Below are 113,940 nucleotides of genomic sequence, written 5' to 3'. Positions count from 1 at the left end.
GGCGGGTCGCCATCGGCGCTGCGCTCCTCCTCATTGTCGCGGTTATCTGGCTTGAGGGGGCGGTCGGGATTTTCTAGCGGGGCGCTGCAAAGGTCAGGCCTTTGCGATGGAGAGGCTTTATCGCCATTTGCCCTTTCCCGATCACAGGCCGCACCGCTTAGTGAGAGTGTATAGCAAACATAGGGCACGCCCTCCGTGCACAGGGGGGCGCTCAAGTGCTTGATGGTGCAGATCGGGGGACGGATATGCGACCGTTAAATCCTGGGCTCATTGCATCGCTGCTTTTTGCTCTTCCCGCAGCCGCGCAATCGCCCGTAGGCCGCTATAGAGCGCATGAGCATGACATGGCGTCGGCGCTCGTGCTGAAGCGTGACGGCAGCTTCCTCTATTTCCTGTCCATGGGTTCGCTGGATGAGCAAGCCGCCGGCAAGTGGAGGCGGGAAGGTAAACTCATCAGGCTGGAAACTATCCCAAAGCCGATCGCTGCTATTTTTGCCGCTGGTTCGGTCGCCAAATCAGACGGCGCCCCTTTGATCCTCCACGTCGTGAGCCCTGAGGGCAGGGGTATCGCCGCAGTGGACCTGAAGGTCGGGTTTGACACCGGCGAACCAGTGGAAGGCTACACGCAGGATTATGGTTGGTCATTGGCCGCAGAGGAGGGAAGGGTGCCTCGCTGGGTCCAATTCTTCGTGCCGATCTACGGTCTGCAATCTGCGCGCTTTGCAATCGATACTGCCGTCGGCAATGCCCTGACTTTCGTGCTGATCCCCAACGATCTTGGGATCCTTGATATGGCAGACATCGTGCTGGAAGTGCAGCCGGGCCGCCTTCTCATGCACCGTAATGGTGGAGAACTGGAGTTTGATCTGGAAAACGCCGGGGCGGGCGATGACTAAGGGTCGGTCGACCGCCCGATGGCGCACGGCCTCGGCGGTGCTTGTAGCCGCAGCAGCGGCCTGTGCAGTTTTCGCATATTGGGGCCTTGCCACGGTGGCTGGAAGGCGCGCGTTCGACGAGATGGCCGGGATGATTCCTTTGGCCGCCGCCGTAGCGAGCCTCGTCCTCTTCGGGCTGGGAGGTGGCGCCGCCGCCCTGTCGGCGCGATCCCGAGGAAATCAATAGAACAAGGAAAGGTGGGACGCTTCGCCCCCGCGGGTGGTTGGCGGCCGACGGGCAGATGCCCCCTGTCGCGCGACCTGGTCTGTGCCGAGTGCAGGGGGCGGATCGGCGGGGGCGCGGCCCTGGATCAGGCGGCCTTCAGCTGCGCACCATGACGACGTGCCTGCTCCTCATAGAAGCCCGCCCTGCGAAGGAGAGCTTCAGCAATCTTGGGATCAGGCGCGCTCGCTGCCCGGTCCCTGGCAAACTCCGCCTTCTGGAGATAATAAGCAGCGTCAATTTGATCGAACATATAGCCTCCTTTCTTCAGGCGGAAGGGCTTATCGCCCTCCTTGGCGGGCAGTTGGGGAAGCTGTAAGCGGCTTTCAAGACTCTGTAATGACGCTCAAAAAATCATTGAGGTCGTAAACTTCGGATAGGTGCCGAGACCCATCGCCGCCCGGCTATGACGCTGAGCATCTTCAAGGGTAACGTGCCAGCTGGTCAACAACTGGCCGACGATGCTGATGCCGAAGAGTATCAGGAGCACGATCGTGAGACTGTTGTTCCGCCAGACGCGGATGCCGCTCGCTCCTCTTTGCTGCGATCAACGCATCGTCGGCTTCGGTCCCGTATTTCCGTCGTCGACCAGGGAAAGTCGTCAACGTAGATCGCGGGCAGCAACGCCGCGCGAAGCCCACGCCTCGGTCCGAGGGCTCACCGTTATCGCGATGTCCGCAGCGGACGAACCAATTGGCGGGTGGCGAGTTCACGCTGTACACCTTGGAGAAATTCACATGGGACTCTTCAGACTGATTGCCACGGCCGCCGCGGGGTACGGCCTGCTCAAGGTGTTCACCCGTAAACCTCCGACGGCAGAGCCGGCGGCGCTGGCGGCTGGCGAAGCGACAGGAACCGGCGTCACCGAAGTTCGCAGCGCCGGTCCCGAAGGCATGCGCAGCGATCCGCCGAACTGGGATGCGGTCGACGAAGCCAGCGACGAAAGCTTCCCGGCCAGCGATCCTCCGGCCAAATACTGATCACCGCCATGCTTGCGACTGTCGAGACATCCGACGACCAGAGCACCACCGGCGCCATCGTCGACCCGCGAGAAGCGGCGGAGGTAGCAGGGCTGCGCTACGTCAGCGACGATCAGCCCGGTATCCGCCGGCAGAAGCGCGGGAAGGGCTTCCGCTATCTGCTGCCGAACGGCGAGCCTGTCACCGACGGCAAGGCACTCGAGCGCATTCGCAAGCTCGCGATCCCGCCCGCCTACACCGACGTCTGGATCTGCCGGCACGCCAACGGCCACATCCAGGCGACCGGGCGCGACGCCAAAGGCCGCAAGCAGTATCGCTATCACGCCAAGTTCCGCGAAGTGCGCGACAGCACCAAATATGATCACATGCTCGAGTTCGCGCAGGCGCTTCCGTCCATCCGCGAGCAGGTCGATGCGCACATGCGCCTGCGCGGCCTGCCGCGCGAAAAGGTCCTCGCCACCATCGTCCATCTCCTCGAGACGACAATGATTCGCGTCGGCAATTCGGACTATGCCAAGCAGAACAAGAGCTACGGGCTCACCACGCTCAGGGACCAGCATGTGGAGGTCAACGGCGCCGAGCTGCGGTTCCAGTTCAAGGGCAAGAGCGGCAAGCTCTGGAGCTTGAAGATCAAGGATCGTCGCGTCGCGCGGATCGTCAAGGCGAGCCAGGACCTTCCGGGCCAGCACCTGTTCCAATACTTCGACGACGAGGGCGTGCAGCGCGAGGTCACCTCGGGCGACATCAATGGCTACCTGAAGGAAATCTCGGGCGCGGAGATCACCGCCAAGGACTTCCGCACTTGGAACGGCACGGTCCTCGCCGCCATGGCGCTGGCCGAATATGAGAAGTTCGACAGCGACGCCGCTGCCAAGCGCAACATCCGCGCCGCGATTGAGGCCGTCTCGGGGCGTCTCGGAAATACGCCGACGATCTGCCGCAAATGTTACGTCCATCCGGAAGTAATCGACAGCTACCTCGGCCAATCGTTGACTCAGGAAGCGCTGGCGGCCGTCGAGGTTGAGCTGCGCGACGATCTCACCCAGCTCCGGCCCGAAGAAGCGGTAGTCCTCGCCTTCCTGCAAAGCCGGCTCTCTGAGAAGAGCGGCGGTCCCGCGATGGCAGCCTAAATGGGCTCGGTTCCGGCTGAGGGCGGAATGACGCCCTGGCGCCGATGAAGTCCGCCGCCGCTGCGGGTGCCGTGCAGAGGTCCACTAAAAGTATAGATAATTATATGGCTAATTTAACATAATAAATGTTATCGGGTTTATCCCACATTTTGACAAAAATGAGAAGTTGTGGGATAACCCAGCATGGCCGTCCTCCGCACCTTTACCGACGAACAGGCCCGCCTGCTCGTCAATCTGCGCCAGCGCTATGAGGTCTGGCTGGTCGCTGAGCAGCAGCAAGCCAGTCTGCCCTATGACTTGCGGCGTAAGACGGTATCTGGTCACGAGTATCTCTATCGCATTTTCGACCGCAGCGGAAACGGCCAAAGCTTGGGTCGACTAACGGCGGAGCGATTGGCGGAGTTGGAGGCGTACCACACTCAAAAACAGGCGCTCAAGAGCCAGATTGCCCTGCTCCGCAGTGCGTTGGCAGAGAGTGCCGCCCTTTACCGCGCACTTCGCCTTCCGCTGCTGTCCAGCGACGCCGGCCCAATCCTGCGCGAATGCGACCGCCGCAATCTCCTAGGCTCTCGGCTGCTCGTCGTCGGAACGAACGCTATTGCAGCCTATATGATCGAGGCGAATGGCTTCATTGTGCTTCCCGACGAGACGGAGGACTTTGATTTGGCCTGGGTGGCAGAGACGCCCGATGAAACGGGCCGACAAGTGTGGGACATGCTCAAAGCGGTGGATTCGACGTTCACCGTCAACAGCGAGCGGGATTTCCAGGCTCGCAACGCCAAAGCCTATGAGGTCGAGCTCCTCGTCGCCCCGTCCCGGGCCGCGACGCTCGGTAGCAAGGATCAGCCAAAGCCTGTGCCGTTGCCCGAGCAGGAATGGTTGCTGCACGGTCGATACGTCAACCAAGTCGTCGGATGCCGTGACGGTTCGCCAGCGAGGATCGTGGCACCCGACCCACGATGGTTTGCTCTTCATAAACTGTGGATGGCCAATCAGAACAAGCGCAACCCCCAGAAGCGACCTAAGGACCGGCAGCAAGGCTTAGCTCTGCTCGATGCGATTGCGCAGGCCATGCCGCATTACCCTCTGGACGTCAGGTTCGAGGCCGAGCTACCCGAGCCCCTTGGGACGATCTTTGAGGATTGGCGCGGCAGCGGGCCCGCCCCTGCCCCTGCTCGATGGTGAATCCGGTCTCTTTGCTATCCGTTCTTTGCTGATGGTGCGCGCCCCAAAAATAGCAGTGGCCTATATCCCCTTCTGCGGTGACAAGCGGGCGAGGCCATACAGGTATCCGCAAGCCTTCCAACGACCGCGCAGCGCTTGCGGTTCACGTCATTGAACCTGAGCGCGGGCTTCAGGGCTTCAGTACAGGTCCCGGTCGCCCGATCAATTTTTCTCAACAATAGCGCGAAAACACCTTTTGTTCGAATTGTCAGCCACTTGGCAGGAACGAAGGCTGCGGCGCACCGTTTCAAGGTGATAAGGAGATCGCAGAATGTCGGCAGAAACCGCCACCATCATGATCGTTGAAGATGAGGCGATGATCCGACAAATTGGGGCAGATATACTAGAGGAAGCGGGCTACCAGGTCATCGAGGCAGCGACAGCAGATGAGGCGCTAAACATCATCAAGGCAAACCCCGGGATCGCTCTCATATTCACTGACGTCCGGATGCCGGGAGCAATGGACGGGCTCGGCCTGGCCGCAATCGTCCATGAGCGGTGGCCTGACGTCCGCCTGCTTATCACGTCGGGACATTGCCGCTTGAGGAACGACGAGATCCCGGCCAGAGGCAAGTTTATCCCAAAGCCGTATCCCGCGAGTGAGCTCATCCGCCAGATAGGACAACTGCTTCGCCGCCCCGAACCGTCGCTGTCCTAAGGACAACGGCCTTAGGTCACGTACCCATAAACAGGATTCCCAAAGCGGCGGCGATCTGATTCATTCTCCGAGAAGGGGATTGATATGGCGCGGTTCGATTTGACGGATTTCGAGTGGTCGGTGATCGAGCCGCTGCTGCCGACGAACGTGCGAGGGGTGCCGCGTGTCGATGACCGCCGGGTACTCAACGGTATATTCTGGCGGCTGCGGACGGGCGCTCCCTAGGCCGATATTCCTGCACGATACGGCCCGCATTACGACATGCGTGAACCGCTTCAACCGCTGGCGCCGGGCAGGACATTGGGCGCGGATATTGGAAGCAGTCTCAGCGGCTTACGAGGGCGATGTTCAGATGATCGACAGCTCCTCGATCCGGGTTCACCAACATGGCGCCAATGGCGATAAAAAGGGGGACCCGGTTGCATGGGCCGTTCGCGCGGTGGCCTGACGACCAAAATCCACGCATTGGTCGATGCCAACGGCTTGCCGATCGCACTTAAGCTCACGGCCGGCCAGGCGCACGGCGGCCGTAGCGCTGCCGACATGCTCGACACTCTGGGGGATGGTGACGTGCTGCTCGCCGACCGCGCCTACGACAGTGACGCGCTCCGGGTCGAGATGGCCGCTCGCGGCGTCTGGGCCAACATCAAGCCCATGCCAAACCGCAAGCGCCGCCCCGTCTTCAGCGCATTCCTCTATGCGGGCCAGAAACTCAAGGATGCGTTGCGACCGCTGGGCAAATGGACGATCGCGATCATAAAGCGCTCGGACGCAGCAAATGGCTTCGAAGTCTTACCGCGCAGATGGGTCGTCGAACGCACTATCGCTTGGCTCAACCGTAACCGCCGTCTGGCCAAGGATTTCGAGCAGACCATTGCATCCGCCACTGCGTGGCTCTTCGCAGCCTCAGTGCAGGCATTCATTCGGCGGGCCGCAAGGGCCTGTCAGGAAACGAAATAGTTTCGAATCCGACTCTTAGCGGCGCGGGATCGCGCACTACCTCTCGGATATGGTTCGAAAACCCACGACGACGGTTCCTTCCCAAATCCCACGGGCAATTTACAGACTTGCCCGCGGCCCCACTTGGGTGAGGAGGGCCGGAAAGAACCGACAGCTCGCCGCAGGAAGCCGTCCCATCTAGGTACGTGGAATATCCAAACACGGTTCGCCAAGACAAAGGATGGCCCCCGTGCTGACACACTGAGCCATCCCCGAGAGTTATTCCTCGCCGTTGTCCTTCACGCCGACAACGGGCACATCGATTTCCTGCTTCTTTGTTCCGACAACCACTTCCTTGGAGTCGACATCGACCTTAGGAAGGTCGCCGCCTTTGACGCTGACTTCGGGCATATCGCCGCCGGATACGTCAGCCTTCCAGAAACCGGTCGCGAACAGGATTGCGACCACCGCTAGGATGAGCACCACTATAATTGCGACATTACGTCCAGTCGTGCTCTTGCGCACTACTGTCCGGTCCTCGTACGTGTCTCGCCTTACTTCTACCATGGTACCCTCCTCTTTTGCTTTTGATATTGAGTTAGCGGACTGAGCCGCGACGAACGAGGTTGACGATCGCCAAAAGGACTACAGCACCCACGAGGGACACAAGGAAACTCGTTACATTGAGGGGGCTGTTATTGATGCTGCCCCCGGACAGGATGAGGCCTCCGAGAAACGCGCCGACAATCCCCACCACAATATTGAGGAAAACGCCCTGCTGGGCATCGGTACGCATAATCATGCTAGCGAGCCATCCGACGACGCCGCCGATCACAAGCCAAAGAATAAGTCCCATTCGATCCTCCTATTAAAACTGTTACTGCAAGTAAGATCCGGGTGATTTTCGCTGCATTATCTCAGTGGAATTCCGTCATGGAATTGCCATGGGTTTGCTTCGAAAAACCTTCGCTAAGGTTTTATACAAGTCCTTCATGCTGTAAGGCTTAGCCAACAACTGCTCGGACGAATAGGCGACAGGCAATGCAAGATCGGAGTATCCAGTAGAGATGATCACCGGCATTTTCCGCTCCGAACACTGGTTAGCCACCATCAAACCGTTTTCCTCGCCGAGTTTGATGTCAACAACTGCCAAATCAAAATCGCAACTCTCAAGCAACTGAGATGCCTCGCCAATCGAGGTTGCTGTTTTGACTGTTTGGACGCCTATCATCTCAAACATATCGGTTAAGACCGTTGCGATCATTGCGTTGTCTTCGACGACAAGCACGCGGGCTAAACCGGGAAATTGTTCGGCCATGGCGATCTGCGATTCCCTTGAGCGCTACACGACGCATGGAGCAACATGTATTGCGCAAAAACGTTAGATCAGACCGTCAGTTCCAGACTTATCGACGCATATCCATAAAAGCCCTCTGTGATAATTGAACGCATTAGCGTTGATTCAGGCAGCCATCGGCGGCTAGGGAGAATTATGGAAACTGAACAAGCGGTTCTTATCCTCGCTGCGCTGGGACAGCCCACGCGCCTGGAGGTTTTTCGCCTTCTGGTGCGCACCGATAAACCGATTGCAGCAGGGGATGTGGCAGCGGCATTGAATATTCCTCGGAATACTATGTCGTCGCACCTCGCAGTGCTCAGCCGCGCTGCACTGATACGGGGCGTGCGCTCCGGCAAAAACATATTCTACAGCGCGAACCTCACACGCCTGCGGGCACTGACTGCGTATCTGGTTGACGGTTGCTGCGCGGATCAACCAGGATTGTGCGACCCCGAATTGAGCGAGATTAAAAACCTGTCGGGAAGTTAGGAAAATGCTCCCCCGAATCCTGTCCTAGTCTCGTGAGTGAGGCACGCCCCCACCGCCTCCCGGCTCTGCGCTGTGCCACCCCGGATAGTGAAATTCCAGCTGCTCATCCTGCAGCTCCTCGTGAATATCAAAAACGCTCCCCCCTCCCCTAATCGGCCTAGGCCGGGGCAGTGCCCTTTTCCCTTAGACCGGAATGCAGTGTGCCCGCTTCGGATCTGAAAAAATTGTTCTCGTACGCAAGCCGCGAAAACGACGGGTATGCCAAGTGTGCGAAGGGCGCCGCCGGTTTTCCACGTTCGGAAGCGTCGCATGCAGCACCGGCTAGTCTTCGAAAAGAGCGCTTGGGTTCCGCCGAAGCCGATGTCCGATCGGAAGAAAGGCGGCTGTGGAGTTAGCGTTCAAGCGAGTTGAGCCAGCCTTCGGCTTCTTCCAGCGTCAAAAACACTGCATGGGTCGCGGGATCCAATCCGCGCCCCATCTGCATTTTCACGAGCTGTGAATTGACGACCAGCACGGCCCGCTCTGGCGGGCAGTAGATTTCAACGATCTTGCCATGAACATATGCTGCAACCTCTGGCGATTGTACCGCTGCCTCGCGAAGGTCAACGAGCGTTGTCGATGCTCGCTGTGCGCTTCGTGCCTTGAATAGCGCTGCCTCGAATTCCCGGAAATGGTCTGTCACATATTTCAATGACCATAAGCCGCGCCCAACCACCGTCAGGCGATTCTTGTGCTTGTCGACCGAAACCGAAAGCTCCATCGATGGCCTGGCCCCGGGTCCTAGGTCCGATGCGCGAGGTTCCATGGTAGACATATCGTCGCGGTCCTCTGGTGTAGGCGCTCGCCATTCATCCGATTATAGAAGCAAATATCTATCGAGATCGATCCTGTCCCAGGCGGAGCGCGGCATGCCCTCATGCAGGGCGTGTGAAGCTTCCGAGAGCCCGACGGCGTCTTTACAAGGACCGTGCAGAGGTGCTCGAACCACGCGTTCCTTAGCAAAATCGGAGGTCGCACACGCGATTCCTCACCGCCACCACGAGCCCTGCGAGATGGTACTTCCATTCGGGAACCGCTAATCGAAAATTGCGTTCCGCAATTAAAATAAGAGTTTAGGAGGGGAGCCATGGCAAAGCCCGACCAGTCCATCGTGACGGCCGACAGGTTTGAACTCCTTGTCCAAAGCGTCACGGACTACGCTATCTATATGCTCGACCTTAACGGTCATGTCATGAGCTGGAACGCTGGCGCACGCCGTTTCAAAGGTTATGAAGCCAACGAGATTATAGGGCAGCATTTTTCACGCTTCTACACGGATGAAGCGCGCGCGCAGGACATCCCAGGAATCGCACTCGAAACGGCCAAACGCGAGGGCCGCTTCGAAGCGGAGGGCTGGCGCGTCCGCGAGGATGGAGGCCACTTTTGGGCCAACGTCGTCATCGATCCCATTTACGATTCTGCCGGTACCCACATCGGCTTTGCCAAGGTGACCCGCGATCTGACGGAGCGGAGGAGGGCGGAGGATGAATTGCGCCGAAGCGAGGAGCGTTTTCGGCTGCTTGTCCAGAGCGTCACGGATTATGCCATTTATATGCTCGATCCCGATGGCCGGGTAAGCAGCTGGAATGCCGGGGCCGAACGCTTCAAGGGCTATGCCCAGAATGAAATACTAGGCGAGCATTTCTCCCGGTTCTATACGGACGAAGATCGCGATGCTGAAGTCCCTCAGAAAGCGTTGGAAACCGCACGGCGGGATGGACGCTTCGAGGCCGAGGGCTGGCGGGTCTGCAAAGACGGATCACGTTTCTGGGCCAGCGTCGTTATCGACGCGATCCGCAATGAGGCCGGAGAGATCATCGGTTTTGCTAAAGTCACGCGCGATCTGACCGAGAAACGGGCGATGGAGGAGCAGCTTCGGCAATCGCAAAAGATGGAGGCGGTCGGGCAACTGACCGGCGGGCTCGCGCATGATTTCAACAATCTCCTGGCCGGCATCAGCGGCAGCCTCGAGATGATGCAGATGCGTATAGCAAAGGGGAAGATGGAGGAATTCGACCGATATTTTGCGCTAGCCATGGGGTCAGTGAAGAGGGCCGCGGCGCTTACGCACCGGCTTCTCGCCTTTTCGCGACGGCAAACTCTCGATCCGAAACCAACGGGGGTCAACCGACTGCTGACTGGCCTTGAGGAGTTGATTCGTCGCATCGTTGGCCCTAGCGTACTTGTCGAAGTGGTACGCGGAGCTGACGTCTGGCCGGTACTTATCGACCCCCATCAGCTAGAGAACGCGGTCATGAACTTATGTATCAACGCTCGCGACGCTATGCCCGAGGGCGGTAAGCTCACCATCGAGACCAAAAACATGGCGCTCGGTGGACATCATGCTGAACAGCTGGATCTGCCGCCGCAGGAGTATGTCGCGCTTTGCGTTACCGACACCGGCACGGGCATGGCTCCCGATGTCATCGATAGGGTGTTCGAGCCGTTTTTCACAACGAAACCAATAGGTGAAGGGACAGGCCTCGGGCTTTCAATGATCTACGGTTTCGCACGCCAGTCCGGTGGACAGGTCGAGATACGCTCAGAGGTGGGGCATGGTACTACGATGTGCCTCTATCTGCCCCGGCACTCCGGTGATGCTGCCATTGAAGACGACGCCCAGCCCTCCTTCCCAGTCGTGCGGGCAGGACAGGACGAGGTCGTTCTGGTGATAGACGACGAACCCGCGATCCGAATGCTCGTCGCTGAAGTTCTGGGAGACGCTGGCTATGCCGTTATTGAAGCACCCGACGGCGCAGCAGGGCTGAGGGTGCTGGACTCCAATGCCCGCATAGACCTGCTCATCACCGACGTGGGCTTGCCCGGCAAATTGAACGGCAGACAAGTCGCCGAGAGGGCCCGACGGATTCGTCCCGACCTCAAGGTGCTGTTCATCACCGGCTACGCCCAGAACGAAGCCCCTGGACAGGGAGAGCTTGGAAATGGCGCACATCTGCTGACCAAGCCGTTTTCGATGAATGTCTTCGCTCACCGTATCCGCGAGATCATCGAACGACCCTGACCGCAGCCTTCGCCCTACCCCATTGCCACTGCCTGCTCACGATGAACGAGCGTCAGGAAGGTTGTAACCGCGGGCTCGCTTTTATAAAAAGCCAAGACGAAAAATGTGAGGAGAGGTTCATGTCGGCCAGCCGGCACGTCATGTTCGCGGAATGCTCAGGCCATCTCGGACAATGAGCTTGTCGCACGCGCGTGTGTCTCTTCTCACGCCGTCAAGCTGGCAAACGGCCGTCCAGATCGAAATGGAGGAAAGAAAGCTTCTGCGGAGGGAGAGGGAGGCGGTCACTGATCCAAATCAGTGCTGAAGCGATGAAAACCGTACCAAAGTACAAGGTTTGCGCGAACTTGCCCCCCCGCCCTTGTTAACGTTCGACCGATAAAATGCGGCCGACGGTCGAACTGAGATGTATGGTGATTGTGCTAAATGAAATCATCGGGTGCGAGAGCGGTGTAGAGGACTTCCCGATCGTGAAAGCCGTTCGGGCTGCCGGGCTCATGCGTGACGCCCTCGAGCTGCTTCGAGAAGCGGGCGCTCATCATGGCGCTCACAGGCCGTCCGCACGCAACCGTCGGGGCCGAACGCATCCCGTAATACGGCCAGCTTCTGTTCCACAGTCCAGCGCCGACGGCCCGACACACGGCTAACGACCTCCATCCGACGACTCATACGAGCGCTCGTATGACTACTCGCCCGTTCGCTTGCTGAATCCTCGATCTCGTCAGACACCCGCCACCTCGCTCAAAGAGTGGCAATCATCCCGGCGAATGGGCACCGCGCAAGGCGGCCGTCAGGCCCCGCTTACATTGCAGGCGGGTCGGAGGCATCCATCGAGTCATTCAGGGACGCATCGAGAATCTCATCCTCGTGCATCGGGCGCTTCTGGCCGCCCAGCGTCGGCCGGCTCTGATTGGGATCGACCTTGTTGATCTTTGTTATCCAATCCCGCTCGACATGCGCAACGCACACGAAAGTTTGGACGTTCCAGTCACAGGATTTCGTTGGCTCATGGAAGCCCAAGGCCAAGAAGGGAGAGATGCATGCCAGGAGATGCAGAGCCCAGAACGTCGGATCACGACGATCCTGCCGCCGATGGCGTGGCGTTGCTCATTATAGACATGATCAACTGCTTCGATTTCCCGGGGTCCGAGAAGCTCAAGCCCGGTGCTGAGAGGGCGGCCGATCGGATCGCCGGGCTCCTGACCCAAGCTCGCGATGCCGGGCACCCGGTGATCTACGTGAACGACAATTTCGGCGAATGGCACTCGGAGAAGTCGAAGCTGATCGAGATGGCGGAGGCAAAGGCGGACAGTCGCGCCCTTGCTCTGCTCCGTCCGGACGACACCGATTATTTCATCATCAAACCGCAATTTTCGGGCTTCTACGCCACGAACCTTCCCGTGCTGCTTCCGAAGCTTGGCGCCTCAAAACTGGTCCTCACGGGCGTTGCTACGGATATCTGCATCCTGTTCACAGCCGCCGATGCGCATATGCGCGATTATGCATTGTGGATACCCGAAGACTGTGTCGCCTCGGACGCCGAGGCGCGCGGCCAATGGGCGCTGGAAACTATGCGGAATTCGATGAGCGCTGAGACCAGCTCGAGCGCAAAACTTACCTTGGCGCAATGGAGGAAAAATGCAGACGCACAGCGCGAAAAGTGAAATCGCAGATCAGCTTCGGTCCTTCGGCGTTTCGTTGAAGGAATTCCTGCGCGACCCTTCCATGGTAGGATCGGCTTTTCCCGCTTCTCGCCGCATGATCGACAAGATGCTTGCCGATGTGCCTTGGAAGGAAATTGATGTCTTCGTCGAATATGGCCCAGGCACGGGCCGATTTACCGAAGAAGCCTTACGTCGCCTGGGACCACACGCCAAGCTGGTTGCGATCGACACCAGCCCGGATTTCACGCGCAACCTTGAGCGACAGATCCGGGATAGGAGGCTGATCGCGGTAGCTGGTTCGGCGCAGGACGTGGAGAATATACTGAGCCTGCGCGGCTTGGATTCAGCAGACTGCATATTGTCTGGCCTCCCCTTCTCCAATGTCGGTCGGCTGGAGGGCAGGGCGATCATGGACGCGAGCTGGAGTGTGTTGGCAACTAACGGCCACTTCCTCGCTTACCAGATGCGTAAAGCTATCAGGCCGCTGCTGGACGAGCGGTTCCACATGGTGTCGGAGAGCTTTGAATGGCGCAATGTCCCACCCTGCCATCTTTATATGGCCTCGCGCCCGCGACACCTTGCACGTCGGCGCGCAGTTCCCGCGTAATTCGTAGAGGGGCATCGCCTTGACGCCCCTCTACGATTGCGATGCTTGTCAGGCGGCGCTGGCCATGAGCTCGGCTTTGCGGGCCGCGAGCTGTTCTCCCAGCGCCTTGAGGTCAAGGTCTGAATCCCGGCACTCCGGGAACATCTCCTTTTCCTCCTCCTCGACATGGTGGTTCACATATTCCCCGAGGACAGTGACCTTGGCGTCGTAAAGGGGATCGCCTGCCTGCATCGCCTGGATTTCGGCGATGAGCTGCTTGGCCGACGCATGTTCCACCTCCGCTTCGTCCAGGAGATCGTCATCATCAATGCCTTCGCGGGCCGCCGGATAGAAAATCTCCTCCTCGATCTGCGTATGCACGGTCAGCGCCAGGCAGATCTTGTTGGCGAGCTCCTGTTTCTCGGCATCGTCCTCGAGCTTCTCATACTGGGTGAACCAGGTCTTGACCTCCTTATGGTCATCCTTGAGAAGCTTGATAGCATCCGCCGGCTTGGCAGCTGCCCTAGCGGTCTTGCGTGTCGTCTTCGATCCCGTTTTCGTTTTACTCCGCGTGGTTGTCTTTGTCGCAGCCATTATGAATTCTCCTCATAGTACCGCCCGTTATGCCGGGCTGATCGAATGCGTCGTCGCGAAAGCAACTACGCATAAAGCTCCTCTGAGCCAGCCAGCTCCCCCGGTGGGACGGGCAATTGAGCGGTTTCTGCGTTCTTCAACTTGGGCGCCGTGGAAAAGGCCGATGTCATCGCTTCAACCCAGTTCTGATACGCCTGGAAGGGAAGGAACCAGAGCTTGAGCAGGCTTGGCAGCATGCCTTCGGAATGATCCTGCGGTGAGAGGTCTCGCAGCGCCAAGGCGCCGCCTGATGGTGCCGCCGCTGGAGCGAGGCCATTGTCTATGTAGGTCGTCATCGCGAAGCTCCTGAGGTTGTTTCGAACGAGCCGATGCTCAGTCGATCATCGTCACTCAGGATAGTTCAACCGCAGTAGGCCTTGCCCTGTTCCCTGCGCGCGATTGCGAATTTCGAAGGGACCTGGTCACAAGCTCAAGCGTGAATTGCCTGTCACGGAACCAGGGACGATCCGCAAAGCGGTGCGGTCAGTCGTCGCTGTCGCCGCGCAAATTTTGCCCATAGTTTTCCGGTACCCGCCTCTTGCGCCTTGTTCACGTACTGGGACGCCACGAGCCAGCCCTTCAACGGACGAAGCGGCAAAACGCATCCCAGAGCGAGAAGAGGGAACGAGGTCAGCAAGTGGACCCAGAATGGCGCGTCGTAGACAAGCTGTAACCAAACGACGAAGAAAATGAGCGGAAACGCGACGATGCAAAGCCAGAAGAATGCGGGCCCAGCGTGGGGTGCCGCAAATCGATAGTCGATACCGCAAGCTGGACACTTATCGGTAAGTTTAAGCCAGGAAGCAAACATCGAGGCTCCGCCGCATCGCGGGCAAATGCCCTTCCAGCCTGAATGCAGGATCCACCGAAAGTTGGATTTTGCTGTGATGGGGTGTGGTCAGGCGTGGAAACTCCGCCCAAACGTGACTATCTCGTCGTAGCCGAAGACAGAATAGAGATTCTCAGGGGTCCCGATCAGCGCCGATCGGACCCCTCAAACGTCATAATATCGAGCGTTCCCGTTGATTTCCCTATCAAAATGACGGGGTCCCGCTTCAACGCCTATCCGCATTCGGTATAACGCCGCCGAAGTCAGTCGATGCTTGGGGAAGTTTTATCGCCCCCTTCGTGCGTCACTCATTGCCAGGTATGGCATCGCTACCGTCCGAACCTGGCCCTTTGAAGTCTGGAACGAGCCCAATCTCCCATTTTTCTGGACGAGGAACCAACAGCAATATTTTGACCTGTATAAGGCAACGGCAGTCGCCATAAAATCCATTGATCCTGCTTTGCAAGTGGGCGGACCTGCTACATCAGGCGGCGCCTGGATTGATGAGTTCGCGCTATACTGCGGGCAGAATAACGCCCCTGTCGATTTTTTTGCTACACATAGCTATGCAGGCGACGAAAAGGCCGGTGCTTCCAATATAAACGACGCTATACCCCAGACGATCGCGAAGGTGCGGCAGAGCATTGAGGCGTCGGCGTTTAAGGGACGCCCGCTCTGGCTGTCCGACTGGTCCTCCGACAGTCCTGCCATGATCGCCCACGTCGTGAAGGAATGTCTGCCCAACCTTCAGGCTATGTCCCACTGGGTCATATGAGGAATTGGGGGTTCCCCACTTCGTATTAAAAGAAGGCGATAACGGTTGGCCTGCATTGTTCCGCGGTATACCGAGGCCGAATTTCAACACCTACAAGCTGCTTCATGCGTTGGGGACTGAAAGGGTGCGGGCAATTGGGCCTGAGATAGCTACGCGTCGTGGCGGGAGCGGGGTTGCGGCTCTGATATGGAATCTCGCCGAGGCAGCAGGCTTCAGGCATTCCGGGGGCAAGTGCCGAACGGCGGGTGGTGGGTAACGCTTAAACCTTCAATTTGAAATTTGGAGGGCTCAAGCCAGGCAGCGCGGTCCATGTTCGCTTTGTCAATCAGGAACGCGGGTCGCCGATGCCCACCTGGCGCGCAATGGGGTCACCGCAATATTTGACGCAAGCGCAGATAGCCAAGTTGACCACCGCCGCAGATATTGCACACCCAGTAAAAATGAGACTCGACCAGAACGCTCAGTTGAGACTGACCCTTCCGCCGGAAGGCGTCGCGCTTATTGAACCGTCTGAAAGGCACCGTTGTGCAAAGTCCAAAGAGGAAGCCCACCGCCCGCCGTGCTTCTGGGCGAGCTTGACCGTGGGTCTTGGACATCGTCATCGGTCACCTTTCAGGTCGCAATGTCCTTTATCGGGGTTGAGGAGCAACGGAACAGAAAACATGGGGTGATCGCGGGTGCACCAAGCGCGGATGCGATTGCTGCACACCGGGTGGTTGTTCCCCGACAGGAGAATGGCACGCTACTATTTTCATCAGCGAACTCCTGGGCTTTGCGTCGAAGAGCCTGAGGGAAGCGATCTGCCCGATTCGGACGCGGCCCGACAAGAGGTTACGCAGGCAGCCCTTAGATTGTCGCTGACGCAATATTGCGCGGAGGGAATCCATTGGGATAGGGTTCGATATAGCCACCGAACAGGGCGTCGTTCTATTATCGATCCAGTTTCGCGATGTTGTCCCGCCATGCCTTCACTAGGTCATTGCCCGTTCTTCGGTGATCGTCAAAGTAGCAATTGATCCCGATCTCTTGATGCTGGGAAAGCGCAAGATCGTTCAGTCGTTCAGTGAGGGATTCTGCTGCTCCCCGCACGTCCGCACAGGAGGCCGGCCGTGTGAGCCACTTGTCGCCGTTCGAGTGGGCTTTTTGCTCGCCACGAACTGGGCGTTCCCAGGAACCGCCCACTGCGGTCCGGCCAACTTCCGGGTGCGGAGTGGCCGGACCGGGTCTTTATCAGAAGAAGAACCGCGCGGAGGCGGAGATCAGGCGGCCGTAGAGGGTCTGGACCGTGCCGACGCCTGCGGAAGGGATCGTCCCGGTGCCGACCGCGATGATCGCCGTCTTGTCGAACAGGTTGGAGACATTCACGCCGAGAGCGATCCGGTCGACCGGACGATACTGGGCGAACAGACCCACGGTGGTGAAGCCTGGCATCTTCAGCTGGTCGACATCGCCAGCGTAGCTGGACGTCTGGCCCTGCACATTGGCGCCGAACGTCACACGCTCCACATCGAACTGCGGGGTGAGCGTGTAGAGGAACGTGGGCTGACGACGCGGCGTGGTGCCGATCGGCAGGAACGGAGCCCCCGTCGACGACGGCGCGGGCGCCGTGGAAGCCGTGATCTCGCCGCCCGTCAACGTCGCACTGCCGGTGATGCTGAACGGCCCACGGCGCACAGCGCCTTCGAACTCCGCACCATAGGTGCGGTAGGAACGAGACACCACGCGGACGTTCTTGACGTCATAGGTATCCGCGATGGTCGGGGCGAAGGTGCCGCGGGTGGTTGCATAGAAGCCCGTCAGGTTCAGCGTGAGGCCGTTGCTGCGATACTTCAGGCCGGCTTCGGTCTGGCGCACATAATCATGCGTCGGCGAAACCTCGTTGGCGTCGGCGCGTCCACCCAGGCTGTGACGTGCGAACAGGGCGAAGGAGTCGGACATGCGATAATTGATGCCGCCCGAATAGGAGACATAATCGTTCCGGTAATTGATCGAACCTGAAGTGCCCGCGTCGATATAGACCGTCTGTTCGGCCAGGTTGATCTGACCGTCATGGTCGAGATCGACCGCCGCACTGGTGGACGGCCGAGCTACGACACCCGTGACCTTGTCGCGGTCATAGCGGATCGAGCCGCCGATCGCGATCTTGCCCTTGTGGAAGTTGAACGACGCGTAGGGCGCGAGGACGTCATAGTCCAGGTTCATCCGCGTACGGCCATTGACGGCATCGTTATGGGCGAAAATACCATTCTTATAGCTATAGGCGCCGCCCGTCTGCTGCACGTTCACCAGCGCGGAATTGCCGTTGCCGTCCAGCGTCTGGATGATGACCGCGCCGAAATAGTCGACGTCGCGCTTCTGGAAGGACTTGTACACGCCGGCGGTGGTGGTCAGGTCGCCGCCGCCGACTTCCCAGACCCGGCTGGTGCGGAAGTCGTTCACCACATTACGCAGGCTGTGGATGTCCGTGTGGCCGACCGTCGTCAGGGACAGGCGCGTGGCTGGATCGATGGCCGTGCCTGCCAGGGGACCCGATGCGTAGGTGATCGTGCTGTTGGTACCGGTGAGATTGAGGCAAGCGGTGCTCAGGAAGCAGCTGGCGGTAATCTGGGTCTGAGGGTCGAACGTGTCTGCGGAACCCGACATGTCCGAAAAGCGGAAGCGTTCGGTGAAGTTCCACTCACCGACCGAGAACTGCACTTCGGTGCCCAGGCTTTGCGACTTGACGCGATAGCCGCTCTGGAGGTTGAGGTTCGTCGGGTTGCCCGAGACATCCGTCGTGGTCAGGCCGGTGATGTTACGCGACATCGCTGAGTCCTGGACCGCGTCGTAATTCGCCAGCGCGCTATAGGTTGGATTTGCGTTCGTCCCGCCAATGGCCATCGGAGTGCCATTATAGACGGGCGTCTTGTCGTCGAGCAGCTTGCCGTAGAAACGGATGCGGCCGCCCTCGAACTCCTTGGTCACGTTGAATTTGACCTGGCCGCCGTCGGTGGCGTTGTAGCCGGTGTTGCGCGAGCCTTCGCCCTGACGATAGAAGCCGCCGACGTGGAAGCGCCAGCTCTCGCTCAGATGGCCGCCATAGTCGAAGTCGACGCGATTGCTGTCATAGTTGACCCCCGCCGAAACCTGCACGGAGCCGCCTTCGACCTCGCCGGTCTTGGACACAAGGTTAATGATGCCCCCCGGCGCGTTCGACGTGAAGGTCGAGGCGGAGCCGCCACGGATGGATTCGACCGAAGCGAGATTGAGGTCGGCGCGAATGAACGCGTCGGCACCGATGCCGTTGAAGTCGCCAAATTCCAGCACGGGCAGGCCGTCTTCCTGGAACTGGAGGTATTTGGCGCCTGCGCTGACGAGCGGCAGGCCGCGCACGGTGTAGCTGTTACCGATGTCGCCCACGCCGCCTTCGACGCGCACACCGGGGATGTTGCGGACCAGATCGTCGAGCGAGCGCGGAGCCAGCGTGTCGATCTGATTACCCTTCAGGGAACTGGTCGACGTGGCGCTGTCCAGACGATCGCGCCCCCGCGCCACGCCCGTCGTGACCATGTCGCTGCCGTCAGTCTCTCGGCTGGCATCCCATGCCGTCACCGGCTTCGCGTTGGTTTCAGCGACTGCCGGAGTTGCCTGCAACACAAGCGCGATCACAAAAAGCGAAGTGCAGCCCAGGGCTGCCTCACGATAAATCTTTGTCATATTCCACCCGTTATTTTGCAAATCTTCTGGAAAATTCGCATTGCAGAGGCGGCATACGCTTGACGCGGTTAATTTTCTTTAAAGGTATCCCCTTGAAATTCTGTCTAATTATCAGCAGGAAAGGTGTGTTCGCCCTCATGACATGACGCTGGCGCGATAGAGGTCGAGGGGGAAGCGGCGAATTCACAAAAAAGGTGAAACGCCATGCCCAGCCTCGATGCTGTGCTGTCCTTCAGCCGCCAATTTTCCGTTTCCAGGTGCGGCCCATCCAGTATTCGAGCTACGACTAGAAAACGGACCTTGCCTGTCGACTAATTCTACGAAAATTGGCGTCCCTACGCGCGTCATGTAGCCGATGAGGCGGCTGCGTCGTTCACAGCCGATGCAGCAAGTTATCTCAGCGCCTGACCCGTATATTCTCATTCTGACCGGCGCCGGGCTGATGATAGCGCTGGTCGCATGGCTCCCCCTGGTCCTCAAACGGCTCCCCCTCTCCCTGCCCATCGTCTGCATCGGGATTGGCGTCGCTATATTCTCAGTGCCGGCAGTCACGCTGCAGCCCTTGCCACTCACCTACCCCGAAGTGACCGAGCGCTTCACTGAGCTGGTTGTGATCATTGCCTTGATGGGAGCCGGCCTAAAACTTGACCGACCGTTCAGCTGGGGAAAATGGAATATCACCTGGCGCCTGTTGGCTGTCACTATGCCGCTGGGCATCCTCGCTATCACGGCCATCGGAGGGTGGTGGCTCGGCCTGTCGTGGGTTGCGGCACTGCTACTAGCGGCCAGCCTGGCGCCCACCGACCCCGTGCTTGCCTCCGACGTTCAGGTGGGCCCGCCCAAGACTGGCGAGGAGGACGAAGTGCGTTTCGGACTCACGTCCGAGGCGGGGCTGAATGACGGCTTCGCATTCCCATTCGTCCATCTCGCCATCGCTCTGGGTTTGGCAACAACGACTGGCGAGCCTTGGGCGGCACAATGGCTAATGCACAATGTCCTGTGGGAAATTTTCGCTGGCGTTCTGGGTGGCTGGCTGATCGGCCGTCTGTTTGGGTGGCTCACCTTCCACGTTCCTGCCGACACGAGATTGTCCAAGACCGGCGACGGATTGGTCGCGATCTCCGCGACGTTCGTGTCCTACGGTCTCACCGAGCTCTTGCACTGTTATGGCTTCCTAGCCGTGTTCGTAACCGCGCTAACGCTGCGCCGCTCTCATCGGGATCATGAATTCAATCGGCAGATGCACGACTTAACCGAGCAGGTGGAACGGCTGGCGATGATGGCGCTGCTTCTGTTATTTGGCGGCGCGCTTGTGAATGGCCTGTTCCGTCCGCTTCAGTGGATCGACGTGGCGGCGGCGGTGGCGATCCTGCTGGTGGTTCGGCCGCTGTTCGGCATGATAGCGCTGACAAGGTTCAAGGCGAGTCAATCGGAGAAGAGAACAATCGCTTTCTTCGGGATCCGGGGCGTGGGATCATTCTATTATCTCGCGTACGGTCTCAACCATCTGCAGATTGATGAGGGAGCTCGGCTATGGGCGATTGTGGGTTTGGTGGCTTTGCTGTCAATCCTGCTGCACGGCTTGACGGTCACTCCCGCCATGCGGATGCTTGACCGACGGCATGGGCGTGACCCGGACGGGAACGGTTACGATGCTCTTTGACTTGCCGGTCGCCAGTCGACCCTTCCCGGACGCTCAGCGTCGCTTTTTCCGTTCTCAGGTGCTGACTGTCTGCTCTTCTGCTCTAACAACACCCGATAGCGGACTTTGTGCGCCCCCCGGTCGGGCTCCTCACTTTCGCGGGGAGCAAGCCACATTCAAATTTCGGTTCCCTCCGCCGGCGCAACCGCATCGTCAACATCGACGCCGAGATATCGGACCGTGCTCTCGATTTTTGTATGCCCGAGCAATATCTGCACAGCGCGCAAATTACCGGTTGCCTTATAGATAATTGGGCTACCGCATGTACCATCTCCTATTTACAAGCTCCCCGTCCCGCGCCACGGCTGAATTCTCATCACCCGTCAAAATCTGTGGAGAAGCGAGGCCCTATGGCGCTGGTAAAGAAGTCGACCTTGGGTTCACGCTCCAAGCCCGTCGATACGCAGCAAGCCAGTGACACGCCACCGGCACCTGTAACGGCGCGGCGCAAAACGTCCGCTCGGGCAAAGCCTGTTTCCGCAATCGAACGCATCGATCAGGCGACGCAGGAACTGGCGAGCGGCCTCGGCCAAGCATCCGCCGCCGCATCCGAATTGCAGCGGTCCATGGACCAGATTTCGAGTGGAGCGGAAGAGGCGGCCGGGGCCGCGCAGGAATCGCTTGGTCTCATTGCTGCTCTGGGCGCGAACTTCCGTGATGCACGAGGGCAGGCCGAGGATTCACGCCGTCAGACCGAAGCCGTGCAGACCAGCTTCATAGAGATCAGCGCCCAGATCGAAGGTTCGGTATCGGCCATCGAACTCAGCGCTCAGCGCCAGCTTTCGACCGTCACGCTGATCGCCGCACTGGAGCAGGCCGCGGAAAGCATCGACGGCATTGGCGCGAATGTGGCGGACGTATCCGACCAGACCAGCCTGCTGGCGCTCAACGCCACCATAGAGGCGGCGCGGGCGGGCGACGCGGGCACAGGCTTTTCCGTCGTGGCGGACGAGGTTCGCGCTCTGGCGGAAAGTTCGGAAGTCGGCGCGAGCGACATTCGTAAGCTGGCCGCCAGCATCGTCGAGGAAATCAAGCGGGTAGCGAACAAGGTACGGGCATCGTCGGCACTGGCGACGAAAGAGGCGCAACTGGGCCATGAGGTGGTGGCCCGACTGAAGACCGCACGAGAGGAACTGGCCGCGCTGAACACAGGTACGCAGGAGATCGTGCAGACGACAGTCGAGGCTGAAAGCGCGACCCGCGAAGCCGAGCGCGGCGCGGAGCAGGTCGCCAGCGCCGCCGAGGAGCAATCCGCCGCCGCCGCCGAAGCCCAGCAGGCGATCGAGCAACAGGGCGCCTCGCTGGAGCAGAGCCAGCAGACCGCCGAAGCATTGGGCGAACTGACCGAGCAACTACAAACCGCCGAGGGCCGGGCCGCTGTCGTGGAGCAGGTGGCCGCCGCTGCCGAGGAACTGTCCGCGACCGTGCAGGAACTGTCCGGCGCATCCGGTCAGATCTTGGTCGCGCTGGAACAGATCAGCCGGGGAACGCAGATCCAGGCATCCGCGACGTTACAGGCCAATGCCGCCATGGCCCAGATCGAGAAGTCGGCGCAACTGGCACAGTCCCGCGCCGACGCTGCCAATGCCAAGATCGGTGCTATCGTCCTGACGGTGGATGAAGGCCGGGCGATGATCGAACGGCTGGTTGACGGCGTCGCGTCCGCGCTGGCGGAGATCAATGCGGTGCTGTCCCTCCTGTCCGACCTCAACGGCAGCAGCCGTCAGATCGAGAAAATCACCAATGGGCTGGCGCTGGTGTCCGTGCAGACGAACATGCTGGCGGTAAGCGGCGCGGTCGAGGCTACGCGGGCGGGGCAAGCCGGTCGCGGCTTTGCGACGGTGGCGAGCGACATCCGCAAGCTGTCGCGCGATGCCGCCGAAAGCGCCGACCGGACGCAGGACATCGTGCGCCTGATCCAGGATCAGATCATCGCGGTGCGCCGCGATCTCGATCAGGTTGTCGGTGCGGCGGAGGCGGAGATTGCTCGCAACCGGGTAATGGTCGAGCGCTTCACACTGGTCGTGGCGGACCTGCAAGCGGCACAGGGATCGAACAGCGCGATCCTTGCCAGCGCGGACGACATGCTCCGCTCGGCACGCGAAGTGCAAAGCGGCACCGGGCAGATTGCGGAGGCAGCGGACATCGCCGCATCCGCCGCGCGCGAAGCCAGCGCAGCCGCCCGGCAGCAGGCGCAGGGGGCGGAAGCGCTGGCCGCGGCGATCGAGGAGATCGCCTCAATTGCAACCGCCCTCGCCGTTCAGGACGCCTGAACCCTTGGCATCCGCGCCTATCTTGCATGCGCAAGTGCTGACGTTCAGCGTCGGCGAGACGCGCATGGCGGTGTCTGCGGCGCTGGTGCAGGAGATCGCCCCTCTGCCGCGGATCGCCCGCGTGCCCCATGCCCCCGATGCACTGCTCGGCGTCGCCAATATGCGCGGCACGGCGGTTCCGGTCATATCGCTCGCGACGCTGCTGAACTTGGGCGACGCCGCCACGCATCGGATCGTCGTGGTGGATGCTGACGGCCCGGTAGGCCTCGCCGTGACCAGCGTATCGCAGGTGGTCGGCGAGGCGGAAGCCGCGTCGCTCCACCAGATCGACGTCGCTGCGCTGATGGGTAAGGCGATGATGCAACGGCGAACCCGCAGGTCGGGCGGCGGCGCCATCGCTGCACCTACGGGGGAGCATGACGCCGAAGATGACACCCTCCCGCTGGTGACGTTCATCGCCGGTGGACAGGATTTCGCGCTGCCCCTCTCCGCGATCGAGGAAGTGTTGCGCCTGCCTGCCTCCATAGCCCTGTTGCCGCATGCCGACACGGTGGTGGTGGGCAGCATGACGGCGCAGGGTGCCGTCCTGCCCCTGCTGTCGCTCGCCGCCCTGCTCTCGCTCCCCGTCGCCGCCTTCACCGGCCGGTCCCGCGTGGTGGTGGTGCGCATCGGCGCGCATCGCGTAGGCATCGTGGTCGATGCCATTCGATCCATTGAGCGTGTGGCGGAGAGCGCCATCGACCCTGTACCGCAGGCGCTACACCGTAACGGCGCCGAGGCCCGGATCCAGGCCATCTGCCGGATGGAGGGCGGCACCCGGCTTCTGTCCGTGCTGGCCCCGGATATGTTGCTGCGCGACGACATCACCGCAAAGCTGCTGCAAGGCGATCTGAAGGAACAGCATGTCATGGCAGACGATGCGATGGACGCACAGAGCGAACGCTTCCTGCTTTTCCGCATCGGGGAGGAGCATTTCGGCCTGCCGATCGGGGCGGTGGAGGAAGTCGCCGCCCTGCCTTCCCGGCTCACGCCTCTGCCGAAGGCGCCCGATTTCGTGCAGGGCGTGATGCATGCGCGCGGCAAGATGATCCCCGTGATCGACCAAGGCCAGCGGTTCAACGGCATCCCGACCACCAGTGCAAAGCCGCGTGTGGTCGTGGTGCAGATCGGCACCCTCACCGCCGGCTTCATCGTGGATGCCGTGTCCGAAGTGGTCAACCTTCCCGCCAGCGTGCTCAGCGATGCGCCCGATCTCGGTGTTCAAGGCGATACGGCGACGGGTCGCCTGTTCGAACGGGTCGCCGAAGTCGATGGGCGGGACAGGCTTGTGCTGATCGTCAACCCGCGTGAACTGCTCGACCGCGCGGAACAGGATCTGCTCGCCCGCCTTGGCAGGAAGGGCGCGGCGAAACCGGCGTGACCCGATTACTGATCGTCGACGACAGCGCGCTGATGCGGCGCCTTCTGACGGAAATCTTCGCATTGGCGGGGGATTTCGAAGTCGAGGTCGCGCGTAATGGGGCGGAGGCGCTCGAGAAGCTGTCCAGCTTCGCGCCTGACGTCATCACACTCGACATTCACATGCCGCAGATGGACGGGCTGGCCTGTCTCGACCGCATCATGCTGGTGCGTCCCTGCCCGGTCGTCATGGTATCTGCCCTGACCGCAGAAGGTGCCGAAGAAACGCTGGAGGCCATGGCGCTGGGTGCGGTCGACTTCATCGCCAAGCCCAAGGGCGCTGTGTCGCTGGAGATCGACACCATATCTGCAGCCCTGGTGGATAAGGTCCGTGCAGCGTCCAAAGCCCGCATTTCGCGCGCCACCCGCCTGCGTGAGCGCGTCCGCGCGGCGGCTGGCGGAGAGTTGGCGAATCCCGCACGCCCCCCGCGCAAGGCAATTTCCCCACGCGCGCTACCTCCCTTAACGGCCCTGTCCGGCGATGGCCTCGTCCTCGTCGGTTGTTCGACCGGCGGTCCACCGGCGCTAGATGCCTTGCTGGGCGAACTGCCGGGCGACTTCCCCTGGCCCATCGTCGTCGCCCAGCATATGCCCGCGAGCTTCACCGGACCGCTTGCGCGACGCCTCGATCGGATGTGTGCGCTGACCGTCCAGGAGGTTGACCGCACCACCCCGCTGCTTCCCGGCCATGCCTATATCGGCAAGGGCGATGCGGACCTGATCCTCTCGCGGCGGCAGAGCGCTCTCGTCGCCATGCCAGCTCCCAGCAGCCCGGACCATTTCTGGCACCCCAGCGTTGATCGGCTCGTCGAATCTGCCCTGCGTCTGATTGCGCCCAATCTGCTGGTCGGGGTGTTGATGACCGGCATGGGCCATGACGGAGCAGCAGCGATGAGCAGGATCAAGCAAGAGGGCGGCCTGACCATCGCCGAGGCGGAGAGCACAGCCGTCGTATGGGGCATGCCTGGCGCGCTGGTGAACCGGGGCGGCGCGACCAGCGTCTGCCCGCTCGACGAGATCCCGAACCATCTCATGGCGCTTCTTGGCCAGTGACAAGTCAGGACAGCGCAGGCCTTCATCCGCCCCCCCTGACCAGCGAAGACATCGCGCGCGTCGGAGAGCTTCTCTATCGCTGGACCGGCATGATCTTCGGCGAGAGTAAGCGCTATTATATCGAACGGCGCATAGCCGAGCGGATGAAGCGTAGCGGCCATACCAACATTAAAGCTTATCTGGGCTTTCTGGGCAGCCACACAGCGGAGCGGGAGGCGCTGATAAACGCGTTCACCATCAACGAAACCTATTTCTACCGGGAGGACCATCAGTTCGCCGCGCTCGCCCGCGACATCCTTCCCGATGTCATTCGGACGAAACGGCCCGGCGACCTTGTCCGCATCTGGTCCATGCCCTGCTCGACGGGGGAGGAAGCGTATTCCATCGCCATCTGGCTGCTGGAAAACTGGCCGCTGGTCGACGCCTATAATGTCGAGATCGTCGGGTCGGACATCGACACCGCTGCCCTCAATAAAGCTGTGCAGGGCCATTTCACCGAACGGTCGCTGGCCCGCCTGCCCGATGCCGTGCGCGAAAGCTATTTCGAGATGCAGCGCGGCCATCACCGCCGGATCATTCAGGACCTTCGCGAATCCGTCCGCTTTACGCCCGCCAATATCATCGACCCCATGACCATGACCGGCCTTGGTACATTCGACGTGATCCTGTGCCGGAACCTGCTCATCTATTTCGACGACGCCGCGCGCCTGCAGGCTGCGAACAATCTCTACGAAAGGCTCAATCCGGGCGGCTATATCTGCCTCGGCCACAGCGAATCCATGGGCCGGATTTCGGATCGCTTCACTCTTGCTCGCCTTGCCGACGCAATCGTCTATCGTAAGGCGTGATGGACGAACTGCTCGAACAATTTCTGATCGAAGGGCGCGAGCTTGTCGCGCAGGGCGGCAATGACCTGGCAGCGCTCGCCCATGATCCGCAGGACGCAGCCGCGATCGACAGCGCCTTTCGCGCATTCCACACGTTGAAGGGATCGGTGGCGCTGTTCGCCATGCAGCCCGCCGAACGATTGCTGCATGCCGCCGAAGATATATTGGAGCGCGCGCGCAAGGGCGCGAACCCGCTTGACGGAGATGCTGTGACGGCGCTCCTCGCCTGCCTTGACCAGACCGACCGCTGGATCGATGACATGGAACGGCAGGGTGCGCTTCCCGGCGACGCGCAGGGTGTCAGCGAGCGGATTGCCGCACTGCTGACCGCCACACCCTGCGAGGACACGCCAGCCGCGCCTACCCCGGACGATCCGGCGGACTGGATCGCGACGCTTATGGTGCGGGAGGCCAGTGCCATTGCGCAGGCGAACGCGCCCCTCACCGCCTTTCGCTACACACCAGACCCGGCCTGCTTTTTTCGCGGCGAGGATCCGCTGTCGGTGGTGGAGGCTGTCCCTGACATGGTCGCACTCGCGATCCTGCCGGTGGACGGCGCATGGCCCGCGAGCAAGGCGATTGAAGCCTTCTCCTGCTTCTCCATTCTCGAAGGGTTAAGTGCAGCATCGCTGGACGTGGTGCGCGCCGCCTTTCGCCTGCAGCCGGATCAGGTGCAATTCGCCCCGATTGCTCCAGTGGAAGCCGTAAGACAAGCCAGCGAAAGTCATGGCGAAAGTCGGATGTTGCGCGTCGATTCTGCGCGCCTTGATGCCATGGCGGATGGTTTGGGCGACCTGATCGTCGCAATCAATTCTCTCACTCCACTCGCCGACACCGCCCAACAACAGGACCGGGCACTCGCGCTGACCATCCGGTCGGTGCAGGCCAGTATCGAGCGCGCAGCCGGCAAGCTCCATCGCGATCTCAGCGCCGTTCGGATGGTGCCGTTGGCGCCCGCGTTGCGCCGCTTGCCGCGCATCGCTCGCGAGACGGCGGACAGTTTGGGCAAGGCGGTGACTCTAACCATTACAGGAGAGACGCTGGAGGTCGACAAGCAAATCGCTGACGGCCTGTTCGAGCCGCTGCTCCACCTCCTGCGTAACGCCATCGACCATGGGCTGGAAACGCCGGACCAACGGCGCGCGGTCGGCAAGGATCGGGACGGTAGCATCAGCCTGTCCTTCCAGCGGAGCGGCGACACGGTCATCGCCACGTTGAGCGACGATGGCGCGGGGATCGACCCCCATCGCGTCCGTCAGACGGCCATAGCACGCGGCCTCATCACACAAGAGGCCGCTGCCGCCCTCAGCGACGCCGCCGCATTGCGCCTCATCCTCCTGCCCGGCTTTTCCACCGCTGCGACCCTCACGGAAGTCTCCGGCCGGGGCGTGGGTATGGACGCAGTTCAGGCAGCCGTCGCCAGATTGCGCGGAACGGTCGAGATCGAAAGCATCATCGGCAAGGGCACGCGCTTTTCTCTGCACCTTCCAGCCAATGCGCTCACCACCCGGCTGCTAGTGGTGGAGGTCGGACCGGAGCGATATGGCGTCTCGCTCGATCAGGTCCTGGAAACCGTCCGGGTTGACCGCGCCGCCTTGATGCCAGTTGGCGGCGGACTGGCCTGCGTATTGCGCGACAGAACTATTCCATTGCTGGATCTGGCGGCCCTGCTGCATCTGCGCGGCGTCGAAGGGCCGTATGCCAAGCTGCTCATCACCCAGTCGAGCGGCGAGCGGGTGGCGCTGCGCGTCGATGGGTTTGGCGAACGCATCGACACCGTCGTCCGTCCAGCCACCGGCGTGCTCGCCTCCGCGCGGGGCGTGATCGGCTCCGCCCTGTTGGGTGACGGCAGCGTCCTCCTTGTCCTCGACCTGCCGGAGCTCGCCTCATGAGTGTCCGTATCGACGGCCGCACGATCTTGCTGGAGGGGCGCTGTTCGGTGGAGGATGCCGAAACCCTCCTGCTCGCCCTTCAGGAGCAGCCCGATGCCAGTGTATCGGTGGAGAAGGTGCAAAAAATTCACATGGCCGTCCTTCAGATCCTGCTGGCGCTCAAGCCTGAGATCATGGGTGCGGATGCATCCCTATTTCTGTCCCAAAATATTTTCAGAAGTCTGATTTGGAACAGCGACACCGGTGCAAAATCTTTCTAGCAGCATTGCGCTTGTCGAAGGCCTAAAGGTGGACGACTCTGGAGTATCCTATGCCTGTTACCGTTCTGATCGTTGATGACAGCAAACTTGCAAGAATTGTGGCTGGCAAGGCGCTCGCGGAGTTGCAGCCGCACTGGGAGAAGATCGAGGCAGGCAGCGCCGCGCAGGCTCTCGAACTCATCAACCATCAATCCCCCGATGTCGCGCTGATCGATTTCAACATGGCGGAGAAGGATGGACTTGAACTCGCGAACGAATTGCGCGTTCTCCTGCCCGACATGCCCATTGCTATCATCACCGCCAATATTCAGGACGAAATCATCACGCGTGCGAGAGAGATCGGCGCAGCGTTCGTTGCAAAGCCCGTGACTCCCGATACTCTGGAACCCTTCCTTTCAGGTGCCGCTCTCCGCTTCAGATCGAAAAATACATGATCCCCGAGAGCGTAACGCTGGCGGAACTGGAGCGGGACGCCCTTACTGAGATCGTCAATATCGGCGTGAGCCGCGCGGCATCGAGCCTGCGCAAGATGATCGGCGAACAGGTGCTGCTCTCGGTCCCGTCCATCGAAGTCGTCAGCCAGCATCGCGCCGCACGGCTCATCAGCGAGCGCGAGGTCAGCGAATTGGTGGCCGTATGTCAGGATTTCTCCGGCCCCTTCTCAGGACGTGCGCTGCTGATCTTTCCGGAGACGAACAGTCTGGAACTGGTTCGCGCAGTCACCGGCGGCGAATTGTCGGCGCAGGATGTGTTGGATCTGGAACATGAGGCACTGGCCGAAACCGGCAACGTCATCCTCAACTCCTGCCTTGCGACCATGGCGAACATGCTTAAGCGGTCGCTGACGATGACGATCCCCGAAGTCGTGCGAGGGTCCGGCGCCAGCTTGTTCGACGTTGGCGAGGACAGGGCAACAGGCGGTCTCGTCCTGTTCCTCTACATCGACTTTGCGGTTCGGAGCCGGGACATTCGCGGCTATATCGCCATGATTATGGATCTTCCCGCCCTCGCGACGTTGAAAGAGTTGCTGGAAGAGTTCATCATCCGCGTCGTCGGGGATGAAGCCTGACCAACATGACCAAGACAGACCCTATCGGCGGGCTGATGACAACGACCGGGGCCAGTGGCACCTGGAACTGGGATATCGTCACAGACAGCCTGCGCATCGACACGCATTTCGCGGAGCTCTATGGCCTCGGGTCACAAGCCGCTTCTGAAGACCTGCCCACCCGTTCCTTCTTTCAAGCCATCCACCCGGATGACCGCGCGCGCATCCGCATCGCAGTCGCTGGAATATTGGCTGGTGCCGAACTCTTTTCCAAGGAGTTCCGTGTCGTCACGCCGGATGGCACGACGCTATGGATGCACGGCCGCGGTCAGAGCCACCTCGACGCAAACGACGAACCCATACGCTTTACCGGGCTGCTGGTGGACGTCACCGAACGCAAGCGTACAGAGGAACATCTCCGCATCGCGCAAACCGCCGGGGGTATCGGCACGTTCGAATATATCGACGGCTATGCGACGGCGACCGTCTCCCGCCAGTTTTGCCGATTGCTCGGCCTGCATCCCGCCAATGTTCTGCCAGCGCAAACGATCAACAGCGTTCTCCAACTGGATGGCCCGTCCCTTATACCCGGCCCGCGTGAAGGCTGCATTCCCGATAGTCTGGACGCAGAGTTCCGCATCGTCCGTAAGGACGATGGCGCATTACGCTGGATCGCGCGCCGCGGCGAGGTCATTAGGGAAGGCGCAGGCTATCGGCTGATAGGCGTTATCTATGACGTGACCCAGGCCAAGGAGCAGGAAGCGGCCCTGCGTGACCTGAACGATACGCTGGAAAGCCGGGTCGAAGAGGAAGTCGCCATCCGCCAGCAGGCGGAAGAGGCGTTGAGGCAAGCGCAAAAGATGGAAGCCGTCGGGCAACTTACCGGCGGCATCGCGCATGACTTCAACAATCTTCTCATGGCCATCATGAGCAGCATGACATTGCTGAGAAAGCGCGTGCCCGCCGATCCCGCTTTGTATCGCTTGATCGACAATGCGCTTCAGGGCGCTCACCGCGGTGCGGCACTGACCCAGCGGATGCTGGCATTTGCCCGCAGGCAAGATCTGACGTCCGAACGTATCGGCGTGGATGCACTGATCGAGGGCATGCGCGATCTGGTCGAGCGAACGCTCGGGCCGGCATGGTCGCTCGACCTGTCTTTTCAGACCAATCTGCCGCAAATAGTGGCCGACACGAACCAGCTGGAGATGGCGCTTCTCAATCTCGCCGTGAACGCACGCGATGCCATGCCGGGAGGGGGCATCATCCGGATAACGACGGAATATCGCCGTGTTGCTGAGGGGGATATCGCCGGTCTGGCAGCAGGTGCCTATGTCGGTCTGTCGGTGATCGATACCGGCGAAGGCATGGGTCCGGAGACCCTCAAGCGTGCGACCGAGCCTTTCTTCACAACGAAGGGCGTTGGGAAAGGGACAGGCCTTGGCCTATCGATGATTCACGGTCTCGCCAAACAATTGAATGGCATATTCACCCTCGCCAGCGCCGTGGGGAAAGGCACCACAGCAACCTTGTGGCTTCCTGTCGCCGGAGGTGATGTGAGGGGTGCCGTCTCTGTCGCTCCAAAACCGGAACTTCCGTCGCACGCCCAGCGGCTCAAGATACTGGCGGTGGACGACGATAGCCTGATCCTGATGAATACCGCCGCACTGCTGGAAGATCTGGGCCACGAGGTTCTGGAAGGCAATTCGGGGGAGGAAGCACTCGATCTGTTGCGCGATAATCCCGATATAGACATTCTTATCACAGATCTCGCTATGCCGAATATGACCGGCATCGAGCTGGCCGACCATGCCACCGATATTCGGGCTGACCTGCCAATCATATTGGCTAGCGGTTATGGCGACGTGCCGACGGGTGCCCAACAGCGCATTATCCGCCTCGGCAAACCGTTTGGACAAGCCATATTGGCTCAGGCAATCAGGGAAGCAATGGGGCGAATTAAGAGCCAGTAAACCCGTTGCAGCCCCTGAGGCTCCAATTCCGGAGGCTTGGAAGCGGCCTGACCACTATTGGGTACTAGACGCCCATCATTCGTCAAAGTTGGAAGCCCGCTGCAAGCCCGCTGGAATGCCTTTTCCGCATCCAGCCTGACGCGGACGACCCATATAAGCCGTTCAGCGGTCAAATTTCGCTCCCCAGGAGCGGACCGTCAGCTAACCTGACAGCACCTTTCGAGACTGGCCGGTTGCGGTCTGTCTGGAAAGCGGCGAGCATATCCACATCGTCGCGCTAGGCCGATCCACGACGGTGGCAGCCTGTGGCCTGACTATATTGCGCCCGACGATCGGTCCGCAGAACCCACCTGTCTCCGCTGCTCTTTCTGACTTGGCGGGATCGTCATGATGGTCGAGGCATATTCAGCGAACAGCACGAAAATCCAGAACTCCGCGCCCGTCAGATCGCCCTTGGCGATCCCCTCCATGAGATCGAAAATCAGGAGGCCCACTGAGAACAGTCGGAAGGGCATCATGCTCTGTGTTGGAAAATCAGCCCGCAGTGCCGCCGTCAGCATTGCCAAGATGCAGATGATACCGAAGAAGATTGACTGGACCAGCGTGTCAGACCTGTAGAGGCCGTCACACGCCGCAGCGAACCAGAACAGGCGCGACATGGCAAACTGCGATTGCCGTGTGATCTGGCATAGCTTGATGATCGGAGGGATGAAGAGCGTCTTCCCGATCCATTGATCGATTTCGGCAAGGGACATGCGCAGCAGATAGGGCGCGTGATGTGCTGGTGAAAGGGGCAATTAGCCTCATTGTATTGAATGAGGTAGGCAATGTGGCGATGCCTATTTTGCAGTGAGGTCGAGAAATCCCTGCGCAAGGTTGCTGTGAAACAAAGGGAGCGAGGGCATGCTTGGCGGGCGCCGCTTTTAACAGGCAGGGTCAAGAGGGGCAGAGCTTTTAAGCCCACCTCTTGAATGGAAATCGCATTCGATCCATCTGACCGTCGCACAGTCTGCCATATGAGAGAGCCAAGACCCATGACGACCGACACCGTGAGCGCCCCTGAAACTCATGCCTTCGAGGCAGATGTTTCCAAGTTGCTGCACATGATGGTGCACTCGGTCTATTCCGACAAGGACGTATTCCTGCGCGAGTTGATCTCCAACGCCGCCGACGCGTGCGAGAAGCTGCGCTTTGAGGCAATTGCCGATCCAGCCCTGTTCGGCGAGGATCCACAGCCGCGCATCACGCTGACGCTCGACAAGGAAGCCGGAACAATCGTCGTCGAGGACAACGGTATCGGCATGAGCGCCGCCGACATGGGGGAGACGCTGGGCACGATCGCGCGGTCGGGGACCAAGGCCTTCATGGACAAGCTGACCGCTGACAAGAATGGTGAGGGCCAGCAGTTGATCGGCCAGTTCGGTGTCGGCTTCTATTCCGCTTTCATGGTGGCCGGGAATGTCGATGTCGTGTCGCGGCGTGCGGGGACTGATGAGGCCGCCAGCTGGTCGTCGGACGGCCTCGGAACATACACGATCGCACCAATCGACATTGCGCAGGCGCCAGCGCGCGGCACGCGGGTCACACTGCATCTGCTCGACGATGCGAAGACCTATACAGAGCGTTATACGGTCGAGCGGATCGTGAAGGCGCAGTCTGGCCATGTCCCCGTGGCCATCTTCATCAAGGAGCTGGGCAGCGAGGAGGAAGAGCGGCAAGTCGCGGATGGGGCAGCACTTTGGAACAAGGCGAAGTCGGATATCAGCGAAGAGGATTATGCCGACTTCTACCGCAGCGTCGCGGGCCAATTCGACAAGCCTGCGCTGACACTCCACTATCGCGCGGAGGGGCGGCACGAATATTCTGTGCTGATCTTCATTCCTGAAACCAAGCCGTTCGACCTGTTCGATCCCGACCGCAAGGGTCGGATCAAGCTTTATGTCCGCCGCGTCTTCATCACCGACGAGGCAGAAATGCTGCCTCGGTACCTGCGCTTCGCGCGGGGTCTTGTGGATTCCGCTGACCTGCCGCTCAACATGTCGCGCGAGATGATCCAGGACAGCCCCGTCTTGTCCACAATTCAGAAGGGCGTGAGCAACCGCATCTTGTCGGAGCTGGACAAGATCGCAACCAGCGATGCAGACCGCTATGGCGCGATCTGGGAGAACTTCGGGGCGGTGCTCAAGGAAGGTCTCTATGAGGATTTCGAGCGCCGCGAGCAATTGCTGGGCTTGGCCCGGTTCAAGACCAGCACGTCGAACGGCGAATGGCGCTCACTCAAGGACTATGCGACCTCCCTCAAGGACAACCAGACCGCCATCTATTATGCGACCGGGACTGATCTTGATCGCATTGCCCAATCGCCGCAGCTTGAGGGTTTCAAGGCGCGTGGGATCGAGGTTCTGTTGCTCCCCGACCAGGTCGACAGCTTCTGGACAACAGTTGGTATGGATTATGACGGCAAGCCCTTCAAGTCGGTGACCCAGGGTGCGACCGACCTCAGCCTGATCCCGCCGGTTGAAGGCAGCACAGCGGCGGATGCACCGAACGAGGATGTGAGCAGCTTCATCAGCTTTGCCAAGGACGCTTTGGCCGATCAGGTTTCCGACGTTAGGGTGTCCGACCGGTTGACAACCAGCGCCGTCTGCATTGTCGCGTCGGAAACCGCGATGGACCTGCAACTCGAACGAATGCTGGCAGCTGCCGGACAGGCGCCAGAGAGGGCGAAGCCGGTGCTCGAGGTCAATGCCAGCCATATGCTGATCGCCAAGCTGGGCCAGACCGGAGCGAGCGATGAGGAGCGAACCGACCTTGCCTTCCTGCTGCTTGACGAAGCGCGTATCGCAGAAGGGCAGCCACCCGCCGATCCGCGCGCTTTTGCCGAACGACTGGAGCGCCTCATGGTGAAATCGCTGAACTGACGGACCTTTTGCCAACAGCAAGGTTCGTATCTGTCAAAGGCCAGCCCGTGAAAGCTTGGCCTGAGGCAAGAATATGGGTGCTGTTTGTTTCGCTTGGATGGGAACGGTCGGCACCGGCGGTTATGGCAGCGTCAAATGGCAGACCTGCCCCTTTGCGCACGAACGTTGCCTGGTATCTGTCGGCTCGAACGCGCGCTGCTCGCGGGGAGGTAGCGGGACCGGGGCTGAGGCGGTCGTGGTGAACTGGGTTGATAGCTTGGAGGGAAAAAATAAGCTTCCTACCTGTCCGACCCGTTACGGCCGTTCAGCGGTCGAATATGAGTTTTTGCGAGCGGACCTTCATTTATCTGGAACTATGTATTTCGAGCGCGTCCATACGAGAAGGTCTGTGCCGATCTGACCGAGGACTATGCGATCACGCGCTCGTTATCCGAACGGCTAGGGCCGCACGGAAACCGGCTGGAGGAACAGGGTTGCGCGCAGCATCTCTTCGGTCAGGATGAGGATCGGCTTGCCTGCCTCGATCAGCGCCCCCGCTTTGCGGTAGGGCGCGCTAGTGGCCACGAAGCGACCATAGGGCTGGCAGGTGGCGACGATCAGCATCGTCGTCTTGAGACCCACGGACGAGACCACCTGCCCGCCCGCCTGCGCGATGAGATGAGCGAGCCTGCCATCGCGCGCTTCGCCGAGGATCGCAACGCGCTCTCCTTTCAGCGGTCCCGATGCGGCGGGCGTCGGCGCGGCGGATTGGCGCGGTGTGGCCATCCACCCCGCCAGATCGATGCCGGTATGCTCGATGGCTCTGAGGATCACCATGCCTGCCGCCCGCGCATCGCTCAGCGCGTCATGATGGCGGTGCTTGAGACCCAGAAAGCGGGCCAGCGCATTCAACCGATGACTTGGCAGGTCCGGCCATGCCCTTTTGGCAACCCGCACGCTGTCCAGCCAGCGGGTCTCGATCATCTCGCGATCCGCTACGCGGCAGGCCGCCGCAAGGGCGCCCTTGTCGAAGGAGGAATGGGCGACGGTGATCCGCCCACTGATATGCCCGGAGACGATGTCGCTAATGTCGCCAAACGGCGGTTGGCCGGCAACATCCTCCGCCGTGATCCCATGGATGCCGATGTTAAAAAGCGAAAACTCATCGCGCGGGTCGACGAGCGTCTCATAGGCGAAGACCTCCCGCCCATCCCTAAACCCCACGATACCGATCTGGCATATGCTGCTGACGCGCGCACAGGACGTCTCGACATCGACCACTACGAAGTCGGGTTCGTCATCGGCGCGCTGCGGGGTATCGGCAATATCGGGTGATGAGGATAAGGAATTCATCGCGGCTATATAGTCATAGTCGTGCGTTATCCCGCAAGACAATCACATATCCAGAGACCAGCGCCCACATGTCCGTTCCAGCTTTCCTGAAAGGCCATCGCGTCGATAGCCGCATATTGTTCAGCTTCCTGATAATGGCAGCCTTTAGCTTCATCTTCCTAAAGCTGGCGTCAGAAGTGGTGGAAGGCGACAGCTTCGCTCTGGACCGACAGATATTGACGGGCCTGCGCAGCCCCACAAACACGACGCTGCCGATCGGCCCCGCATGGCTCAGGGGCGCGATGATCGACATGACGGCGCTGGGCGGCGTCACTATCCTCACGCTCATCACCATACTCACCGCCGGTTACCTCTTCGCATCCCGCAAGGCGGGAACCGCCGCGTTCGTCATTGCCGCCACAGCAGGCGGCGCGATCTTGAGCGTCCTGCTGAAAGATGTGGTGGCGCGATCGCGTCCCGGTCTCGTCACCCATCTGGTCGAGGTGAACAGCAGCAGTTTTCCAAGCGGCCATGCCATGAACTCGGCGATCACCTATCTCACTCTGGGGGCCTTGCTGGCCAGGGCCGAAAGCGGGCGGCATGTCCGCATCTATTTGCTGGCCGTCGCCATCGCGTTGACGCTCACCATCGGGGCGTCGCGGGTTTATCTCGGCGTGCATTGGCCCAGCGATGTCATTGCGGGATGGTGCGTCGGTGCGACATGGGCCGCGCTCTGTTCGCTGGTTGCACGCACTCTGCAACGCAATCGGACGCTGGAGCCAGCGACCTCTTCGGAACGGCCGGAAGACCGTGATCAGCCCTGAAGCCATGGACGCAGCGCGCCATATGGCTATGGCGCTGCTAGCCGAACGGGCACCGGACGCCACTATCTGCCCCAGTGAAGTGGCGAGAGCGATTGGTAATAAGACGGATTGGCGCGATTGGATGGCCGCCGTCCACGCCGCCATCGACCAATTGCTCGACGATGGGTGCATCCGGCCTAGCTGGAAGGGGCGGATGTTGCCTGTGCGCATCGGCCCCTATCGCATCGCACGCTCTCCTACCGCGGCGAAGTAGCGCCCGGCTGATCGGCCGGTTCGGCGGCACTCTCTTTGCGCATTGCCTCAACTTCCGCGGCGGTCTTGAAATCGACCAGTTCCACCTGAAACACCAGGTCGGCGTTTGCCGGGATTGTGCCCGTCTCTCGCGCGCCATATCCCATCGCAGCGGGAATACAAAAGCGGGCGATACCGCCCTTCGCCAGCATTTGCAGCCCCTTGGAAAAGCCGGGGATCACGCCATTCACCGGAAAGGCGGACTGCATGCCCTGATCGAACACGACGCCGGTTGCAGCCAGATAGCCGATATAGTTGACGAGCACATAATCGGCCTTGCCCGGCAGGGCGCCGGACCCGGGGCGGAGCATCACATAGCCCGGTTCGTCCGCCGCCTTCGACGTGCGAAGACGCTGCCCGGCTGGCAGCGTCGGATTGAGCGGTAGCGCGATAATGGTTGTCGTCGCCGCGACCGTAGATGAGCCGGACCTGGCCGCTGCAACCTTGCGCGGCTGCTTAGCCGCAGCGGGGATCGGTGCCAGGAGTAACGAGAGGGTCAGGAGATGGGCGAGGCGCGAAGGGGCGCTGGATGCAATGGTCATTGGCCCGGCATAGCGAAGAGGCAGGCGGCCGATCAACTACCCAACGTTGGAACGGCAAGGAAGGCGATTTCCATCAGGATCGATAAAGATGGCCAGTCGTTTGTATTCGGACGCCGGATGCGGGGACAGTATGGCCGACCTGTTCAAGACATTGCTCAAGGCCGCCCGACTGACGCGAAAGGCGCGGCCCCTCTCCGCAGCCTTTGCCCTTGGCGATGCAATAGCCCCGCCCGGCCGCCCAGTTCGTAGGCCGACCAGCAAGCCAAAGACGAGAAAGGTCTCCCATAGTCGCCCCCGGCGGCCCCCACCGGGCAGCTTCATCACCGATGAGTTCCGCTGTGCTCATGGCGCGCTGACGTATAAGTTCTACACGCCGCTAGGCTCACCTCGCCGACGCATGCCGCTCGTCGTAATGCTTCATGGCTGCTCGCAATCGGCGGCGGATTTCGCCTCGGGCACCGGCATGAACATCCTCGCCGACGAACTCGGCTTTCTCGTCCTCTATCCGCAGCAATCGCACAGTGCCAACTTCGCCCGATGCTGGAATTGGCATAATCCCGCTCATCAGGTGCGAGGCAGAGGGGAACCGGCTGTCATCGCTGCCCTTACCCACCATGCCATCGCGCTCGGCCGTGCCAATCCGGCCCGTATCTACATTGCAGGTCTTTCCGCAGGAGGAGCCGCGGCAGCAACCATCGGCGCGGTCTATCGAGAGCTTTTCATGGCAGTCGGGGTTCATTCCGGCGTTGCCCGTGGCAATGTCCGATCCATAAGAGCCGCGATTTCCGCGATGCGAGGAGATACACAGACCCGGCCTGCGACAACGGCTACGCGTCCCATCCCCACCATCGTTTTCCACGGCGATCAGGACCGAGTGGTGCATCCATCCAATGCCAGCGCCTTTCTTCGCGATCTGGAGCGGTCGCATTCCGGCCCGCTGGTCACGCGATCCGTGGGCGGGCGCTCCGACAAAGGGAGGAGCTTCACCCGCAAGATACATAAATCCAGCGCCGGTGATGTTCTCCTGGAGGACTGGACCGTGCATGGCGGTGGCCATGGTTGGTCGGGAGGACATGGAGGTTCCTTTACCGATCCTTCCGGGCCGGACGCATCGCGGGAGATGATGAGATTTTTTCTTTCTGTGCGACGGCGACGTTGATGCAAACGACCCTCAGGCGACACTTAGCCATGGCTTTCCCTACGTCAGGTGCAGACCCGCCGCTATTGACCCGCAAAACTCATCGTTTCCGAGTGACAAAGTACGACTTGCGACCAGCTGCGGAACTGGCCCGCTTCCGTGACCGTTCGCATCTTTCACAGCCTGAGGCGGAAGCGGATGACAAGTTCAGTGCTTACGGTCCACCATCTGGGGCTCTCCCAGTCCGAACGCATCGTCTGGCTGTGCGAGGAGCTGGGGATCGACTATGATCTCAAGCGCTACGAGCGGCGCGCCGACACTCGCCTGGCACCGGATGACTATAAGGCGCTGCATCCCATGGGTATCGCGCCAGTCATCACCGATGGTGATCTGGTGCTGGGCGAGAGTGCCGCCATCTGCGAATATATCAATGTTCGATATGGCAATGGACGACTTGCCCCCGACCCGTCCGACCCGGACTATGCCGATCATCTGTTCTGGTTTCACTGGTCCAACGCAACCTACATGACGACCAAGATGATGGGGCTGGCCCTGACCCTGGCGGGCAGCAAGCCAGACGCTGTGCCGTTCGTCCAGGACCGTATGGTCCGCAGCCAGACCTTCATGGAGCAACGTCTCGCAGAAGCGCCCTTCTTTGGCGGGCAGCATCTTTCGCTGGCCGACATCATGATGGTTTACACGCTGACCACGTCGCGCGCCTTCACTAACACCCCGCTGGACGACCTTCCCAACACGCTGGCCTATCTCGCGCGCATCGGAGAGCGTCCCGCCTATCGCTCAGCCATGGCCAAGGCCGAGCCGGGCTTAGAACCGATTCTTGCCTGATAGAAACTGCCATAGGAGAATGCCATGAAGCTCTATTACTCGCCGGGCGCGTGCAGCCTTGCCGACCATATCGCGCTGATCGAAAGCGGCCTGCCCTTCACGACGGTGAAGGTGGACCTCAAGGCCAAGACGACAGCCAGCGGCGAGGATTATCGCCAGATCAACCCCAAGGGCTATGTGCCAGCGCTGCGGCTGGACGATGGCGAGGTGTTGACCGAGAATATCGCGATACTGAGCTTCATCGCGGACAAGGCGGAGAAACTGGAGCCGTCCGGTGGCTTTGCGCATTGGCGCGTGCTGGAAACCACCGCCTTCGTTTCGACCGAGTTGCACAAGAATTTCAAACCCTTCTTCAGTCCGGATTCCACTGACGAGGCCAAGGCACAGGCAGGCAATATATTGGGCAAGAGGTTTGCGCTGCTCGAAGAGCGTCTCGGTGACCGCAGCTTCATCGTCGGCGACACATTGACCATCGCAGACTGCTATCTGTTCGTCATGCTGATGTGGGCTAAGACCAAGGTCGGCCTGACGCTGCCGTCGCGTCTCGACACCTATTTCGAGCGGCTGAAGCAGTCTCCCTCCTTTGCACAGGCTCTCTCGGACGAGGGCCTGGCCAACTAGAAGCTAACCGACCTCCCCGCCCGTCAGGTGCCTGGCACGAACCCATCGTCCCGGTCCGACACAGGAGCGCTGACCGCTTTGCAGATCGAACGGAAGGCAGGCTTCAGCCCTTCCTCATAGGTTGGATGGTAAAAGGGCATATCGAGCACCTCGCTCGCTGTCATGCCCTGCTCCATCGCCCAAGCGAGCAGATGCGCGCTATGCTCGACGGCCGGCCCGACCATGACGGCAGCCTTCAGTCGACCGTCCTGACGATCGGCATAGATATTGGCGAGGCCCCGGTTGGTCGCAAAGACCTTCGCCCGGCCCTGATCTTCATAGGAAGCGCTGCCGCAAACGAAATCCTCGTCCGGCGCCTTCGCCATCGCGCCGACCACGGCCATGGGCGGGTCGGTGAACATGATCGCCAGCGGGACCATCCGCCTGGTCGGCGTGACATGGGGAAAGGCCGCAGCATTGCGCCCAGCGATGCTGCCTTCGGCCTGCGCCTCGTGCAGCACTGGACGGGCATGATCCACATCGCCCGCCATGAAGATTGGTGCCGATCCACATTGCATCGTTGCGGGATCGACGCTCGGCAGCCCATGCTCGTCAAGATCGAGACCCGTCGTTTCCAGCCCCAGTCCGTCAAGCTGCGGCGGGCGTCCGGCGGCAACGAGCAGATAATCGAAGCGCCCCTCACCTTCGCTGTCGCCCGTCCAGCGCAGGGTTATGCCATCCTGCTCCCGGCTTACCGCAAGATCGACGCCAAGATGGATGGGGAAGTCATCCTCCAATATCGTCGTCAGCACCTTCGCCACCACTGCATCGTTGAGACCAGCGATGGTGTCTCCCTTGTCGAACAGTTCGACCCGGACACCCAATCGAGACAGAGCCTGCGCCAGTTCGAGGCCAAGCGGCCCTGCCCCGACCACACCCACTGATGATGGCAGGGTGGGCAGTTCGAAGATAGTCTCATTGGTGAGCAGGCGATCCCCAAGATCGCGCAGCGCCGGGGGAATCGATAGCTTGGAGCCAGTTGCGATGACCACTGCCTTGGCTGAAACCGTCGTGCCATCATCCAGTTTGAGCATCGTAGGGCCGGTAAAGGCCGCCCGCCCCACATGCTTCACGCCGTCCGGCAGTTTCGCAATATCCGCCTGGACGCCCGCCACGAACCTGTCGCGCTCCTTGCGTAACCGATCCATCACTGCCCTGCCGTCGATTTCCGGCTGCGCGGATATTCCGAATATCACGGCACGACGCGCCGCATGGGCAGCCGCGGCGGCGGCGATGAGCAGTTTGGACGGCATGCACCCAACCGTTGTGCACGTAGTACCCGCAAACTGATCGTCGATCAGAAGTGTCTTTGCTCCCCGCCGGCGCGCGCTGCGTTCGGCGACGATACCGGCTGTTCCGGCACCGATGATGGCTACGTCGCACTGAAGATGGGGCATGAAAGCGGTCGGCCTTTGCAAATCAAAGGCAGACGGCGCCTCCGCAAGGGATAACAGGCCATCTGGGCGCTCGTTCCGCCCTGTTATTACCGAGCATCGGGAGTTTGGGCAAAACATCCCAACCGCAGGCTACCCTTCATGCTGTCCCCGATTGTGCCAGATACTCTTCGAGATCATCGCATCCTCCGATGCGCTTGCCATCGATCATGATCTGAGGCGTCGTATCGACACCCTGCTCCGCTTCAAAGGCGTCCACCTCCTCGCGCGATTTCAGAATATGCTCATCGGTAGTGAACCCATGATCGTCCAGCATCTGCTTTGCAGCCACGCCATAGGGGCAGACATGATCCGGCAGGACCATGCGATAGAGGGTAGCGGTCTTGTCGTCTGCCATGGTGTAGTCCCGATAAATGGCGGAATTGCAGCAGGATAATGCACCGCACGCAGTCGGCGTTCCTGCTATTTCGCAGGTTCTTATGCTCGCGATTAACCATCTGCAGAAATCCCGGATCAAATGCCGAAAGAGATCGTGCCGCTGTAGCCATGATCACTGCTCATGCGTTTTGCTTCGTACCATGGTGCGAGCATGGTTAGCCGGAAAAGGGATGACGAAACGACCCTTTGGCGACGTATAACCGCCGGTTTCTCGTTCCGAGATGCGGTCGGTCTGCTTTACGCTCGCCACAGGGCATATCGTCTCCAAATTGTGCCGCCCACCATCGCCTGCCTATGTCCTGTAGTTGCGCCGATCGTTGCGATAAATGAAGTCTCAGTCAAGGCGGCCTGGTCGCGGGGCGCTGTGGTGGAGGGCCTTCTTGGCGGGTCGAACGACGAGTGCAGTGCTGGACACCACGTCCGTCCTCCGTCAGTCCGAAGGCGTTGCTACCGGAAGGCCGTGCGGCTCGGACCCCGATGAGACGGCGGCACTGAGCTTCGTCCGTTCTCTCGCATCGCGCACCGTGTCGGGGTCTGCCGCCGCCTCGACAGATTGGACGTAGGCCGCGATATAGTCAGCCGGGAGCGCGTGCTCGGCGCATCCGGACAGCACGAAGTCTTTGTACCAGCTGTAGGGCTTGAGAGCGTCGTCAATTGCGTCCGGGCTGGCAAGGTAAGTGAGGACCTTGCGGCGCCGGCCTTCGCCGTTGATGACTGTGACGGTCGCATGCTCATAGCCGTGGCCGACTCCCTCGGCCCGGTCGAGCCTCGCGCGCTCGGCGGGATCGAAACTGAACAGGACACCCACCACGCTCTGGCCATCATTCGTGGCGAACGCGTTGCACTTGCCCGACTTGTCCTTGCTGCGTTTGTGGAATCGCAGAGCATGGCCCGGGAGGGTCGCAATGCCGAGCGGCTCGCAGCTTGGCATCCGCTCGCGCAGTCGGACGGTCGACATGTTGGATCCGTAAGCGAAATATACGACATGCTCTGGCGGCCCGGTCTCCATATCCTGCAGCGGCGCAACCACTGGGTCGCCAGGCTTCGCGATCATGCGCAACGGCACGGTCATGATGCTATGCTCGTGGGTCTGCTCGCCTTCCCGCATGATGATCGGCCGTCCGGCCTCGGTGTCGAGGACCGGGACGGGCCTGCCGGTCCAGTTGCAGTCGGTACAAGCCGGCCGCTCCCACAAGACGCCGGGCGCGGAGCTATTCTCGCCATGCTCGGGTTCCAAGTATGGTGACCCGCATTGCGGGCACGCCTCGGGGACACCACGCAGCGCGCGCAGGATCTGCGTCATTGCCATTTGCACAGCCTGCTTCGTCAACGCATGCGCCATGTCCGCGTCGAGCCATGTCGCGGACTTGGTGTGAGTCAGCCAGTTGGTGAGGGTCCAGGCGGATTCGAGCATCTGCTTGATCGCGCCCCGACGTTCCTTATTCGACTCGCTCGGCAGAAGATCGTTAAAGATGATGTCGGTCCACGCGCGGAAATTTGCGCGTTGCGGTGGTGCATCCGTCCAGACCGCGGCGTCCTGCGCAGCCCCAATTAACGCAAGCAAGGTTTCGCGACACCGCACGCCGACGGCCTGATAATCCGCAACATTGTGCGCTTGTGTCATCGCGGCGCCGACATACTCCATATTCTCAAGCACCGGCTTGAACGGCAGGACGCGAAGGTCATTTTCCTGTTGTTCCTCGGTTCGCGGAATGCGGAGTATCAGACCAATATGGAAGGTGAGCGCGAGATCCATGTTCGGAAACTGCGCCTGGGAGTAGAGGTTCGTACCGCCAGTGATGACCCACCAGCGGTCTTTGTTGGTATGAATGTCCCACACGTCATGGCGGGTGTTCAGGACGGCTTCGGAATAGACCTTCTGAAGGAACACGACCTGAAGATCAGGCGCCTGCCACTCAAAATATTCCCGGACAGTTTCAATTTCCGCTTCGGTAGCTTTCAGCATGGTCTGCCCTTTGTAGTGCTGAGGCTGCACCATCTACGTGGGTGCGCAAGCACAGAAATTCATCCAATTGCACCACTTCTAGCATTCACGCAGGCAATCGAAACTGCTATACGTATCGCAAATGAAACGATCGATCCAAGCTGTCTGGAATCAGGAGGATATCCCCGTCATCCTGAGGCGCACCGGGAAAGGGGAACTTCTCCGGGTTCGTTTGCCGTTTGACCAGAACAACCGGCGATGGCTGCAGAACATGCGCCGCACCACCCCGATCTGGATCGCGTCGCGAAAATTCTGGGAAATACCGAAAGCTTGGTTCAACGATATCGTGAACCGCGCTCTAAAAAAATACGGTCGCATTTACGTCATCCAGCCATTTCGCGAACAAGAGATCTGCTCGCCCTCTTGCCAAAATGCCCAGGGGCATGAATGCCAATGCTCGTGCATGGGTGTGCATCACGGCGCCGGTAGTGATGGGAGTTGGTTCGAAGTTTCAGAAGCCTTCTCTACGCGCTGGGGGGAAAGAGAACTTGCTTGCCGGCTGATGGTCGCAAAAAAACAGCAGCAAGCTGCCCCGTGAAACTACGTTGTTGTTCAACGCTAATAACATCTCTGCCAATGGCTCCCGACGGCGAGCCATAGCGGCCCACGTTTCCTTTTGGACGCTCCCCCCTTCGTCGCGGTTCGAAAATTGTCGACTTGAACTGGACGTCATAGCCCTTTCAACGGCAAGCTCTACATTGGTGCGTTGCAATGAAACTAAGAGGATGTCTCGTTTGCTGGTTGAAACTGTCACCATCTCGGGTTTCCGCTGCTTCGGCCCTAATCCGCTTGCGATTGATATCGCGACAGATATTACCGCCGTGGTTGGTCCCAATGCCTCGGGCAAGACCGCGCTGCTGCAAGCCTTGTCCAAGCTTTTCGGCGTCACCCGGGCACAGCGCACGGTGCAGCGCTCCGACTTTCATCTGGGCGCTGAAGATGATCCCGATGATCGGGACCCCAAGGACCTGTTCATCGACGTGCTGATCGGCCTGCCGGAACTGAGCGATGGCACCGCGACGCCGGAGACCGTCGCACCAGCCTTCCGACGCATGCATATTGCGAGGGCGGGCGACAACCCGGTCTGCCGGCTTCGCCTGGAAGCCCGGTGGGAAGATGACGGCACGGTCGAAGGCGAAGTGTCACAGGAGTTGTTCTGGGTCGAGACGCTTGACGCCGACCCGCCCGCCGACAAGCGCCATCCGGTGTCGGCGGCCGATCGGGGTTTGATCCAGCTCTATTACACACCCGCAAGCCGCGACGCGGCGGCACAGATCCGGGCAACAGCGGGAGCGCTGGCGGCGCGCTTGCTCCGCGCGATCGAATGGTCGTCCGACACAGAGGAAGCGGTCACCGAGGCGAGCGACACACTGACTGAAGCCTTCGAGGGCGAAGCCGCGATCGCCTCAATCGGTAAAGCCCTGCAGGAACGCTGGGCGGGGCTTCACGATGATGTGGTCGATACCAAGCCGCGACTCAGCCTGATCAGCCGGCGCTTCGAGGAGGTGGTAAGCCGGATTGCGGTCGTCTTCGAACAGGGACCGGATGGCAACGAACGTGGGCTCGACGCGCTCAGCGACGGGCAGCAATCGCTGTTCTACTTCGCGCTCGCGGCAGCGGTCTTCGACCTCGAACGCGCCGTGGTCGCTGGAACGGTCGACGGGTTCCGTGACGACACGATGCGCATCCCGGCCCTGACGTTGTTCGCACTGGAGGAACCGGAAAACCATCTCTCGCCTTACTTCCTGGCGCGGATTGTCCGGCAGATCCGCTCCCTGACGGAAGATGGCGGAGCGCAGGCGCTCATCACCAGCCATTCCCCGGCGGTGCTGAGCCGGGTCGATCCCCGCGAAGTGCGCTATTGCCGCTGTGAACCGAAAACTCGCATATCGACGGTCAAATCCATCAAGCTGCCCAAAGGCGCGAGCGAGGAAACCAAGTTCGTCCGCGGCGCGCTGCTCGCCTATCCCGAACTCTATTTCGCGCGGTTCGTGGTTCTCGTCGAAGGGGATTCGGAACGCATCGTGCTGCCCAAGCTGGCCGAAGCGCTCGATCTGCTGGTCGATCCGGCCTTCGTTGCGATCGTGCCGCTGGGCGGTCGCCATGTACAGCATTTCTGGCGGCTGCTCACCCAACTCGGAATTCCCTATGCTACCCTGCTGGACCTCGACCTTGGCCGCAAGGGCGGCGGCTTCGGCCGGATCAAGACGGCAATCGAAAAGCTGATCGAGCGGGGGGCTCCGAAGAATAAGCTGCTCGCCATCAAAGGCGGAGTTCTATCGGATGAGGGCTTTGCGAAAATGCATGACTGGAAAGATGTGGAATTGCTGCCAGGGTGGATCGAATGTCTTGAAGGGTACGGCGTCTATTTCTCCTCGCCGCTCGACCTTGACATGGCGATGCTCAAGGCCTTTCCCGCGGCATATGAGGCGGTGATCCCGGCAGGCGGCGGACCAAGGATGGCCAAGGACAAAGCGGCCGAAGCGGTACTCGGCACGGCGGGCCCGGGCCTGACTGCTTGGACGGGACCCTATGCCGGCTATGAGGAGTTGTTCCCTGCCTATCGCTATCATTTCCTGACGCAGAGCAAGCCAGCGACTCACCTAGCCGCCTTGGTTCATATCAAGCGGAAGGAGTTGATCGCCAGCATGCCGCCCGTCCTCAAGGCGCTGCTCGAGCATGTCGCCAAATCGCTGCGGCGGGATTAAACATGTCGGTCCTGTCTCGGCGCGTTCGACCCGATCAATGGCAGCCCGTCGGCGTCGCCGCACTGGAGGCGAACGCGCTCGACGTCGTGCGATCGAGCGACAGTCGCTCCGTGATTGCTGGCCCTGGCGCCGGGAAGACAGAATTGCTGGCGCAGCGGGCCGCCTATCTGCTCCAGACCGGCACCGCTCCGCGCCCGCGCCGCATATTGGCGATCAGCTTCAAACGCGATGCCGCCGTCAATCTCGCGGCGCGGGTGGCGCAGCGCTGCCATCGCGACCACGCTGGCCGCTTGGACTCCATGACATTCGACGCCTTCGCCAAGGGATTGATCGACCGCTTCGGCCAGGCGCTTCCGTCTCGCTGGCGTCCCACGCCTGACTATGAGATCATCTTTCCGGGCGAGCGGGATTTTCGCGACTTTCTCCAGAAGCAACTCGACTCACCGCCTGTCAGCGTTGGCACTTATGCCGATCTCCAAGCGATCGCCGTTAAATCATTCGAACGGCGACATCTTGTCGGCACACGTCTGCCGTCCGGTGGTTGGGACAGCCCGACGCCAGCGCAATGGGCGGCCGACCAATATTGGCAATCGTCATTGCATGGCGCTTCCAAAAGCCACCTTTCCTTCCCGATGATCGGGCGCCTCGCCGAACTGCTCCTGCGCGTCAATCCGATGGCGCGCGAGGCCCTGCGGCTGACCTACTCGCATCTGTTCATGGACGAGTTTCAGGACACGACCCAGATCCAATATGATCTGGTGCAAGCCATCTTCATGGGAACCGGCACCGTGATCACGGCGGTGGGCGACAACAAGCAGCAGATCATGCGCTGGGCCATGGCGATGGATGCGCCCTTCGCGGCTTTCGAAGCCGATTTCGGGGCAACACGCACACCGCTCTATAACAATTACCGTTCCTCCCCCGATCTGGTGCGCATCCAGCATGTGCTGGCCCAGGCACTTGACACGAAGTCGGCCAAGCCCGTCGCCATGGCGGCTGGCTCGATCACCGGCGAGAGTTGCGCGATCTGGGACTTCTCGTCGGCGCAAGCCGAAGCAACGCACCTCGCCGCCTTTGTCGCGGCAGAGATGAAAAGCCACGATCTTTCGCCTCGCGATTTCGTTCTGCTCGTCCGGCAGAAAGCGGGCGACTATGTGGCCGTGCTCGAACCGGCCTTCGCAGCCTGGGGGATTCCGCTTCGCAACGAGGCCGGGATGGTCGGGCAGGTCATGCTTCAGGAACTGCTCGCCGAGGAGGTCTCAGAACTGCTTGTCGCCATCCTGCGGCTTTCGGTGGGTCAGGCCAGCGGTCGATACTGGACACTATGCCAGGACTGGCTCGGTATTTTGCGGGGCATCGCGCCGGATGACGAGGCCGCTCAGGCGCGTCTTGCCAATGATCTCGATAGCTTCGCACTCGAGTTGCTCGCGGCGCACACCAATCCTCCCGTCGGCAAGCCAAGCGCCCGATCCCTGATCGACGGGATCATAAACTGGATAGGACGCGACCGGATTATCGCGGCATACCCCGCCTACCGGCAGGGCGGATGGCTGGACAAGGTAATCGACGCAGCGGCTGAGCATCTGCACATATCCGCAGGCAACGGCGTGGACTGGGAAACGGCGCTCGATGCCTATGAAGGGCTCCACGCCATTCCCTTGATGACGATCCACAAGAGCAAGGGTCTCGAGTATCACAGCGTGATCTTCGTCGGGCTCGACGATGGCGCCTGGTGGAGTTTCGACAAGGATCAGATCGAGGCTACGGCGGGATTTTTCGTCGCCTTCACGCGCGCCAAGCAGCGCGTCCTGTTCACCTATACGGCACACAGGGGCAATCGAAACAAGATCGCCACGCTTTACAATTTGCTCCGGTCAGCAGGCATCCAGACCCACCAGATTGCCTGACCAAAGCTTCAGGCACGCGCCGCGCGAACGATGACCTTATCGATACCCTGTTCTGCCGCGAAACGCGTGGCCCGCTCGATCGCTTCGGACATGCGCCAGTCGAAGCCTGCCGAGCCACCGGTATCGCCTTTGGCACTGTCGAAGAAATAGCCCTGTTCCATGCCGCCAAAGCCGCGATGCACAACCACGGCCACATGGCGCTCGGCAGGGATGTCGTCCGTTGGCGACAGATAGAGTATCGCGGTCATCAACCCTCCGCATCGGTCATCCGATGCCGTTCATGCTCTCTTGCGCCCATTCGCAAAGCGAGAACATAGAATGAACAAAATTGCGTGGCAATGAGCGTTTCTCTGGATGTACGCCAGAGACCGACAAAACCCTCTGGCGTACATCCAGCGACCGGTTAATGATCGGACAGATGAGTGAGGACGATAATAGTATCGAAATAGCGATGGATGATTTCGCGCGGCGCTTTTCGATGCGGCCGGCGAAGTTGATGTGGCTTCTGGGTGCCGGAGTTTCAGCGTCTGCCGGAATCCTGACGGCTTGGGATATGATCTGCCGGTTCAAGCGGGAACTGTACATCACCCAGCGTAAGGTCTCTCCTCAATCCGTCGCCGATCTCTCTTCACCGGCAATACTTGCAACCCTCGATGCTTTTCTGGCCGAATCCGATACGTTGCCCAAACCTGGCGCGGCCGACGAATATTCGGCGCTGTTCGAGGCCACCTACCCGCAGGAACAGGACAGGCGGACGTATATCGACCATATGATCCGGGGCATGAAGCCGACCCAGGGGCATCTGGCGATGGCCGCGCTCCTTCGCGCCACGCATTGCAACATCGTGTGGACAACCAATTTCGACCATCTTCTCGCCGACGCCTGCGCGCGGACCTTCGACACGACGGCGGCATTGAATATGGCGTCGCTCGACGGGACGCTTCTGGCGGGAGAGTTCATTTCCGAGCAGCAATGGCCCATCGAGATCAAGCTGCATGGCGATTTCCGGTCGCGGCGCCTGAAGAATACCAGCGAGGAGTTGCGCCATCAGGATGCACAATTCCGCAGGCAGCTCGTCGATGCGTGCCGTCGCTTCGGTCTTATCGTTGCCGGCTATAGTGGCCGCGACTCCTCTGTAATGGATGCGCTGGAAGAGGCGGTTGGCGAACCCGGTGCCTACCCCAACGGTCTGTTCTGGATGCATCGCGGCGAGGCAGCTCCGTTCGAGCGGGTCAGCCAGTTGATCAGGAGAGCCAGAGCCGCCGGCATCGAAGCAGGGATCGTCCGGATTGAGAATTTCGACGAGGCGATGATCGATCTGCTGCGACTGCTGCCGGATATCGATACCTCCCTCCTTCGAGCGGAAGGCCAAGAGCGGCGACGCTTCTCGGCTGCTCCTGCACCTTTGGGCAAAAAGTCCTGGCCGGTCCTGCGCATGAACGCAGTGCGTGTGACGCGGCCGGTCAATTGCCGCAAAATTGTCTGCGAGATCGGCGGCGGCAAGGATGTGCGCGAAGCCGTCGACGCAGCCGAAGGGAAGCTCATCGTTGCCCGGACGCGCGCGGGAGTCCTCGGCTTCGGGAGTGATGAAGAGTTCCGGAGGGTCTTTGCGCCCTTTGGCATCACCGAGTTCGCTATTGCCACCTTCGAGGATCGCCGCCTGCGCTACGATTCACAGGAGCGGGGATTGCTGCGCCGGGCGCTTGTCGCCGCCATTTCGCGGACCCATGACATGGAGGCGCGCGCCAGGGGCTCCGCCGATATATTGGCGCCACGGGTGCCCGGCGACCCAGCTTGGCAGGATCTGCGCGATGTGATCGGCGGCCCGATCGTCGGCAGTGTTCCCCGCAAGCGCGATATCACCTGGCGGGAAGGCATCGGCCTGCGATTGGACTGGGCCAGCGATCAGCTCTGGCTGCTGCTGGAGCCCAGAATCGTCTTTGACGGCGGCAGCGAGGAAACCAAGGCGATCACCGCCGATTTCGCGCGGGAGCGGACCGCCCGCCGCTATAATCAAATGCTCGACAAACTGATCAATTATTGGTCGCGCACATTCGCTGGCCAGAATCTGCGTGCCCTTGCGATCGGCGATGGGCTGGACGCCGCCTTCGACGTCGATCGCCAGTCGGCTTTCTCATGGGCAGCCAAGCCATGACCAGCCAGCTGCAACATCATGTCCGGCTGCCGGAGCCCAATCTGCTGTTCCATCCGGACCGGCCGAGCGATCGCGACATCCATCCGCTGCGCGGACTGGCCCGTTTCGGGCCATATTCGAGCATGTTCACCCCGTCCCCCATCCGCGTGGCGACGCTTGCGCCTTCCGGGGAATCGCAGCGTCTCTTCGAGTTCCTGAGGGAACTCAACCAGCCTGCGAGACCGCAGGAGCGAACCGACTATCTTCCGGATTGGGCTAGTTTCAACAGCGTCTTCCAGACGCACCTCGCGCCAGCTGCAAGCCATTGTCGGCGGGAACTCGATGCCCAACTGGACGGAGAGTTGAAAGATTGCCCTGCAGCAGGCCTGCTGCTTGCCGAACGGCTCATCCGTTCAATCCATTTGCTCGACGCCAACCGCGCAGATTTTGACGTGCTGTTCATCTATCTTCCTGAACGCTGGTCTTCCGGCTTCTACGGAGCCGATGATTTCGATCTGCATCACCAGCTCAAAGCCTTCACCGCCGCGCGGCAGCTGCCCATTCAGATTGTGCGGGAAGACAGCGCACTATCCTATCGATGCCGGGCCAGCGTCATGTGGCGGATCGGCCTGGCGCTCTACGCCAAGGCTGGCGGCGTTCCCTGGAAACTGGCCGATGTGGAGCCGGACACGGCCTATATTGGTATCTCCTATGCGCTCCGGCCCGCAGAATCGGAGCTTGCCCGCTTCGTGACCTGTTGCAGCCAAGTCTTCGACGCCGATGGTGCTGGTTTGGAATTCATCGCCTATGACACCGGCGATGTGAACGTGCAGCGGGAGAACCCGTTTCTCTCGCATCCCGAGATGTTTCGGGTCATCACCCGTTCGCTGGACCTTTATCGCCGGCGCCATGGCGGCAGACCGCCGACTCGCGTGATGATCCACAAATCGACCGAGTTCAAGGAAGCCGAAATAGAAGGCTGCCTCGAAGCGCTGAAACATATCGAGTCGGTCGATCTCATCCAGATCGTCGAGGACAATGGCTGGCAGGGCGCGCGGTGGGAACAGGACCGTAATGATCCTGAGAAATCACAAGCGGATGGGTATCCGGTGAAACGCGGAACCTTGCTCGGGCTCAGCGGCAAGGACGCTTTGCTCTGGATGCACGGGGCAGTCGATGGTTTCGGACGCCGCCCCTATTTTCAAGGTGGCAAAGGTACACCGCGACCGTTGCGACTGGTCCGACATGCCGGGCATGGAACATGGGACGATACCGCGAAGGCGGCCTTGGCGCTGTCGAAAATGAACTGGAACAATGACGGGCTCTATGATCCGCTTCCGGTGACTATGAGCTACGCAAAGACCTTGGCACAGGTGATGAAGCGGATGCCGGGGCTCGGCAAGGGCACTTACCAGTTCCGATTTTTTATGTGAACGGAGGTAAGTCCCCTTTCGTCAAAGCCACATTCTTGTAAATTTTGGTGTATAAACTAAGATAAATTAGGTTCTCACCTGTGCGAGCCGACTTACTCAAATTTTTCCGGCATCGGATCGGACGCTTATTGAATTTTGCGTTAGAGATCGATGCTTTAGCGTTCCGCAGCCGACTGTCGCAAAGGTCCAAGCGCTCGCCTCTGACAAGTGCTCACTTCAGCCGGGAACGGCGGCTTAATATGATGAGCCGCTCCGAAGCCGTCATTCCGAAAAGTCCCAGGGCCGTGGGTATTCACGGCGGCGAGCCCTGATCATTTCCACATTGGCCTTGTTTGCCAATCTCGTGGAAAACCCATGGCGGCCAGGTCTCCGGTCGGATGGGTCGCAAGGAGGGCAGCGAGGTCTGAAACCCAATTGTTCGAGACGTCAATCTGCTGCAGGAGGTAGCCGCTTAGAACCAAGCTGTTGTAAAGCCGTGCAGGCCCTGCGCCCAGATTGGAATCCAACGTTGCCGCGAGGGCGGCAGGCTTCTGTGGCAGCTTCATTCGGATCAGGAACCCCCGGTTCCAGAGGCGTGCATGGTGCGCACAGCTGTTCCTTACGGTGGAAAGGTGCTTGAGAAGCGGCACCAGAACTACTTCGGGGAGACCGAGCGGTTTTGCGATAGCGTTGCGTAGGGCGCGATCATCGAGGGACGAATACCATCGGGATAACTGGCCGAACGACATCATCTCGGCGACCATCCAGACCGGGGGCATGGCCGGGTCATCATAGGTCCGCCGATAATGATCGATGTAGGTTTCCGGTGACGTGCCTACCTCGCGTGCCAGGCGCGAGAAATTTTCATGGAACTGGCGCCGCTCGCTGTAGAGCGACGCATCGAGATAGCTGTGCGGCCCGCCCTGATGGGCGAGCGTGTACGCCCAGCTTCCGCGAACTGCGACTTCAATCCGCTCTATCGCGCTCATCACAAGTAGGCGTAGGCGGCGGTCAAATTCGTAGAGGGCGATAACCCTGTCGAAACTCGTCCCGTTGACGAACCGCGGGCCCGGCTGCCCCTTCGGCTTTTCGAAAGGTAGCCAGTAGGCGCTGAGCCGATAATAGCTGACATGGCGAAGCCAATATTCTGCAGCTGCTGTATCCGGGATTGCCATCCCTTGCGCCGCAAGATGGCCCATCTGCTGAGCGATAGTCATCGCAGGCTTGGTAAACGGTCGGGACATGTGTCTGCATAGCCAGAGGGCATCAGAAACAAAAGACCCGCCAAGTGTGCATGCTCGAGAGCAGAGGCCTGGCGGGTTCGATTGCCCCCGAGATAGGCTTGGGATCCTTACGATTCAATCAAAAAAGCATACGGATGTAGCGATGGGCCGAATGGCTTTCCTACATGCCGCCCTCTCGGCTAAAGCAGCGTATGCGCTTCATCCACACCGCCGATTGGCAGCTCGGCAAGCCCTTCGGCCGCTTTGAACCTGACGTTCGCGCCGCCCTCACAGACGCGCGCTTCGACGCCATCGACGCGATCGGTAAGGCTGCCGCTGAGAACGGCGCAGGCCATGTGCTCGTTGCAGGCGATGTGTTTGACACAGAGGGCCCGGAAGACCGTACGATTGTCCAGGCCGTCTCCCGAATGGCTCGCCATGGCTGCCGCTGGTGGCTGCTCCCCGGCAATCATGATTATGCCAGAAACGGCGGCCTATGGGACCGCGTGATCGGAAAAGCTGCGCCGAATATCACCGTGCTGCGTGACCCCATGCCAGTGGAGATTGACAGCGGCATATGGATCTTGCCTGCGCCCCTCACCCATCGGCATAACCTGGACGATCCCACCAGCGCCTTCGACGCAATGGAGACGCCGGGTGCGAAACTCAGGATAGGGCTAGCGCATGGGTCGATCCGAGACTTCGGTTCCCGCGGGGAAGCAAACAACCAGATCGCGCCTGACCGGGCCAAAGTTTCCGGCCTCGATTACCTTGCGCTGGGTGATTGGCACGGAACTCTCGAGGTAGACAGTCGCACCTGGTACGCAGGGACGCCTGAGACGGATCGCTTTCAGCGCGATGCGCCGGGTCAGATATTGCTGGTCGACGTCGAAACGGGACGTCTTCCAACCGTGACGCCCCTGCGCACTGGGCGGTTCCAATGGCTGAAGCGTGACTGGCGGGTCAACGACTTCGCGGCCTTTGAAGCCGAAAGGCAAACGCTGTGGAACGAGATCGAGCCGTCGGCGACATTGTTGCAGCTTGCGATTGCCGGCGTCACCAGTCTTTCCGAACGGATCAGGGTCCTCGAAATCCTCGAGGCGGATGTTGGCCACCAGCTACGATACCTCGAAGCCCGCACCGACGACCTTGTCGCCCAGCCCAGTGAGGAAGACATGCAGGTCTTGGCAGTGGAAGGCGTGCTTGGCTCGGCCGCGCAGAAACTCAATGCGTTACGGGAGAGTGGGAGCGCCGACGCCGCGATCGCGCGGCGTGCCCTCGAGCGCCTGTTTGTCGAGTTTGCTCGGGGAGATGCCGTATGAGCCTGCGGATCCGACGCCTCGCCATTTCGAACTTCCGGAAATTTCGGGATCCCTTTGCCATCGAGGGGCTGAGCGATGGCCTCAACATCATCATCGAGCCCAACGAAACCGGCAAATCAACCGTCCTGGAGGCCCTGCGGGCTGCCTTCTTCGTTCGGCATTCCACCAAAAACCAGCTGGCGAGCTCCTACGCACCATATGGCGAAAATGTTGCCCCGGAGATCGAGGTCGGTTTTGACATCGCAGGCGAACAATGGAGCGTCGCCAAGAAGCTGCTGAAGTCCCCCTCCATCGAAGTGCGCGGCCCCGCGGGCCGTGATCAGGGAGAGGCGGCCGAGGAACGCTTGCAACAGCTGCTTGGGTTCGAACGTGACAGCAGCCGATCGCGTGACCTCAACACCTATGGCGCGCTTGGCTTACTCTGGGTCGGGCAGGCAGAAGCGTTGGAGGTCAGTGCTCCAGGCCGGATGGTGCGCGATAGCGTTCACGCGACTTTGGAAGCCGAAGTGGGCGCCATTATGGGCGGCGGCTCCTATGATCGTGTTCGCGCCCGGGTAGATCAGCAATATGCTGAGCTTTGGACGGCAACGGGCCGACCAACAGGCAAACAGGCGCTTGCAAAGGAAAGGCTCGAGACGGCAGAAGCCGCATCGAAGATAGCGTCCGAGCGACTAACAGCTCTGGAGGCAAGCTTTTCAGAGCTGGAAAGCGACCGTTCCCGGCTCAGGGTTCTGGAGAAAGAACTAGCGGATGATACGGACACGCAGGCCCGCAAAAATCTCGTAGCTTCGACCGAAACCGCACGGTCAGCGGCCCAGTTGCTCCACACCCGGCGCGCCGAATACCAAGCGGTGGCTGGCAAAGCACGGGGGCTGGAGGAGTTGCTGCAGCGTCATGACGCGGCCGAGGCCGCTCTGACGGTTACGTCGCAGAAAGCCGAAAAGTCCCGTATCGCCCGCTCCGAAATAGCGGCGGAGACGGCGCTCGCTCGTGATCGCGCCAATGCCGCAAAGGCAGCCCACGGCGAGGCCCGGACCAATTATAACGCTGCTCGTATTCTTCTGACCGGCGGTGAGAAACAGGCTGAGGCCGCCCGTATCGCTGCGGCATCAGAGGCCGCGCGCCAACGGCACGGCAAGCTCATCAGCCTGGAAGAGGCCTTATCCAGCGCAAAGGCCATAAAGGCTGCTGGCATTTCAGTCGCCGATCTCGCCAAGCTGGATGAGCTCGACCGCGCCATCCTCAAAAGCCGCATCCAGCTTGAAGCGGGGGCGACGCGGATTGAGCTGGTCGGGTCATCCGAAGGCATCGCCATTCAAGGGAAGCCCCTTGGGGTCGGTGAGCAGATACTGGATGGTGAGACGCGGATCGAACTCGAAGCCGGCGCAGCGCTTATCATTCGCCCACCAGCGGCATCCGCCAGTGCGTCTGCCAGATTGGCAAAGTCGCAAACAACGCTTGCCGATATGCTGACGAAATTGGGGCATTCCGACGTGTCGGCTGCGCGGAACGCCCATGAAGCGTCGCGTCAGGCAGATGGTGAGATCAAAACGCTACTGACCCAGGTCGATGCGCTCACGCAGCCGGACACACTCTTGGATCTGCGCGCAGGGCCAGAGGCACTGAAGCTTCTTGTCGCCGCGATGACTGACGTACCTGCCAGCGGCACGATTGAGCCGCTGGACATTGCTGCGTTGAAGCTCGCGGTCGAGGAGATGGAGATCACGTCCGCCCGTGCCGAAGGCGCTCACGATGCCGCGATAGAGGCTCTGCGTAAACTGGAGGAGCAGGACAGGCCCCTGGCCGCAGCAGAAGTCGAGGCTGCCAGTGACCAGCGGAACGCCACCGCACTGGTTGCCGATATTGAGGCCCATGCAGATTTTGCTACCCTCAGCGACGCCCTCGCCGAGGCGCGCGGCAGCGCAGCCGACCATGCCGTCAAACTTGCAGAGGCCGAGCAAAATGCCTCGGCACATGACATTGCCGCGATCGAGCGCAAAATTGCGGTGATCGATGCACGAGCAGCGGCGGCCAACGGCACGAAGCGCAAGCTTGAAACCGATATTGCTCGTCTTGAGGGTACGATCGAAAGCGAAGGCGGCAAGGGCCTGGCAGAACGTGCAGCCGCCGCATTGGAGGAAGCCGAAGCCGCCAGTCTCGCCTATGGCCGCATCCGCGAGGAAGCAGAAACGATCAAGCTGCTACGCGACACGCTCGAGCTTGCCCGCCTCGAGACCTCCAGAACCTATGTGGGTCCGGTGGCGAAGCGGGCAAAACGACATGTCGAACGGCTTCTGCCGGGATGTGAGCTCAGCTACTCAGAAGATCTGGGCCTTCAGAGCATTATCCGGGGTAACATTGATGAAGGCTGCGGCAATCTGTCACGCGGTACTCAGGAGCAGCTTGGCATCCTGACACGGCTTGCAGTGGCTGACATGCTTCTGGAGCAAGGCAGGCCCGTCTCGCTAATCCTCGACGATCCGCTGGTCTATTCCGACGATGCCCGTCTCGACCTGATGACGGAGATACTCCTCGACGCCTCAAAGCGCATGCAGGTGATTTTGCTGACTTGCCGCGACCGGGCCTTTCGTCATGTCGAGGGCACGCGCTTGTCGCTCAGCCCCACATCGAAATCGGCATGAATGCCCGAGAATAATTGGGCGAAAGGGGCCTGTGAATGTCCGCTTTAGCGAAGTCCGTTCCCGGAAGCGGACTGTCGCGAATGTCCCAGACCTAGCCATTAGAGGGCCGCTTATTACGGATGGCCGCCTGACCACGATGATGGCGGTTCATCAGAACAGTCCCGCACATGGAGTGTGCCCGAGATTGCCTTGGTAGGGAAGTGGTCGAGTGTTGCTCGGCGCATGTCGAGGGCATCCCGGCGGGGAAGCGTTCAGGCTCCATACCAAGGGCGCGGGTATTACGCTTTACCATCGTTGTCAGATCATCCCGGTGGCCCGTGACGGCTGGGCGGATTGGCTCGATCCCACGTGCATGCAGCGCGAGTTCTCCAATATCACTCGAAAGGGAGCCTCTCTGTAGCGCACGTCTATCCACCGCCATCCCCTGCTATCGGCCAGGGCGCTCTCGCCCTCTGTGAGCGATTTCATATGCCTGCCCGGACCGATCAGGATCATGAATCGTTGGCAAGGCATGGCACGTCCCAACGCACTTACGGCCACCATGAAGGCCTCGATCCGCAAACCGGTCGTGGCCCTCTTTAATGACAGCCGAAAAGGCGAAACGCCCGTCGTCCGGAGTAACAACGCGCTGTTCGACGCCAGGTCGGTGGCTTGGCGTGTCCATGGCGATGTGGGCTCGATGATGGTGGGCGGTATCGCCAGCCTCCTGCTGCAGATGCTCCACCCCTCAGTGCTCGCCGGCGTTTGGGATCATTCGAACTTCCGGGCAGACATGCACGGTCGGCTGCGCCGAACCGCCCGCTTCGTCGCAATGACGACCTATGGGGATCGCGCCGCCGCCGAGGCGCTGATCAGCCGCGTTTGCGCCATCCATGACCAGGTAACGGGTATCCTTCCCGACGGTACGCCCTATCGGGCGAATGATTCCGCCCTACTCGCCTGGGTCCATGTCACCGAGACGAGCAGCTTTCTCGATGCCTGGATCCGGTACAGCGAGCCCTTGATGTCGGCTCGCGATCAGGATCGCTATTTTGCAGAGATGGTGCGGATAGGCGAGGCCATGGGTGCTGATCCCCTCCCCCGCTCCCGCGCGGAGGCCAAGGCCCTCATCCAGGCCATGCGCCCGCACTTGCAGAGCGATGAGCGCACGAGGCAAGTCGCGCGGCTGATCCTTGGCGGTTCTGAGGGCACTATGCTCGCCGATCTGCCGCGCCGGTTCGCGACGCAGGCCGCCGTCGATCTTCTGCCCGCCTGGGCGCGGGAGGCCCATGGCCTTTCTGTGCCCATATTGGAACGCCCGCTCGTGAGGGCCGGCACCTTCGGCATTGCCCAGACATTGCGCTGGGCGTTCCGCTGATGACGCAGAGCGACACCATCGGAACGCTGCGCAAAGCCATGGGGGACGCAGCGAACAAGGGCGATTTCGAGCTCGCGGCATTTCTGCGCGACCGCATCAGCATTCTCCGCGGCGCCGGAACCGATGTGAAGGGCACCGATATCGACACTGAGGGCCTTGTTCGGCAGCAGCCCGGCGCCATGGGGCTCGGGACGAGCCAGCAGCGCGCCTCGCCGCCGGAAGGATGGGTCCGCCCGAAAAAGCCCGATCCGATGACCAAGGGTAGGTCGCGACGTGGCGGAGGCCGCTCGCAGGCAGGATCCAAACCGCGCTAGAAAGCGGCAGCTAAGCCCTGGACGCGCGCCGCTTCTTTCTCGACTTGTCCGCAATCTCAACCCAGACCGGCGCATGATCGCTTGTTTTCTCCCAGCCGCGAACATGATTATCGACCCGCGCATCCACCAGTCGATCGGCGAGCGCGGGGCTCAGGAGGAGATGATCGATGCGCAGCCCGTCATTGCGATCGAACGCGCCGCGCCAATATTTCCAGAATGTATAAATCGTCTCGTCCGGGTGGATCATTCGCAATGCATCGACCCAGCCCTGATCGAGTAGCCGAAAATAGGCCGCGCGGACCTCCGGCGCGAACAGCGCGTCGTCCAGCCAGCGCTCAGGGCGCCGCACATCCTGGGCGGTCGGCATGACGTTGAAGTCGCCGATGATCATGGCGGGCAAACCCGTTGCCAGCAACTCGCCCGCATGCGCGATCAGCCGTTCGAACCAGCGCAGCTTATAGTCGAATTTTGGGCCCGGCCGCGGATTGCCATTAGGAAGATAGAGGCCGCCGATGAGAAGACCGTTCACGGCCGCCTCGATATAGCGGCTATGGCTGTCATCGGGATCGCCGGGAAGTCCCCGCCGCGTCTCGTGGATTTCGCCGACGCGCGATAAGATGGCGACGCCATTCCAGCTCTTCTGACCGTGCCAGATCGCGTCATAACCGACGGCTCGTATTGCGCTCAGCGGGAATTTCTCGTCGGGCGCCTTCAACTCCTGAAGGCAGACAATGTCGGGCGCATCCTCCTGCAGCCAGCGGAGGAGCACCGGCAGACGGCCGTTGATGCCGTTCACATTGTATGTGGCTATCTTCACAGGTCGGGTAGTATTTGGTCGGCGCGGCCCCAATGCGCGAGGTTTTTGGACGAAGCTCGCTTCAGCATCTCCTCACCGTCTCCGATATGCCAACGGGCAAGCGTGTCGAGATCGCGCAGTTCCTCCAGGTCAGGGGCACTGCGATCGGTGCAAAGCGCCGGGACCTGGCGCTATAGAACATCACCGCTGTCGCGCCCCGCTGATTGCGCAGATAGTCGATGAAGATGCAGCCGGTTCGCCGTGCCTTGCCTTCGTCTGCGTGCTGCGCGCCCTGGCCATATTCGAAGAGTCCAATCGGTTTCGCCGTCAATTCGCAGCGACGGGACTCGTTCCGTCGCCGCCGGTCCGGGATTGCCGCGCGCCTACTCCGCCTCATTGATATCGCGGGCGAAGCGATAGCTGGTCTGCTCGAACTTAAGCGTGCGAAAGAAGCCATGGGCATTGGCGATCTCGATATCGCTCATCGCCTCGAGCCGGCTGCAGCCGATCTTGCGCAGGGCGGAGGTCGCGGCATCCAGTAATGCCGTCGCTATTCCGCGCCGACGATGATCCTCATCGACCAGAAGCAGGGTGAGACGGCCCACTAGACCATGTTGCACTGTCGCGATGACGGCCCAGCTACAAAAGCCGACCAGCTCGCCAAGTTCGGCCACCGCCATCCCGCCCCGCGCCTTGCGCACCGCCTCAAGATTGCGGGCAATGCCAAGTTCGTCGATCTCCACGCGGGCCAGTTGGTGAAGCAATGGCGCAAGCGCCGCCGCGTCGGCGGATTTCGCTGCCCGGATAATAAGCTCAGGCTTGGCCGCAGGCGCGTCCCGAACCGACGCTTTCTTCCGCTTATCCACTTCGACAGGTTCAGCAACGACGCGGGGCTCGGGAGGCTGGCGTGCGGGAGTCGATGGGATCCCTCGTTGCCCGCTCCTGCCGCTGCGGGCCACTGTGGCGCTCGCCGTGCCGGATGTAGCCCGCTTGCCCCTTGGCCGGATTGCAGACTCGACCTCCGCATCAGGGTCATCCGCTTTGGCCGAGCGAGACTCCGGCTCGGCTCGCTCGGGGGTGTTCTCGGCAGACGCCTTCCATGTACTGGTTGCGCCTTGGCGCAAATATGTCTCGATATCCTCGGGCGTGGCGGTCAGCCCGTCTTCCCCGATCCCGAGCAGCGGCTTGCCATCCACATCTGTCAGTCCGAATTTGCCATAGTCGCCCGTGCCGGGCTTGCGCTTGCGCGATTTTACAAGCTTCAGACCGCGATGCTCGGCCATTCCTCGGAGTTTATCAGCGGAAGTGACATCTGCCATGTCATGACAACGCCGTCGCCGCACGCAGGTTCAGGAGAAGGAGCAACGGGTGGGGACTCGTTCTGGCGCGACGCAGATTCGATCTGGCGCAGGGCCGGGAACGAGGGATTCGCCTGGACGCTGAATGGTCATGCGTGCCTGCCGTATCGCCAATTCCTCGATGATCGACCGCGTCGCCTTCGATGACGACACAAATATCCTGGCTGTCTCGTTTCGGCAGACAGGCAAATATGTCTATTATGGCGTGCCCAGTTCGCTATTCGATGCCCTGTGCCAGGCGGGATCGGCAGGAAGCTTCTTCAACGAACAGATCAAGGGCCGCTTCCCCTGCCGCCGCGACCCCGAGCGCCGAAGGTTCGGACCTAATGCCTAGATTGGGCTGTCACGCTTCGCCGAGTGCCTGATAGACCGACATGAGATGCTGGCCAGCGATCGCGCGCGCCCGGGGCGACCGGATCGTTTCCTCATTGGTCTCGTGCAGCATGGTGAGCATGTCGAGCACTTCCTGCCGCGGCGTTCCCGTTTCCAGCAATTGCATGCCGATGAGGGTCAGGAGATTACCCCATAAAGTGATGGCGCCTTCCGCGAAGGTGGCATCGTCGTCATCATTACTGGGTGGGCGAGCTATATGATCCGCCACCGCCTCAGGCTCGCTTGCGTGCGGGAGCCTTGGCAGGCGTTTTGGCGGCGGGCTTTTTCGCAGGCGTCTTGGTATCAGCCTTGGCCACGGGCTTCTTGGTTGCAGGCGTCTTCGCGGCCTTGGCACGGCCCCCGCCCCCTGAACCTCCGAGTGAATTCTTGAGAGCCGCCATCAGGTCAACGACATTGGATCCGCGCGGATCGCCCGTACCTGCGTCGTCTGAATCGATGTTAAGTGTCTTGCCCTTCTTCTTGCGCTCGATAAGATCCTTGAGCGCATCGACATAACGGTCGTGGAAGTCCGTCGCATCGAATTTGCCGGTCTTCTTGTCGATCAGCGTGGTGGCAAGGTCGAGCAGTTCCTCATCCGGGTCAGCATCACCGATGTCGCGAAAATAGCTGGCTGCCTTGTTCACCTCATCGGCATAGCGCAGCGTCTCCATCACGATGCCGCGCCCGCAGGCCTTGACCGAGACGACATATTCGCGTCCCCGCATGGCAAGCTGGCCGAGACCGATTTTTCGGCTGCGGCGCAGCGCCTCGCGTAGCACGATGAAGGCCTCTTCCGCCAGGTCATCGGCGGGCACGACATAATAGGGTTTTTCGAAATAGATCATGTCGATGTCATGGGCGTCGACGAACTGTGTGAGTTCCAGCGTCTTCTTGCTCTCCAGCTTGACGCCCTCGATCTCCTTTTCATCGAGGAGAACATATTCGCCCTTGGCATATTCAAAGCCTTTGACGATCTCGTCGACATCGACGGGGCCGATGCCGGGGACGACCTTCTCATATTTGATCCGCTTGCCGGATGGCTCATGGATCTGATTGAAGGCGATCGTCGCGCCGCTCTTGGTTGCCGAATAGATTTCCACCGGGATCGATACGAGAGCCAGCCTGATCTGGCCTCTCCAATAAGGGCGTGCGGCCATGGTGCATCTCCTGAGACGGGTTTGCCCTCTTCAATCGTTCAGCGGGATGACCGTTCCGTGATCAGGCAACGAGTCAGGCTTACGCGTCGGCGATGTTGGTGAAGAAGTCTACAGAGTCCCGGTCGGTAAGCCGCGATGCCGGAAGCCGGGAAAGGCCTGTGCCGCAGACAAATGCCAGCTTACGTGACCTTATGCCGGGCATGGCCATGAAGGCGCTGAAGGGCTGACCGATATCCTGGCTCTGGATGCTCATGCCGGTGATTTCGACCAATCTACGGTTCCCCGGTCCGAGCTTGCTCAAAGCGGCGCGACAGCAGGCCCCGAACCTCCTGAATCCTTTGGTCCGAAGAAGCCGTGCATCACTGCCCGAGAAGCCGTTTGGGACCGTCGTATTCAATCTCGAAGACGGCGTCCATGGCTACCTCCCGGCTTCACGCCAACCTTTCCAGTCATTTTCTATCGTCGGTTTGCACCCTCTTTGCCCGCTACGGTATCGTCTTCCTTTCCGATACGTGTTGAGGTCTCGGGTTTATAGTCCGAAGGGATGCTTGCACCGCTGACGGGATCCCGCTTGGGTTCGCGATCCAATGTGTCGCTGGGACGGCGGGCGGCGCCCTCCGGCTGGTTCCCGGTTGAGATATTGGGATGGGGCTGGGTGTCCGTTGGCACGTGCCGTTCCTGCCTGGCTTCGTCGGTCATGATGTCTTGCCTGCGTCAGGATTCCAGTTCCTTGGCCACTGCATCGACGCTGGTGCCGACGCGCGAGACGGTATCTTTCAGCGTTTCGGCGGAAACATTGAAGCGGTTGGTCCAATATTGAAGCTCATAATCTTCATGGACATTGACGCGCTGGGCGTCCTGCGGGCCGCTCTTGGCCTTATCGTCGGACATTTCGCTCTCCTCGATGTGCGTTTCTATCTCAACCTGCCGGAGAGAGGCTCTGTTCCACGGGTCCGTCCGGCCCGTCGCGCGTTGAACCGGCGTGATGCTTGTTCGTTTGGACAATCAGGCGATCAGAAAGGATTTGAGACATGGACGTTGCGGCGACATCGGCCATCGAACGCATCGCGCGGGTGCTGGCGGGCAATCAGCTCAGCGCTAACGCCGAAGGGAGCGAGGTCCATGCCTCCCTCTCCGTCGAGATGGAATGGGAAAGCCATATCGAAACCGCAATCGCCATATTGAAGACCCTGCGCGAGCCGGATGCGGACATGGCTGCTGTCGGCGATGTCGCTAACTGGCAAAGGATGATCGCCGCCGCCATTGGCGAGCCTCGCGAGCTGGCCGACGGCGTCGACGTCGTGGATGAGATCGCCCCGGAGCACGAGCTGGTGGATCGCACAGAACATGACATGCAGCGGAAGGCCGAGGCGAATGCCAACCCTCTCGCACCTCCCACCAATAATGGAGCAGGTAGCTAAGGTGGCAGCCCCGGTGCGAGGAGTGATCCATGAACAAGTTTCCCCCGCTGCGTCCGATAGTGATGGAACGGCTCCAGCCTTGAATCGGAAAGAGCGACGCAAACGCGCCCCTGCGAACAAGAAAACTGGAAAACCGGTTCCCTGTTCGTGCTGCGATCACGCATTTTCGCACCCGAATGACGTCTCCGCTGTGGAGACGCCTCATTCTGATCAAGACGAGAACGCAGAAAAGATAACCTTCTATTCCTAATGTCGGCCGGATCGACCGATATAGGATCAAGAATCAGTAGCGCCTTCGCTTATAGATCAAAAACCAGGTGCATAATGATCGATAGAACCACTCCTAATCGACCATCCTCCGGCATTGGCCACTCATCCTTCGCGCGGCGGTGTAAGTGGTTCAATCTCCCGCCTCGCACGGTCCCATATTTCCTCTGTGACAGCGGACCGCCTCGTTCGCGCGGTCATCGACAGACGTGATCGGGTCGCGCCTGCAAGTTTTGCCCAATGCTCGCCACAGAAACGACGGACCCGGTTTGCAGGATTTTGGCAGCTGACAATAAGGCAGGAGGCGGCCATCTGAAATCCTTAGGCCCCAGGCGAGATCCTTGCGGCTCGATACTGTATTCACTATGCGGCCGCCAGGGTCATGGCTAATTAACGAGGCTGGGGCCGACGGATCCCACCCAACATGACCGGATGCCTATGAATCTCCTCGACACCGATCTAGCGTTGCCAATCGTAGGTGCCATAGTTTGCGGCGCCATTATCGGCGCGGAGCGGGAATATCGCGCCAGCCCTGCGGGCTTCCGAACACATATCCTTGTCAGTCTGTCCTGCGCCTTGCTTATGCTTGCAGCCGTCCATCAGGTGCGCTGGCTTAGCGATACTCCTCCAGAAATCATCAGGATTGACCCAGTCCGTATGGCGCATGGCGTCCTGACAGGCATTGGTTTCCTTTGTGGCGGCGTCATCTTCCGGGAGGGCTTCGGTGTCCGCGGTTTGACAACGGCCGCGTCACTGTGGACAACGGCAGCGCTCGGTGTCCTTTTCGGCATTGGTTTTTTTGCCTTGGCCATAGCCGGTACAATAGCCACCGTTCTGGTCCTGGCTGCGGTGCGAGCGTCCGAGCATTTTCTGCCCCAACGTCGCTACGCGATGGTGAAAATTCGATACCGCCGGTCATCCTCCATTTCCCACGAGACGCTCCATGTTCAGCTTAGGAACGGGGGCTTGAACGCCTCTTCAGTTTCCCAGAAACTGGATGATGACGTTGTGGAGTGGAGCGCCAGGGTGAGCGGTGACACCGAAGCGAAGATGGAAAGCATTACTCGCCAATGGCGCGACAGTCCCGACATCGCGGGGTTCGACTATATCCCTCACGACCACTGACCCGCCAATTTTCCAGCGTTATATCCGGGCCCTTGAACCGGAAGACGGCAGCGTCAGATGCGGCGTCAGCACGTGCCATTCCCGCCGTCCAGCACGGGATATGAGGAACCGCGCTCCTCCTTCGCTGTTCGGCAAGCAGGGAGACACTATATGACGAAGAACGACGAGCCTGCAGATGCGGCCCAACCGAAGACGCCCAACGCCGGTCCGCGACCCGGTGGAGCAGCCAAGGGCGGGAATGCGTCCCAACCAGAGGATCCCACTAACCCCCGGGACGCCGCAGCGCGCGCCAAGGCCTCGAATGAAGAGATGAAACGGCGAGGGTTCGGCGACCATAAGGGAGAGGCGTTTGGATCGGACGGCACCGGTTGAACGATCGGCGATATATCTCTGCTGAGGATCGGGTTGACGCAGAAAAGGCAAAGGCCGGAATGGCGAAGCACGGTAACAAATAGGTGGTAATGGACGCTATGACTGAAAGGCCAGATCTCGACCGTTTCGTCGTAGCGCAAAATCATGTCTACGAAACAGCGCTTGGCGAGATTCGGCGTGGCGCCAAACGTACCCACTGGATGTGGTTCATCTTCCCGCAGTTGGCGGGGCTGGGCAGCAGCGAAATGGCGCAGCGTTACGGTATCGTCTCGCTTGATGAGGCACGAGCCTATCTTGTTCACCCGGTATTGGGTGAGCGCCTCAGAAGGTGCACGACGGCCCTGCAGGATCTGACCATGGCAAAAGCGGACGCGGTTTTTGGCGAGGTGGATGCGATGAAGCTGCGGTCCAGTCTCACCCTGTTCGTGCAAGCTGGCGGCGGGCCGTTGTTCGACGCTGCCTTGGCGCGCTGGTTCGGCGGCCGAAAGGACGAAGAAACCCTAAGGCTTCTCGGCCTCTCCGTCACGTGACGACATCACCGCGCGCCGCAACTTGAGCGCGCTATGTGGCCTCAACGCGGCTGAGATTCAGCGTGGCGCTACGTTGACTCGCTCCGACTCATTGTCATTGATTCGCGCGCGCAGGGCGGCAGGATCGCGCAATGGACCGATCAATCACCCACAGCTGTGGCCACGAACAGAGCCACTTTGTCGACGGCACTTTTGCGGCCGATATCGACCGCATGACAGCCCGGCTAGCGCGCCAGCGGTGCAGGCAATGCCGCGAGGGCGCTGCGGCCGCCCGTGCTGCCGTCAATCTCCTCGCGCTCGGGGCGTTGGTTCTTCCTCCTCTCGAAGGCAGTCCCAGGCAAGTTGCATGGGCAGAGAAGCTACGGGCCGCTCGGCTGCCGACCGTGATGAAGACCAGCCCCACTGCGCCGGCAAGGCTGGCAGAGGTGCGGGACGCGAAGTGGTGGATCGAGGTCCGCGCTATGTCCGACGCGCAGCTCATCGCCTCATTTGACACTGCGGCGGCTATCACAGTTTCGGTATGACGGAGGCCTTATGGCCGACCCTTATCGCTTCTCCCGGAACATGCGGGCTTGGCGCACGCTTCCTCCTTCATGGAGGATCACATGCACAAAGAAGACAATGGCCAGGAAACCCATCTCAGCAAGACTGAGGCGCGGGGCGGCTCGCGCAATAAGGTCAATCGAACAGCACTGGTAGGAGGCCTAGTGCTGGTTCTCATCGCCTTCGCAGTCATATTGGGCTTTGGCCTTTTTCAGACTGACCGAACCGGCGCCGACGAGATCAGTGCGGATAACACCGCTGTTAACGAGTCTCACTAGCTGACGATCGTCCAATCTGACTGGGTGCCTCGGTACATCGGGAACCGGGGCACCAATCGTAAAGCTGAGGATAAACAGCTTCAGTTCAGCCGATACGGCACCCCGATACGCCTTGGAGCCGATGCACGGCGGGCAAGAACCCGTTCTACGAACCGTCTGGCAGCGCCGTCATCGTCGAACGAGACACGCACCCCGGTTCCCGATGTACCGAGCCTGCCCCAACACAGGTCCACGACCCAATGACCGAAGAGGTCGCCCGCGATATGGACGCTGTAAGCCCGCGCTACATTTTTGGCATGATCTACGGCCCTGAGGTCGCAGCGCCAATCCGTGAGAGGTGTTGGAAGCGTGATCATGCGGCAAGGTAAGCGTCCCCTCCCCTACCCGTCCAACGCAGCTTCTGAATCAGTTGCCTGCCATTGATTCAGGCAAGCGATCAAGGGTCCGCGAGAAACTCGTCGACGCCCGCGTCAGCTTTGACAGGTTGGCGGTAGAGGTCCTGAGCGCGCTTGATGCTGTGACGAACGGAGGTCAGTTTCACTTCGTCCCCTTCCACAGAAAGGACCACGGCTCCCCCATCGGCCAAGGACTCAGTGATGTCGCGCAACATCACCGGCCTGACCACGACGGATGAGTCGGGCAACCCGACGAACCTCAACCTCCAGAGCGGCTATCGCGTCACGTCGCAAACCCTCCAATGGGCAACAGGCATTAACCGGACCTGTTGATCCCTGGTTGAGCAAAACGCGGTATGTTGCTCCAAAGAGTTTTAGGAGAGGCTGTATGATGAGCGCCGTGCTCGACGAGCACCTGGGAATCGTCCGTAGCGTCTCGATCGGATTTACGGCCGACGACGAGGTTCAGACCTATGCCGATCAGATGTTGGCGTTCAAATCGGCCGCCAAACGAAAATCGAAGCCCTTCTTGCACTTGGTCGATGCTCGCCATGCCCAGGTACATAGCAAAGAGGCTGCTGCTGTGCTCAACGCTCTTGCTGCTGAGTGGCATGATCCTAAGGATCGGACGGCCGTCATTGTCGAATCTTCGCTGCAAAAGATGCAGATGAACCGCACGAGCACCCAGGCAGGGGCATTTGGCAGTGAGGAAGCTGCCCTCCAGTGGCTGCTAGATCCCAATGCTGTCGTGCTGGAACGAGTGAGGGCGACCTGAAATGCGAACCGTCTCATTCGATCCCCATAGCGGCGTCGTTACGACCATTTGCACCGGTGCCAGCCAGCCCGAAGAACAGGCGGCATATATCGCCGATCTCCACGCCGCGATGATTCGCTCCCGGCAGAAGAATGGCCGCGTCATGCACTTGGTTGATCACCGTAACGGCGTCATCCAGACACAATTTGGTGGAGAACGTCTCGCGAGGCGGGAATCTCCGAGGCAAGCGTGCGATCGCACTGCGATCCTTGTGAAACCTGGCTATTCGAACCTCTCCTTGTCGAGAGGATCATCGATGGGCGAAATTCGCTTCTTTAGCGACCACCAGGAAGCCCTCGCGTGGCTGTCGGCTGCAGTCTTGAAGCCGTTGCCCGCCGTGATGTCAGCCTGATCGCTAGGCCGGGATGGGGCCGGCGACCGGGGCCTCAGTCAATACCGCTTGCGGCTCATCACGAGAGTTGGTGCCAACAAGGAGGCCCGCCGCCAGTATGCGAAGGCTGGCATCAACGTTCCGGCCACGCTGACCGAATATAACACCGGCCCCCCCTGCCCAGCTTGCAACGGCCAAGGAAATCCTCAACGGCGTGGTTATTAGCTGCCCGTCGAGGGTAATGTCGCTCTAATTGAGTGTGGCATTGCCGCGCTGAGCGATGATCACATATTCCCGAAGCCGCCACCACTCCGCCGCAGTTCGGAGCGCGCCCTCTTCAACCAATCCACTATAGATTTCATCAAAATCCGCGATAGCGTGGTCGCCATGGCGTGAGACGAAATCGAGAGCCACATCGAGCATCAGGGCTGTCCCAGGTAAAGACATCGGCTTACCTCCCGCGATCATAATCCGTCTTTTCAGACGGTTAAGCACCGTATAGCCCCATTTCTCGGAGAGAGCTACACCCCACCCTAGGGCGAGAAATCGCCTCAGTAGCTCTCTCCACCGGGTGGTATCCGAAAGGTGCTCAACCTGCTTCCCCTGAGAAAAGCCGTGAAAAAAAGACCCGTCCGCGGCCGAAGCTACGAACGGGCCAGCAGAACTCTTGGTCGTACGACTTTGAGCCCTTCGGGTCGCAAAGCCACATTAACCGAAAATGAACCAGTCGAAAAGGACAGAATGGTCCCGCTTGGGTGTCCGAAATCACATGATATTGGACCTACTGGTCGAACTTGGCCTCATCATGGCGGTGCTGACCGGGGTTGCGAAACATCGATATCGACGCAAAAGTGAATACGCGCGTTGATAGGACATGTTGTTGTTTGTTCACGATGGGCGCATGGTCTTTCACAATCGTTCGAGAGGATTTCTGCGTGACGGAAGTTATCCCTTGGGACAGCGCTGCGGCAAATGATGACGGCCCATGCGGAACACTTCGAGAAGTCGTGCTTCGATGGAAAGGTATGGTCAGTCGCGATCATGAGGCCTTAACTGGCGTCACAATTTCATCGCCCCTTCTCCTTGAAGGATGGCCTGTAGCCCGAACTGAAATATCTCCGCAGGATCTTGACGAACTTGCGGATCGCATTAGTCGCCCTTGAACCTGGACCAGCGTTCGGCGGAGAGCGTCCGGTCTGCGCAGCGAAAAGAATTGGAATGATATCTGCCGTGGGTCGGCGACCGACGGGCAGCTATGCCCCTCTACCCGCCAGTAACCGAACAGTCTGAAATGCGGCCTTTGCGCCATCGAATTGCCGGACCGCGCGCCAGCGACGCTAGTTGTCATATGGGGAGTCAATGCATTTACTGGCGTCGGTTAGTCTGGATGCTCCGGCTGTCTGAAATCCGTATTGCCACAGGTTAAAGCGAGGAACAGACAACAGTCTTCAGCTTTTCAAACCCTATGGCACACTATCACTTGAACCTCTTCAATGACGCGGATCTCATGGATGAGCAGGGCCGTGATTTCCGGGATCTCCCAGCTGCGAAGGACGAGGCGATACGCAGCGCGAGGGAGTTAATGGCCGAGCATCTTATGCAGGGGCGTCCGATCGATCTTGATGACCGCATAGAGATAGCCGATTGCGATGGCAAAACCCTGGCGACAATCGCCTTCCGAGAGCTGATTACAATCAAAGACCGCCGGAATACCCCGCGGTAGCAAATTATCATGATTCATGTTGCCATTTGACGCCTCTGGCGTTTTTGGTCGTGCGCTCAGTTGCGCCTTTCAACTACGGAGGATCCCATTTCAGCTCCATGTCGCGCTGCGCTCCAGCTCTTCGTTGAGCGACTGCTGGCACGCTCAGTTCTCACTGATGAAGAGCAGAAAGCCGTTCTCGCTCTCGAAGGGCATCCGATCGAAGTCCGAGCGCGTCAGGATTTTGTGCCACTGGGCGAAGAGACGTTCTTTTGTTGCCTCATTGCTTCAGGCTTGGTGGCCCGCGTAGGGCAGGTTAAGAATGGCCAGCGACAAATCACCGCTTTTCATATCCCGGGCGACATGGCCGATCTCCACTCTGCGGTTCGGCCACTAGGCATTGGCGGCCTGACCGCCCTTACAGATACCGTCATAGTGCGCATCCCCCACACCGCCGTTCGGGCGCTGGCGCAGCGTTACCCTGCTCTTGCTGAGGCTTTCTGGCGTGATTGCATCCTTGATGCAGCGATCCTCATGCAATGGGCGATTAATGTCGGCAGGAAAGATGCTCGTTCTCGCCTTGCCCATGTGCTGTGCGAAATGGCGGTTCGTTATGCAGGTCCAGGCCGCGAGCCGCTCGCCGAATATAGCTTCCCAGTGGTTCAGGAACATTTGGCAGATGCGACCGCGATGACTAGCGTGCACGTCAACCGCAGTCTGAAAGCGCTTCGCGACGATCGCCTCGCCACCGTGAGACAGGGGATGGTGCAAATCCACGACTGGGTAGGGTTAATGAAAGTCGGCGAGTTCGATCCAACCTACCTTAATGCAGACACCCAACCTGATCGGCAAAGACGCCTGATTTTCAATTGATCGGTCCGGGGACCCCTACGGACTTGTACCAATATCCCTCCCGAGACGGCCGAGGTATCATTCACAAGGTCGGTGATGGTCCGCGATCGGCACGGGAAGCTCCTCCGGATCATCTGCATCAATGACGGGCGGGTCCAACTCATCCTTCGTATGTTCGCCGCCCGCTGGACCTACTACATCGCTGCCTTCTGAGTTTCTCTCATCAGCGGCGGGCTTGGCGAGGTCGGGATTGCCGAACGCGCTACGGGGATCGGGATCCCGGCGTGGCGCGTCTGCCGGTGTAGATGTCTCAGTCATATGGCCTCCGTGTATCAGACGACAACACGGCCTGTGCCCATGCGTTCCCGCGCAGAAGCGCGCGCATCGGACATCCTGCAACCATCCCGTCTCTTCCGGCGTTGTGGCTATGATCAAAGACCGGGATATGCGGCTCATTCCCTGTCTCGTGCACCAGCCACGCCAGGTTTTCTGCAGAACCATAAGCAGTGTCCGCAGCCAGTCGCGCAGGCCAGACTTCGAACTGGTCCTGAACGCGATCGATCATCCGCTGTCCCGCAGGCAACTCAGCCTGACACCGCCGCGCTCGCTTCCACATCCATGACGACGGCATTCTTAAGGTCGATCAGATAATTGGTGCAGTAGGCGAAAAACGCCTGACCGCCCTTGGCGCTGGTCCAGCGCGCGGCAGGATCGGCAGGCGACAGGACCTTCGGAACACAGGCGTCGCGGCGCCAAAGTCAACATCGTCCAGCACGGCCAGATATTCGTTCACAGCATGGTTGGTCACCTCTGGCGGCAAGGGCTCATGTCCGACCATGACACTGCCAACGATCTTGCGAACATCATTCTCCGCGACGAGCACCGGGGACGCATTTCCACTCACGGCGAAGCGATAGTCCGTAGAGGGTCGTTGTAGTTCAACGCGGGAAGAACAGGGTTTTTATTGATGTTCGATTCTGACGGGCGCGATAGCAAGCCAGTCGGTCCGTTTCCCACCCCCTGCTGGCGTTACAGGCGCGGATCAGCCTCGAATGGGCGGTCTCAAACCGGACGGGGTCATAACGGCCACAACCCGACCGGTGTCACTCCTTTCGGCGTTGCGCTCAGCGGATGACTACAACCTTGATCTGTAGGGCATCAGCGACGGACTTCCAAATCTGATCGCTAGTCCAGGTCGGCAGCCCGTCACGCTTGCCCAGAGCCAGGCATACGCGGTCGCCAATCGACAGACCCGCCCCCGCCGTCGCGGCCCGCAGTCGCCCTGCCAGTTGTGCAATAGCTTTATCCACGGGTACGATTGTCATGGGCAGAGGATCGAGCATCGCATCAATCTCTTTCTCCGGCATACCGGCATATACGAAGTGGCTTACAACCTCCGCATAGTTGACAGCGCTTATGCGCGCGTCTGCGATCACAGCTGCGACCTTCGTCGCTCCACGTTCACCCTTCAGCATGGCAAGGAGTGCCGAAGCATCGAGTACCACCTCGGTCACTCGCCACTCTCTTCGCGACGTTTGGCGAGAAAAGCGTCGACAGACGCATCAGGGTTGTCTCCAGTGTAACGCTTGGCAAGCGCTTGAGCACGTGCCACCGCCTGCGCCGCTGTTCTCAGGATTACACCGTCGTCTGTTTCGTCGAGATAGATCGCACCACCCTCGTTAAGGCCAAGGCGTCGCCGTATGTCAGCGGGCAAGCTCATGCGCCCATTGGGCGTTACGTTGATTTGATGGGTCACTGCGCCCCGTTCCTGCCTAGAGCCGTTAGAACAATTAGTGTACCTCAAAAGAGATTCTGTGGCAATGAAGCAGTCCCGTGCCACAGCACCCTCTTTTTACCCAACACCGTGAACCGGTTCAGATGTGCTCCGTCACTCTGGGGTGTGCCCCATCCTTACGTAACAGATCTCAGGGCAAAGGTGTCACTTTAGCATGGGTTTTGAGGTTTTTTGACATGTGGAGGACCACATCTTTGATTCTAACGTGACATATTTCGAAATTTTGCGTGAAGGGGCATAGGGTCGGGTACATCCGGGTGAGTTCGATGGACCAGAACGTCGATCGGCAGCTCGAAGGCGTGGATGTCGATCGGACGTTTATCTATGCGGCCGGGGAAACGCCCCCCCCTCCACACAATATCGGCGACGCCACCATCAAGAGCAAAAAGGCATACCAAAACCGTTACAGGTCACTGTGGTCAGAGGCTGAGATCGAGTTCGAGAACCGGCACTGGCAGTTCCGGCTTGGCGTTCGGCTGCGCGGCGGCGTCCATGGCGGATGTCTTGCCGCCGGGATTGCGGGTGACGTCCCTCTCAAGGGCTTGGACGTTGTCGACCACCAGGGTTGCGGTCTCGGCGATGCGCGTCACCGCGACCAGGAAGGACTGTGTGGTGTTGAGCATCTTTTCGCGCTCGCTCATCAGCACGATGCCTTTGTCGGCAGTCATACCCTGCGCGATATGGACGTTTATCGCATAGGCAAGGTCGAGGCGCTCAAGCATGGTGTCGCCCCGGCCAAGTTCATGACGCTGACCGTCGCCGGTCAGAACCGTAATGTTGTCGCGGCCAATGACAGCAATATGAGCGATATCGCCGTTGAGCAGGCCGCGGTCGCGGTCATTGTCGGTCCATCGGATGCGGTCGCCCTCGAACAGGCCGATCTCCTTGAGCTGGTAAATCGACACGGCATCATGGCTGAGGTTACGGGCGAGTTTGTCGGGCAGGAACTCCCGCACTGTCCCATCAGTCATGCCGAGTATGACCTTATCTCCTTCCGCCGATCGGACCTCGCCGCGATCGCCGCGCGCAAAGCCCTGGCGCGGCAGATTGGTGCGGAACTCCACAATCCGGCCTTCCTGATAGCCGCGCATCTGCCGCGCGCCCTCGCGGGTGACGGTTACGCGGTCGAGGACAGTCGTTTGCTGCGCCTCGCCCACCAGCTCGCCTCTGGCCAGTCGTTCGTCCTGCACCGCTGCATTGGCCGCACTGCGCATGGCCCGGCCCGACGCCAATAGCAGCGTCCGGTCACGCTCAGCCTGCGGCGCTGTCACCCAGAGGCGAGCGGCAGTTTCCGGCCCCTTGGCGAACGGCACTTCCAGCGTGTCTGGCTTCAAAATCTCGAAGGCAAGGCCCATGTCCCGGCTCTCCAGCGCCGCGTTGAGTCCCTGCATCTGGGGAGACTGGGCGCGCAGATTCTCGGTGACAATGGATGTGGCGAGCCCTTCCTTCTGCAGAAGCTCGAACGGCTTGCCCGCCTCGATGGCGGGCAACTGACGGACATCGCCAGCGAGGACGAGCCGGGCGACATCGGTTCTGTTTGCGAGGTCGATCAGGCGGGCGAGGCGCTCATTTCCAATCTGAGACGCCTCGTCCACCATGACTACCGACCCGGCCAGACTGGCGCGAGACTCGGCGACCTGCGCCGGAGTAGCCGATCCATCGAGCACCCGCCGGAACCGACCGAGGAAGCTATCCACGGTAGAAGCCGGCGCATCGAGCTTTGCCCCGAAATCGCGCGCGGTTCGCCCCGCATGGGCCAGCGCAAAGACAGCGCGCCCTTCCTGTTTCATCAGATGCGACACCGGCATCATGGCGGCGGATTTACCAACACCTGCGCCGCCCTGAACAAGGTGCACGCGGTCATGGGACTGGAGCACATCGGTGCCAGCAATCTCCTGTCCGGTATTGAGCCGGCGAAGACCCAGATCACGGGCGGCCTGCTGAAGATTGGCAGCAACCGTGTTGCCCTGCGCAAGCGGGGCGACGGCGTCGCGCCCTGCATTGGCCAGGTCGATAACCCGATGCTCCAGTCTGAGGGCAGCCTCGGTCGTGGTTAGTCGCTCTCCGCCGATGAGGAGGCCTTTGTCGACCAGTGCCCCGATCCGTGCCTCAATGTCCGTGACGAGCACCGGACCGCCACGCTCCAGCGCGGTTCGGATTAGATCATTGCGATCGAAGGCTGCTTCGCGCTCGCCCAGGTCCCGTGCCGCCGATGCCACAGCCTGCGCTGCCGCATATTCAGTAGGACAGAGCCTGCCATGCCGCTCCGGCACCAGCGCATCGCCATCGCGCGGGGTCAGGCCCATCGCGCTGGCTATGGCGACACCTTTCGCACCGATGCCACGCACGCCGTCCAATATTCTCGACCAGATCGTTTCTTTCCGACCCGATCGCTCAATCGCGGCGTCAATCAGGTCGCGTCCGTCGAAGCCAACGCGCTCGGCGGTCGCCTGCCAGGCCGCGTTTCGCGCCTCCGGGCTGAACTCAGGGTTCTTGGCCTGCCGGGTAGCAAGCGCCGCCAGCTCGCGCTCGCGTGGACTACGGCGGTCCTCTTTGGCCAACGCTTCGAGAATCTCCCCGCGCCTGGTGGAGAAGGCCTCGATCACATCGCGCGAGATACCCTTGATCTCGAAGGCCCCACCGATCGGGTTGCGGGCTGGCACCGTCTCATAGCCCAGTGCCTCGATCCGCGAGCGCAGTTCGGCATTATGGACAGCGCCTATGAGATGCTGGTTGCGATAGAGCTGGTCATTGTGGACAGCATGCCATTTGCCGTCGGACGCCTTGGTGGCATTGGCGATGACGGCATGGACATGGAGCTGCGGCTCATTGTTGCGGTTCACATCATGCAGGAAGGTCGCCGCGACCATATTGCCTGTCTTCTCTGCCACCTGAACGCGGGCCTTTGGATCCCAGACCCGCGCTTCGACAATATTCTTCTCGGCCCAGCCCAGCGTTGCATTCACGGACTCCCGGAAGGCGACGACGATCCGCTCATCGCGCGCCACCAGCGCCAGGAGGGATATCGACTTGGGCGCCGAGAATGTCAGGTCGACACCGGGGCGGTGTTCGCCATGCACGATGGGAATGCTGCTGCCGTCAGGCAGCTTGCCGGATAGCACGGCGACAAAGCCCTGTTCGTCCACTCGTCCGCGCAGGTCCAGTGCCTCTGCGCCACGACCGATCCATTGGCTGGCCTCGGTCAGTTCGGACGAGGTGTAATAATTGTCCTGCGAATAATATTGGCCAGCCCCGCTGGCGGAACTGACGGCGGCAAGGTTGATCATCGGCTTGCCCTCGCCGAACGGACCGATGGCCTGCGATACTCGTCTGGGATGCTGCAGTCTGTGACGCCATATCGATCGTTGATGACCCCGCAGATTTGACGGGTGTCCGTAAGCGTCCGACTGGCAACATATTTGCCCAGCCACGGGACAAGGCCGGCGGTGATCAGGAACAGCAGGATCGCGCAAAATGCCGTGAGAAACCCGCATCCCAACAGGAAGCGAAATGCCAGCACCGTGTCATCGCCCAGCACGAGATTGTGTTGGGTACGCGGCACCTTGGCGGCGGCGTGAACGGCATCGAGCCGATCCTGGATCGCGGACAGCTTTTCGCCCTGCGCGTCGTTCAGCCTGCCCTGCATACCCGCGATGGCCGCCTGAACCTCGGCAAGTTTCATCAGAAATGGCTCATAGGATTTTCGGTTGATGTCGTTGATCCGCGCCATCAGATTTTCCTGAGCCTGGCGCACCGCCTCCTCGCTACCCACAAAGGCATCGAGCAGCTTCTTCTCATGGCGCTGGTTGGCGCGCTGGCTGCGGTCCAGTTCCAATATCGCTTCGCGCACCTGGATCGTGAGCGAATTCACGCTGCCTTCGATCCGCGGGGCATCGTCCGTCTGGAAAGATAGCCGACCGCCATCATAGGCTTCGATCGCCTCGTCGACTGCAGCCTTGACAAGCTCAGGACGTGACATGCCCTTGGCCGCTGCGACCCGATCAATGTCCCGAATCTTGGGTTCGTCATATTTGACGTTGATCTGCGTGAGTTTCATCGCCGCACCCGACGACGGAGTGGCGATAGACAGCAACACATTGATCTATCTAGATTATAGCGGAGCGACGCGCCATGATCCAAACCTGCGTGAGCTTTTCGTCCTAGGATATCCGGTCGGCTACCGGGTAGAACCCCCTTTCTATGGGCCTTTTGCCAGCCCTTGCTGACACTAGCCAGTAGCGTGGTGTGTGCCTCCCAATATGAGAGATCATCTGGCGTTATAGATTGGATGTCAGGGCATCCTTTGAAGTTCCGCGGAAAGGGTCCGGTGGAAGCAGGACGGGCTGTTACCCTTTCGGGGAAATCGGTATCGGGTGAAACGCGCGTCATGCGGAAAGCTCCAACGAGGACAAGAAACACAAGGGGGCGGATGTGGCTGCGGTAGCGCAGGTCATAGCCCTTCTCCAGTGACGGACCTCTGACTATTTTGGAAAGCACCAACGCGCATCGTCGCCGAATAAGCAGCCGGACGGCTGCCCTATCTCTTTCATTTGCGATGAGCTCCGAAAACGGCGCTGTCGCGCTGGATCGCTGAGCCTGCTCACGAGGATAAACAACGTAGCGGTTGAAGACGCAGGCTCATCTCCAATTCCAGGACATCTTCCCAAATGGTGCAATCCCCGCTAGCACTGCTCCTGCCCTCCGGTCTGTCCCGGTGGGTGAGGCGTAGGAACCTCTTATCGCAAACGCCGGCCAAAGCTATTTTGGCCGGGTGGCCGTCGTATGTCCAAGGCTCTGCCCAAAATGGCGGCGCCTTGTGTTTGCGCAGGGTTCCTAACACCCGGCTTTCAGTCGGTGCCTCCAAGATCATTCGGAGGCGATATGCAGCGTTGGACCACCCTACCCTTCTTTATAGTCATGCTCGCTAGCTGCGGCACCAGCGAGGCTGACTATGCCGACGCCGTAAAGCGCCACTGGTTCAGTGAGCAGGCGGCCGCGAGCCGTGATGCTGCCTTCTATGCCGATCATGCTCGCAGCTTCGAAGAAGGTGCACGTCGCTCCGCCGCCATCGCCCGCGAACTCGGGACCGACAATGATGTTGGCAAAAGGGCTGCCGAGGCCGCGCAAGGCGATCGGGCGAAGGAAGCGGATGCGGCCTATATGGCGAAGTCCAGTTTCGAGAGCCTGACCGATCGTCGCTGTGTATCCGCAGCACCGCGCCCCGGAGAAAATTGCGAGATGTCCATCAGCATCCGCGGACCCGACAGCAAGATGCACGAGCTCTCGGCTGGCTGGCGCTTCGACACAATTAACGGCGATCTACAGGTCCTTGGCCCCATCCAGCGCTGATCGCGCCTAATCTGTTTCATCCCATTCCCGAAGAGTGAGTTTTATGAAAGTCATCAGCGTGCAGAGCTTGGTGGAAGGCGCGGACCTGTCGCCTGTGGCCACCGCCATAGCAATCGAGCATCAAAAGCTGGGAAGCCGGGTCGTGGCGGTCGATACGAACTTTGAGCGACGCACACTGACCAATCTCATCGACGCGGGCTTCTATCACATTGGCGACGTAAGGCGTCTCACGCAGTATCATTGCGATGATCAGGCCGACCTGTCGCTGATGCCCAAACTGGCGGTATGGGGCTATCACGAGACCTCTCAGGAGATCCGGCTTGGAAGCGGTAAATTGGCAGTTCGCCCCGGCATCAGCGAAACGGTCTCCGAATGGGATAAGCTAGGGGCGAATTTCTACTGGTTGAAGCGTCATTTCGACGTTGTCGTCGTCGATGTCGTGCCGGGAGACCAGAGGCTGATGGAAGCCATCACATTTCAGAGCAACGAGATCCATGTCGTGGTGCGCGACAAGGTTCCGGGAGCGACGCTCAAAGATTGGCGTGCAAGGTTCGCAAACAGCAGTTCTCACCGATCCCGGAAAGTTTTGGCGGTCACAGACGGGCACATCAGCAGTGCGACTGCGGAGAAAACCCCACATATAGACTGGGCGCCTATCGCCAGTCTCCGGCGGGCGGCAAAGTCGTCAGCGAAAATCGAAACCGCAAGCAGTCGCTGTTTCAGGGACCGAAAGCGTTTCGAACTAACCGTTGACCGGGTACTCGGTGACCGTATTCGATCCGATTCCTCCGCCGCTCAGGCAATGTGGTCAGCGCTCACAAACATTGAGTGGTCACACTATGATGGTGCAGAGGCAAGTTACGGTCTGCGCGAGGCCGGAACCATGGTCGCCTGGATCAGAGAGGAAGGCGACTATCTGGACTGGTATTGCTCTGGTCCCACCGACACCGTCGCCCCTTGGATCGACGATGCGTTGCATCCCGAAGGGTGGGTCTGGGATCCAAAATGATTGTTGGTAATTCTACGACGCCAGTTTTTCGGGCCGCCCGACTTCGACGATGCTGGCGTTCAGATCCTGCAAAGCGCGCGCCAGTCTCTCCGACGAGAATTGGTTGATCCTACCTCGCATCAGGGCAGAAATCTCAAAGCGGCTCATTTCCAGCAGCACGCGAACCTCGCGCTGCTTCAGCCCCCGTTCGGCGATAATTTGTCCGATGAGCATGAGACGTTCAGAGCGCAACTGCAGATCGTCGGCGTCCGGCAGGCCAAGTGCATGAAATACGCTGCCCGTGTCATGTGTGACTGTATCTGTTTTAGCCATATTGCGCTTTCGACATGTTCACTTTGACCATGGAGAGCGACAAAAGCTGTCACCCTCACGAGCTCAGCGGCACTCCTCGAGCGCTGGCCCCTGCCATGACCGCCTCCATGCTGTGCGCGCACCAGTATCGCTGTTGACCTGTGACCTGGATGGGCCTTCTATAACTATTAGCAGGAGATCCAAGATGTCAGCCTCGTTCAGCCAAGCCAGCATTGCAGAAAAAGTAGAGGCGCATGCTGCGTCGGGAGGACGGGCCGTGATCTACTTCGGGAGCCACAAGGTCACTGTTGGTCCGGGCACAAGGGTGGATGGGCAACTGCTTCATGGCGTGGTCGGCGAGAGCAACGAGGAAATCCTAATCGAGCTCGCCCAGGTTTCCGGTGCACAGCTGCTCGCTGCGCCGGAGGAGCGTCAGGTTGGCTTCGGAGCGCCTTGACCACGCCTCGGTGAAGGCTGGCTAGAATGCCAATTGATCGGAATAGCGCATGGGCGATAGTCTCAATAGACTGTCCCGATCGGCCGCCTTTGTCACGGCCAGATGTTTGCGAGATCGAAAGCGAACGGCAAGGGCAATAAAGGCTCGCGAGCTGCCGAAAAGCGGAAGGTCTGCACCTGGGGAGCCGAATTCTGGCTCTGAGCGTCTCATAAGGGTCGTGCAGTAGACCTCATGCGAACAGAAACCATCTCGACGTCTTGGCCGCGACCCGACGAGCGTCCTTCAGTGGCCTATGTCATGGCGCTTGATAGCCCAGAGGGCGAACCGTGACGGTCATGCCGCGTGGGTTGTGTTCAAAATACAGCCCGCCTTGCGCTGCACCATGGCCCGGGACATAGTCGATCGTACTACTGCTCGTCTCGATCACCTGTCCGTGATCCGTAAGTTGCCCCTCGATCTCAAGCGCAGCGGCGGTGGCACCGCCTCTATTGCTGGCATCGAAGGTTACCAGATATCTGTCGCCCACCTTCACCGCTGGATGCGTGTCCAGCCGAATGTCCGGGGGGACGCGCGATCCGCCCTGCAACGCATCGAAGCCGATTGCGCCCAACAGGAACAGCAAAACCACAAGGCCGGTGACGGCAGCGATCCATTCGAGGATCGGAGTTCGGGCGACAGCCGAAGAATTCGATTTCATCCGTTACCTCACACAACGAGTCGGGCTATCGCCGCGCCTATGGATGCTGGAAATCCCAGCACAACGACACTTCCCGCGATGGCATGTAGCGCCTGACCATCCACGCGGCCGAACGTCCACAGTATGTAAAGACTGACAAGGGCAGCGATCGCATATCCTGGGACGGTGTAGGCTATGAACAACCTCATCCCGCCATATCCGTCTGGCGCCTGCTCCTGACCGGGAAGACCCACGGCGAACACGAGTGCATGGAGCGCGAACAACGATGCGGCAATGAGCGTCAGGCTATGCCACGGCGTCATCTTGAACCCGATCAGGATCACCTCTTCCGTAGGCGCGACGTTGAATGCCAGGAACATCGAACCGGCAAGCATGAGAAACAACTCACCCGCATATCCATCGGACCGGAGCTTCTGCTCCTCCGACTTGTCATCCTCGCCGTCGCCCAGTTGCTTGCGCGCCAACATCGCGCCAAAGCTGGTCGGGATGGACTGTACCGCGATCATGCCGGCAAGTTCGCCCAGCGGCATGGAGGTATAGAGGAGATTGAATAGTCCGAGGATCAACCCGGACGCCGCTATCCCCACGGCATAGGCGCCAAGGGCGTCAAGCAGATCCTCACCGATGGAATCAGTGGGTTCAAAGCCGCCGAAGCGTGAAAGAACGACGAGGACGCAGAAGTTCAGGACGACGAAAATCAGCAACCGGGCCGGATGAATGGCAAGCCCCAGAGACCACATCTCCATGGTCATGAGCAGAGGCAATCCGAAGATAATCGCTCCGCCGAACGCCCGCGCAAGTCCGAGCGCATAATCCCGGTTCGACATAGCAGGCAAAGTAAATGTCATTGAGGTGACGGCAGCCTCATGTGAACCTTCGGGTGAGCTTCCCGAGCGTGCGATGTACGTTGGCATTGGATGCATAGCTGGCGGAAGGTCAAGAGCCGATGGCAATCATGTGCTTCGGCGCGTCGAGAGAAAAGCAGTCTACGTCAGAGAGCGTCTGTATCGATGGGGGAACGACAACAAGCCCTCGCGCTTTAGTCTCCTAGCAATCTCGCCGCTTAACGGAAACGATATCATGGCTCAAAAGAAGCCGGCCCTCCTCCACCGGACGGTCATGCCGGACCTTGACCACCCTTATGGAATGGTAGCGCACCAAAGCCTGGTTGACCGTGCGCTCATCACGCAGGGCCGCATGCCGGTACCCGCTGCGAGGTCAGAGCGTTCGTGGTCGAACAGCGTGTCGATATGACGCCGATGGTGATTATCGCAGATCCGGCACTAGGTAAAAGCGACGATCAGTCACGGTATCTCGCTGCATGAAAACGCTTATGGTGCACAATCCCAACGCCGGGACGGAACCTGAACCTATTGAACCTTTGATCGCTGACCTCGAAGAAGCAGGATACGCGATAACCTATTGCGAGCATGGTAAGGACGACATCGCTGCAGCCTCTGCCGGAATGGAATTGATCATTGCCGCGGGAGGCGACGGCACCGTCACCAGCGCGGCAAGTGAGATATCCGACCGGAGTGTTCCGATCGCGATACTGCCTCTTGGCGGCTCGAACAACATCGCGCGCGCCTTGGGCATTCGTCAGTCGACCTGCGACATCATTGCGGGGCTTGGGAAGGCGCGTGAGCGGAAGTTGACGATCGGAACCATCCTCGGGCCGTTCGGCATGCGCGCTTTCGTGGAGGCGGTCGGACTGGGCGCCCTCAATGACGCGATCGAGATGGTGGACGAAGATCCCGAGACGCCTGAGGAAAAGCGGGAAAACGGCCGCGTCGCGTTTCGCGACGCTCTCGCCGGCGCTGCACCATTTGATTGCGACGTGGACATCGACGGCACGCGCTTCGAGGGACCTTGGCTGCTGATCGAAGTTCTCAACATCGCGGCGATCGGTCCGCGTCTGCCATTCGCCCCCCGCGCCGACCCCGGAGACAATGTCCTAGACGTCCTTCTCGTCAAGGCATCGGACCGACTAGCCATGACGACGTGGGCTGAGCATTTCTCCGGCCCCCCTCCAGCCAGGATCGAGGGTGGCTGCCGCATCCTTCTGAAAGGGCAGGCCATGCGTGTTCGCATAGATGATCGCCCGCTCGATCTGCCGGGCGAACCATGGACCATCGAGTTGCACCTTGATGAAACCCCTGTGACGGTGCTGGTTCCCGGCGAAAGAAAAGAGGAACCGGCATGATGCGAATTCCCGCTGATCTGGATCCCACCCTTCTGTTAGAGATAGAAGCACTGGCAGTGGAGCTTGCCGCGTTGGGGGGCAAGGAGATTATCTCGGCACTCGGCACTATCCTCTCCGTCAAATACAAGGGCGAGGGAGCAGCCGCCGCGTTGCTCAAAGACCCAGTCAGTCAAGTGGATGGCGCCGTCGAGGCGCAAATCCGTTTGCGCGTGACTGAACGATTTCCAGGCCACGACATCATCGGCGAGGAAATGGAGGAGAGACCAGGCCGTGGCCATGACTTCACCTGGGCGATCGACCCGATAGACGGCACCACCAATTTCGTAAACGGCTTCCCGCTATTCGCCTCTTCCGTAGGAGTCCTCTATCGCGGCGTGCCCTTCGTAGGCGCCCTGTGGTGCAGTACGAGCCACCTCCTCACTCCGGGCGTCTACCATTGTGGGACCGCACAGGGCCTCCGCTTCGAGGGAACAGCTTTCTCCCGGCAGGCCAACCCTGCCGTCCGGCGACGGCTGGCTGGCGAACCCGATCTGCGAGACGGGACGAGCATGTGGGATGTGCGCAAGACTGGTTCCGCCGCCATCGAATGCGCGTTCGTCGCCGCAGGCCTGCTGCAGGTAGCGCGCTTCGCCACACCTAACATCTGGGACGTGGCAGGGGGTGTCGCGCTGGCGTGGGCGTCCGGCGCAACCGTTCTGGAACAGCATAACGAAAACTGGCGGCCGTTCGCCGGCTTCGGTGAGGATTTGGACGATCTCGGCCTGTGGAGGCGACCGTTGATCCTTGGGAGCGAGGATGCAGCCAAAGCGATGGGTCAGCGGGCGGCTCATAAGAAATAAAGCGCCCTTGCCGAACGATCAGACGATGGCGAGCGTCCTACCTGCTGTCGGAAGCGGGCCTTGATCTCGGCTCCGAAACTCATTGATATCTCTTGGAACCGTCCAGCGCAGTTTCCCCCCAACGTTCCAGAAACAGCAATGTCAGTCGATCGCCATACGAAAGGCGGACGGTGGTCGCTCGGGTAGCAGGAGCGGTCGGGATATGCCTCGCGCATTGTCGGCGCCGCATTCACATCAGCTAGGGCGAAACATTCAGTTCACGCGCTCCCCCCGGCGTCTACGGCGCCACCGCATCCAACGCTTGCGTGAGATCTGCAAGTATGTCGTCGATATGTTCGAGGCCAACCGAAAGGCGAACATAGCCCTCCGATACGCCTGTCGCGAACTGCTCCTCCGCCGACAGCTGGGAATGTGTGGTGGAAGCTGGGTGAATGGCAAGGCTGCGCGCATCACCGATGTTCGCCACATGATAGAAGAGCTTCAACGCATTGATGAAAGCGCGGCCCGCAGCCCCGCCGCCCTCGAGCTCAAAGCCGACCAGACCACCATGCCCTCCGCTGAGGTATCGCGTAGTTCGCTCTGCCTGGATGCCGGTCTGGACCGAGGGGTGGATGACCCGGACTACGTCTGGACGGCCCTGAAGGAAGGTCACGACCTTGGCGGCGTTTTCGCAATGCCGCGGCATCCGGAGCGGCAGGGTTTCCAGCCCTTGGAGAATCTGGAACGCGTTGAATGGCGAAAGGGCAGCGCCCAGGTCGCGCAGCAGGACGGTTCGAGCGCGTAGAATATAGGCGATCGGCCCGAGAGCCTTGGCCGCCTCGCTCCACACGACACCGTGATAGCTAGGATCGGGGGTGTTGAGCAGGGGCTGGCGCTCGGGCAAGGCCTCCCAGTCGAAGGTGCCCCCGTCTACGATAATTCCGCCAATCGAAGTGCCGTGACCCCCGATATACTTGGTAGTCGAATAGACGACGATCGCCGCGCCATGGTCGAGCGGCCGGGCAATCAGGGGAGCGGCAGTGTTGTCGACGATCAGCGGGATGCCGAGGGGACGGCCAAGCGCGGCAACTTCACGTATCGGAGCGACAACCAGCTTCGGATTGGGCAGGGTCTCGACGTACCATGCGCGGGTCCGATCGTCCGTCGCACGAAGGAATGCCTCTGGATCGGCGGGATCGACGAACCGAACCTCTATGCCCTGGTCCTTCAGTGTGTTTGCGAACAGGTTCCAGGTGCCACCATAGAGATCAGTGCCGCTGACGATATTATCGCCTACCCTCGCCAGATTCTGAACCGCATAGGCCGAGGCCGCCTGACCGGAGGCCAGCGCGAGCGCAGCGGCGCCGCCCTCTATCGCTGCAACACGCTGCTCCAGTATGTCGGTCGTGGGGTTGCCGATGCGGGTATAGATATTTCCCAGTTCCTTCAGCGCGAACAGGTCGGCGGCATGGTCCGTGTCGCGAAACTGGTAGGACGTCGTCTGATAGATGGGCGGCGCGACCGCTCCGGTAGACGGGTCCGCACGCCAACCCGCATGCAGCGCCAAGGTCTCGGGATGCAGCCGGTCGGTCATGATTATCTCCATCGAGCAGTCACCTGGATCTGAAGACCGATGCTAGCTAGACCCAGCATGATTGGGAGATAGAATTATTTGGGCGGGCTAATGCCGGTCGAACTCTCGAGCTCGGGCCGAGCGCTATAGCGCTAATCTGAGGATCGCTGACTAAACCGGCCATTCCTGTTCGGGGATGCACGTGTGGAATGACGATCCAATCCTGAGCGTGGTGGGTGCGCTGAGCGTCTTGCGGAAATCGGAAGGGCGCCGTCCGTGGACTGTCTGGATCTGGGGCCCGGAACTCGCAGGTCTGCCACACGTAATTGCTGATATCCCGCACTTAAAAGGCGATACAATGCGATCAATCAAAGTTTGCACAATGGCCGCGTTCGTGAATGCCTGGGCCATCTGCGCTCCGGCTTCCGCTGCTTCCGAAAAGTTCGGCTTGGAGTATCGAGTGGAACGAAGCGATGCGGGGAAGCTCTCCGTTCCGGAATGTCTCAAGGTCGCCGAGAGCGCCTCGTCGAGAATAGGCTACGTCGCTGCCAATCGGCAGATCTATCCGGGGAAACTGGCGGTCTTTGCGTCGGGACCCAAGGCGGGGGGCGGCTCGCTAACCGTCTACTGCATCGCGGTCGATCGAAAGACCGCCTATGTGGTGCAGGCTCTCGACTACAATCGTCAGCAGAGTTCCGCCGCGCGCCGGGCCGCCGATGCCGTCCACACCGCGTTGTCCATTGCTTCGCGCTGAAGCTCGGCCAATTTAGGTCACCGATGGTCAACGCCCAAACCAACGGGACATGGAGCTGGCGGTATGCGATGGGCGGCGGCAGCGGCAACGATGATGGTCGATAGCTTCCTGGAGCGATGTTTCCATCCTATCCGGGCGGGCCGACCCGAGGCTCGTCATCTTGGGGATGCTTGACTGAAAAGCGGAACAGCAGAACGGGCGAGCCATACGTCCGACTGTCTAGCTCAAGCCGCCCATCGGCAAATTCCCAGATTGTCTCCGGATGGGTGAAGGGATCGGGGCGTTCCGCCATCGACTGATAGCCGGCGTGCTGCGGCTGGCCGTAGGCCCTGACCAGAAGAGCCCGGACTCTTGCATGCTGGCCCCGGTCAAATGCACCCACGGCCCGAATCATCCGCCCGTCCCAGTATTCCAGCGAAACGAAGTTCAGCCGCTGCCCGTCGTAGGTTATCGCCTTGGAAGGTCCGCATCGCAGTGCCCTTCCGACATTTACGCAGGGCTCCCCGGCCAACGACGTCCGCTTCGTCTGCCTGACCGTGCTATCCCCCATGAAGGAGAACGGCCGCGTCGGCACCTGCGCCCCGGCTCCGACGGCCAGAAGCAGCGCCAGGGCCATCGCGCCGGAAATCAGGTATCTCCGGCGAACGCCGTGCCCCGCCCTGCCCTCCTCACAGGATCTCATCGCCACCCGACCCACGATTTCCAAATCATGTCATAGGAGTGAGGCTCTGGAGAACGGAGTTCGCCGCGGCCGCCACCGCCAAATCAAGACCGAAAATCATCTGGAACGATGCCGCCGTTCTCGGCGAGCTTGGCGATCACAGCGCGATGCAACGCAACGTTCTGCTCCGCAGTGCCATCGGCCCCCACATGCACATTCAATTCCTCCGCCAGCTCCTTGCGGGCAGAAAGGCTTGAATCGAGATCGAGCAACTGTAGCAGATCGACAATCGAGCTTTGATAATTTCCGCCACCCTCCTTCATGCCCGCCATCGCGGAGAGGACGGCACCGACGTCGACCGCAGGTGGTGGCGCAGCAGCCGGAGACGACGTGGGCGCTGCGGTGAGCTTAGCCCTCTCCACGGTCATGTGACCGGAAGTGATCAGCATCTTCGTGTGCGGCCAATTTACTTCCACCTCTCTCCGCAATGCCAATCCATCCACGGATCCCGGCATCTTGACGCCAGTAAAGACGAGATCGATCGGCGCGCCAGAATTCAAGAGCGCTAACGCTTCGTCGCCCGTGCCCACCTCAGTCACGCTGTATCCCGCGTCCGTAAAGACATCGGCGCACAATCCCCGTATTAAATTCTCGTCTTCTACGATCAGCACCGACTTACTCATGCGTCTGTCCCCTCCATATGGATAGCGCGAACGTCGGTCGCCTTCTCGTGTTCCGGTCGCTGCTTGCGTGCCATCGACGCCTCGCCGACGAGGATCGGCGATCATGACATTCAAACCGCTGTGATATTTACGAGACGTTGGGCAAGGACCTGTCAATCGAGCACCCCCAGTCTCAGTATCGATGATCCTTCGCCCAATCGAACTTTGTGTGGGGACTGTGACGTCGTAGCTCGCCCCCTGCCCTGCGGCACGCAAGCGCGTTACCCCTAAACTCTTTCAGCAACTGTGTGGATTGCAGTGCAACCGGCCTAAACTATCTCCCGTCATCTAAATGCTTACCTTGGCTTCGCGTTGGATGAGGGGTGCGCGCGAATCGCTCTGACTGCTGATAAAGGGAAAAATAGAACAACGCCGCTGGAACAGCGGAAGGATTCATGATTCAAAAGATTCTAATTCGCGCGCGAAAATGCTATAGGGTTCAGTACCTTAGAGTGGTAATCCTGACTGCATGGGGGAGTTTGCCTGACCTGACGGGGGAGTTTGGCTGACCTGATGGGGGTGGTATTCTGACCTTTCGGGGGTGATCCTGACCGATTGGGGGGCTACATCCATGCCGAGCTCTTCGCATGTCTTTAGAGCGTTTGCTTGAGCTGATCGTGCATCACTCGAGCAACGGGTGCGGGTGCGTGCCAATATCACACGACTCGTTGCGTTTGCGATGTTTGTCGACCGTTCCTTCCTTCGTTCATCCTGACCAGTTGGGGGCGGCAGCCCCACGGTCCATCCTGACCTGACTTGACGTCATCGGTCAGGTCAGGCAGGATTCGCCTTCCGCAGCTCGATTCTGAATGTGATACTCCATGAACCAGGACCCTGTCGACGCTGCCGAGGATGTCGCCGTCACGGATGACGCCGCCCCTGGCCGCGCGATGCGGGTCGCCGCCGCACTCCAAGCGAAAGGCGGCGACGAGTTCGCCAAGCCGGGCAGCATCATCGAGGTTAAGTTCGTTCGCGGAGAATCGCTCAGCCTCACCGCATCCCGGCTTCTCGCGCTCATGATCCTAACAGCTGGTGGTGATGCGTGGGAGGAAAAGCCTCACCGGATGCGCAAGGCTGACATCCGGAGGGGTCACAAGGGCAACGAACGCATCTCGGACATGCTTCAGGAGCTGCACCGTACCCTGTTCGCGGTAGACGACCGCTCCTGGCGGGGTAAGAAGGCGACGACGCTCTTCTCCCTCATCTCAAGTTCACGAGAAGAGACAGAGGAGGATGGCGGTGAAGCCGGGTGGATCGAATGGGTGTTCACGCCCGATGCCCGTAAGCTCATACAGGCTTCAGAGACCTACGCCGTTCTAAACCGGCAGGCCGTCTTGGGGTTTCGGTCGAATTATGCTCTCAAGCTGTACGAAATCGGCGCACTTCGCCTTCACCGCAGACAGGCGACATGGAAGGGCGACATGGCGGCGCTGAGAGCGGCGCTGGGCATCCCGCCCGATGTCTATACCGATTTCGCGCAACTTCGGCGCAAGGTTCTAGAGCGGGCCAAGGCGGAGATCGATCAGCTTGCGCACTTCCGAGTGGAGTGGAAGGAGATACGCCAAGGGCGAAAGGTGACGGACATCGAGTTCCGGTTCGAACCGAAGGACGCGCCGCAGCTTATCGCAACGGTCGATGAACTCGAGCGCCACTCGGTCGGACGTCGACAGCTGCGCATCGGCGAAGTCGAGGGTGTGGAGGTCGCCATGGGAATTCGTAGTTCCGCGCCAACCGAGCCGACTGCCAAGTCCGATGACCTTGTCTTTCCCAATGGCACGATCAGTTTCGGATTTGACGACCTCGCGTCGATCGCGCGTCGGGAGGGTGGAGGCTGGGACATCGACCTCATCGCTGCCGCCTTTCGGACGCAAATGGGGCCCAGACTGGAAAAGGTTCGTGGCGCAAGACTGCTGAAGGCTTGGACTGGGTTCTGTGAGGGTTGGACAACGCGGCGGGGCAGGGCGTAGTGAAATTGCACGCGTGCAATTTTCGCACCCCCACCGAGTCAGGATAGACCACTCGAAGCGCCAAACGATGTCCGAACGAGCCATCAACTTTCGAAAAATGCGAAAATATTGACACTAAAGCGCAAATCCCTACACCATCCTGCAAATTGCAAAAGGTGGGGCTGTGTCGTCAACTCTAGATATCGAAGAAGCAAGGAAGCTCGTATCGGTGGCCACACTGGCTGCCAGGACGTCTTCGGTCCTGGAGAAGCTGCGAGATTCTGCAAAGAGTGCACGAGCGGATGATCGTCGCGAACCGACTTTCACGATTACGAAGGCGGCCGAGTTGGTCGGCCGCACGCCCGCCGCCATACGCGAGGCCGAAAAGGACGGTCGCCTGCCTGAGCCCGCCAGAACGGACAATAATCGCCGGGAGCGCTACACGCTGGCGCAACTCAACGATATGCGTGGCGTGTTCGGAACCAGGCCCTACCGCAGTGCGGACGATCCATGTTGCGTCGTAGCGGTCCAGAACTTCAAAGGGGGAGTGGGCAAGTCGACCCTCGCCGTCCATCTTGCACAATATCTCGCAATTCGTGGGTACCGCGTAGCATTGGTTGATTGCGACAGCCAAGCGTCGGCAACCACGCTTTTTGGCTACGTTCCGGATTTAGATCTCCTTGAGGAGGATACGCTCTACCCTTACCTTCGCGAGGAAGAGCGTGTGTCGCTCGACTATGCGTTACGGAAGACCCACTTCGACGGTTTGGAGCTGATCCCCGCAAATCTACGCCTGTTCCAGTCAGAATACGAGCTGGCAGCCAGAATGGCGCGCGGAAGCGGTGCGCTCCTGGATCGCTTGAGGCAGGGCATCGACAGCATCGCAGACCGGTTTGATGTCATCGTTATGGACCCCCCACCAGCCCTCGGTGCAATTTCCCTTTCGGTTCTCCGTGCAGCGAACGCGCTGGTCGTTCCAGTTCCACCGACCGTGATGGACTTCTCCTCCACGGCGGCATTCCTCTCTATGCTCGACGAGACGATAGAGCAGCTTGCAGAGCAGGGCCTGGCGCCTGAGCTTCAGTTCCTGAGGTTCGTGGCGTCAAAGGTGGACGAGGGTAAGTCGATGCAGAAGGAGCTTCTAAACCTGATGCGGACGCTTTTCGGACAGGCCATGGTTCGCACGCCGCTCAAAGATTCTGCGGAGATCGACAATGCTACCGCCCGGCTGATGACCGTGTACGAACTTGACGGTCCGGCCACGAGTTCGCAGGTTCGAAATCGCTGCCTTACCTACCTCGATGGCGTAAATCAGGAAATCGAAGTGGACATCCGCTCAATGTGGCCGAGCCACCAGGTGCGGATGCGTAAGGAGGGCCTGGCATGAGGGCGCAAAATTGCACGCGTGCAATTTCTGAAAACTGGAGGACCGTATGAGCGGTAAGAACAGCGGATTCGTAGCTGACCTCACTGCTGGCATAGACCTGACAGATGCTCCCCCGAGGCGGGCTGGCATGGCTGCCAACGTCCTAACGGGGCGTAGCAATCGCATCGCGGAACTAGCATCTGGCGGCGTCATGACGCGAGTGCACGAGCTCGTTGATCCGGCGCGCTGCCGGATGTGGGCGGGCCATAACCGTGAGTACGCTCTACTTAGCGAGCAGCGCTGTGCGGATCTCATCGAAAGCATGAAGGCGCAGGGGAAGCAGGAGATTCCAGCGATCGTCCGGCGCGTAGCCCGCGATCCCGATTTCGATTTCGAGGTCATCTGCGGTGCCCGGCGACACTGGACGATCAACTGGCTCCGCGCCCATAACTACCCAGACTTCAAATTCCTCGTCGACATCCGGGAAATAGGGGACGAGGAGGCCTTCCGCCTCGCAGACATCGAGAACCGCGCCCGAGATGACCTGACTGATCTAGAGCGGGCAAGGGACTATCTTCGTGCGCTGGATGCCTACTATGGCGGCAAGCAGCGGACGATGGCCGAGCGGATCAACGTTACGGAGAGTTGGCTTACCAGATACCTCGATCTAGCCCGACTCCCCGAAGAGGTCATGTTGGCCTTCACTCAGCCGCAAGAGCTGGGCGTTCGGAATGCCATCGCTCTAAAGGCATTGTTAAAGCCAGAGGATCGGCGGGCACGTGTCTTTTCGGAAGCTAAGGCACTTGCCGATAGACAGGTCCAGACAGGAAAGCCGTTACCCGTTCTTGACGTGATTCGAGCTCTGGCAGTCGCGGCAGACCCCCCCAAGAGGTCAGGATCCCCCAAGAAGTCAGGATTAGCGTCGTCGGTCACCAATGCAGACGGCAAACCTATCCTCCGGGTCGAAGGCGCGGATCGAAAGGGCATCCGGCTCACTCTGCTGCACAAGGCCGGCGCGACGAGGGAACAGGCTGAAAAGGCAATCCGCGATGTGCTGGATCAGCACTGGCTCTAAGACGCCGTTGCGGTATGCCGGTGAGGCGAATCTTTGTGGTTTTGTCCGAGATACTCTTGAACCTGCCTCATGACTTTTGTCGCACCCTGATGCGAAATGCCAAGCAACCGCGCGACGGCAGTAAGCCGTAGTCCCGGGTAAGCCATTTCGAGCTGAACGAGCAAGGGAGCCTTGCTCCGCTTCGTCACAGGGAAGTCTAATGGTAGACGGGCGAGGCGGTGCTCCAGGCGGTCCAGATCTCGAAGGCCGTTCGCAGCGGTCTTCATGATCATTCCTTGTATGCTTGCCGCGAGGGTAGGGGGGGCATCTCCTAGGAGCTTGGGAAGTCCGACTAGGGAGGGAATGGGTCTCAGCGTGAAACCTGCGGCGTGCAGCGCGCTTGGCACAAAGCTCGCCAACATCCACACAGTGTCGAACCGGAGCGGCGGGAATCGGAGTTCCCGACCGTCCATAGTTAGAACTGATCGCGCGGCTTGGGGAGCGCCGCCGATCAGACGCTGCGCCTCGAGCAGGCGTTCCGCCACGCCCAGGAGATCGGCTTCAGGGTAGGGGGCTGTGAGCATCACGCTAGCTTCACGCCACGCCGGCCCGAAGCGGACCAGGTCATAAGGTGCCCAAAACTCCGCTTCATTTCGATCGTCCAGAACGCTCCGCGAGACAGCGAGGGTAGCTTGCACAAGCGGGTCCACGGCGGCCTCCGTTGCTGACAATGCAAAATGGTACAGGGCTGCCACGGATATAGGGTCGTCAAGGTCTTCGGTTCGACGGGGTGGGGGCGTGCGGCCCGCTATCCAGTCCTGCAGATCCGCAACGCTGATAGGAACGCCTGCTAGACCCGCTAGCGTCGCTGCGCCTTCAAGCCGTGCCCGCGCCATCCAGATCGAACGCGCTGGACTGTTGGCGAGCCGTCCGTCGAGGCGGCCGAGAAGGAGCAGGGGGTGCGCTGAGAGCTTCGGTTGTGACGCCATTCCGGCCTTTTAGCTTGATCGTCTATACAACTAAAGAGGTATGTTAGTTGTCCTTATGAATGCGTATATGTTAATAACACGCGATAATTGCAGTTATCACATAACCATAATTGACGCCTCTTATGGGCGTGCTATCGAAATGCGTCGGCAAGGCGGGAGGCAGAGATGGGCGAAACCCCAGAGCAGCAGGGGCAGACAGGGGAGGGCGGATCCTCAGCTGTGGAGATGATCGCGGGCATGCCGGCGCTCGCCTTCACCGTGACCCAAATGCACGTCACGACCCGCATCATCCTCGACGAGCCGCTGATTGCCGCCTATCAGGCTGCCAGTTCGCCGCACACGCTGCGCGCCTTGCAGTCCGATCTCGAAGCCTTCGACAGCTGGTGCCGCGCCAAGCGCCGCAATGCGCTGCCGGCGGCGCCCGAGACAGTGGCCGACTATCTCGACGATCGGGCAGGCAAGGGCAGCAAGCCCGCCTCGCTTGGCCGTTATAAAGCTTCCATCGCCAAAATCCACCAGCTGCTGGACCTCAAGGACCCGACCCAGGCGCAGCTGGTCAAGTTGCGGCTGCGCGGCATCCGGCGCGAGATGGGCACCGCGCAGGCACAAGCGCGGGCGCTCCGGTTCAAGGGGCCAGTCAAGGATGTCGAGCGCGACAAACCCCGTGGCCTCAACATCAGAGCCCTCCTGGAGGCCTGTGGCGACGATCTGACGGGATTGCGGGACCGCGCGCTGCTATCGACGGCTTACGACACCGGATTGCGCGCGTCGGAACTGGTGGCAGTAGCTGTCGAGCATATCGTCGAGGCCCTCGATGCCGAGGCACGGCTGCTGGAGATCCCGCGCAGCAAGGCGGACCAGGAGGGGGAAGGGGCGACCGCCTTTTTGTCGCCGCGCTCGGTGCGCGCCATTGCGGCCTGGCGCGCCGCGTCCGGGATCGACAGCGGGCCACTGTTTCGGCGGGTGCAGGTGCGCCGCTACAAAGCGCGCAAGGCTGTGCCGGAACGGCGTATCGACAGCATCTCGAGCCGCGAGACCTGGGATTTGCGCAAGACGCTGCCCAAGCGCGCGGTGCCGCCCCGAACCGAATATACGGTGGGGGAGGGGGCGCTCCACCCCGGCTCGATCGGCCCGATCTGGCGGGCGATGATCCGCAAGGCGTTTGATCGCGGGACGTTGCTTGACCTGACGATTGACGATGTGGCGCGTCTGCTCAAGGGGATCAGCGCCCATTCAACGCGGGTTGGATTGACGCAGGATATGTTCGTGAGCGGCGAGGACCTTGCCGGCATCATGGATGCGGGGCGGTGGAAATCGCCGCGCATGCCGCTCAGCTACAATCGCAACCTTGCGGCAGAGCAGGGCGCGGTCGGGCGGTTGATGGCGAAGATCGCTTAGCAATCTGCGCCGCCGTCGAACGGCAGCAGTGGGACAAAAGGGCCGTTCGCTGCGTCTCCCGCGAACGGCGGCCTCACATTCAAAACCTGACGTTCAAGCGAGGCGGGAGCATGGCCTCGGCTACGCCATGACTGGCCATGGACGGCTCTCCAAGCCGTTCAACACCATTCGCGGCAGCCGCACGAGCAAAGCTCTAACCGCGTCGCAGGTTGAAGCCGTCGACTTTCTCAAAGCCCGCGCCAACCACCGCAACGAGGCACACAACCCGACCGGCCCGCTTGTCGTCTTTTCAGGGGGCCACCAGTGGGAAGACCGCCGCCTAATCTGGGACCGGCTCGACAGCATCCCCGCCCGTATTCTATCCATGACCCTTTGCACGACCGCCCAGCATAAAGGCGCGGATGCCATCGCCGCCGCTTGGGCCGCTAACAATGGGGTGGCGACCGTCGCCTTTCGTCTGAACCGCAACATAGGCAACACCGCCGCGTTCCATCGCAACAAGGTGCTGTGCAATTTCAACCCAGTTGAAGCGATAATCTGCGAAGGGTCGGGCGTGCAAGTCAACCTTGCCCAGAAAATCTGGGAGCAGGAAACCCCTCTCCACATGGCTGAAAATGCGCGGCCGCTAAGCGGCCATTTCCAATTTGGTGGGAATTGTGATACAATGAATACACGTATTCAGGAGTCAATATCATGGCTACATCCATTCGCCTTGCGCCAGAAATCGAAAAGCGCCTTGACCATCTCGCCAGTTCCACCGGTAGGACAAAGGCTTATTATCTGCGCGAGATCATCGAACGGGGAATTGAGGATGCAGAAGATTACTATCTAGCGGCCAAAATAGCCGAAGACATTCGGGCAGGCCGCGAAACCACATCATCGCTAGACGACGTGGAGCGCCGCCTTGGCTTGGCAGATTGAGCTTTCAGCAGGAGCGGAAAAAGCACTGTCAAAAATGGACAGGCAGAACGCAAAACGAATAACGTCCTTTCTCCGCGAGCGAGTTGGAATGTCCGACGACCCACGGGCAACCGGCAAAAATCTGACCGGGCCATTGTCGGGATACTGGCGTTATCGCGTCGGAGATTACCGCATCCTGTGCGAAATCCAAGACGCCAGAATTGTGGTTTTCGTCCTGAGCATCGGGCATCGTGGCGACGTCTATCGCTAGAGGCAATTGCGGGCAAAATCGCATCGCCACACAGGGCAAGTTTATGGCCGCGATAGCCAGGTGACGGGGATCTCCCCGCCACATGGCTGCTGGCGCGCGGCGTCGCCGCTGGCGACCTCAGGGGGCATCGAGCCCCCATCGGCCGCGCGCTCCGCGCTTAAGGAGAAGGCTCGCTGGCGAGCCTGCGCTCGACCTTTGCGAGGCCGATTTTTTTATGCGGTCGAGGACCGCCTTCCCACGCGCCGGGATTTCAGCAGAACCGCCTTCTCCACCGAACTGAGCAGCTCCTCGCGCTCGCGCTCTTCGGGACGCTTGCGCCTATCAGCTAACTTAGCCTCCTCAGCTTCGAGCTGCAGGCGTTCCTTGTCGATGGATAAATTCAAGGAGGCCTTCGATGTGCTGGGCGGCCGCGTCGTCTCTGCCGGCACCGACTTTATCGACGTCGCCGTCAAGCAATGGCTCGGCCTCTCCCCTCAGGAGCGCGACACCACGGCACTGTACAGCTCTGGACGGGCTTCGCGCGCCGCCCTGAATGAAGGCGCGCAACAGGGATTGCAGGCAGAGGGCACACTGAGCGGCGCAGGGCGCGAGTTGACAACCTTGTCGCAGGTCAACGTCACCCGCGAAGAAATGCGCTTCTCAGGGACATACAAGGCCGGCCAGGTCATGGACGTCGTCCGCAACAATGGCCCTGATGGCCTGCCCCGAGGCCGGTACGAGGTGGTGGGTCAGGACAAGCGTGGGAATGTACAGCTCATCGACGAAAACGGTCGAAAGACAAAGTTCGACCCCCAGAAGATCGACCCAGCGGACAAACGTGATCCAATCGCCTTGTCGGCCAAGGAGCAGATCAAGATCTACGAGGGCGACAAGATCCTTTGGACTCAGGCCGACAAGAGCAGGCAGCTTGAAAAGTCCGATCGAGCCGTCGTCATCGGTGTGACCGCGCAAGCCGTCAGCGTCCTGACGGCAAAGGGCGAGACAATCACCCTCAATTCCGGCGACAAGATGCTGGAGCGTCTCGGCCTCGCCTACGCGATCAACATGAATCAGGCCCAGGGCATGACCTCCGATAACGGTATAGGCGTCATGCACTCCTCGGAGCGCAACCTGTCCAACCAACGGCTCACGCACGTCATGGCCACGCGCGTACGCGACGATATCACCATCGTCACCAATGACCGCGAGCAGCTCCTGCGCACCATCAACGACAATCCCGGTAACAAGGCCAGCGCGCTCGAGACCATTGGCGAGAAGTCCCGCGCGCAGCAGTCTGCCGATCTCACCAAGGCCAGTGGACCAGCACAGTCACCCACCGCCACCTTTGGTCCGCGACCGGGCCATACGGCAGCCGATTTCCGGATAGATCCATCCACGCATGTGGACCCGAAATCCGGGCCAGAGAAGACCGCACCTGTGGACCGCGCGCCTGCAAAGGCTCCGACACTGCAGATCCCCTATCCCGAGAAGACCATCGATCTCAGCCTTTAGTTCGAGAGGAACACCCCATGCATCCTACCTGCCAACTAACCGTCCAGACCCTCGCGCAGTGCCGAGAAGTGCTAAGCCGCTTCCATCGCATGGAGCAGGCCGAGCAATGGCTCGTCGCCGGGTTTCTCGGTGTGGGCCTACTCCTGGTCTGGATCGCCACCCAGCTTTGGCAGGATCGATCCTTCGGGAACACGGTCTCGGTTTCGCACCACGCAAGCGAGATGGCATCGGACTGATGTTCGGACCGCTTTCTCTCCTGACACATACATCAGTTGGACGAGGGTTTATCGTCCTACTTCTAGTGCTGGTTGTCATATCGATTCTCAAATCGCGTTCGTCGCGGGGCGGGATTGGCGCGTTACCCGTCATCCAAAAAAAGTGTGAGCGTGAAAAAGCGACGGCGCCCCCCGCTACAGGATCGGAAAGCGAGGTTGCTGCCGATATTGAGGAACTCGTTGTGGGATTCCAGCGGGTGATGATCGCAAAGAGCGCGGCTTCCGACCGAACCATTGATGAGCGCGGCAGAGAAGGGGCCTATTTGGCGTATGACCTTCCCACTGTCATCCATGCTCTAACCTGGGTCATCGGCTCTTTGGCTTCCAATCGGGCGCCGCCGCGACGCCGAAGGCGCGGCGGCAATTTGCCGAAACAGCTCGCGAGGCGATCATCAAGGCGATGAAGGACGCAGAGAAGGCATTGGCGGGGCAAGGGCAGGTGAAACCGTTACACTGAAACAGGGCGACGATGCTTGGCCGGACTCTAGCCGAGAAGTCTCACTATCGACCATGTCGCGCGGCCGAGATCGCGGCCATCGTTGGGAGACCCCCCAGAAATCAAGCTGCGAGAGCACTCGTGACTTTGCCAATCAGCTGACCGAGCGTCCAGGGTTTGGCCAGAAATCGGCCATGGTCGGGGATTGCGGCTTCCTCGACCTGATGCTTGCCTGAGGTCAGAAGCAGCTTGATGCCGGGCCACTTCTCATGAACGAGGCGGGCGAGCGCCATCCCATCCATTGTTCCGGGCATGTCAATGTCAGAGAACAGCAGTTGTATTTCGCTGTGTTGGGAAAGGATCGCCACTGCCTCATCGGCATTTGCGGCTTCAATCACGGTGTAACCTGCTTCCTCAAGGACTTCCGTCCCGAGAAAGCGGATCATCGCTTCATCCTCGACCAACAGAACGGTGGTCTTAGCGACTATGCCCACTGGCATCCTCTCCTGCCGAATATGATCGGCTTTGTCTTATGGTATTCCTTTGTAACGATCTCCGGTTAAGAATCTATCCGGCGGATGACAGGTTTGGCGCATTATCGCGAAATGATTGGGGGTGTCCCCCGGGGTGATCGTCAGGTTGAGACCAACGGGTGCGGTACGTCCAAGGCAAGATCGTCCCAGTCGCAACCATCGCAGTACCAAGATCGCGGCCGTCCCTAAGCAAGCATGACGCTACCACCCGATTGTAACTCATCCCCGGAGAGCGACATGTCATTGTCGAGTGATGGACGATGATATGCCCGGTTGGACATTGTGCCTTTTGCCCCGCCAAGGATCTCGACCAAGGCGCGGCGCGCCGCGGGCCCACTGGACGCGGGGCAAGGATGGCCGGGGCGACATGTTCCTTCGATCTCGCGCGCTGCGATATTTGCAATCCGGATCCTGGGGCCTTCCTTGCACCACACAGGCCCGTCGCTTATATCTAGTGTCGAGTGTTCATTCTGGAAAAAGTTCTGTTTTTCCAGTATGAAGCATGGAATCCGCGGGAAAGTGTGTTCATGTGCATTAGATATCTGAACGACCATCTGATTACGAAAGCGCTACTGCACTTTCGTAATCAGATGGTCGTAACCGCTGAAGGCGAAATGCCAAAAGATTAGCTACCAGCTCGAGTTTCGCCTCTCCTCAAAGGCACCAAGGCGTGTCGTTCTGCGATCGGCCCGGTCACACGCCAGTTTTCAGCATTTGGGACCTTTCGGTCAGTCCGCTTCGGAGCGGGATTTGAGATAAGCTGTTGTTCGTTCATGTCGCCGGAGGGTCCGACATAAGCGACCGTCGCTGGGACTTTGCGCTCCGTCCGCTTCGGAGGCCCGCTAATGGGATAGCGGACATTCCTGCCTCATGGTGCTGATGTCAGTTTCCACCCTCATAGGCGACGTGAGATGCGGGACGAACTTCTGAAGACCGCCGTTCATTCAGATAGCGCATCCCGGCAGCTACCAATTCGGTTCTTCTGTTGCTAGACAAGGGCGCTTGAAGGAATAAGGGTCGCTGTCGAGGGGGCCGTGGGTACGTGCCGCTAGGGGGGACTGACAGACGTGGCGTTGGCTCCGACAGCCACTGATATCACCGTGCGCGAGGTGCTTGCGAATCTCGAGGGCGCGTTCGCCTCGGTGGCGAGCGCCGTGGAAAATGGCGAGTTCGCGCTTTGGGTCGGATCGGGCATCTCCCGCAAAGCCCCCAATCTCGGCGATCTCATTGAGCGGGCTTTTGACTATATTCGCGTGCGAGCGATCGATCCCGACACCGCCGCAGCCTATCGCCCGGCGCTTGATGAAGCGCTGACCCTCGCCGAGATCGTTCCCGCCACCGTCGAAGCGCAATTCGGGCAGGCGCTTGCCGATTGGCCCGAACATGGCGCGATCATCGATCGGCTCTGGACCAAATATTCGAAGGTGCTCGATATACGCATCGCGGGAACGGATGTTGATTTCATCCTCTGGGATGCGATCGACATCCGACAGGCGTTTGAACATCCGGCGCCGCCTGCGGCTGAACATCTGTGCATCGCGATCCTGATCCTGGAAGGAGCGGTGCAGTCCGTCGCGTCGGCGAACTGGGACGGTTTTATCGAAGCGGCGGTGGACCGATTGAGCAACGGCGTTGCCGGCATGCTTCAGGTCGTTGTCGATCCCAACCAATTGCGTGGCCCCGCCGGCCGCGCCCGGCTCTACAAATTTCATGGCTGCATCGTGTATGCGACCCGCGAGCCGCTGGTGTTCCGCCCCTATCTGACGGGCAGCCACACCCAGATCATGGACTGGCCGCAAAATGCGACGTTCACGGCGATGCACAATGCGGTGGTCGGACTGGCGACGGCGCAGAAGACCCTGGTCCTGGGGCTGTCGATCCAGGACAGCAATCTGCAGACGATCTTTTCCAAGGCGAAAGCCGTTCATGCCTGGCCCTGGCCATGCGCGCCCGATGCCCCAGCCTATGTCTTTTGCGAGGACGCCATCCAGCCGGGCCAGCGGGACGTGCTGCGCATCGCCTACGGTCCGACCTACAATGCCGACCCGGTCACCCTTCACGACGCCACCTTGCTTCGCGCATGGGGCGAACAGGTGCTGATCGCCTTGGTCCTGAAGCTGCTTGCCGAGAAACTGGCACGGCTGATGGAGCTTTCCTTGGCGGCAGACGGCAAAGCGGCCATCGCGGCTGCACTCGCTCCGCTGCTGGGTAGTCTGCGCGACGACATTGCCGATCTGGCTGTCCCGATAGCCGGGGCACGGAATCGCATCGCTTTTGCAAACCAGGCAATCGCTCTCTGGTCACGCATGTTGTCGATTTTCCGAAGCGGCGCCCTACCTGTCCACCCGGATATGTATGAGGCCCTATGTGGATCACCGCTCAACCTGATCGCAGCCGATCAGAATGCTCAGGCCATGGGGTTGGGCCAGCTTGGGGTGGCCTTGTCGCTGCTTCATCATGGGCGGGCGTCGGGACATTGGGAATTGCGTGCGCCGATCTCCGACAACCTGGATGCTGGCGCGATGACCGCCCGTGCATCGCGGCCTGGCGGCGTCGATCGTCCGCTGTTCCTCGTCAAATCAGCGGCGGACGCGATCAAATTGCAGAGCAATGGCGCCTTTGCGAACGACAATGCGATCGTCGTACATGGCGATGACCTATGGCAGCGCATGGTTGGCGGTGGCGGAAGCGCGCGCCGCGTTCGCTCGGCACCCGGACGCACGGGCGTCGTCGGAGAAACCCATGTCAGCATCGCCGACCTCATCGCGCGCAGCGCGGATGCACTGGAACTCCAACAACATTTCGTCGCCGAGATGATGTTGTGAGCGCCTCGCCGATCCTGCTCGCCATTCAGGCACGCCTTCGCATAGCGGGCTATAGCGACCTGTCGACGCCGTTCAAATTGGCCGGGGTCGACTTCGCGTTCACGGCCGCGATGCGGGGCCGCGATGGCCGGGCGCTCGATCTGGTCCTGCTGGTCGACACGACCACGGGGGATTTCGGAGATCGCGACGGCGCCAGGGTGCGCCAGCGGATCGAGGCGTTGAGCCGCGCTCTCGATGTCACCGGGTCGCGCTATGTCGTCACGGTCATCCTGGCCGGTGCCGTATTGTCGGACGGCGTCGAAGCCCTCTCGGAGACATGCCGGGTTTTGCAGGTCGAGGCGGTGTCGCTGGATGCCGAAGGTAAACCTGTGGACGAAGCCGCCGAGCGACAGCTCGATGATCGCATCCGCGTGCTTCTGCCGCTCAAGCTTCCCGTGGCGTCAGCGGAGCCTGAGACCGGAGTGGGGCCTGCACTGGATCAATTGGTCCGTGCGCTCCCCGCAGACACCAGCAAGGCGCTTGTCGACGCGGCCCTCGCCGCCGCGGAAGGCGGCGAACAGGCTGTCACCGATGCCGTCGCCCTCATCATAACGCAATCGCTTCAGCCGGAAGGTGAGGAGGAGCCGTCATGACCGAGCGCATCCTCAAGAGCCTCGACATCACCAACTTCCGGAGCATCCGGGGGCATATTCATGCGCCGCTCGACGCCAAGGTGGTGTTGCTCCACGGAGAGAATGGCGCCGGAAAGACGAGCGTCCTGTCTGCCATTGAATTGGCCCTTACCGGGAAGGTCCAATCGATGGAGCGCGCCGATCCCGGCTACGAAAAGCAGTTGCTGTACCGGTCGGCGACCGAAGGCGGCGTGATCCTGCAGACGCTGTGCGGCACGCAGGAGGAGGGTTACCACGCGGCACTGACCGCCGACGGGGCTCAGTCCATCCATGCGCTAAACAAGGAGCTTGCGACCTTCTTCCGCGAGCGGGCCTTCCTGCCACAATCGCTGCTGGGCCAGCTCCTGCAGATCTACCAGGATGCCGGTAGTGATGCGGCATCGCCTTTGGCCCAATTCGTCGGCAAGCTCCTTGGTCTCGATCGGCTCGATGCCCTCGAGGCAGGTCTCAAGCCGCTGGTCGATGTCAGGAATGTCCGCAAGTCCGTCGACGGCTGGCTGGCGGCAGAGAATGAAAAATCGCGCGTCGAAGCGCTGCTGAGCGATCATCGCAAGAGCCACGAAGCGATCGATGGCGAAGTGAAACTCGCCATCGACGAGCTAGTGCGGATTTGCGCATCGCTCGAACTTCCGGTCAAGGTCGCAGAAGATAATCTGGAAGACGTCACCGCAGCGTTGGCGGACTCGGCGGATGCCGATGCGTTCGCGCACCTGTCCGACCAGCAGCGCCGGCTGGCCGCGATCCGGCGCGAGATCGACAGCGCGCAAGTCGCGACAGGCGAAAATCCCGGTGTAACCGCGATCGGCGCCGACGAAGCAAGCAAGCGATATGGATTGTGGGAAGCGGAATTTGGCGAGCGCTTCGCAACCGCCCGCCAGCGTGCCGAGGGCCTGTTGGTCGACGTTTCGCTGCCGAGTGACCCAAGCCAATTTGCGGACGAAGCATTGGAGCGGCTTCGATCGGAACAGAAGCAGCTGGGCGACCGCGTTTCCCAGGCGCGCACCGATATCGAGCGGCATACGAAAGCACAGGATGAGCGCGACGTGGCCAACCGCCAGCGCGAAACGATCGACGAGGAAGTTGCAAGGCTATCGGCCAGCGCCGGCAGCCTTGCATCGACCCTCGCCGAGCTGACGTCCTTCATCGACGGCGAGATTTGTCCCGTCTGCGATCGTGACTTCGACGAGGTCGAGGGCGGTACGCTGAGCGAGCATGTGCATGGCAAGGTGCGGATATTGTCCGCGTCGGCAGAGCGCTTGCTGACCCTGGGACGGACGCGCAGCGAGGCTCAGGTCACGATCGAGCGCCTGGATCGCGAAATTGAAGCGATCGGGAGCCGCAAGCTCACCGATGAAGCCATTGCCGACCTCGACCGGCGCTTGTCCGCGGCCGGATCCGTGATCGCCGAGCTGGAAGGTCTTCTCGATGCGCTGCGCGAGGGCACGAACCTGCGAGCGGCCGATGTGGCGGCGCGGCGTGCGGTCACCGACGCCCAGTCTCGGCACGTCTCCTTGGCCGCGTCGCGCGAGACCTTGAGCGCTTTTGCCATATCGATCGACGCAGAGGCGATCGCGGAAGGCGAGACCTTCCATGCGGCCTCCTCGCGTTTGGAGCAGATGCTGGCCGCCAGTGCGGAGCGGTTGGAGGGCCGGCTCGCTCTCCGCAGAAGGGGGAATGATCATCTCGCGGTCGCGCGTTCGGCGATTGCCCGTCGCGAACAGGCGAAGACTCGTATCTCGGCCGACGCCGCGGCGTGGCAGCGGGCCGAAGATGCCTTGGGTCGGGCGCAGCTCTTGCGCGACCAGGGCATAGCGATCCGTAACGCGGTCGATAAGGTCCGGTCGGGGATCATCCGCCGCGAATTCAACGATCGTCTCAATCTCCTATGGCGGGATCTCTTCGTTCGCCTGGCCCCGGGTGAACCCTTCGTACCGGCTTTCCGCATCCCGGCGGCGTCGACCCAGAAATTGCAGCCAAAGCTGATCACCCAGCATCGCGATGGCGGCGAAGCCGGCGGCACGCCGGGCGCAATGCTGAGCGCGGGCAATCTTAACACCGCGGCACTCACCTTGTTCACGGCGCTCCATCTGTCCGTTCCCAAGGAACTTCCGTGGCTGATCCTCGACGATCCCGTGCAGTCGATGGACGATGTGCATATCGCGCATTTCGCCGCACTGCTGAGGACCTTGTCGAAGGAGCATGGCCGCCAGATCATGATCGCCGTGCATGATCGGCAGCTGTTCGAATATCTGAAACTCGAGCTGAGCCCCGCCTTTCAGGATGACAGCCTGTTGACGCTGGAGCTTTCCCGGGGGCCCCGCCGGGACAGCGTCTGCGTTGCGCGACGCTTCTCCTTCAAGGAAGAGACGGCGCTTCTCGCCGCTGCCTAATGAGACGCTGCAGTTGAGCGACTGGAAGAAGCACCTCGCTGGCGACGAGATCATCGCGCGGCTCCTTCAGCCGGAACGGCTTTATACCGCCGACGAAACCGCGATGCGCGACGGTGCCCCGCGCCAGGCGGGTATTTACGCCTGGTATTTCGACGCGATCCCGGCCGGCGTCGATGCCAGTCAATGCCATCGGCACGCCGGCTGGACGTTGCTCTATTGCGGCCTCTCCCCGAAAAAGCCGCCGACCAACGGCCGTCCACCCAGCCGATCCCACATTCACCAGCGCCTGCGGACCCATTTCAGGGGCAATGCCGCCGGCTCGACCTTACGGCTGATGCTTGGTTGCCTGCTCGAGGCCGAGATTGGCACGGTCCTGCGGCGCGTAGGCACGACCGGTTGGCTCACCTTTACGAACCCCGGCGAGCAGCTGCTCAATCACGGGCGTGACACCCATGCCCGTGTCGCTTGGGCCGTCGGCGCCGACAACGGCCGATACGCGCCAATCCGAGACGCTCAACTGGGACTTTAGCGCGCCTACTAGCGGACATACTGCGTACGACCGGGTGTGGGACATACCTGCCGGTCACGATTGCGGTGGCGAACGACAGCTTTTTGCAGGAACGGACGTCTTGCGTTCGTTGATGCCTCCGCTTCGAGCCGGTAGAGTAAAATCCAGACTGGCCAACATCAGCGACGCGTGTCATCCTGGGAACTGTGGTCCTCAGAACCAGGAACGGATTCCGATCAGGAAATTCCATCCTCCTGCCTTCTTGTCCCGGGCACGCCGGAAATCCGCCGTATCGCCAAAGGCGCGTTCGTACTTCACGCCAACATACGGCGCGAACTCTGGCACGAACTGGTAGCGCAGCCGTAACCCCAGCTCGGCGGTGGAGAGGCCGGAGCCTATGCCAAGCTCAGGAACATCTTGCACCGAAAAGTTGAGTTCGGCCGCGGGTTGAAGGATCAGCTTCTGGGTCAGGCGCTGATCATATTCTGCCTCGATCCGCGCGGTGACGTCACCATTGTTTGAGAGGAACAGCGCCCCGCCCATCTCGAACCAGTACGGGGCAAGGCCCTGGACGCCGACAACTGCGTAAGTCCGATCCGGCCCGGCGCCAAGATCCTGCCGGATACCGGTCTGGAGGTTCCACCACGGGTCGAGCGCACGGCTCCAGAGCGCCTGTACCTCGGCGTGTTCCGGACTCGCGCCGAAGCGGCTTTCACCCTCGGTCTTGACCCAGAGCCTGTCAATGTCGCCGCCGTACCAGCCTTGCGCATCCCAAGCGTAACCGTCCTTGCCCTTGCCGATGACCGCTTCGAGCTGATCAATCAGGATCATGCCGCTCTTGATATCGCCATGTTCCTTGCGGACGATTTCGCGCGCCGGGGCCATTGCCGGAGCGCCGTAAATGGCATCGGCCGCATGATCGGGACCGGTCAATGCCGCAGAGGATGGCAGCGCCACCGGCGGATCGGGAATGCCGGGCGCGTGGTGGGCATGGGCCGTGTGCGCTTCATGGGCGGATTGTGATGGCATTGCGTGGCCCGCATGTTCATCCGCCGGGGCGGATGAGGGGGCCTGCGGCGGCTCCTGCCCGGCATGGGGATTGTCCGCTTCCGCCTCCATCGCATGATGCGCGTGAGGATCGACTGGAGCCTCATGATGCTGGTGCTGTGCCAGCGCAGGCGTTGCTACCACCGCGAGAAGGATGGCTGCGATAGAGTTCATGCTGCTTCTCCTTCCAGCGGGCGGACGGTGACGACGCGGAACATGCCCGCGTGCATGTGCAGCAGCAAATGGCAATGGAATGCCCAGTCCCCCGGCGCATCCGCCGTCAGGTCGAAGCTGACCTTGCCGCCCGGCAGCACGTTGACGGTGTGTTTGCGCGGGTAGCTGCCGGTATGGCCGTTCACGAGATCGAAGAAATGGCCGTGCAGGTGGATCGGGTGGGTCATCATCGTGTCGTTGATGAGCACGACACGCGCGCGTTCGTTGCGTTCGAAGCGGATCGGTTCGACGCCCTCGCTGAACTTCTCGCCATCGAACGACCACATGAAGCGTTCCATGTTGCCGGTGAGATGGACCTCGATCGTGCGCTGTGGTGGGCGCGTGTCGGGGTTGGAAGTGAGCGACATCAGGTCACGGTAGGTCAGCACCTTGTGGCCGACATCCTCCAGCCCGACGCCCGGATCGGCGGTGCGATCGACTGGTGACATGGCGATGGCGTCCACGCCAACACCGACTTTGACGCTGTCGGGCACCAAAGACTTGTCGCGCATGTTCATGCTGCCCATCGAATGGGAACCACCATCATCTGCCGCCGCCGTGCTGGCCCCGGCGGCCATGGCGCCATGGTCCATTCCAGCCATTGAACCATGATCCATGCCGCCCATGCCCATGTCCTTCATGGTGAGCGTCGGGCGCGGGCGCAGCGGCGGGACGGGCGCGGTCATCCCCATGCGCGGTGCGAGTGTGGCGCGCGCCATGCCGGAACGATCAATCGATTCCGCGACGAGCGTGAACGCCTTGTCCTCGGCTGGCCGGATAATGACGTCATAGGTCTCGGCATTGCCGATCTGGAATTCGTCCACGGTCACCGGACGGACATTCAGCCCATCAGCGCTGACCACGGTCATGGGCAGACCCGGAATGCGGATATTGAAGATCGTCATGGTAGCAGCATTAATGAAGCGCAGCCGCACCCGCTCGCCGGGGCGAAAGAGGCCGGTCCAGTTTTCCTGCGGTCCATGACCATTCACGAGGTAAGTGTAGGTGGCGGCCGTCACATCGGCGATGTCGGTGGGGTCCATCCGCATCTTTCCCCACATCGCGCGGTCGGAAGCGGACATGCTCTCTTCGGGACCACCACTCAGCATACCGAACAGCGTCTGCCTCTGGCGATTGAAATAGCCGCCCTCCGCCTTGAGCTTGGTGACGAGCTGGTGGGGATGCAGGAAGGTCCAGTCGCTGAGCACGATCACATGTTCGCGATCATAGGCGACCGGATCGGGCTCGGCGGGATCGATCACGATCGGCCCGTAATGGCCCTGCTGCTCCTGGAGACCAGAGTGGCTGTGATACCAGTAGGTGCCGCTTTGCAGCAGCGGAAATTCGTAAACGAAGGTGGTGTGCGGCTTGATGCCTGGAAAGCTGACGCCAGGAACGCCGTCCATCTGAAACGGGACAATCAGCCCGTGCCAATGGATCGAGCTGTCTTCGTTGAGCGTATTCTCGACATGAAGGCGAACATTCTGCCCCTCGCGCAGCCGAATCAACGGTGCTGGCAGCACGCCGTTCATCGTGACGGCATGACCATTGCGCCCACCAACGGTGAAAGGTGTGTTGGCGATCTTGAGGTGGATATCCTCGCCCGAAAGCGTGGGCATCTGCCCCATCGAGCCGGTTTGCGCCCAGGCTGGAAACAGGCTGGAAAAGCCCAGTCCCGCAGCACCGACCACGCCGGCACGCAGTAGGGATCGTCGACCGATCGTCTGTGTCATGATTTTATCCTCGGCTCCACGGGGGAGCCCTCTAAGTGCTGAAGGGGCCGAGAGGCGAGAAAGCCGCCTCCCGGTTTGCGTCCGATCAGTGCTGATCCGTACCATGTCCGGCATGCGGATCGGCGGCAGGCGCTTCCGAAGGAGGCGTCGCCTTACCTTTGGCCTTCATTTTCTCGCAGCAGCCCATCTTGCCCTCGGCATCCTTGTCGCAGCAGCCGTCGGACATATCGTGACCTTCATGGCCTTCATGGCCTTCATGACTGGTGCGTTCGCTGTGCGCATCGGCCGGTGCGGCGTTTTGGGCGAAGGCTGGCGTGGCGATCATCATCGTGATCGCGGCAATTATCAACTTCATGACTAATCTCCGGAAGAAAGTGGGTGAACCTCAATTCCTCGGAGTCATCCGCGGCGGCGGCGTTTCTCCCTCAAGCGTGATCGTGGCGAGATGTTTCTGTCCCACAACAGAATATAAGGTCTTGGTTGGCCGATCCCGCTGCTCGATGAGGGGAGGTATCGCCGGGAACGCGGCGCAGGCAACCGCGCAATGCATGGCGGCTTTGGGTGATTTACGATCGGAGGGAGATTCGCTCCCGGCGCAATGCCCCGCGACCGAAGCCATCTCCATCGCACCCTGATGCGGCATAGCCGTTGCAGTGCCGCTCGCCATCGATACGGACGAGACGAGCATGGCAAGCGCAATCAGGAGTGACGAAAGCAACTTCATCATAATTCTGTGCGTGGTTGGACCATGGGTGACAACGATTCGAATCCTTTTCGAACCCTTCATGCACCTTGACACAATGATAAGGTCAAGTGCCTATTGACTCTGACATGGTGTCAAACTCCATCTTGCGCTGCGATAGAAGGAGACGGTTGATGGCCGAGTCGAAACATGGCGTTCATTCTGGTGCCCACAGTTGTTGTGGTGACCATGGCGAGCATTCCGCCGGACTGGTGGTCGACCTGGTTTGCGGCATGACGGTCGATCCCGAAAAAACCGCGCATCACGCGACCTATGCTGGTCACGACTATCATTTTTGCAGCGCCGGCTGCCGCGAGAAGTTCATTGCGGACCCGGATGCGCATCTCAACAAGTCCGCCGTCGAACCCGTTGATGCGCCGGAGGGCACGATCTGGACCTGTCCGATGCACCCCGAGATCCGACAGGATCATCCCGGCGCCTGCCCGATCTGCGGCATGGGGCTTGAGCCGGAAATGGTCAGCGCCGATACCGGACCCAGCGCCGAGCTGCTCGACATGACGCGGCGCTTCTGGATTGGCCTTGCGCTGGCTCTCCCGGTCTTCATCCTTGAAATGGGCGGGCATCTCTTCCCGGCGCTACATCATCTCGTGCCCATGAAGGTGTCGATCTGGGTTCAGTTCGCGCTGGCGACGCCGGTCGTGCTGTGGGCAGGCTGGCCCTTTTTCGAGCGCGGCTGGGCATCGCTCAAAACGCGCAATCTCAACATGTTCACGCTGATCGCGATGGGGACCGGCGTGGCATGGACCTATAGCGTCGTCGCGACGCTGGCGCCCGGGATCTTCCCGGATGCCTTCCGTGCCGCCGACGGGACGGTGGCCGTTTATTTCGAGGCGGCGGCCGTCATCACCGTGCTGGTGCTGCTGGGGCAGGTGTTGGAACTACGCGCCCGCGAACGCACGTCGGGTGCGATCAAGGCATTGCTCAATCTCACCCCGAAAATCGCGCGGCGCATCGCCGACGACGGCAGCGAAGCGGAAATCCCGCTGGAGGATGTGGCGGTGGGGGACCGGCTGCGGGTGCGGCCGGGCGAAAAGGTGCCGGTCGATGGCGTGGTCGAGGAAGGGCGATCCGCGCTCGATGAATCGATGGTCACGGGCGAATCCATGCCCGTCACCAAATCGGATGGCGACACGGTGATCGGCGGCACGATGAACCAGAGCGGCGCCCTGATCATCCGCGCCGACAAGGTCGGACGCGATACCATGCTTTCGCGCATCGTCCAGATGGTCGCCGAGGCGCAGCGCTCGCGCGCGCCGATCCAGCGCATGGCCGATCAGGTCTCCGGCTGGTTCGTGCCGGTCGTCATGGGGGTCGCTGTCCTCGCCTTCGTCATCTGGGGCGTCTGGGGACCGGAGCCGCGTTTTGCCCATGGCCTGATCGCGGCGGTATCGGTGCTGATCATTGCCTGTCCCTGCGCATTGGGGCTGGCGACGCCGATGTCGATCATGGTCGGCGTCGGGCGCGGCGCGGGGCTTGGCGTCCTCATCAAGAATGCCGAGGCGCTGGAGCATATGGAAAAGGTCGATACGCTGGTCGTCGACAAGACCGGAACGCTGACCGAAGGTAAACCCGCCGTCACCCGGATCATCGCGACGGAGGGCTTCGCGGAAGACGAGCTGCTGCGGATCGCCGCCGGGGTCGAGCGCGCGTCGGAACATCCGCTGGCGCTGGCGATCGTTGACGCGGCGACGGGCCGAGGCATCGAGATTCCCCCCGTCAGCGACTTCGATTCACCCACCGGCAAGGGTGCACTAGGCATGGTCGAGGGCAAGCGCGTCGCGCTGGGCAATGCACGTTTCCTGGCGGAATCCGGGATCGACACCGCGTCGCTTGCCGCCGAAGCTGACGCGCTCCGTAAAGATGGCGCGACCGCCATCTTCATGGGACTGGATAATCGGGCCGTCGGGATTTTCACCATCGCCGATCCGATCAAGCCGACGACGCCCGAGGCGCTTGCCGCCTTGCGCGCCGACGGCATCAAGGTGGTGATGCTGACCGGAGACAACCGCACGACGGCCGAAGCGGTTGCGCGCCGGCTCGGCATCGATGCGGTCGAGGCCGATGTCTTGCCCGACCAGAAGGCGGATGTCGTCGCGCGGCTGAAGCAGGAAGGACGTATCGTCGCGATGGCGGGCGACGGGGTCAATGATGCCCCGGCATTGGCGGCCGCCGATGTCGGCATTGCGATGGGCCATGGCACCGATGTCGCCATGGAAAGCGCAGGCGTGACCTTGCTCAAGGGCGATCTCAACGGCATCGTCCGCGCTCGCCAGCTCAGCGAGGCGACGATGGCCAATATCCGCCAGAACCTGTTCTTCGCCTTCGTCTACAACGCGGCGGGCGTGCCGATCGCGGCTGGATTGCTCTACCCGTTCTTCGGCATCCTGCTCTCGCCGATGATCGCGGCGGCGGCGATGGCCCTGTCGTCGGCGAGCGTAGTCGCCAACGCGCTGCGCCTCAATCGGGTGCGGCTGTGAATATCGGCGGGGCCTCACAGGCCAGCGGTGTCTCGCAACGCATGATCCGCCATTATGAGAAGATCGGGCTGATCCCGGCGCCGCCGCGCCGGGACAGCGGCTATCGCGATTATGCCGATGCCGATGTCCATCGCCTGCGCTTCATCGCCAATGCCCGCGATCTCGGCTTTCCGATCGAGGACATCCGCGATCTTCTCGGGCTGTGGAGCAACAGCCAGCGCGCCAGTGCGGAGGTGAAGGCGCTCGCCGTCGCCCGCGCCGAAGAATTGGGCCGCAAGGCCGAGGCGCTTCAGGCGCTGCGCCAGACGCTGCTGGAGCTTGCCGAGCGCTGCCACGGCGACGACCGCCCCGACTGCCCGATCATCGAGCGCATGTCTGGCGAGGATGACCGCGACGCCGCGGGCGTTCGATGAGGAAACCGGGACCTGGATATGGCTCGGTAGGTGGCAACGGACCGCATTGCCTGTTTACCCGCCTGCGTTGATATTGAACCCAGACGTCGGCTTTGCTGGCGAGAGCTGCCGCTCATCCGCGAGGCTGGAACGGCATGAGTTGGTCGACTGCCGCCGGAAGCTCGTGGGACTTAGCCGCCGTTCTTGGCACACCACTTGAGTGACGGCTTTCGGCGAGAATAGCCTTTCCGGCCTTGCACGGACGTCATTGTCGATTGCCTGAGGTCGGCCGTTTCGTACCGGCACCCGGTTTCAATCCCGGTCGATTATCAGAACAGCATCCCCCAGCTTCTGAAGACGCTGGGGCAGATCGGCCGCGATCTTGCGCTGCTGATGTGGCTGGGCCTTCTTCCATGACCGGCATTCCGCCTTGGTCCTTCCGCAGGCGCGGCACCATCCCGTGCGCCCATCAAAAACACAGCTGTCGATGCACGGGGACTTCATGCCGGGTGTATGTCGATCGTGAGGTGACGCAACTCATGCACGGGGATCAGCCGCTGTTCGACAATCGCGCGGTCGAGATGCGGCCCCGCAACGATGGAAACGATGCCGGCATGCGCGTCGGGACCGATGCGCCAGACGTGCAGATCGGCGATGCGCGCGTCGCCCGGCGTTTCAATCAGCGTGCGGATTTCATCGGCGACATGATCGTCGGTCCGATCCAGCAGCATCCAGCCGGTATCGCGCATCAGCGAGATTGACCAACGTGCAATGACGATCGCGCCGACAATGCCCATCACCGGGTCCAGCCAGACCCAGCCCAGATAGCGACCAGCCAGCAACGCGACGATTGCGAGCACAGATGTCAGGGCATCGGCGAGCACATGCACATAGGCTGCCCGCAGATTGTTGTCCTGATCTCGCCCGCCATGGTGCCCGTGATGATGATCGCCATGATGATGATCGCCATGTTGATGCCCGTGGTTGTGACTGTGGGTGTGCGAGTGACTGCCTGCGAGCAGCACCGCGCTGGCCAGATTGACCCCTAGCCCGACGATAGCGACGATCGTGGCTTCTCCAAAAGCAACGGTAGTGGGCTGGAGCATACGCAACACCGACTCGACGCCGATGCCGATCGAGATCACCGCCAGAACCAGCGCCGACGCAAAGCCGGCAAGCTCCCCGACCTTTCCGGTGCCAAAGCTGAACCGGGGATCGGATGCATGCCGCCGCGCATAGCCATAGGCGATCGCCGCGACACTCAGGGCGCCGGCATGCGTCGCCATGTGGAAGCCATCGGCGAGAAGCGCCATCGATCCGGTCCAGTAGCCCGCAGCGATCTCGCCAACCATCATCACAGCGGTCAGCAGCACGACCCACAGGGTGCGGCGCGCGTTCGCGTCATGCGAGGCGCCCAAAAAGATATGATCGTGCGATAACCCTTCGATCTCGGGAAGACTTGCCATTGGGATTCCTATTTAGTGTAGCGGCGAATGACCGCTTTGAGCTCTTCGGCTGCCTGTGCGCGGGCATCCTCGCTCAGACCTGGCGCCGCGACATGCTCGTCCAGATGCTCGATGATGATCTCGTCCATTAGCCCGTTGACCGCCCCGCGTACGGCCGCGACGAGCTGGAGAATTTCGCTGCAGGTCGCTTCACCCTCGAGAGAGCGCTCCACCGCGTTGACCTGACCCCCGATGCGGCGGACCCGCGCGATGAGCTGCGCCGATGATTTCCCGAGATGTGCCATACTGTACTCCCCTATAGTATATGCATGACCTCGGCAATCGCTTCCGATTTGGGCCTTGTGGGTCGCTGGGCTGGGGATTGAAGATCGCTCAAGAACTCGATCATGCGCAGTCTCGCCGCGCTGGCGTTCGTGTTTATCTTCTCATCGGCGTACAGCATGCTGACAAGCTCGCCATCGGCTGACCCGGCGATCCACAGCAAGTGTACGACAGGTTTTTTCAGAAGCAGACGCTCAAGTGTGGATCGCGGAATGACTTGGTTTAGTCGGCAGCTTCCAGAAAAGCAGAACGTCTGCTGCTGGGGATTAAAAATCGGTTGCTGAGCGTCCACAAAGGGTCGCTTTAGTGAGCCTAATCAACATCTTTGTTGAGTATCGCGGCGTCTATAAGTCGAGGTATCATCGGCAGCAGTTCACGTGCCAGAAAACCCACCGTAGCCATTTCATGCGACAGGGCTGCACCCGCTCGACCGTGAATGCAGGCCCCCCATCCAGCAGCGGTCAACGGGGCTGCACCCCGTGCCGCCAGCCCGCCTATAATCCCGGCAAGCACATCCCCCGATCCGCCGGTGGCCAAGCCAACAGAGCCGCCGCGATAGATCGCTATTTCGCCTGACGGGGCGGCAAGAATGCTCTCCTTGCCTTTTAGCAAGATGATGGCGTTGAACCGTTGTGCGATGTCGCGGGCCACGCTCTCCGGATCGGCCTTCACCGCTTCGACCTCCAGCCCGGAAAGATGCGCCATTTCGCCATGATGGGGCGTCAGTATGACATGCCCGT

110 protein-coding genes and 7 pseudogenes are annotated in these 113,940 nt (G+C 60.6%); 67 read left to right on the top strand and 50 right to left on the bottom strand.

Going from position 1 to position 113,940, the window contains the following annotated elements:
• The first annotated feature begins 344 nt into the window (after positions 1-344).
• Positions 345-896 carry a hypothetical protein gene (locus tag LWE61_RS16715; RefSeq protein ID WP_234151783.1) on the top strand — a complete coding sequence of 184 codons (552 nt, stop codon included), beginning with the start codon at positions 345-347 and terminating at the stop codon, positions 894-896.
• 350 nt (positions 897-1,246) lie between these two features.
• Here the strand turns inward: LWE61_RS16715 and LWE61_RS16710 are convergent, their stop codons facing one another.
• A complete protein-coding gene (locus tag LWE61_RS16710; protein ID WP_234151782.1) occupies positions 1,247-1,411 on the bottom strand; it encodes a hypothetical protein in 165 nt (54 codons plus the stop codon).
• A 93-nt stretch (positions 1,412-1,504) separates the two neighbouring features.
• A complete protein-coding gene (locus LWE61_RS20825) occupies positions 1,505-1,648 on the bottom strand; it encodes a hypothetical protein (RefSeq protein WP_326490658.1) in 144 nt (47 codons plus the stop codon).
• A gap of 4 nt (positions 1,649-1,652) precedes the next feature.
• Here LWE61_RS20825 and LWE61_RS20975 point away from each other — a divergent pair, with 4 nt between their 5' ends.
• The 5 genes and pseudogenes from LWE61_RS20975 to LWE61_RS16685 all read left to right on the top strand — a co-directional run bounded on the left by LWE61_RS20975 (position 1,653) and on the right by LWE61_RS16685 (position 6,110).
• Positions 1,653-2,138, top strand: coding sequence for a hypothetical protein (locus LWE61_RS20975; protein WP_407696254.1), 486 nt, complete (start codon positions 1,653-1,655; stop codon positions 2,136-2,138).
• 8 nt (positions 2,139-2,146) lie between these two features.
• Positions 2,147-3,268 carry a DNA topoisomerase IB gene (locus LWE61_RS16700; protein WP_234151781.1) on the top strand — a complete coding sequence of 374 codons (1,122 nt, stop codon included), beginning with the start codon at positions 2,147-2,149 and terminating at the stop codon, positions 3,266-3,268.
• Between the two features lie 183 nt (positions 3,269-3,451).
• Positions 3,452-4,453, top strand: a complete 1,002-nt coding sequence (locus LWE61_RS16695) for a GSU2403 family nucleotidyltransferase fold protein (protein WP_234151780.1) — start codon at positions 3,452-3,454, stop codon at positions 4,451-4,453.
• A 310-nt stretch (positions 4,454-4,763) separates the two neighbouring features.
• Entirely contained in the window at positions 4,764-5,150 is a 387-nt protein-coding gene (locus tag LWE61_RS16690; RefSeq protein WP_234151779.1) for a response regulator, read from the top strand.
• Between the two features lie 78 nt (positions 5,151-5,228).
• Positions 5,229-6,110, top strand: a pseudogene (locus LWE61_RS16685) (IS5 family transposase).
• 258 nt (positions 6,111-6,368) lie between these two features.
• Here the strand turns inward: LWE61_RS16685 and LWE61_RS16680 are convergent.
• The 3 genes from LWE61_RS16680 to LWE61_RS16670 form a co-directional block, all read right to left on the bottom strand.
• Entirely contained in the window at positions 6,369-6,656 is a 288-nt protein-coding gene (locus tag LWE61_RS16680; protein ID WP_234151778.1) for a hypothetical protein, read from the bottom strand.
• Between the two features lie 31 nt (positions 6,657-6,687).
• Entirely contained in the window at positions 6,688-6,945 is a 258-nt protein-coding gene (locus LWE61_RS16675; protein ID WP_234151777.1) for a GlsB/YeaQ/YmgE family stress response membrane protein, read from the bottom strand.
• A gap of 75 nt (positions 6,946-7,020) precedes the next feature.
• Positions 7,021-7,407: a response regulator gene (locus LWE61_RS16670; protein WP_234151776.1), complete on the bottom strand. Its 387-nt coding sequence runs from the start codon at positions 7,405-7,407 to the stop codon at positions 7,021-7,023.
• 174 nt (positions 7,408-7,581) lie between these two features.
• Between LWE61_RS16670 and LWE61_RS16665 the strand changes: the two genes are divergently transcribed.
• Positions 7,582-7,917, top strand: a complete 336-nt coding sequence (locus LWE61_RS16665) for an ArsR/SmtB family transcription factor (RefSeq protein WP_234151775.1) — start codon at positions 7,582-7,584, stop codon at positions 7,915-7,917.
• Positions 7,918-8,308: 391 nt separating this feature from the next.
• Here the strand turns inward: LWE61_RS16665 and LWE61_RS16660 are convergent, their stop codons facing one another.
• Positions 8,309-8,677: a hypothetical protein gene (locus LWE61_RS16660; protein WP_234151774.1), complete on the bottom strand. Its 369-nt coding sequence runs from the start codon at positions 8,675-8,677 to the stop codon at positions 8,309-8,311.
• A 366-nt stretch (positions 8,678-9,043) separates the two neighbouring features.
• Here LWE61_RS16660 and LWE61_RS16655 point away from each other — a divergent pair, with 366 nt between their 5' ends.
• From LWE61_RS16655 to LWE61_RS16645, 3 genes are all read left to right on the top strand, one after another.
• Positions 9,044-10,978 (top strand): hybrid sensor histidine kinase/response regulator, encoded by a 1,935-nt coding sequence (locus LWE61_RS16655; RefSeq protein WP_234151773.1) that lies wholly within the window; start codon positions 9,044-9,046, stop codon positions 10,976-10,978.
• A 1,037-nt stretch (positions 10,979-12,015) separates the two neighbouring features.
• A complete protein-coding gene (locus LWE61_RS16650) occupies positions 12,016-12,639 on the top strand; it encodes a cysteine hydrolase family protein (RefSeq protein ID WP_234151772.1) in 624 nt (207 codons plus the stop codon).
• Positions 12,614-13,246 (top strand): class I SAM-dependent methyltransferase, encoded by a 633-nt coding sequence (locus tag LWE61_RS16645; RefSeq protein ID WP_234151771.1) that lies wholly within the window; start codon positions 12,614-12,616, stop codon positions 13,244-13,246. Before LWE61_RS16650 ends, LWE61_RS16645 begins: the two co-directional genes overlap by 26 nt.
• Before the next feature lie 48 nt (positions 13,247-13,294).
• Here LWE61_RS16645 and LWE61_RS16640 read toward each other — a convergent pair whose 3' ends face one another.
• The 3 genes from LWE61_RS16640 to LWE61_RS16630 all read right to left on the bottom strand — a co-directional run bounded on the left by LWE61_RS16640 (position 13,295) and on the right by LWE61_RS16630 (position 14,747).
• Complete coding sequence (locus tag LWE61_RS16640; RefSeq protein ID WP_234151770.1) at positions 13,295-13,819, bottom strand: hemerythrin domain-containing protein; 525 nt, start codon at positions 13,817-13,819, stop codon at positions 13,295-13,297.
• Positions 13,820-13,884: 65 nt separating this feature from the next.
• Positions 13,885-14,154: a hypothetical protein gene (locus LWE61_RS16635; protein ID WP_234151769.1), complete on the bottom strand. Its 270-nt coding sequence runs from the start codon at positions 14,152-14,154 to the stop codon at positions 13,885-13,887.
• A 152-nt stretch (positions 14,155-14,306) separates the two neighbouring features.
• The gene (locus LWE61_RS16630) at positions 14,307-14,747 is read right to left on the bottom strand and encodes a DUF983 domain-containing protein (RefSeq protein WP_234151804.1); all 441 of its coding nucleotides are present in this window, start codon (positions 14,745-14,747) and stop codon (positions 14,307-14,309) included.
• A 214-nt stretch (positions 14,748-14,961) separates the two neighbouring features.
• Between LWE61_RS16630 and LWE61_RS16625 the strand changes: the two genes are divergently transcribed.
• Together LWE61_RS16625 and LWE61_RS20970 are read left to right on the top strand one after the other, a co-directional pair.
• The gene (locus LWE61_RS16625) at positions 14,962-15,462 is read left to right on the top strand and encodes a GH39 family glycosyl hydrolase (RefSeq protein ID WP_234151768.1); all 501 of its coding nucleotides are present in this window, start codon (positions 14,962-14,964) and stop codon (positions 15,460-15,462) included.
• Between the two features lie 692 nt (positions 15,463-16,154).
• Positions 16,155-16,478, top strand: a complete 324-nt coding sequence (locus tag LWE61_RS20970; RefSeq protein WP_407696253.1) for a DUF6894 family protein — start codon at positions 16,155-16,157, stop codon at positions 16,476-16,478.
• Positions 16,479-16,692: 214 nt separating this feature from the next.
• Here the strand turns inward: LWE61_RS20970 and LWE61_RS16620 are convergent, their stop codons facing one another.
• Positions 16,693-19,158, bottom strand: a complete 2,466-nt coding sequence (locus LWE61_RS16620) for a TonB-dependent receptor domain-containing protein (protein WP_234151767.1) — start codon at positions 19,156-19,158, stop codon at positions 16,693-16,695.
• Between the two features lie 382 nt (positions 19,159-19,540).
• Between LWE61_RS16620 and LWE61_RS16615 the strand changes: the two genes are divergently transcribed.
• On the top strand, positions 19,541-20,821 hold the full coding sequence (locus LWE61_RS16615) for a cation:proton antiporter (RefSeq protein ID WP_234151766.1): 1,281 nt from the start codon (positions 19,541-19,543) through the stop codon (positions 20,819-20,821).
• A 155-nt stretch (positions 20,822-20,976) separates the two neighbouring features.
• Here LWE61_RS16615 and LWE61_RS16610 read toward each other — a convergent pair.
• Positions 20,977-21,111: pseudogene (locus LWE61_RS16610) on the bottom strand (tyrosine-type recombinase/integrase); the annotation flags it as partial.
• 99 nt (positions 21,112-21,210) lie between these two features.
• On the opposite strand from LWE61_RS16610, the gene LWE61_RS16605 reads away from it, so the two are divergent.
• From LWE61_RS16605 to LWE61_RS16565, 9 genes are read left to right on the top strand one after another with little or no spacing between them, the layout of a single operon-like run.
• Positions 21,211-23,133: a methyl-accepting chemotaxis protein gene (locus tag LWE61_RS16605; protein ID WP_234151765.1), complete on the top strand. Its 1,923-nt coding sequence runs from the start codon at positions 21,211-21,213 to the stop codon at positions 23,131-23,133.
• Between the two features lie 34 nt (positions 23,134-23,167).
• Positions 23,168-24,553, top strand: a complete 1,386-nt coding sequence (locus LWE61_RS16600) for a chemotaxis protein CheW (RefSeq protein WP_234151764.1) — start codon at positions 23,168-23,170, stop codon at positions 24,551-24,553.
• Positions 24,550-25,644, top strand: a complete 1,095-nt coding sequence (gene cheB / locus LWE61_RS16595; RefSeq protein ID WP_234151763.1) for a chemotaxis-specific protein-glutamate methyltransferase CheB — start codon at positions 24,550-24,552, stop codon at positions 25,642-25,644. Before LWE61_RS16600 ends, cheB begins: the two co-directional genes overlap by 4 nt.
• Complete coding sequence (locus tag LWE61_RS16590) at positions 25,641-26,492, top strand: CheR family methyltransferase (RefSeq protein WP_234151762.1); 852 nt, start codon at positions 25,641-25,643, stop codon at positions 26,490-26,492. The genes cheB and LWE61_RS16590 overlap by 4 nt, the downstream gene beginning before the upstream one ends.
• Positions 26,492-28,423, top strand: a complete 1,932-nt coding sequence (locus LWE61_RS16585; RefSeq protein WP_234151761.1) for a chemotaxis protein CheA — start codon at positions 26,492-26,494, stop codon at positions 28,421-28,423. Before LWE61_RS16590 ends, LWE61_RS16585 begins: the two co-directional genes overlap by 1 nt.
• Complete coding sequence (locus LWE61_RS16580) at positions 28,420-28,683, top strand: hypothetical protein (protein ID WP_234151760.1); 264 nt, start codon at positions 28,420-28,422, stop codon at positions 28,681-28,683. Before LWE61_RS16585 ends, LWE61_RS16580 begins: the two co-directional genes overlap by 4 nt.
• 50 nt (positions 28,684-28,733) lie before the next feature.
• Positions 28,734-29,117, top strand: coding sequence for a response regulator (locus LWE61_RS16575; protein ID WP_234151759.1), 384 nt, complete (start codon positions 28,734-28,736; stop codon positions 29,115-29,117).
• Positions 29,114-29,752 (top strand): chemotaxis protein CheX, encoded by a 639-nt coding sequence (locus LWE61_RS16570; protein ID WP_234151758.1) that lies wholly within the window; start codon positions 29,114-29,116, stop codon positions 29,750-29,752. The genes LWE61_RS16575 and LWE61_RS16570 overlap by 4 nt, the downstream gene beginning before the upstream one ends.
• A 5-nt stretch (positions 29,753-29,757) precedes the next feature.
• Positions 29,758-31,704, top strand: coding sequence for a hybrid sensor histidine kinase/response regulator (locus tag LWE61_RS16565; RefSeq protein WP_234151757.1), 1,947 nt, complete (start codon positions 29,758-29,760; stop codon positions 31,702-31,704).
• Positions 31,705-32,018: 314 nt separating this feature from the next.
• Here LWE61_RS16565 and LWE61_RS16560 read toward each other — a convergent pair whose 3' ends face one another.
• Positions 32,019-32,501, bottom strand: a complete 483-nt coding sequence (locus LWE61_RS16560) for a hypothetical protein (RefSeq protein WP_234151756.1) — start codon at positions 32,499-32,501, stop codon at positions 32,019-32,021.
• A gap of 237 nt (positions 32,502-32,738) precedes the next feature.
• Between LWE61_RS16560 and htpG the strand changes: the two genes are divergently transcribed.
• A complete protein-coding gene (htpG, locus tag LWE61_RS16555) occupies positions 32,739-34,625 on the top strand; it encodes a molecular chaperone HtpG (RefSeq protein WP_234151755.1) in 1,887 nt (628 codons plus the stop codon).
• Between the two features lie 438 nt (positions 34,626-35,063).
• Here htpG and LWE61_RS16550 read toward each other — a convergent pair whose 3' ends face one another.
• A complete protein-coding gene (locus LWE61_RS16550; RefSeq protein ID WP_234151754.1) occupies positions 35,064-35,957 on the bottom strand; it encodes an exonuclease domain-containing protein in 894 nt (297 codons plus the stop codon).
• A 68-nt stretch (positions 35,958-36,025) separates the two neighbouring features.
• On the opposite strand from LWE61_RS16550, the gene LWE61_RS16545 reads away from it, so the two are divergent.
• Together LWE61_RS16545 and LWE61_RS16540 are read left to right on the top strand one after the other, a co-directional pair.
• A complete protein-coding gene (locus LWE61_RS16545) occupies positions 36,026-36,760 on the top strand; it encodes a phosphatase PAP2 family protein (RefSeq protein ID WP_234151753.1) in 735 nt (244 codons plus the stop codon).
• A gap of 4 nt (positions 36,761-36,764) precedes the next feature.
• Positions 36,765-37,013 (top strand): DUF3253 domain-containing protein, encoded by a 249-nt coding sequence (locus LWE61_RS16540; RefSeq protein ID WP_234151803.1) that lies wholly within the window; start codon positions 36,765-36,767, stop codon positions 37,011-37,013.
• Here the strand turns inward: LWE61_RS16540 and LWE61_RS16535 are convergent.
• Complete coding sequence (locus tag LWE61_RS16535; RefSeq protein ID WP_234151752.1) at positions 36,997-37,629, bottom strand: FKBP-type peptidyl-prolyl cis-trans isomerase; 633 nt, start codon at positions 37,627-37,629, stop codon at positions 36,997-36,999. The genes LWE61_RS16540 and LWE61_RS16535 overlap by 17 nt on opposite strands.
• A gap of 94 nt (positions 37,630-37,723) precedes the next feature.
• On the opposite strand from LWE61_RS16535, the gene LWE61_RS16530 reads away from it, so the two are divergent.
• The 3 genes from LWE61_RS16530 (at position 37,724) to gstA (ending at position 40,198) form a co-directional block, all read left to right on the top strand.
• Positions 37,724-38,752 carry an extracellular catalytic domain type 1 short-chain-length polyhydroxyalkanoate depolymerase gene (locus LWE61_RS16530; protein WP_234151751.1) on the top strand — a complete coding sequence of 343 codons (1,029 nt, stop codon included), beginning with the start codon at positions 37,724-37,726 and terminating at the stop codon, positions 38,750-38,752.
• A gap of 177 nt (positions 38,753-38,929) precedes the next feature.
• Positions 38,930-39,577, top strand: coding sequence for a glutathione S-transferase family protein (locus tag LWE61_RS16525; RefSeq protein WP_234151750.1), 648 nt, complete (start codon positions 38,930-38,932; stop codon positions 39,575-39,577).
• A gap of 24 nt (positions 39,578-39,601) precedes the next feature.
• A complete protein-coding gene (gene gstA, locus LWE61_RS16520) occupies positions 39,602-40,198 on the top strand; it encodes a glutathione transferase GstA (RefSeq protein WP_234151749.1) in 597 nt (198 codons plus the stop codon).
• Between the two features lie 23 nt (positions 40,199-40,221).
• Here gstA and LWE61_RS16515 read toward each other — a convergent pair whose 3' ends face one another.
• From LWE61_RS16515 to LWE61_RS16505, 3 genes are all read right to left on the bottom strand, one after another.
• Positions 40,222-41,634 carry a dihydrolipoyl dehydrogenase gene (locus LWE61_RS16515; protein WP_234151748.1) on the bottom strand — a complete coding sequence of 471 codons (1,413 nt, stop codon included), beginning with the start codon at positions 41,632-41,634 and terminating at the stop codon, positions 40,222-40,224.
• Between the two features lie 136 nt (positions 41,635-41,770).
• Complete coding sequence (locus tag LWE61_RS16510; protein ID WP_234151747.1) at positions 41,771-42,028, bottom strand: glutaredoxin; 258 nt, start codon at positions 42,026-42,028, stop codon at positions 41,771-41,773.
• 471 nt (positions 42,029-42,499) lie between these two features.
• Positions 42,500-44,035, bottom strand: a complete 1,536-nt coding sequence (locus tag LWE61_RS16505) for a gamma-glutamylcyclotransferase family protein (protein ID WP_234151746.1) — start codon at positions 44,033-44,035, stop codon at positions 42,500-42,502.
• Positions 44,036-44,156: 121 nt separating this feature from the next.
• Between LWE61_RS16505 and LWE61_RS16500 the strand changes: the two genes are divergently transcribed.
• The 3 genes from LWE61_RS16500 (at position 44,157) to LWE61_RS16490 (ending at position 48,689) form a co-directional block, all read left to right on the top strand.
• Positions 44,157-44,612 (top strand): hypothetical protein, encoded by a 456-nt coding sequence (locus LWE61_RS16500; protein WP_234151745.1) that lies wholly within the window; start codon positions 44,157-44,159, stop codon positions 44,610-44,612.
• Positions 44,613-44,799: 187 nt separating this feature from the next.
• Complete coding sequence (locus LWE61_RS16495) at positions 44,800-46,782, top strand: ATP-dependent nuclease (RefSeq protein ID WP_234151744.1); 1,983 nt, start codon at positions 44,800-44,802, stop codon at positions 46,780-46,782.
• Positions 46,783-46,784: 2 nt separating this feature from the next.
• Positions 46,785-48,689, top strand: a complete 1,905-nt coding sequence (locus tag LWE61_RS16490; protein WP_234151743.1) for a UvrD-helicase domain-containing protein — start codon at positions 46,785-46,787, stop codon at positions 48,687-48,689.
• A gap of 8 nt (positions 48,690-48,697) precedes the next feature.
• On the opposite strand, the gene LWE61_RS16485 is transcribed toward LWE61_RS16490, so the two are convergent.
• The gene (locus LWE61_RS16485; RefSeq protein WP_234151742.1) at positions 48,698-48,937 is read right to left on the bottom strand and encodes a hypothetical protein; all 240 of its coding nucleotides are present in this window, start codon (positions 48,935-48,937) and stop codon (positions 48,698-48,700) included.
• Positions 48,938-49,107: 170 nt separating this feature from the next.
• Between LWE61_RS16485 and LWE61_RS16480 the strand changes: the two genes are divergently transcribed.
• Together LWE61_RS16480 and LWE61_RS16475 are read left to right on the top strand one after the other, a co-directional pair.
• Complete coding sequence (locus LWE61_RS16480) at positions 49,108-50,844, top strand: SIR2 family protein (RefSeq protein WP_234151741.1); 1,737 nt, start codon at positions 49,108-49,110, stop codon at positions 50,842-50,844.
• Complete coding sequence (locus LWE61_RS16475; RefSeq protein ID WP_234151740.1) at positions 50,841-52,256, top strand: argonaute/piwi family protein; 1,416 nt, start codon at positions 50,841-50,843, stop codon at positions 52,254-52,256. Before LWE61_RS16480 ends, LWE61_RS16475 begins: the two co-directional genes overlap by 4 nt.
• Before the next feature lie 311 nt (positions 52,257-52,567).
• Here the strand turns inward: LWE61_RS16475 and LWE61_RS16470 are convergent, their stop codons facing one another.
• Entirely contained in the window at positions 52,568-53,479 is a 912-nt protein-coding gene (locus LWE61_RS16470) for an Abi family protein (protein WP_234151739.1), read from the bottom strand.
• Between the two features lie 191 nt (positions 53,480-53,670).
• Between LWE61_RS16470 and LWE61_RS16465 the strand changes: the two genes are divergently transcribed.
• The 4 genes from LWE61_RS16465 (at position 53,671) to LWE61_RS16450 (ending at position 59,093) form a co-directional block, all read left to right on the top strand.
• The gene (locus LWE61_RS16465) at positions 53,671-54,780 is read left to right on the top strand and encodes a metallophosphoesterase family protein (RefSeq protein WP_234151738.1); all 1,110 of its coding nucleotides are present in this window, start codon (positions 53,671-53,673) and stop codon (positions 54,778-54,780) included.
• Positions 54,777-57,422 carry an AAA family ATPase gene (locus LWE61_RS16460; RefSeq protein ID WP_234151737.1) on the top strand — a complete coding sequence of 882 codons (2,646 nt, stop codon included), beginning with the start codon at positions 54,777-54,779 and terminating at the stop codon, positions 57,420-57,422. Before LWE61_RS16465 ends, LWE61_RS16460 begins: the two co-directional genes overlap by 4 nt.
• Before the next feature lie 511 nt (positions 57,423-57,933).
• A complete protein-coding gene (locus tag LWE61_RS16455; protein WP_234151736.1) occupies positions 57,934-58,779 on the top strand; it encodes an oxygenase MpaB family protein in 846 nt (281 codons plus the stop codon).
• A complete protein-coding gene (locus LWE61_RS16450; protein WP_267961812.1) occupies positions 58,779-59,093 on the top strand; it encodes a UvrB/UvrC motif-containing protein in 315 nt (104 codons plus the stop codon). The genes LWE61_RS16455 and LWE61_RS16450 overlap by 1 nt, the downstream gene beginning before the upstream one ends.
• A 10-nt stretch (positions 59,094-59,103) precedes the next feature.
• Here the strand turns inward: LWE61_RS16450 and xth are convergent, their stop codons facing one another.
• The 3 genes and pseudogenes from xth to LWE61_RS16435 all read right to left on the bottom strand — a co-directional run bounded on the left by xth (position 59,104) and on the right by LWE61_RS16435 (position 61,208).
• Complete coding sequence (xth, locus tag LWE61_RS16445) at positions 59,104-59,910, bottom strand: exodeoxyribonuclease III (RefSeq protein WP_234151801.1); 807 nt, start codon at positions 59,908-59,910, stop codon at positions 59,104-59,106.
• A pseudogene (gene ligD / locus LWE61_RS16440) lies at positions 59,907-60,157 on the bottom strand (non-homologous end-joining DNA ligase LigD); the annotation flags it as partial. The pseudogene ligD and the gene xth, both read right to left, overlap by 4 nt.
• Positions 60,158-60,272: 115 nt before the next feature.
• Positions 60,273-61,208 (bottom strand): GNAT family N-acetyltransferase, encoded by a 936-nt coding sequence (locus tag LWE61_RS16435; protein WP_234151735.1) that lies wholly within the window; start codon positions 61,206-61,208, stop codon positions 60,273-60,275.
• A 124-nt stretch (positions 61,209-61,332) separates the two neighbouring features.
• Between LWE61_RS16435 and LWE61_RS16430 the strand changes: the two genes are divergently transcribed.
• Positions 61,333-61,581 carry a KTSC domain-containing protein gene (locus tag LWE61_RS16430; RefSeq protein WP_234151734.1) on the top strand — a complete coding sequence of 83 codons (249 nt, stop codon included), beginning with the start codon at positions 61,333-61,335 and terminating at the stop codon, positions 61,579-61,581.
• A 9-nt stretch (positions 61,582-61,590) separates the two neighbouring features.
• On the opposite strand, the gene LWE61_RS16425 is transcribed toward LWE61_RS16430, so the two are convergent.
• From LWE61_RS16425 to LWE61_RS16410, 4 genes are all read right to left on the bottom strand, one after another.
• The gene (locus LWE61_RS16425) at positions 61,591-61,848 is read right to left on the bottom strand and encodes a hypothetical protein (protein WP_234151733.1); all 258 of its coding nucleotides are present in this window, start codon (positions 61,846-61,848) and stop codon (positions 61,591-61,593) included.
• A 4-nt stretch (positions 61,849-61,852) separates the two neighbouring features.
• A complete protein-coding gene (ku, locus tag LWE61_RS16420) occupies positions 61,853-62,776 on the bottom strand; it encodes a non-homologous end joining protein Ku (protein WP_234151732.1) in 924 nt (307 codons plus the stop codon).
• 79 nt (positions 62,777-62,855) lie between these two features.
• Positions 62,856-63,047: a hypothetical protein gene (locus tag LWE61_RS16415; RefSeq protein ID WP_234151731.1), complete on the bottom strand. Its 192-nt coding sequence runs from the start codon at positions 63,045-63,047 to the stop codon at positions 62,856-62,858.
• Positions 63,048-63,490: 443 nt separating this feature from the next.
• Positions 63,491-63,667: a DUF3606 domain-containing protein gene (locus LWE61_RS16410; RefSeq protein ID WP_234151730.1), complete on the bottom strand. Its 177-nt coding sequence runs from the start codon at positions 63,665-63,667 to the stop codon at positions 63,491-63,493.
• A 140-nt stretch (positions 63,668-63,807) separates the two neighbouring features.
• Here LWE61_RS16410 and LWE61_RS20820 point away from each other — a divergent pair, with 140 nt between their 5' ends.
• From LWE61_RS20820 to LWE61_RS16385, 5 genes are all read left to right on the top strand, one after another.
• Entirely contained in the window at positions 63,808-64,197 is a 390-nt protein-coding gene (locus LWE61_RS20820; protein ID WP_326490657.1) for a hypothetical protein, read from the top strand.
• 705 nt (positions 64,198-64,902) lie between these two features.
• Positions 64,903-65,589, top strand: a complete 687-nt coding sequence (locus LWE61_RS16400) for an MgtC/SapB family protein (RefSeq protein WP_234151729.1) — start codon at positions 64,903-64,905, stop codon at positions 65,587-65,589.
• 470 nt (positions 65,590-66,059) lie between these two features.
• The gene (locus LWE61_RS16395) at positions 66,060-66,491 is read left to right on the top strand and encodes a DUF1810 domain-containing protein (RefSeq protein ID WP_234151800.1); all 432 of its coding nucleotides are present in this window, start codon (positions 66,060-66,062) and stop codon (positions 66,489-66,491) included.
• 131 nt (positions 66,492-66,622) lie between these two features.
• Positions 66,623-67,015 carry a hypothetical protein gene (locus LWE61_RS16390; protein WP_234151728.1) on the top strand — a complete coding sequence of 131 codons (393 nt, stop codon included), beginning with the start codon at positions 66,623-66,625 and terminating at the stop codon, positions 67,013-67,015.
• Between the two features lie 81 nt (positions 67,016-67,096).
• Positions 67,097-67,312: a hypothetical protein gene (locus LWE61_RS16385; protein WP_234151727.1), complete on the top strand. Its 216-nt coding sequence runs from the start codon at positions 67,097-67,099 to the stop codon at positions 67,310-67,312.
• 80 nt (positions 67,313-67,392) lie between these two features.
• Here the strand turns inward: LWE61_RS16385 and LWE61_RS16380 are convergent, their stop codons facing one another.
• Positions 67,393-67,668, bottom strand: coding sequence for a WGR domain-containing protein (locus LWE61_RS16380; RefSeq protein ID WP_234151726.1), 276 nt, complete (start codon positions 67,666-67,668; stop codon positions 67,393-67,395).
• Between the two features lie 240 nt (positions 67,669-67,908).
• Between LWE61_RS16380 and LWE61_RS20655 the strand changes: the two genes are divergently transcribed.
• A complete protein-coding gene (locus tag LWE61_RS20655; protein ID WP_267961804.1) occupies positions 67,909-68,040 on the top strand; it encodes a hypothetical protein in 132 nt (43 codons plus the stop codon).
• Positions 68,041-68,095: 55 nt separating this feature from the next.
• A complete protein-coding gene (locus tag LWE61_RS16375; RefSeq protein WP_234151725.1) occupies positions 68,096-68,482 on the top strand; it encodes a hypothetical protein in 387 nt (128 codons plus the stop codon).
• A 13-nt stretch (positions 68,483-68,495) separates the two neighbouring features.
• Here LWE61_RS16375 and LWE61_RS16370 read toward each other — a convergent pair whose 3' ends face one another.
• Together LWE61_RS16370 and LWE61_RS16365 are read right to left on the bottom strand one after the other, a co-directional pair.
• Positions 68,496-68,642 (bottom strand): hypothetical protein, encoded by a 147-nt coding sequence (locus LWE61_RS16370; protein ID WP_234151724.1) that lies wholly within the window; start codon positions 68,640-68,642, stop codon positions 68,496-68,498.
• Between the two features lie 459 nt (positions 68,643-69,101).
• Complete coding sequence (locus LWE61_RS16365; RefSeq protein ID WP_234151723.1) at positions 69,102-69,275, bottom strand: hypothetical protein; 174 nt, start codon at positions 69,273-69,275, stop codon at positions 69,102-69,104.
• A 1,042-nt stretch (positions 69,276-70,317) separates the two neighbouring features.
• On the opposite strand from LWE61_RS16365, the gene LWE61_RS16360 reads away from it, so the two are divergent.
• Positions 70,318-70,575 (top strand): DUF6894 family protein, encoded by a 258-nt coding sequence (locus LWE61_RS16360; protein WP_234151722.1) that lies wholly within the window; start codon positions 70,318-70,320, stop codon positions 70,573-70,575.
• A gap of 60 nt (positions 70,576-70,635) precedes the next feature.
• A complete protein-coding gene (locus LWE61_RS16355) occupies positions 70,636-71,427 on the top strand; it encodes a Crp/Fnr family transcriptional regulator (protein WP_234151721.1) in 792 nt (263 codons plus the stop codon).
• A 382-nt stretch (positions 71,428-71,809) separates the two neighbouring features.
• Here the strand turns inward: LWE61_RS16355 and LWE61_RS16350 are convergent.
• The 5 genes and pseudogenes from LWE61_RS16350 to LWE61_RS16325 all read right to left on the bottom strand — a co-directional run.
• A pseudogene (locus LWE61_RS16350) lies at positions 71,810-72,202 on the bottom strand (transposase); the annotation flags it as partial.
• Between the two features lie 328 nt (positions 72,203-72,530).
• A complete protein-coding gene (locus LWE61_RS16345; RefSeq protein ID WP_234151720.1) occupies positions 72,531-72,920 on the bottom strand; it encodes a type II toxin-antitoxin system VapC family toxin in 390 nt (129 codons plus the stop codon).
• Positions 72,917-73,162, bottom strand: coding sequence for an AbrB/MazE/SpoVT family DNA-binding domain-containing protein (locus tag LWE61_RS16340; protein WP_234151719.1), 246 nt, complete (start codon positions 73,160-73,162; stop codon positions 72,917-72,919). Before LWE61_RS16340 ends, LWE61_RS16345 begins: the two co-directional genes overlap by 4 nt.
• A 458-nt stretch (positions 73,163-73,620) precedes the next feature.
• Positions 73,621-76,488 carry a MobF family relaxase gene (mobF, locus tag LWE61_RS16330; protein ID WP_234151799.1) on the bottom strand — a complete coding sequence of 956 codons (2,868 nt, stop codon included), beginning with the start codon at positions 76,486-76,488 and terminating at the stop codon, positions 73,621-73,623.
• Positions 76,485-77,297, bottom strand: a complete 813-nt coding sequence (locus LWE61_RS16325; RefSeq protein ID WP_234151718.1) for a hypothetical protein — start codon at positions 77,295-77,297, stop codon at positions 76,485-76,487. Before LWE61_RS16325 ends, mobF begins: the two co-directional genes overlap by 4 nt.
• Positions 77,298-78,082: 785 nt before the next feature.
• Between LWE61_RS16325 and LWE61_RS16320 the strand changes: the two genes are divergently transcribed.
• The gene (locus LWE61_RS16320; RefSeq protein WP_234151717.1) at positions 78,083-78,550 is read left to right on the top strand and encodes a hypothetical protein; all 468 of its coding nucleotides are present in this window, start codon (positions 78,083-78,085) and stop codon (positions 78,548-78,550) included.
• A 43-nt stretch (positions 78,551-78,593) separates the two neighbouring features.
• Entirely contained in the window at positions 78,594-79,559 is a 966-nt protein-coding gene (locus LWE61_RS16315) for a hypothetical protein (protein WP_234151716.1), read from the top strand.
• A gap of 12 nt (positions 79,560-79,571) precedes the next feature.
• Here LWE61_RS16315 and LWE61_RS16310 read toward each other — a convergent pair whose 3' ends face one another.
• The gene (locus LWE61_RS16310) at positions 79,572-79,871 is read right to left on the bottom strand and encodes a helix-turn-helix domain-containing protein (RefSeq protein WP_234151715.1); all 300 of its coding nucleotides are present in this window, start codon (positions 79,869-79,871) and stop codon (positions 79,572-79,574) included.
• A gap of 184 nt (positions 79,872-80,055) precedes the next feature.
• On the opposite strand from LWE61_RS16310, the gene LWE61_RS16305 reads away from it, so the two are divergent.
• Positions 80,056-80,307 carry a hypothetical protein gene (locus LWE61_RS16305; RefSeq protein ID WP_234151714.1) on the top strand — a complete coding sequence of 84 codons (252 nt, stop codon included), beginning with the start codon at positions 80,056-80,058 and terminating at the stop codon, positions 80,305-80,307.
• A gap of 295 nt (positions 80,308-80,602) precedes the next feature.
• On the opposite strand, the gene LWE61_RS16300 is transcribed toward LWE61_RS16305, so the two are convergent.
• Both LWE61_RS16300 and LWE61_RS16295 read right to left on the bottom strand, forming a co-directional pair.
• The gene (locus LWE61_RS16300) at positions 80,603-81,004 is read right to left on the bottom strand and encodes a hypothetical protein (protein ID WP_234151713.1); all 402 of its coding nucleotides are present in this window, start codon (positions 81,002-81,004) and stop codon (positions 80,603-80,605) included.
• Between the two features lie 8 nt (positions 81,005-81,012).
• Positions 81,013-81,852 (bottom strand): TIGR02587 family membrane protein, encoded by an 840-nt coding sequence (locus LWE61_RS16295; protein ID WP_234151712.1) that lies wholly within the window; start codon positions 81,850-81,852, stop codon positions 81,013-81,015.
• A gap of 485 nt (positions 81,853-82,337) precedes the next feature.
• Here LWE61_RS16295 and LWE61_RS16290 point away from each other — a divergent pair, with 485 nt between their 5' ends.
• Positions 82,338-83,207: a diacylglycerol/lipid kinase family protein gene (locus tag LWE61_RS16290; RefSeq protein WP_234151711.1), complete on the top strand. Its 870-nt coding sequence runs from the start codon at positions 82,338-82,340 to the stop codon at positions 83,205-83,207.
• On the top strand, positions 83,204-84,046 hold the full coding sequence (locus LWE61_RS16285; RefSeq protein WP_234151710.1) for an inositol monophosphatase family protein: 843 nt from the start codon (positions 83,204-83,206) through the stop codon (positions 84,044-84,046). The genes LWE61_RS16290 and LWE61_RS16285 overlap by 4 nt, the downstream gene beginning before the upstream one ends.
• 277 nt (positions 84,047-84,323) lie before the next feature.
• Here the strand turns inward: LWE61_RS16285 and LWE61_RS16280 are convergent, their stop codons facing one another.
• Positions 84,324-85,619: an O-acetylhomoserine aminocarboxypropyltransferase/cysteine synthase family protein gene (locus LWE61_RS16280; RefSeq protein WP_234151709.1), complete on the bottom strand. Its 1,296-nt coding sequence runs from the start codon at positions 85,617-85,619 to the stop codon at positions 84,324-84,326.
• Between the two features lie 361 nt (positions 85,620-85,980).
• Here LWE61_RS16280 and LWE61_RS16275 point away from each other — a divergent pair, with 361 nt between their 5' ends.
• Positions 85,981-86,352, top strand: a complete 372-nt coding sequence (locus LWE61_RS16275; protein ID WP_234151708.1) for a DUF6180 family protein — start codon at positions 85,981-85,983, stop codon at positions 86,350-86,352.
• 127 nt (positions 86,353-86,479) lie between these two features.
• Here LWE61_RS16275 and LWE61_RS16270 read toward each other — a convergent pair whose 3' ends face one another.
• From LWE61_RS16270 to LWE61_RS16260, 3 genes and pseudogenes are all read right to left on the bottom strand, one after another.
• Positions 86,480-86,968: a hypothetical protein gene (locus tag LWE61_RS16270; RefSeq protein ID WP_234151707.1), complete on the bottom strand. Its 489-nt coding sequence runs from the start codon at positions 86,966-86,968 to the stop codon at positions 86,480-86,482.
• A 149-nt stretch (positions 86,969-87,117) separates the two neighbouring features.
• A pseudogene (locus LWE61_RS16265) lies at positions 87,118-87,414 on the bottom strand (DUF3597 family protein); the annotation flags it as partial.
• 24 nt (positions 87,415-87,438) lie between these two features.
• A pseudogene (locus LWE61_RS16260) lies at positions 87,439-87,696 on the bottom strand (response regulator); the annotation flags it as partial.
• 929 nt (positions 87,697-88,625) lie between these two features.
• Here LWE61_RS16260 and LWE61_RS16255 point away from each other — a divergent pair.
• From LWE61_RS16255 to LWE61_RS16220, 8 genes and pseudogenes are all read left to right on the top strand, one after another.
• Entirely contained in the window at positions 88,626-89,702 is a 1,077-nt protein-coding gene (locus LWE61_RS16255; RefSeq protein ID WP_234151798.1) for a replication initiation protein, read from the top strand.
• 163 nt (positions 89,703-89,865) lie between these two features.
• Complete coding sequence (locus tag LWE61_RS16250; protein ID WP_234151706.1) at positions 89,866-91,068, top strand: AAA family ATPase; 1,203 nt, start codon at positions 89,866-89,868, stop codon at positions 91,066-91,068.
• Positions 91,069-91,114: 46 nt separating this feature from the next.
• On the top strand, positions 91,115-92,122 hold the full coding sequence (locus LWE61_RS16245) for a ParB/RepB/Spo0J family partition protein (RefSeq protein ID WP_234151705.1): 1,008 nt from the start codon (positions 91,115-91,117) through the stop codon (positions 92,120-92,122).
• 1,205 nt (positions 92,123-93,327) lie between these two features.
• Positions 93,328-94,488, top strand: a complete 1,161-nt coding sequence (locus tag LWE61_RS16240; RefSeq protein WP_407696256.1) for a site-specific integrase — start codon at positions 93,328-93,330, stop codon at positions 94,486-94,488.
• Positions 94,489-94,615: 127 nt separating this feature from the next.
• Positions 94,616-94,942 (top strand): annotated as a pseudogene (locus LWE61_RS16235) (SLOG family protein); the annotation flags it as partial.
• 239 nt (positions 94,943-95,181) lie between these two features.
• A complete protein-coding gene (gene relB / locus LWE61_RS16230) occupies positions 95,182-95,409 on the top strand; it encodes a type II toxin-antitoxin system RelB family antitoxin (protein ID WP_234151704.1) in 228 nt (75 codons plus the stop codon).
• A complete protein-coding gene (locus LWE61_RS16225; protein ID WP_234151703.1) occupies positions 95,393-95,659 on the top strand; it encodes a type II toxin-antitoxin system RelE family toxin in 267 nt (88 codons plus the stop codon). Before relB ends, LWE61_RS16225 begins: the two co-directional genes overlap by 17 nt.
• A 369-nt stretch (positions 95,660-96,028) precedes the next feature.
• Positions 96,029-97,150, top strand: coding sequence for a hypothetical protein (locus LWE61_RS16220; RefSeq protein ID WP_234151702.1), 1,122 nt, complete (start codon positions 96,029-96,031; stop codon positions 97,148-97,150).
• Positions 97,151-97,983: 833 nt separating this feature from the next.
• Here LWE61_RS16220 and LWE61_RS16215 read toward each other — a convergent pair.
• Positions 97,984-98,355, bottom strand: a complete 372-nt coding sequence (locus tag LWE61_RS16215; RefSeq protein ID WP_234151701.1) for a response regulator — start codon at positions 98,353-98,355, stop codon at positions 97,984-97,986.
• Positions 98,356-99,494: 1,139 nt separating this feature from the next.
• Here LWE61_RS16215 and LWE61_RS16210 point away from each other — a divergent pair.
• Genes LWE61_RS16210 through LWE61_RS16195 form a run of 4 tightly spaced genes read left to right on the top strand, consistent with a single transcriptional unit; the run spans position 99,495 to position 104,809 of the window.
• Positions 99,495-101,219, top strand: coding sequence for an SIR2 family protein (locus LWE61_RS16210; RefSeq protein WP_234151700.1), 1,725 nt, complete (start codon positions 99,495-99,497; stop codon positions 101,217-101,219).
• A complete protein-coding gene (locus tag LWE61_RS16205; RefSeq protein ID WP_234151699.1) occupies positions 101,216-101,851 on the top strand; it encodes a hypothetical protein in 636 nt (211 codons plus the stop codon). Before LWE61_RS16210 ends, LWE61_RS16205 begins: the two co-directional genes overlap by 4 nt.
• The gene (locus tag LWE61_RS16200; RefSeq protein WP_234151698.1) at positions 101,848-104,280 is read left to right on the top strand and encodes an AAA family ATPase; all 2,433 of its coding nucleotides are present in this window, start codon (positions 101,848-101,850) and stop codon (positions 104,278-104,280) included. Before LWE61_RS16205 ends, LWE61_RS16200 begins: the two co-directional genes overlap by 4 nt.
• Positions 104,281-104,293: 13 nt before the next feature.
• Entirely contained in the window at positions 104,294-104,809 is a 516-nt protein-coding gene (locus tag LWE61_RS16195) for a GIY-YIG nuclease family protein (protein WP_234151697.1), read from the top strand.
• Between the two features lie 192 nt (positions 104,810-105,001).
• On the opposite strand, the gene LWE61_RS16190 is transcribed toward LWE61_RS16195, so the two are convergent.
• From LWE61_RS16190 to LWE61_RS16175, 4 genes are all read right to left on the bottom strand, one after another.
• The gene (locus tag LWE61_RS16190; RefSeq protein WP_234151696.1) at positions 105,002-106,009 is read right to left on the bottom strand and encodes a copper resistance protein B; all 1,008 of its coding nucleotides are present in this window, start codon (positions 106,007-106,009) and stop codon (positions 105,002-105,004) included.
• Positions 106,006-107,781, bottom strand: coding sequence for a copper resistance system multicopper oxidase (locus LWE61_RS16185; protein ID WP_234151695.1), 1,776 nt, complete (start codon positions 107,779-107,781; stop codon positions 106,006-106,008). Before LWE61_RS16185 ends, LWE61_RS16190 begins: the two co-directional genes overlap by 4 nt.
• 85 nt (positions 107,782-107,866) lie before the next feature.
• A complete protein-coding gene (locus LWE61_RS16180) occupies positions 107,867-108,136 on the bottom strand; it encodes a hypothetical protein (RefSeq protein WP_234151694.1) in 270 nt (89 codons plus the stop codon).
• A gap of 30 nt (positions 108,137-108,166) precedes the next feature.
• Positions 108,167-108,508 (bottom strand): hypothetical protein, encoded by a 342-nt coding sequence (locus LWE61_RS16175; RefSeq protein WP_234151693.1) that lies wholly within the window; start codon positions 108,506-108,508, stop codon positions 108,167-108,169.
• A gap of 149 nt (positions 108,509-108,657) precedes the next feature.
• Between LWE61_RS16175 and LWE61_RS16170 the strand changes: the two genes are divergently transcribed.
• Together LWE61_RS16170 and cueR are read left to right on the top strand one after the other, a co-directional pair.
• On the top strand, positions 108,658-111,021 hold the full coding sequence (locus tag LWE61_RS16170) for a heavy metal translocating P-type ATPase (protein ID WP_267961794.1): 2,364 nt from the start codon (positions 108,658-108,660) through the stop codon (positions 111,019-111,021).
• Complete coding sequence (gene cueR / locus LWE61_RS16165) at positions 111,018-111,434, top strand: Cu(I)-responsive transcriptional regulator (protein WP_234151692.1); 417 nt, start codon at positions 111,018-111,020, stop codon at positions 111,432-111,434. Before LWE61_RS16170 ends, cueR begins: the two co-directional genes overlap by 4 nt.
• Before the next feature lie 291 nt (positions 111,435-111,725).
• On the opposite strand, the gene LWE61_RS16160 is transcribed toward cueR, so the two are convergent.
• The 4 genes from LWE61_RS16160 to LWE61_RS16145 form a co-directional block, all read right to left on the bottom strand.
• Positions 111,726-111,917: a DUF1289 domain-containing protein gene (locus LWE61_RS16160; protein WP_234151691.1), complete on the bottom strand. Its 192-nt coding sequence runs from the start codon at positions 111,915-111,917 to the stop codon at positions 111,726-111,728.
• Positions 111,914-112,879 (bottom strand): CDF family Co(II)/Ni(II) efflux transporter DmeF, encoded by a 966-nt coding sequence (gene dmeF, locus LWE61_RS16155; RefSeq protein WP_234151690.1) that lies wholly within the window; start codon positions 112,877-112,879, stop codon positions 111,914-111,916. Before dmeF ends, LWE61_RS16160 begins: the two co-directional genes overlap by 4 nt.
• Before the next feature lie 8 nt (positions 112,880-112,887).
• A complete protein-coding gene (locus LWE61_RS16150; protein ID WP_234151689.1) occupies positions 112,888-113,163 on the bottom strand; it encodes a metal/formaldehyde-sensitive transcriptional repressor in 276 nt (91 codons plus the stop codon).
• 349 nt (positions 113,164-113,512) lie between these two features.
• Positions 113,513-113,940 (bottom strand): ADP-dependent NAD(P)H-hydrate dehydratase (locus tag LWE61_RS16145; protein WP_234151688.1); only part of this gene is annotated, 428 nt, incomplete at its 5' end.

The sequence above is a fragment of the Sphingobium sufflavum genome (genome assembly GCF_021403115.1).
GTDB classification, from domain to species: Bacteria; Pseudomonadota; Alphaproteobacteria; order Sphingomonadales; family Sphingomonadaceae; genus Sphingobium; species Sphingobium sufflavum.
Note: the sequence above shows the minus strand (reverse complement) of the source record. Positions and strands in the feature narration are given on the sequence as shown.

Bases quoted from the DNA above. Each gene is read 5' to 3' on its own strand.
- LWE61_RS16715 (WP_234151783.1), top strand. From the start codon at position 345: ATGGCGTCGGCGCTCGTGCTGAAGCGTGACGGCAGCTTCCTCTATTTC.
- LWE61_RS16710 (WP_234151782.1), bottom strand. From the start codon at position 1,411: ATGTTCGATCAAATTGACGCTGCTTATTATCTCCAGAAGGCGGAGTTT.
- LWE61_RS16700 (WP_234151781.1), top strand. From the start codon at position 2,147: ATGCTTGCGACTGTCGAGACATCCGACGACCAGAGCACCACCGGCGCC.
- LWE61_RS16695 (WP_234151780.1), top strand. From the start codon at position 3,452: ATGGCCGTCCTCCGCACCTTTACCGACGAACAGGCCCGCCTGCTCGTC.
- LWE61_RS16690 (WP_234151779.1), top strand. From the start codon at position 4,764: ATGTCGGCAGAAACCGCCACCATCATGATCGTTGAAGATGAGGCGATG.
- LWE61_RS16680 (WP_234151778.1), bottom strand. From the start codon at position 6,656: ATGGTAGAAGTAAGGCGAGACACGTACGAGGACCGGACAGTAGTGCGC.
- LWE61_RS16675 (WP_234151777.1), bottom strand. From the start codon at position 6,945: ATGGGACTTATTCTTTGGCTTGTGATCGGCGGCGTCGTCGGATGGCTC.
- LWE61_RS16670 (WP_234151776.1), bottom strand. From the start codon at position 7,407: ATGGCCGAACAATTTCCCGGTTTAGCCCGCGTGCTTGTCGTCGAAGAC.
- LWE61_RS16665 (WP_234151775.1), top strand. From the start codon at position 7,582: ATGGAAACTGAACAAGCGGTTCTTATCCTCGCTGCGCTGGGACAGCCC.
- LWE61_RS16660 (WP_234151774.1), bottom strand. From the start codon at position 8,677: ATGGAGCTTTCGGTTTCGGTCGACAAGCACAAGAATCGCCTGACGGTG.
- LWE61_RS16655 (WP_234151773.1), top strand. From the start codon at position 9,044: ATGGCAAAGCCCGACCAGTCCATCGTGACGGCCGACAGGTTTGAACTC.
- LWE61_RS16650 (WP_234151772.1), top strand. From the start codon at position 12,016: ATGCCAGGAGATGCAGAGCCCAGAACGTCGGATCACGACGATCCTGCC.
- LWE61_RS16645 (WP_234151771.1), top strand. From the start codon at position 12,614: ATGCAGACGCACAGCGCGAAAAGTGAAATCGCAGATCAGCTTCGGTCC.
- LWE61_RS16640 (WP_234151770.1), bottom strand. From the start codon at position 13,819: ATGGCTGCGACAAAGACAACCACGCGGAGTAAAACGAAAACGGGATCG.
- LWE61_RS16635 (WP_234151769.1), bottom strand. From the start codon at position 14,154: ATGACGACCTACATAGACAATGGCCTCGCTCCAGCGGCGGCACCATCA.
- LWE61_RS20970 (WP_407696253.1), top strand. From the start codon at position 16,155: ATGCGATTGCTGCACACCGGGTGGTTGTTCCCCGACAGGAGAATGGCA.
- LWE61_RS16620 (WP_234151767.1), bottom strand. From the start codon at position 19,158: ATGACAAAGATTTATCGTGAGGCAGCCCTGGGCTGCACTTCGCTTTTT.
- LWE61_RS16615 (WP_234151766.1), top strand. From the start codon at position 19,541: ATGCAGCAAGTTATCTCAGCGCCTGACCCGTATATTCTCATTCTGACC.
- LWE61_RS16605 (WP_234151765.1), top strand. From the start codon at position 21,211: ATGGCGCTGGTAAAGAAGTCGACCTTGGGTTCACGCTCCAAGCCCGTC.
- LWE61_RS16585 (WP_234151761.1), top strand. From the start codon at position 26,492: ATGGACGAACTGCTCGAACAATTTCTGATCGAAGGGCGCGAGCTTGTC.
- LWE61_RS16580 (WP_234151760.1), top strand. From the start codon at position 28,420: ATGAGTGTCCGTATCGACGGCCGCACGATCTTGCTGGAGGGGCGCTGT.
- LWE61_RS16575 (WP_234151759.1), top strand. From the start codon at position 28,734: ATGCCTGTTACCGTTCTGATCGTTGATGACAGCAAACTTGCAAGAATT.
- LWE61_RS16570 (WP_234151758.1), top strand. From the start codon at position 29,114: ATGATCCCCGAGAGCGTAACGCTGGCGGAACTGGAGCGGGACGCCCTT.
- LWE61_RS16565 (WP_234151757.1), top strand. From the start codon at position 29,758: ATGACCAAGACAGACCCTATCGGCGGGCTGATGACAACGACCGGGGCC.
- htpG (WP_234151755.1), top strand. From the start codon at position 32,739: ATGACGACCGACACCGTGAGCGCCCCTGAAACTCATGCCTTCGAGGCA.
- LWE61_RS16550 (WP_234151754.1), bottom strand. From the start codon at position 35,957: ATGAATTCCTTATCCTCATCACCCGATATTGCCGATACCCCGCAGCGC.
- LWE61_RS16545 (WP_234151753.1), top strand. From the start codon at position 36,026: ATGTCCGTTCCAGCTTTCCTGAAAGGCCATCGCGTCGATAGCCGCATA.
- LWE61_RS16540 (WP_234151803.1), top strand. From the start codon at position 36,765: ATGGACGCAGCGCGCCATATGGCTATGGCGCTGCTAGCCGAACGGGCA.
- LWE61_RS16530 (WP_234151751.1), top strand. From the start codon at position 37,724: ATGGCCGACCTGTTCAAGACATTGCTCAAGGCCGCCCGACTGACGCGA.
- LWE61_RS16525 (WP_234151750.1), top strand. From the start codon at position 38,930: ATGACAAGTTCAGTGCTTACGGTCCACCATCTGGGGCTCTCCCAGTCC.
- gstA (WP_234151749.1), top strand. From the start codon at position 39,602: ATGAAGCTCTATTACTCGCCGGGCGCGTGCAGCCTTGCCGACCATATC.
- LWE61_RS16515 (WP_234151748.1), bottom strand. From the start codon at position 41,634: ATGCCCCATCTTCAGTGCGACGTAGCCATCATCGGTGCCGGAACAGCC.
- LWE61_RS16510 (WP_234151747.1), bottom strand. From the start codon at position 42,028: ATGGCAGACGACAAGACCGCTACCCTCTATCGCATGGTCCTGCCGGAT.
- LWE61_RS16505 (WP_234151746.1), bottom strand. From the start codon at position 44,035: ATGCTGAAAGCTACCGAAGCGGAAATTGAAACTGTCCGGGAATATTTT.
- LWE61_RS16500 (WP_234151745.1), top strand. From the start codon at position 44,157: ATGAAACGATCGATCCAAGCTGTCTGGAATCAGGAGGATATCCCCGTC.
- LWE61_RS16495 (WP_234151744.1), top strand. From the start codon at position 44,800: ATGTCTCGTTTGCTGGTTGAAACTGTCACCATCTCGGGTTTCCGCTGC.
- LWE61_RS16490 (WP_234151743.1), top strand. From the start codon at position 46,785: ATGTCGGTCCTGTCTCGGCGCGTTCGACCCGATCAATGGCAGCCCGTC.
- LWE61_RS16485 (WP_234151742.1), bottom strand. From the start codon at position 48,937: ATGACCGCGATACTCTATCTGTCGCCAACGGACGACATCCCTGCCGAG.
- LWE61_RS16480 (WP_234151741.1), top strand. From the start codon at position 49,108: ATGAGTGAGGACGATAATAGTATCGAAATAGCGATGGATGATTTCGCG.
- LWE61_RS16475 (WP_234151740.1), top strand. From the start codon at position 50,841: ATGACCAGCCAGCTGCAACATCATGTCCGGCTGCCGGAGCCCAATCTG.
- LWE61_RS16470 (WP_234151739.1), bottom strand. From the start codon at position 53,479: ATGTCCCGACCGTTTACCAAGCCTGCGATGACTATCGCTCAGCAGATG.
- LWE61_RS16465 (WP_234151738.1), top strand. From the start codon at position 53,671: ATGCGCTTCATCCACACCGCCGATTGGCAGCTCGGCAAGCCCTTCGGC.
- LWE61_RS16460 (WP_234151737.1), top strand. From the start codon at position 54,777: ATGAGCCTGCGGATCCGACGCCTCGCCATTTCGAACTTCCGGAAATTT.
- LWE61_RS16455 (WP_234151736.1), top strand. From the start codon at position 57,934: ATGGCACGTCCCAACGCACTTACGGCCACCATGAAGGCCTCGATCCGC.
- LWE61_RS16450 (WP_267961812.1), top strand. From the start codon at position 58,779: ATGACGCAGAGCGACACCATCGGAACGCTGCGCAAAGCCATGGGGGAC.
- LWE61_RS16435 (WP_234151735.1), bottom strand. From the start codon at position 61,208: ATGGCAGATGTCACTTCCGCTGATAAACTCCGAGGAATGGCCGAGCAT.
- LWE61_RS16430 (WP_234151734.1), top strand. From the start codon at position 61,333: ATGGTCATGCGTGCCTGCCGTATCGCCAATTCCTCGATGATCGACCGC.
- ku (WP_234151732.1), bottom strand. From the start codon at position 62,776: ATGGCCGCACGCCCTTATTGGAGAGGCCAGATCAGGCTGGCTCTCGTA.
- LWE61_RS16410 (WP_234151730.1), bottom strand. From the start codon at position 63,667: ATGTCCGACGATAAGGCCAAGAGCGGCCCGCAGGACGCCCAGCGCGTC.
- LWE61_RS20820 (WP_326490657.1), top strand. From the start codon at position 63,808: ATGGACGTTGCGGCGACATCGGCCATCGAACGCATCGCGCGGGTGCTG.
- LWE61_RS16400 (WP_234151729.1), top strand. From the start codon at position 64,903: ATGAATCTCCTCGACACCGATCTAGCGTTGCCAATCGTAGGTGCCATA.
- LWE61_RS16395 (WP_234151800.1), top strand. From the start codon at position 66,060: ATGACTGAAAGGCCAGATCTCGACCGTTTCGTCGTAGCGCAAAATCAT.
- LWE61_RS16390 (WP_234151728.1), top strand. From the start codon at position 66,623: ATGGACCGATCAATCACCCACAGCTGTGGCCACGAACAGAGCCACTTT.
- LWE61_RS16385 (WP_234151727.1), top strand. From the start codon at position 67,097: ATGCACAAAGAAGACAATGGCCAGGAAACCCATCTCAGCAAGACTGAG.
- LWE61_RS16380 (WP_234151726.1), bottom strand. From the start codon at position 67,668: ATGATCACGCTTCCAACACCTCTCACGGATTGGCGCTGCGACCTCAGG.
- LWE61_RS20655 (WP_267961804.1), top strand. From the start codon at position 67,909: ATGTCGCGCAACATCACCGGCCTGACCACGACGGATGAGTCGGGCAAC.
- LWE61_RS16375 (WP_234151725.1), top strand. From the start codon at position 68,096: ATGATGAGCGCCGTGCTCGACGAGCACCTGGGAATCGTCCGTAGCGTC.
- LWE61_RS16365 (WP_234151723.1), bottom strand. From the start codon at position 69,275: ATGCTCGATGTGGCTCTCGATTTCGTCTCACGCCATGGCGACCACGCT.
- LWE61_RS16360 (WP_234151722.1), top strand. From the start codon at position 70,318: ATGGCACACTATCACTTGAACCTCTTCAATGACGCGGATCTCATGGAT.
- mobF (WP_234151799.1), bottom strand. From the start codon at position 76,488: ATGATCAACCTTGCCGCCGTCAGTTCCGCCAGCGGGGCTGGCCAATAT.
- LWE61_RS16320 (WP_234151717.1), top strand. From the start codon at position 78,083: ATGCAGCGTTGGACCACCCTACCCTTCTTTATAGTCATGCTCGCTAGC.
- LWE61_RS16315 (WP_234151716.1), top strand. From the start codon at position 78,594: ATGAAAGTCATCAGCGTGCAGAGCTTGGTGGAAGGCGCGGACCTGTCG.
- LWE61_RS16310 (WP_234151715.1), bottom strand. From the start codon at position 79,871: ATGGCTAAAACAGATACAGTCACACATGACACGGGCAGCGTATTTCAT.
- LWE61_RS16305 (WP_234151714.1), top strand. From the start codon at position 80,056: ATGTCAGCCTCGTTCAGCCAAGCCAGCATTGCAGAAAAAGTAGAGGCG.
- LWE61_RS16300 (WP_234151713.1), bottom strand. From the start codon at position 81,004: ATGAAATCGAATTCTTCGGCTGTCGCCCGAACTCCGATCCTCGAATGG.
- LWE61_RS16295 (WP_234151712.1), bottom strand. From the start codon at position 81,852: ATGACATTTACTTTGCCTGCTATGTCGAACCGGGATTATGCGCTCGGA.
- LWE61_RS16290 (WP_234151711.1), top strand. From the start codon at position 82,338: ATGGTGCACAATCCCAACGCCGGGACGGAACCTGAACCTATTGAACCT.
- LWE61_RS16285 (WP_234151710.1), top strand. From the start codon at position 83,204: ATGATGCGAATTCCCGCTGATCTGGATCCCACCCTTCTGTTAGAGATA.
- LWE61_RS16280 (WP_234151709.1), bottom strand. From the start codon at position 85,619: ATGACCGACCGGCTGCATCCCGAGACCTTGGCGCTGCATGCGGGTTGG.
- LWE61_RS16275 (WP_234151708.1), top strand. From the start codon at position 85,981: ATGGCCGCGTTCGTGAATGCCTGGGCCATCTGCGCTCCGGCTTCCGCT.
- LWE61_RS16270 (WP_234151707.1), bottom strand. From the start codon at position 86,968: ATGGCCCTGGCGCTGCTTCTGGCCGTCGGAGCCGGGGCGCAGGTGCCG.
- LWE61_RS16255 (WP_234151798.1), top strand. From the start codon at position 88,626: ATGCGGGTCGCCGCCGCACTCCAAGCGAAAGGCGGCGACGAGTTCGCC.
- LWE61_RS16245 (WP_234151705.1), top strand. From the start codon at position 91,115: ATGAGCGGTAAGAACAGCGGATTCGTAGCTGACCTCACTGCTGGCATA.
- LWE61_RS16240 (WP_407696256.1), top strand. From the start codon at position 93,328: ATGCCGGCGCTCGCCTTCACCGTGACCCAAATGCACGTCACGACCCGC.
- relB (WP_234151704.1), top strand. From the start codon at position 95,182: ATGGCTACATCCATTCGCCTTGCGCCAGAAATCGAAAAGCGCCTTGAC.
- LWE61_RS16220 (WP_234151702.1), top strand. From the start codon at position 96,029: ATGGATAAATTCAAGGAGGCCTTCGATGTGCTGGGCGGCCGCGTCGTC.
- LWE61_RS16200 (WP_234151698.1), top strand. From the start codon at position 101,848: ATGACCGAGCGCATCCTCAAGAGCCTCGACATCACCAACTTCCGGAGC.
- LWE61_RS16190 (WP_234151696.1), bottom strand. From the start codon at position 106,009: ATGAACTCTATCGCAGCCATCCTTCTCGCGGTGGTAGCAACGCCTGCG.
- LWE61_RS16185 (WP_234151695.1), bottom strand. From the start codon at position 107,781: ATGACACAGACGATCGGTCGACGATCCCTACTGCGTGCCGGCGTGGTC.
- LWE61_RS16180 (WP_234151694.1), bottom strand. From the start codon at position 108,136: ATGAAGTTGATAATTGCCGCGATCACGATGATGATCGCCACGCCAGCC.
- LWE61_RS16175 (WP_234151693.1), bottom strand. From the start codon at position 108,508: ATGATGAAGTTGCTTTCGTCACTCCTGATTGCGCTTGCCATGCTCGTC.
- LWE61_RS16170 (WP_267961794.1), top strand. From the start codon at position 108,658: ATGGCCGAGTCGAAACATGGCGTTCATTCTGGTGCCCACAGTTGTTGT.
- LWE61_RS16160 (WP_234151691.1), bottom strand. From the start codon at position 111,917: ATGAAGTCCCCGTGCATCGACAGCTGTGTTTTTGATGGGCGCACGGGA.
- dmeF (WP_234151690.1), bottom strand. From the start codon at position 112,879: ATGGCAAGTCTTCCCGAGATCGAAGGGTTATCGCACGATCATATCTTT.
- LWE61_RS16150 (WP_234151689.1), bottom strand. From the start codon at position 113,163: ATGGCACATCTCGGGAAATCATCGGCGCAGCTCATCGCGCGGGTCCGC.